This is a genomic window from Gracilibacillus sp. JCM 18860 (assembly GCF_055395245.1).
The window spans coordinates 4,243,065-4,328,502 of sequence record NZ_AP043868.1 but is presented as its reverse complement, the minus strand read 5'-3'; the positions used below and the strand labels follow the sequence as shown (position 1 = coordinate 4,328,502).

At 36.4% G+C, this 85,438-nt stretch carries 86 protein-coding genes, 1 tRNA gene, 1 other RNA gene and 4 riboswitches (1 of these 92 running past the window's edge); of the genes, 20 read left to right on the top strand and 68 right to left on the bottom strand.

Translation table 11 applies throughout. The annotated features are described in order from the left end of the window. The first annotated feature begins 30 nt into the window (after positions 1-30). The gene (locus ACZ5R4_RS20980; protein WP_181397546.1) at positions 31-1,398 is read left to right on the top strand and encodes a multi antimicrobial extrusion protein MatE; all 1,368 of its coding nucleotides are present in this window, start codon (positions 31-33) and stop codon (positions 1,396-1,398) included. A 91-nt stretch (positions 1,399-1,489) separates the two neighbouring features. Here ACZ5R4_RS20980 and ACZ5R4_RS20975 read toward each other — a convergent pair whose 3' ends face one another. The 12 genes from ACZ5R4_RS20975 to ACZ5R4_RS20920 all read right to left on the bottom strand — a co-directional run bounded on the left by ACZ5R4_RS20975 (position 1,490) and on the right by ACZ5R4_RS20920 (position 9,964). Next, entirely contained in the window at positions 1,490-1,843 is a 354-nt protein-coding gene (locus ACZ5R4_RS20975; RefSeq protein ID WP_054859673.1) for a hypothetical protein, read from the bottom strand. Between the two features lie 70 nt (positions 1,844-1,913). After that, the gene (locus ACZ5R4_RS20970; protein ID WP_464367940.1) at positions 1,914-2,186 is read right to left on the bottom strand and encodes a hypothetical protein; all 273 of its coding nucleotides are present in this window, start codon (positions 2,184-2,186) and stop codon (positions 1,914-1,916) included. Positions 2,187-2,396: 210 nt separating this feature from the next. Then, entirely contained in the window at positions 2,397-3,794 is a 1,398-nt protein-coding gene (sufB, locus tag ACZ5R4_RS20965; protein ID WP_109983479.1) for a Fe-S cluster assembly protein SufB, read from the bottom strand. Positions 3,795-3,824: 30 nt separating this feature from the next. After that, positions 3,825-4,268: a Fe-S cluster assembly sulfur transfer protein SufU gene (gene sufU / locus ACZ5R4_RS20960; protein ID WP_109983480.1), complete on the bottom strand. Its 444-nt coding sequence runs from the start codon at positions 4,266-4,268 to the stop codon at positions 3,825-3,827. Next, positions 4,258-5,478, bottom strand: coding sequence for a cysteine desulfurase (locus ACZ5R4_RS20955; RefSeq protein WP_464367939.1), 1,221 nt, complete (start codon positions 5,476-5,478; stop codon positions 4,258-4,260). The genes sufU and ACZ5R4_RS20955 overlap by 11 nt, the downstream gene beginning before the upstream one ends. Next, positions 5,478-6,785 (bottom strand): Fe-S cluster assembly protein SufD, encoded by a 1,308-nt coding sequence (gene sufD, locus ACZ5R4_RS20950; RefSeq protein WP_054859961.1) that lies wholly within the window; start codon positions 6,783-6,785, stop codon positions 5,478-5,480. Before sufD ends, ACZ5R4_RS20955 begins: the two co-directional genes overlap by 1 nt. A gap of 17 nt (positions 6,786-6,802) precedes the next feature. Further along, positions 6,803-7,588: a Fe-S cluster assembly ATPase SufC gene (sufC, locus tag ACZ5R4_RS20945; protein WP_054859960.1), complete on the bottom strand. Its 786-nt coding sequence runs from the start codon at positions 7,586-7,588 to the stop codon at positions 6,803-6,805. 309 nt (positions 7,589-7,897) lie between these two features. After that, entirely contained in the window at positions 7,898-8,038 is a 141-nt protein-coding gene (locus tag ACZ5R4_RS20940) for a hypothetical protein (RefSeq protein ID WP_181397452.1), read from the bottom strand. Positions 8,039-8,255: 217 nt separating this feature from the next. Beyond that, a complete protein-coding gene (locus tag ACZ5R4_RS20935; protein WP_054859959.1) occupies positions 8,256-8,570 on the bottom strand; it encodes a thioredoxin domain-containing protein in 315 nt (104 codons plus the stop codon). Between the two features lie 11 nt (positions 8,571-8,581). Continuing rightward, on the bottom strand, positions 8,582-8,935 hold the full coding sequence (locus tag ACZ5R4_RS20930; RefSeq protein ID WP_109983483.1) for a toprim domain-containing protein: 354 nt from the start codon (positions 8,933-8,935) through the stop codon (positions 8,582-8,584). A 194-nt stretch (positions 8,936-9,129) separates the two neighbouring features. After that, a complete protein-coding gene (gene gcvH, locus ACZ5R4_RS20925; RefSeq protein WP_054859958.1) occupies positions 9,130-9,513 on the bottom strand; it encodes a glycine cleavage system protein GcvH in 384 nt (127 codons plus the stop codon). A gap of 94 nt (positions 9,514-9,607) precedes the next feature. Beyond that, positions 9,608-9,964 (bottom strand): arsenate reductase family protein, encoded by a 357-nt coding sequence (locus ACZ5R4_RS20920; protein ID WP_109983484.1) that lies wholly within the window; start codon positions 9,962-9,964, stop codon positions 9,608-9,610. Between the two features lie 141 nt (positions 9,965-10,105). On the opposite strand from ACZ5R4_RS20920, the gene ACZ5R4_RS20915 reads away from it, so the two are divergent. From ACZ5R4_RS20915 to ACZ5R4_RS20900, 4 genes are all read left to right on the top strand, one after another. Continuing rightward, entirely contained in the window at positions 10,106-10,858 is a 753-nt protein-coding gene (locus ACZ5R4_RS20915) for a metal ABC transporter ATP-binding protein (protein ID WP_109983485.1), read from the top strand. A gap of 15 nt (positions 10,859-10,873) precedes the next feature. Next, positions 10,874-11,746, top strand: a complete 873-nt coding sequence (locus ACZ5R4_RS20910) for a metal ABC transporter permease (protein ID WP_464367938.1) — start codon at positions 10,874-10,876, stop codon at positions 11,744-11,746. Continuing rightward, positions 11,743-12,150, top strand: a complete 408-nt coding sequence (locus tag ACZ5R4_RS20905) for a Fur family transcriptional regulator (protein ID WP_054859956.1) — start codon at positions 11,743-11,745, stop codon at positions 12,148-12,150. Before ACZ5R4_RS20910 ends, ACZ5R4_RS20905 begins: the two co-directional genes overlap by 4 nt. Before the next feature lie 202 nt (positions 12,151-12,352). After that, positions 12,353-13,501: a glycosyltransferase gene (locus ACZ5R4_RS20900; RefSeq protein WP_054859955.1), complete on the top strand. Its 1,149-nt coding sequence runs from the start codon at positions 12,353-12,355 to the stop codon at positions 13,499-13,501. A gap of 55 nt (positions 13,502-13,556) precedes the next feature. Here the strand turns inward: ACZ5R4_RS20900 and ACZ5R4_RS20895 are convergent, their stop codons facing one another. Together ACZ5R4_RS20895 and ACZ5R4_RS20890 are read right to left on the bottom strand one after the other, a co-directional pair. Continuing rightward, positions 13,557-14,447, bottom strand: coding sequence for a M14 family metallopeptidase (locus ACZ5R4_RS20895; RefSeq protein WP_464367937.1), 891 nt, complete (start codon positions 14,445-14,447; stop codon positions 13,557-13,559). Between the two features lie 61 nt (positions 14,448-14,508). Continuing rightward, a complete protein-coding gene (locus tag ACZ5R4_RS20890) occupies positions 14,509-15,657 on the bottom strand; it encodes an acyl-CoA dehydrogenase family protein (protein WP_464367936.1) in 1,149 nt (382 codons plus the stop codon). A gap of 168 nt (positions 15,658-15,825) precedes the next feature. Between ACZ5R4_RS20890 and ACZ5R4_RS20885 the strand changes: the two genes are divergently transcribed. From ACZ5R4_RS20885 to ACZ5R4_RS20875, 3 genes are read left to right on the top strand one after another with little or no spacing between them, the layout of a single operon-like run. Continuing rightward, the gene (locus ACZ5R4_RS20885; RefSeq protein ID WP_109983490.1) at positions 15,826-17,316 is read left to right on the top strand and encodes a spore germination protein; all 1,491 of its coding nucleotides are present in this window, start codon (positions 15,826-15,828) and stop codon (positions 17,314-17,316) included. Positions 17,317-17,323: 7 nt separating this feature from the next. Beyond that, positions 17,324-18,430 (top strand): GerAB/ArcD/ProY family transporter, encoded by a 1,107-nt coding sequence (locus ACZ5R4_RS20880; RefSeq protein WP_464367935.1) that lies wholly within the window; start codon positions 17,324-17,326, stop codon positions 18,428-18,430. Then, positions 18,417-19,499: a Ger(x)C family spore germination protein gene (locus ACZ5R4_RS20875; protein ID WP_109983492.1), complete on the top strand. Its 1,083-nt coding sequence runs from the start codon at positions 18,417-18,419 to the stop codon at positions 19,497-19,499. Before ACZ5R4_RS20880 ends, ACZ5R4_RS20875 begins: the two co-directional genes overlap by 14 nt. A 67-nt stretch (positions 19,500-19,566) precedes the next feature. Here the strand turns inward: ACZ5R4_RS20875 and ACZ5R4_RS20870 are convergent, their stop codons facing one another. The 6 genes from ACZ5R4_RS20870 to ACZ5R4_RS20845 all read right to left on the bottom strand — a co-directional run bounded on the left by ACZ5R4_RS20870 (position 19,567) and on the right by ACZ5R4_RS20845 (position 24,635). Further along, entirely contained in the window at positions 19,567-20,034 is a 468-nt protein-coding gene (locus tag ACZ5R4_RS20870) for a chemotaxis protein CheW (protein ID WP_109983493.1), read from the bottom strand. A 16-nt stretch (positions 20,035-20,050) separates the two neighbouring features. Further along, positions 20,051-20,518: a chemotaxis protein CheX gene (locus tag ACZ5R4_RS20865; RefSeq protein WP_054787531.1), complete on the bottom strand. Its 468-nt coding sequence runs from the start codon at positions 20,516-20,518 to the stop codon at positions 20,051-20,053. 231 nt (positions 20,519-20,749) lie between these two features. Next, positions 20,750-21,790 (bottom strand): siderophore ABC transporter substrate-binding protein, encoded by a 1,041-nt coding sequence (locus tag ACZ5R4_RS20860; RefSeq protein ID WP_464367934.1) that lies wholly within the window; start codon positions 21,788-21,790, stop codon positions 20,750-20,752. Between the two features lie 178 nt (positions 21,791-21,968). Continuing rightward, positions 21,969-22,739 (bottom strand): iron ABC transporter ATP-binding protein, encoded by a 771-nt coding sequence (locus ACZ5R4_RS20855; RefSeq protein WP_464367933.1) that lies wholly within the window; start codon positions 22,737-22,739, stop codon positions 21,969-21,971. Then, the gene (locus ACZ5R4_RS20850; RefSeq protein WP_054787533.1) at positions 22,736-23,692 is read right to left on the bottom strand and encodes an iron chelate uptake ABC transporter family permease subunit; all 957 of its coding nucleotides are present in this window, start codon (positions 23,690-23,692) and stop codon (positions 22,736-22,738) included. Before ACZ5R4_RS20850 ends, ACZ5R4_RS20855 begins: the two co-directional genes overlap by 4 nt. Beyond that, positions 23,679-24,635 carry an ABC transporter permease gene (locus ACZ5R4_RS20845; RefSeq protein ID WP_054787534.1) on the bottom strand — a complete coding sequence of 319 codons (957 nt, stop codon included), beginning with the start codon at positions 24,633-24,635 and terminating at the stop codon, positions 23,679-23,681. The genes ACZ5R4_RS20850 and ACZ5R4_RS20845 overlap by 14 nt, the downstream gene beginning before the upstream one ends. A 266-nt stretch (positions 24,636-24,901) precedes the next feature. On the opposite strand from ACZ5R4_RS20845, the gene ACZ5R4_RS20840 reads away from it, so the two are divergent. The 3 genes from ACZ5R4_RS20840 to ACZ5R4_RS20830 all read left to right on the top strand — a co-directional run bounded on the left by ACZ5R4_RS20840 (position 24,902) and on the right by ACZ5R4_RS20830 (position 27,766). Further along, complete coding sequence (locus tag ACZ5R4_RS20840) at positions 24,902-25,492, top strand: anthranilate synthase component II (RefSeq protein WP_054859948.1); 591 nt, start codon at positions 24,902-24,904, stop codon at positions 25,490-25,492. Continuing rightward, the gene (gene pabB / locus ACZ5R4_RS20835; protein WP_464367932.1) at positions 25,489-27,216 is read left to right on the top strand and encodes an aminodeoxychorismate synthase component I; all 1,728 of its coding nucleotides are present in this window, start codon (positions 25,489-25,491) and stop codon (positions 27,214-27,216) included. Before ACZ5R4_RS20840 ends, pabB begins: the two co-directional genes overlap by 4 nt. A gap of 121 nt (positions 27,217-27,337) precedes the next feature. After that, on the top strand, positions 27,338-27,766 hold the full coding sequence (locus ACZ5R4_RS20830; protein ID WP_054787535.1) for a BrxA/BrxB family bacilliredoxin: 429 nt from the start codon (positions 27,338-27,340) through the stop codon (positions 27,764-27,766). A 164-nt stretch (positions 27,767-27,930) separates the two neighbouring features. On the opposite strand, the gene ACZ5R4_RS20825 is transcribed toward ACZ5R4_RS20830, so the two are convergent. From ACZ5R4_RS20825 to ACZ5R4_RS20780, 10 genes are all read right to left on the bottom strand, one after another. Further along, the gene (locus tag ACZ5R4_RS20825) at positions 27,931-28,671 is read right to left on the bottom strand and encodes a methyltransferase domain-containing protein (protein ID WP_054859946.1); all 741 of its coding nucleotides are present in this window, start codon (positions 28,669-28,671) and stop codon (positions 27,931-27,933) included. A gap of 188 nt (positions 28,672-28,859) precedes the next feature. Next, entirely contained in the window at positions 28,860-29,264 is a 405-nt protein-coding gene (locus ACZ5R4_RS20820; RefSeq protein ID WP_054859945.1) for a hypothetical protein, read from the bottom strand. A gap of 218 nt (positions 29,265-29,482) precedes the next feature. Next, positions 29,483-30,205, bottom strand: coding sequence for a YkgJ family cysteine cluster protein (locus tag ACZ5R4_RS20815; RefSeq protein WP_464367931.1), 723 nt, complete (start codon positions 30,203-30,205; stop codon positions 29,483-29,485). Positions 30,206-30,327: 122 nt separating this feature from the next. Next, positions 30,328-31,563 carry a C40 family peptidase gene (locus ACZ5R4_RS20810; protein WP_054859943.1) on the bottom strand — a complete coding sequence of 412 codons (1,236 nt, stop codon included), beginning with the start codon at positions 31,561-31,563 and terminating at the stop codon, positions 30,328-30,330. Positions 31,564-31,796: 233 nt separating this feature from the next. After that, positions 31,797-32,429 (bottom strand): YesL family protein, encoded by a 633-nt coding sequence (locus tag ACZ5R4_RS20805; protein WP_054859942.1) that lies wholly within the window; start codon positions 32,427-32,429, stop codon positions 31,797-31,799. Between the two features lie 68 nt (positions 32,430-32,497). Continuing rightward, the gene (locus ACZ5R4_RS20800) at positions 32,498-33,337 is read right to left on the bottom strand and encodes a carbohydrate ABC transporter permease (protein ID WP_054787538.1); all 840 of its coding nucleotides are present in this window, start codon (positions 33,335-33,337) and stop codon (positions 32,498-32,500) included. Between the two features lie 3 nt (positions 33,338-33,340). Beyond that, entirely contained in the window at positions 33,341-34,237 is an 897-nt protein-coding gene (locus ACZ5R4_RS20795) for a carbohydrate ABC transporter permease (RefSeq protein WP_109983499.1), read from the bottom strand. 70 nt (positions 34,238-34,307) lie between these two features. Further along, a complete protein-coding gene (locus ACZ5R4_RS20790; protein WP_109983500.1) occupies positions 34,308-35,612 on the bottom strand; it encodes an ABC transporter substrate-binding protein in 1,305 nt (434 codons plus the stop codon). A 155-nt stretch (positions 35,613-35,767) separates the two neighbouring features. After that, positions 35,768-37,309, bottom strand: a complete 1,542-nt coding sequence (locus ACZ5R4_RS20785; RefSeq protein WP_109983501.1) for a response regulator transcription factor — start codon at positions 37,307-37,309, stop codon at positions 35,768-35,770. Then, complete coding sequence (locus ACZ5R4_RS20780) at positions 37,284-39,065, bottom strand: cache domain-containing sensor histidine kinase (protein WP_109983502.1); 1,782 nt, start codon at positions 39,063-39,065, stop codon at positions 37,284-37,286. The genes ACZ5R4_RS20785 and ACZ5R4_RS20780 overlap by 26 nt, the downstream gene beginning before the upstream one ends. A 150-nt stretch (positions 39,066-39,215) precedes the next feature. Between ACZ5R4_RS20780 and ACZ5R4_RS20775 the strand changes: the two genes are divergently transcribed. Further along, the gene (locus ACZ5R4_RS20775) at positions 39,216-39,674 is read left to right on the top strand and encodes a hemerythrin domain-containing protein (RefSeq protein WP_054787545.1); all 459 of its coding nucleotides are present in this window, start codon (positions 39,216-39,218) and stop codon (positions 39,672-39,674) included. A gap of 58 nt (positions 39,675-39,732) precedes the next feature. On the opposite strand, the gene ACZ5R4_RS20770 is transcribed toward ACZ5R4_RS20775, so the two are convergent. The 5 genes from ACZ5R4_RS20770 to ACZ5R4_RS20750 all read right to left on the bottom strand — a co-directional run bounded on the left by ACZ5R4_RS20770 (position 39,733) and on the right by ACZ5R4_RS20750 (position 43,785). Then, positions 39,733-40,176: an SRPBCC domain-containing protein gene (locus tag ACZ5R4_RS20770; protein WP_109983503.1), complete on the bottom strand. Its 444-nt coding sequence runs from the start codon at positions 40,174-40,176 to the stop codon at positions 39,733-39,735. Then, positions 40,176-40,619, bottom strand: coding sequence for an SRPBCC family protein (locus ACZ5R4_RS20765; protein WP_054787547.1), 444 nt, complete (start codon positions 40,617-40,619; stop codon positions 40,176-40,178). Before ACZ5R4_RS20765 ends, ACZ5R4_RS20770 begins: the two co-directional genes overlap by 1 nt. Further along, positions 40,616-41,119 (bottom strand): MerR family transcriptional regulator, encoded by a 504-nt coding sequence (locus ACZ5R4_RS20760; RefSeq protein WP_109983504.1) that lies wholly within the window; start codon positions 41,117-41,119, stop codon positions 40,616-40,618. The genes ACZ5R4_RS20765 and ACZ5R4_RS20760 overlap by 4 nt, the downstream gene beginning before the upstream one ends. 127 nt (positions 41,120-41,246) lie before the next feature. After that, positions 41,247-43,160 carry an FIMAH domain-containing protein gene (locus ACZ5R4_RS20755; RefSeq protein WP_464367930.1) on the bottom strand — a complete coding sequence of 638 codons (1,914 nt, stop codon included), beginning with the start codon at positions 43,158-43,160 and terminating at the stop codon, positions 41,247-41,249. 208 nt (positions 43,161-43,368) lie between these two features. Then, positions 43,369-43,785, bottom strand: coding sequence for an AsnC family transcriptional regulator (locus ACZ5R4_RS20750; protein WP_054859933.1), 417 nt, complete (start codon positions 43,783-43,785; stop codon positions 43,369-43,371). 107 nt (positions 43,786-43,892) lie between these two features. Between ACZ5R4_RS20750 and ACZ5R4_RS20745 the strand changes: the two genes are divergently transcribed. Continuing rightward, on the top strand, positions 43,893-44,945 hold the full coding sequence (locus ACZ5R4_RS20745) for an oxidoreductase (RefSeq protein WP_464367929.1): 1,053 nt from the start codon (positions 43,893-43,895) through the stop codon (positions 44,943-44,945). Positions 44,946-45,125: 180 nt separating this feature from the next. Here ACZ5R4_RS20745 and ACZ5R4_RS20740 read toward each other — a convergent pair whose 3' ends face one another. Continuing rightward, positions 45,126-45,446, bottom strand: coding sequence for a hypothetical protein (locus ACZ5R4_RS20740; RefSeq protein ID WP_054787550.1), 321 nt, complete (start codon positions 45,444-45,446; stop codon positions 45,126-45,128). A gap of 192 nt (positions 45,447-45,638) precedes the next feature. Further along, positions 45,639-45,794: riboswitch (cyclic di-AMP (ydaO/yuaA leader) on the top strand. 70 nt (positions 45,795-45,864) lie between these two features. Here ACZ5R4_RS20740 and ACZ5R4_RS20735 point away from each other — a divergent pair. Further along, on the top strand, positions 45,865-46,524 hold the full coding sequence (locus ACZ5R4_RS20735; RefSeq protein ID WP_464367928.1) for a potassium channel family protein: 660 nt from the start codon (positions 45,865-45,867) through the stop codon (positions 46,522-46,524). Further along, positions 46,524-47,846: a TrkH family potassium uptake protein gene (locus tag ACZ5R4_RS20730; protein WP_464367927.1), complete on the top strand. Its 1,323-nt coding sequence runs from the start codon at positions 46,524-46,526 to the stop codon at positions 47,844-47,846. Before ACZ5R4_RS20735 ends, ACZ5R4_RS20730 begins: the two co-directional genes overlap by 1 nt. Before the next feature lie 196 nt (positions 47,847-48,042). Here ACZ5R4_RS20730 and ssrA read toward each other — a convergent pair. From ssrA to secG, 5 genes are all read right to left on the bottom strand, one after another. Further along, positions 48,043-48,405: a transfer-messenger RNA gene (ssrA, locus tag ACZ5R4_RS20725) on the bottom strand. 114 nt (positions 48,406-48,519) lie between these two features. Beyond that, entirely contained in the window at positions 48,520-48,981 is a 462-nt protein-coding gene (gene smpB, locus ACZ5R4_RS20720; protein ID WP_109983512.1) for an SsrA-binding protein SmpB, read from the bottom strand. Between the two features lie 94 nt (positions 48,982-49,075). Then, a complete protein-coding gene (gene rnr / locus ACZ5R4_RS20715) occupies positions 49,076-51,355 on the bottom strand; it encodes a ribonuclease R (RefSeq protein ID WP_109983513.1) in 2,280 nt (759 codons plus the stop codon). Between the two features lie 31 nt (positions 51,356-51,386). Further along, a complete protein-coding gene (locus tag ACZ5R4_RS20710; RefSeq protein WP_109983514.1) occupies positions 51,387-52,127 on the bottom strand; it encodes an alpha/beta hydrolase in 741 nt (246 codons plus the stop codon). A 242-nt stretch (positions 52,128-52,369) separates the two neighbouring features. After that, positions 52,370-52,600 (bottom strand): preprotein translocase subunit SecG, encoded by a 231-nt coding sequence (gene secG / locus ACZ5R4_RS20705; protein ID WP_054859929.1) that lies wholly within the window; start codon positions 52,598-52,600, stop codon positions 52,370-52,372. 142 nt (positions 52,601-52,742) lie between these two features. Between secG and ACZ5R4_RS20700 the strand changes: the two genes are divergently transcribed. The 3 genes from ACZ5R4_RS20700 to ptsP all read left to right on the top strand — a co-directional run bounded on the left by ACZ5R4_RS20700 (position 52,743) and on the right by ptsP (position 55,822). Beyond that, a complete protein-coding gene (locus ACZ5R4_RS20700) occupies positions 52,743-53,690 on the top strand; it encodes an alpha/beta hydrolase (protein ID WP_109983515.1) in 948 nt (315 codons plus the stop codon). Positions 53,691-53,829: 139 nt separating this feature from the next. Then, positions 53,830-54,099, top strand: a complete 270-nt coding sequence (locus tag ACZ5R4_RS20695; protein WP_054787040.1) for a phosphocarrier protein HPr — start codon at positions 53,830-53,832, stop codon at positions 54,097-54,099. Positions 54,100-54,106: 7 nt separating this feature from the next. Continuing rightward, positions 54,107-55,822, top strand: coding sequence for a phosphoenolpyruvate--protein phosphotransferase (gene ptsP / locus ACZ5R4_RS20690; protein ID WP_464367926.1), 1,716 nt, complete (start codon positions 54,107-54,109; stop codon positions 55,820-55,822). Between the two features lie 39 nt (positions 55,823-55,861). On the opposite strand, the gene ACZ5R4_RS20685 is transcribed toward ptsP, so the two are convergent. The 16 genes from ACZ5R4_RS20685 to ACZ5R4_RS20610 form a co-directional block, all read right to left on the bottom strand. Next, a complete protein-coding gene (locus tag ACZ5R4_RS20685; protein WP_464367925.1) occupies positions 55,862-57,901 on the bottom strand; it encodes an iron ABC transporter permease in 2,040 nt (679 codons plus the stop codon). 4 nt (positions 57,902-57,905) lie between these two features. Next, positions 57,906-58,898: an ABC transporter substrate-binding protein gene (locus ACZ5R4_RS20680; RefSeq protein WP_054859927.1), complete on the bottom strand. Its 993-nt coding sequence runs from the start codon at positions 58,896-58,898 to the stop codon at positions 57,906-57,908. Positions 58,899-59,108: 210 nt separating this feature from the next. Further along, entirely contained in the window at positions 59,109-59,417 is a 309-nt protein-coding gene (locus tag ACZ5R4_RS20675) for a rhodanese-like domain-containing protein (RefSeq protein ID WP_054787042.1), read from the bottom strand. A gap of 100 nt (positions 59,418-59,517) precedes the next feature. Then, entirely contained in the window at positions 59,518-60,804 is a 1,287-nt protein-coding gene (gene eno, locus ACZ5R4_RS20670; RefSeq protein ID WP_054859926.1) for a phosphopyruvate hydratase, read from the bottom strand. Between the two features lie 40 nt (positions 60,805-60,844). Then, a complete protein-coding gene (gene gpmI, locus ACZ5R4_RS20665; protein ID WP_277679441.1) occupies positions 60,845-62,389 on the bottom strand; it encodes a 2,3-bisphosphoglycerate-independent phosphoglycerate mutase in 1,545 nt (514 codons plus the stop codon). Beyond that, positions 62,386-63,144, bottom strand: a complete 759-nt coding sequence (gene tpiA, locus ACZ5R4_RS20660) for a triose-phosphate isomerase (protein WP_054787043.1) — start codon at positions 63,142-63,144, stop codon at positions 62,386-62,388. Before tpiA ends, gpmI begins: the two co-directional genes overlap by 4 nt. A 19-nt stretch (positions 63,145-63,163) precedes the next feature. Next, a complete protein-coding gene (locus tag ACZ5R4_RS20655) occupies positions 63,164-64,345 on the bottom strand; it encodes a phosphoglycerate kinase (RefSeq protein WP_464367924.1) in 1,182 nt (393 codons plus the stop codon). Positions 64,346-64,449: 104 nt separating this feature from the next. Then, the gene (gene gap, locus ACZ5R4_RS20650) at positions 64,450-65,457 is read right to left on the bottom strand and encodes a type I glyceraldehyde-3-phosphate dehydrogenase (protein ID WP_109983520.1); all 1,008 of its coding nucleotides are present in this window, start codon (positions 65,455-65,457) and stop codon (positions 64,450-64,452) included. A 51-nt stretch (positions 65,458-65,508) separates the two neighbouring features. Next, on the bottom strand, positions 65,509-66,528 hold the full coding sequence (locus ACZ5R4_RS20645; protein ID WP_054859923.1) for a sugar-binding transcriptional regulator: 1,020 nt from the start codon (positions 66,526-66,528) through the stop codon (positions 65,509-65,511). 179 nt (positions 66,529-66,707) lie between these two features. Further along, the gene (locus ACZ5R4_RS20640) at positions 66,708-66,953 is read right to left on the bottom strand and encodes a glutaredoxin family protein (protein ID WP_054787044.1); all 246 of its coding nucleotides are present in this window, start codon (positions 66,951-66,953) and stop codon (positions 66,708-66,710) included. Between the two features lie 549 nt (positions 66,954-67,502). Continuing rightward, positions 67,503-68,402, bottom strand: a complete 900-nt coding sequence (locus ACZ5R4_RS20635) for an alpha-hydroxy-acid oxidizing protein (RefSeq protein ID WP_054859921.1) — start codon at positions 68,400-68,402, stop codon at positions 67,503-67,505. Between the two features lie 181 nt (positions 68,403-68,583). Next, a riboswitch (SAM riboswitch) is annotated at positions 68,584-68,693 on the bottom strand. Between the two features lie 18 nt (positions 68,694-68,711). Then, complete coding sequence (gene acsA / locus ACZ5R4_RS20630; RefSeq protein ID WP_109983521.1) at positions 68,712-70,391, bottom strand: acetate--CoA ligase; 1,680 nt, start codon at positions 70,389-70,391, stop codon at positions 68,712-68,714. Between the two features lie 22 nt (positions 70,392-70,413). Further along, positions 70,414-71,151, bottom strand: coding sequence for an ABC transporter ATP-binding protein (locus tag ACZ5R4_RS20625; protein WP_425454563.1), 738 nt, complete (start codon positions 71,149-71,151; stop codon positions 70,414-70,416). Positions 71,152-71,163: 12 nt separating this feature from the next. Beyond that, positions 71,164-71,937, bottom strand: a complete 774-nt coding sequence (locus tag ACZ5R4_RS20620) for an ABC transporter permease (RefSeq protein ID WP_464368522.1) — start codon at positions 71,935-71,937, stop codon at positions 71,164-71,166. Between the two features lie 104 nt (positions 71,938-72,041). Further along, complete coding sequence (locus ACZ5R4_RS20615; protein WP_054859920.1) at positions 72,042-73,046, bottom strand: aliphatic sulfonate ABC transporter substrate-binding protein; 1,005 nt, start codon at positions 73,044-73,046, stop codon at positions 72,042-72,044. A 33-nt stretch (positions 73,047-73,079) separates the two neighbouring features. Continuing rightward, a complete protein-coding gene (locus ACZ5R4_RS20610) occupies positions 73,080-74,876 on the bottom strand; it encodes a PLP-dependent aspartate aminotransferase family protein (RefSeq protein ID WP_109983524.1) in 1,797 nt (598 codons plus the stop codon). Between the two features lie 102 nt (positions 74,877-74,978). Continuing rightward, positions 74,979-75,085, bottom strand: a riboswitch (SAM riboswitch). 73 nt (positions 75,086-75,158) lie between these two features. Continuing rightward, a riboswitch (SAM riboswitch) is annotated at positions 75,159-75,272 on the bottom strand. Positions 75,273-75,441: 169 nt separating this feature from the next. Here ACZ5R4_RS20610 and ACZ5R4_RS20605 point away from each other — a divergent pair. After that, positions 75,442-75,636: an SDR family NAD(P)-dependent oxidoreductase gene (locus tag ACZ5R4_RS20605; protein ID WP_464368521.1), complete on the top strand. Its 195-nt coding sequence runs from the start codon at positions 75,442-75,444 to the stop codon at positions 75,634-75,636. A gap of 13 nt (positions 75,637-75,649) precedes the next feature. On the opposite strand, the gene ACZ5R4_RS20600 is transcribed toward ACZ5R4_RS20605, so the two are convergent. The 4 genes from ACZ5R4_RS20600 to ACZ5R4_RS20585 form a co-directional block, all read right to left on the bottom strand. Next, positions 75,650-76,768, bottom strand: coding sequence for an N-acetylmuramoyl-L-alanine amidase (locus tag ACZ5R4_RS20600; RefSeq protein ID WP_464367923.1), 1,119 nt, complete (start codon positions 76,766-76,768; stop codon positions 75,650-75,652). Between the two features lie 256 nt (positions 76,769-77,024). Continuing rightward, a complete protein-coding gene (locus ACZ5R4_RS20595) occupies positions 77,025-77,609 on the bottom strand; it encodes a DUF7010 family protein (protein ID WP_464367922.1) in 585 nt (194 codons plus the stop codon). Between the two features lie 3 nt (positions 77,610-77,612). Next, the gene (locus tag ACZ5R4_RS20590; RefSeq protein ID WP_245902254.1) at positions 77,613-78,239 is read right to left on the bottom strand and encodes a hypothetical protein; all 627 of its coding nucleotides are present in this window, start codon (positions 78,237-78,239) and stop codon (positions 77,613-77,615) included. Between the two features lie 265 nt (positions 78,240-78,504). Next, positions 78,505-78,577: transfer RNA gene (locus ACZ5R4_RS20585), tRNA-Arg, on the bottom strand. 262 nt (positions 78,578-78,839) lie between these two features. Here ACZ5R4_RS20585 and clpP point away from each other — a divergent pair. Then, positions 78,840-79,436 (top strand): ATP-dependent Clp endopeptidase proteolytic subunit ClpP, encoded by a 597-nt coding sequence (gene clpP, locus ACZ5R4_RS20580; protein ID WP_054787051.1) that lies wholly within the window; start codon positions 78,840-78,842, stop codon positions 79,434-79,436. Between the two features lie 35 nt (positions 79,437-79,471). Here the strand turns inward: clpP and ACZ5R4_RS20575 are convergent, their stop codons facing one another. The 7 genes from ACZ5R4_RS20575 to ACZ5R4_RS20545 form a co-directional block, all read right to left on the bottom strand. Next, positions 79,472-79,732, bottom strand: coding sequence for an HPr family phosphocarrier protein (locus ACZ5R4_RS20575; RefSeq protein WP_054787052.1), 261 nt, complete (start codon positions 79,730-79,732; stop codon positions 79,472-79,474). A gap of 124 nt (positions 79,733-79,856) precedes the next feature. Then, the gene (gene whiA / locus ACZ5R4_RS20570) at positions 79,857-80,810 is read right to left on the bottom strand and encodes a DNA-binding protein WhiA (protein ID WP_109983527.1); all 954 of its coding nucleotides are present in this window, start codon (positions 80,808-80,810) and stop codon (positions 79,857-79,859) included. 59 nt (positions 80,811-80,869) lie between these two features. Next, entirely contained in the window at positions 80,870-81,826 is a 957-nt protein-coding gene (locus ACZ5R4_RS20565) for a gluconeogenesis factor YvcK family protein (RefSeq protein ID WP_109983528.1), read from the bottom strand. 4 nt (positions 81,827-81,830) lie between these two features. After that, positions 81,831-82,715 (bottom strand): RNase adapter RapZ, encoded by an 885-nt coding sequence (gene rapZ, locus ACZ5R4_RS20560; RefSeq protein ID WP_109983529.1) that lies wholly within the window; start codon positions 82,713-82,715, stop codon positions 81,831-81,833. Positions 82,716-83,001: 286 nt separating this feature from the next. Next, a complete protein-coding gene (gene trxB, locus ACZ5R4_RS20555) occupies positions 83,002-83,952 on the bottom strand; it encodes a thioredoxin-disulfide reductase (protein ID WP_054859913.1) in 951 nt (316 codons plus the stop codon). A gap of 70 nt (positions 83,953-84,022) precedes the next feature. Further along, complete coding sequence (locus ACZ5R4_RS20550) at positions 84,023-85,030, bottom strand: tetratricopeptide repeat protein (RefSeq protein WP_181397429.1); 1,008 nt, start codon at positions 85,028-85,030, stop codon at positions 84,023-84,025. A 200-nt stretch (positions 85,031-85,230) separates the two neighbouring features. After that, positions 85,231-85,438, bottom strand: the 3' portion of a protein-coding gene (locus ACZ5R4_RS20545) for an acyltransferase (RefSeq protein ID WP_054859912.1). Its footprint extends 314 nt past the window's final position; 208 of the gene's 522 nt are visible here — the last part of the coding sequence; the start codon falls outside the window, past its right edge; it ends in the stop codon at positions 85,231-85,233.

Below are 85,438 nucleotides of genomic sequence, written 5' to 3'. Positions count from 1 at the left end.
AATAACCAGTATATAGAAAGGGAACAGCAAATGAGTGATCAATCGAGTGAAACAAAACAATCAGTAAATTTTAAAACATTACTTTTTTTCTTTATTCCATTAGGCTTTTCAGCAAGTTTGGTCACTATTTCACATGTGATTATTAACAGCACACTTGCACGAGCACCAAATCCTGCAGTAGTTATTGCTAGCTATTCGATTGCGATGAGTTTATTTGGAATTATGGAACGTTGTGCTGTTATTTTACGCCAAACTTGCTCTACCTTAGTAAGAGATCAAATTTCTTATCGATTAATGCGAAATGTTACAGTATATGTGCTAACCGCTATTCTCTTCCTTAGCCTAGTCATAGCTTATTCGCCAATAGGAAGAAGCTTCTTTTCTATTCTTCTAGGTGTTAGTGACGAAATGCTACAGCCAACCATTGAGGCCTATCGTGTTTTGATGTTTGTGACGATTTTCTCAGGAATTCGTTGCTTATATCAGGGTGTAATCATTTCGAATTTAAAGACAAAGTGGTTAACAATTGGAATGATGGTTAGACTTGCATTTATGTCTTTCATTGCATGGATTGTCTTAGCGAATGATTGGGTTAATCACGGCTATGTTGGTGCATACATTTTTTTAGCTGGAATGGCAGTAGAAGCATTGGTTAGTAGCTTGGAAGGTCGTATCATTGTGAAGGAATTACCTCCCAAAAAAGAGAAGCATCCAATCTTCCAGCAATCACAAATATTCCGTTTTTATAATCCATTGTTAATTGCTTCACTCATTGCGGTTAGTATCCCTCCAACGATTAATGCTGTACTGGGCTGGAGTACAAAAGCAGAAATAGCCATAGCTTCCTTTGCTGTAGCAATTTCTGTCGTACACTTGTTAAATAGTATCACTTCCTACATACATCAAATTGTTATAAATTTTTATAAGAAGGATAAAAAACAAGTGCTTCATTTTACCATTATTGTAAGTCTATTACCTAGTATTTTATTAACCGTACTTTCTTACACACCTATTGGAACGTGGGGACTGGAAAATATTATAGGTGTATCAGATGAATTACTCGATCAAAGTATTTTAACACTAAGGTTTTTTGTTATATTTACACTATGTTTTCCGTGGGTAGACTTCTGCAATGGTATTCTAATGATTCGTAGTCAAACAAAAGTAATGTCCTTTTCACAAATTGGAAATGTAATCGCTACCGTGGCGGCATTACTTATTTTAATTTACACTGTCCCAAATGGTGGTGGCTTCATTGGTGCACTAGCTCAATCGATTGGATTCTTAATGGAATTAATCATTTTACTTTATTTTTTAAATATGAAGGGTAAAAATGCTGCTATTAGTTTATGGCTCAAAAATAATATTAGACGGGGATATAGAATGATAAAAGGATAATTATATACACGCATCTCCTTTTTGTGCAGCTTGTCTATCGATAGGAACAAAAAGCGCGTTTTCCCTTGTCAAATTTTTCTATACCCAACAATTATTGCAGCACCGAAACAAAATGGATTTCTTTTAATTTCTCCTGCAAACACTCCCGATTACCGAAAGTGGTTGAAAAAATGATCTTATTTAATGGAATCGAGATTTCAGAATATAAATCTGGAATATGAGGATCCTTACTCGGATATAATTCAAATTCTGGTGTACCTGCATGCTTGTAACCAGTGGAAGGGAAACATTCTGAGAAAATTTGTTTCCGCATATTTTGCATTATTCGCTTGATAAGTGCCATTTTGAGGGCAGGTTCTGGCTTTTTGGACTTTATCTGGTTGATAAGTGCCATTTTGGAACGCAGTGCTAGCTTTTTGGGCTTTATCCACTTGATAAGTACCATTTTGAGGGTAGACGCTGGCTTTTTGGGCTTTATCCACTTGATAAGTACCATTTTGAGGGTAGACGCTAGCTTATTGGGCTTTATCCACTCGATAAGTACCATTTTGAGGGTAGACGCTGGCTTTTTGGGCTTTATCCACTTGATAAGTACCATTTTGAGGGTAGACGCTGGCTTTTTGGGCTTTATCCACTTGATAAGTACCATTTTGAGGGTAGACGCTGGCTTTTTGGGCTTTATCCACTCGATAAGTACCATTTTGAGGGTAGACGCTAGCTTTTTGGGCTTTATCCACTCGATAAGTACCATTTTGAGGGTAGACGCTAGCTTCTTGGGCTTTATCCACTCGATAAGTACCATTTTGGGGGTAGACGCTGGCTTATTGGGCTTTACCTACTTGATAAGTACCATTTCGATTGATCTCTTCCCAAAGCTCTGGAATGCCTGCTACGTTTTCCTCCTCTACCACACTAGAAAAGAGGCACAAATCTGGCATGAATATACAAAGAAAATTAGACCCCTGCCACACACTTTGTGTAGCAGGGGTCTTTTCATATTAACCGATTGAGCCTTCCATTTCAAACTTGATCAAACGGTTCATTTCTACTGCGTATTCCATTGGTAGTTCTTTTGTAAATGGCTCGATAAAGCCCATTACAATCATTTCCGTTGCTTCTTCCTCTGAAAGACCACGACTCATGAGATAGAATAATTGTTCCTCAGAAACCTTAGAAACTTTTGCTTCATGCTCAAGCGAAATGTTTTCATTTAGAATCTCATTATAAGGAATCGTATCAGATGTTGACTTATTATCCATAATTAATGTGTCACACTCAATATTAGAGCGCGCACCTTCCGCTTTACGACCAAAGTGAACCATACCTAAATAGGTTACTTTACCACCTTGTTTAGAAATTGATTTAGATACGATTGTGGAAGAAGTATTTGGTGCTAAGTGATGCATCTTGGCACCAGCATGCTGGTGTTGCCCTTTACCTGCTAATGCAATGGAAAGGGTATTACCACGCGCACCTTCTCCTTTCAAAATAATCGCAGGGTATTTCATCGTTAATTTGGAACCAATGTTACCATCAATCCATTCCATTGTGGCATTCGCATCACATGTTGCACGTTTTGTTACAAGGTTATACACATTGTTTGCCCAGTTTTGAATGGTTGTATAACGGCAATATGCATCCTTTTTAACAAAGATCTCTACAACTGCACTGTGAAGAGAGTTTGTTGTATAAGTTGGTGCTGTACAACCTTCTACATAGTGTACGGAAGCTCCTTCGTCCACAATGATAAGCGTACGTTCGAATTGACCCATATTTTCTGAGTTAATTCGAAAATATGCTTGGAGTGGTGTATCAGCTTTTACTCCTTTAGGTACATAGATAAAGGAACCACCAGACCATACGGCAGAGTTAAGGGCAGCGAATTTATTATCTGACGCTGGAATAACTTTACCGAAGTATTCTTTAAATAAATCTTCATTTTCTTTTAGAGCAGTATCCGTATCTTTAAAGACAATACCTAGCTCTTCTAGGTCTTCCTTTAAATTGTGATAAACCACTTCAGATTCATATTGTGCAGAAACACCTGCAAGATATTTTTGCTCTGCTTCTGGAATACCTAATTTATCAAAAGTTTGTTTGATTTCATCAGGTACTTCATCCCAAGAACGTTCAGAACGCTCGGATGGTTTTACGTAATACGTAATTTCATCAAAGTCAAGCTCTGAAAGATCACCACCCCATTGTGGCATCGGTTTTTTATAAAATTGTTCTAATGCTTTTAAGCGGAATTCTAGCATCCACTCAGGTTCTTCCTTCATTCGAGAAATCTCTTCCACGACTTTACGAGTTAAACCTTTTTCTGTACGGAAAATGGAAACATCTCTATCATGGAAACCATATTTATATTCGCCAATTTCAGGTGCTTTTTTCGCCATGTTAATACCTCCTATATTGGGATTTCTTGCTTAGTGCTCTTGATCTGTTGCGACCGCTTTTTCCATCGCCTTCCACGACAAGGTTGCACATTTAATTCTTGCAGGAAATTTAGAAACACCTTGTAATGCTTCAATATCTCCTAAATCGAAATCCACTTCTTCTACATCTTCACCAAGCATCATATCAGAAAAGATCGAAGACATCTTTAAGGCATCTTCTACTTTTTTTCCTTTAATTGCTTGGGTCATCATTGATGCGGATGACATACTGATAGAACAACCCTCCCCCTCGAATTTAGCATCTTGAACAATGCCATCATCAATTTGAAGGTGTAACTCAATTCGATCCCCACAAGTAGGGTTATTCATATCAATTGTAACAGATCCATTGTCTAAACTTCCACGATTACGCGGATTTTTATAATGATCCATAATGACTTGTCGGTACAGTGTATCTAAGTTATTAAAAGACATCGCCGAAATACTCCTTCGCTCGTTGTATTCCTTCCACTAGGCGGTCAACATCATCCGTCGTATTATACAAGTAAAAGCTTGCCCTTGCAGTTGCGGTAACATCTAGCCATTTCATTAATGGCTGAGCACAGTGATGACCTGCACGTACCGCAATTCCTTCTGCATCTAGTACTGTAGCCGTATCATGCGGATGAACTCCCTCGATATTAAAGGTGATAAGTCCTCCCCGATTTACAGGTCCGTAAATCGTTATTCCTTCTACCTCTGATAATTTTGATTGTGCATATTGAACAATTTCTTGTTCTTGCTTTTCAATGTTATCTAAACCTACCTCTTGAAGAAAATCAATGGCGGCTCCTAAGCCAATTGCCCCAGCAATAATAGGGGTTCCACCTTCAAACTTCCAAGGAAGCTCTTTCCATGTAGAATCATATAGATCAACAAAATCAATCATTTCTCCACCAAATTCTACTGGCTCCATTTTCTCAAGCAATGCTTTTTTTCCATAGAGAACACCTACACCAGTTGGTCCGCACATTTTATGTCCAGAGAAAGCATAAAAATCACAATCTAACTCTTGTACGTCCACCTTCATATGAGGAACACCTTGCGCGCCATCTGCGACAATTATCGCTCCATTTTGGTGAGCAATCTCTGCTATTTCCTTCACAGGATTAATGGTTCCTAATACATTGGAAACATGGGCAATCGCCACTATTTTAGTTGCCTCGGTAATGGTCGAACGAACCGCATCTAAGGAAAGGGTCCCATCCTCTTCCATCGGTATATACTTTAGCTTTGCTCCAGTATACTTAGCCGCCTGCTGCCATGGAATAATATTACTGTGGTGCTCCATTTGTGTAAGCACAATTTCGTCACCTTCTTGTAGAAAATGACGAGCATAACCATAGCCGATCATATTGATAGAAGTAGTAGTTCCTCTTGTAAAAATCACCTCTTCAGTTGAGGAGGCATGAATAAACTGCTTTACTTTATCTCTTGCACCCTCATACTGATCGGTGGCTCTAGTTCCTAATGTATGCACCCCACGATGCACATTGGAATTGTTTTGTTTATAGTAATTATCTAAAGCTTCCATCACTGCAATTGGCTTTTGTGATGTAGCTGCTGAGTCTAAATAAACTAAAGGATGTCCATTAACTTCTTGGTTTAAAATAGGAAATTGCTCACGAATGGCACGTGCATCCATTAGTATACTTTCCTTTCAATAACCTCAGTTAATTGTTCACGGACTGCTTGGATTGGTATTTCCTTTACCACTGGTGCCAAGAACCCATGAATAATTAATCGTTCTGCTTCTTGTTGAGAAATACCACGGCTCATTAAATAGTACAGTTGAACAGGATCAACACGTCCTACAGATGCAGCGTGACCTGCTGTTACATCATCTTCATCAATGAGTAAAATTGGGTTGGCATCACCACGTGCATCCTTGCTTAGCATAAGGACACGTGACTCTTGTTCTGCATTTGATTTTGATGCACCATGTTCAATCTTACCAATACCATTAAATATAGAGGAAGCACTATCCTTCATTACACCATGTTGAAGGATTAAACCTTCTGATTGTTTACCATAGTTCACAATTTTCGCCGTATAGTTTTGTGATTGGTCACCACGGCCAACGGCAACGGTTTTAGCATAAGAATAAGAATTGTCACCAATCAAATGAGTAATATTTTCGGAAACCGTATTTCCGTCATTCATTTGACCTAAATTCCATTCGATTTTAGCATCTCGGTATGCGACACCACGACGGTTCACATACACCGTTGTACCACTAGAGAAATTGTCAACAGAGCCAAAATTAATGCTTGCATTATCATGTGCAATTACTTCAGCAACGATATTGGCTACCGCATTTTCTGATTTGTTTTGAGAAATATAATTTTCTACATATGTTAAAGAACTATTCGCTTCTGCTACCACGATGACATGATTAAAGGTCGCCGCTTCTGGATCTTCCTGCCAGAAAATTGCTTGAAGTGGTTCCTCTACCTGTACATTTTTTGGTACATAGACAAAGACACCACCGTTCATCAATGCTGTATGCAAAGCGGTTAGACGATGCTCATCTATTTGAACTGCATCCTTCATAAAGTATCTTTGAACTAATTCACTGTGTTCTTTCAATGCTGTTTGAATATCGGTTAAAATGACACCTTGTTCTGCTAATTTAGGCGCAATCGATTTATAGGCAATTGTTTGATTACGTTGAATAACCAGGTTTTCATTTTGATTTTCCATATCAAGGAAAACTTGAATATCTTCTGGCAATTCATTTAATGACGAAATGGTAGTACCATCTACATCATGTTGATAATCATCAAAGTTCCAACGAACAATACGTGTTTTATCTGGTTTTGGCATTTCTAATCCTGCTGCCAAATCTAATGCTTGTATTCGTAAGTCTTGCATCCATTTCGGTTCATTTCGTTTTTCGGAAAAGGACCGAACATATTCCTGATCATATGGTAATTTTGTTTCCACAGTCATACGATACCTCCTAATCCTTATGCGTTTTGTCCTACTGTTTCATCTTCGATTCCAAGTTCTTTTTTAATCCATTCATATCCTTCTGCTTCAAGTCTTTGTGCTAATTCTGGTCCACCTGATTTCACGACACGTCCTTGCATCATAATATGAACATGATCAGGTGTAATGTAATCTAGCAAACGTTGATAGTGTGTAATAATTAAGCAACCGAAATCGTCACTACGCATTTTGTTAATACCTTTTGCTACAACTTTCAGTGCATCGATATCAAGACCTGAATCAATTTCATCAAGGATTGCAATAGCTGGTTGGATCATCATTAATTGAAGAATTTCATTTCTTTTCTTCTCTCCACCAGAGAAACCTTCATTTAGGTAACGCTGCGCCATGTTCTTATCCATTTCTAGATAATCCATAGCAGAATCCATTTCTTTGATGAATTTCATTAAAGAAATTTCATCTCCTTCTTCACGGTGTGCATTAACAGAAGAACGTAAGAAATCAGATGTGGTCACACCACTAATTTCACTTGGATATTGCATTGCTAAGAATAAACCTGCTTGTGCACGCTCATCTACTTCCATTTCTAATACATCTTCACCATCTAATAGGATTTGTCCTTTTGTTACCTCATATTTAGGATGTCCCATTATTGCTGATGCTAAGGTAGATTTACCCGTTCCATTTGGACCCATTACCGCATGGAACTCCCCACCATTAATCGTTAAATTAACACCTTTTAATATTTCCTGACCTTCAATTTCAACATGAAGATCTTTAATTTCTAAAGTAGATCTAGCCATAAATAACAACCTCCAAAACATATTTATCTTGATATTAAGTGAAATTTACATCCATTCTCACTTTATTCTCATTATAATCTTATACTATTTCGAATCTATAATCAACCATTAAAACATCGCTTCGGTTCATATTATATCACAATTACTCATAGATGATCGAACATTCCAAGACAACAATCTTCTCAGAAAAGTCTAAATACTGATTATAGTGTTGTAACTGTAACCGTAGAGTACTAGTTTTCTTCGTAACAAGCAAAAAAACAACAGCCTAAAATCAGCTGTTGTTCTATTTATTTCTATTATAATGATTTATCTATGGACTTGACGTTCTACATCTTGGACTACTCTTTGGCTTTCCATGTAACTTTTCTCTCTAGCTCTTTCTACGTTCATTCGCTTAGAAAGTTGTCTACTGTATTGTGCATAGCCAACTCCATGGTTTTGTAGCATAGCTTTTTCCATCTCTGTCGTGTAGTTAAGATGTAACTGTTGGTCATTAATAATAAATCAATCCTTTCTTTTGATTACAGATAATATTTTACCATCAACCTCTTTATCATCCAACTTGACTGACGGCGATTCTGAAGTACTGTGTAACCATTAAAGAAGGATATCATTAGATGATTACGGTATTTATCCATTTTTTCTTAAATACTCGTATTTTTTACTAAATACTCCATTTTTGCTTCCAATCTTCTAGCACCCCAAACAATTTCGTAACAGACTCAAACGCATATAATCGTGATTCCACCACATCTTCTTTTACTAATAATAGGGATGGAACACTCTCTATTTTATTTTTTTGCATAAACTCTGGAAAAAAAGAGGCATTCATGCGATGTATCGTCAGATCGATGTCTGCCTCTTCTAATACATGTAACATTTTTTCTGCTAATTGACAGGTTGCACAAAAAGGAGTATGAACAAAAACAATTGCTGGTTTGTGAAATGGGCGCCAGTTGTCTTTTGTTATTTCTTTCATATTTATCCCCTTTATAGCAAATAGTTCGGATTTATCATGATGTGTGAAGAAATCAATGCTGCCGCGAGCTCAGGTTCCGGGGTTGCCGCAACCTCCCTAAAAGCTTTATCAACATAGATATGCACAGCATGCGGTAGTTCTCTCGATAATTGTTTCCTTAACTTTTTTCCAGCATTATCCTCGTCTACTAGAATATAAACATCGCGATGATCCATATGATAAGCTTCAATCAAATTTTCTAGCCGTTCTAATCCAATGGTTCCATTTGTACAAACAATTTCCACTTGATCATCAATAACTTTTTCAATTTTTTCTTTATCTGTTCGACCTTCCACGATAATTAGTTTTGTATCTAAATTTAGCATTGGCTCACCTACTTCATCAGACTACAAACACCGGAGACAAATTAGTATCTGTCTCTAAGACATCCCTAATTAGAAGTCTTACTTTATTGTATGGATAATTGGATAAAAGTTATGAGTATTAACATGAAAACGGAACAGATTCTTATACAAATTAAGCATTCGCCTATTATGCGAATGCCAACTTGTCGTAATGATTACTCTTCATTAATCATATTCTCATAGTCATCTGCAGACATTAAATCATCAAATTCTGCCTCATCACTAGGTTCCACTACGATCATCCATGCCTTTTCATATGGTGATTCGTTTACTAATTCTGGGCTATCCTCTAAATCTTCATTCACCTCAACGACCTTACCGCTAACCGGTGCATATAGCTCAGAGACCGTCTTCACAGATTCTGCACTGCCAAATGGCTCGTCTGCTTCTACTTCATCTCCAACCTCAGGTAATTCGATAAATACAATATCACCAAGTTCTGATTGGGCATGATCTGTAATACCAATTCTTACTTTTCCATCTTCTTTTTTTACCCACTCATGTTCTTCTGAATACAATAATGATTCTGGTAAATTCATCTAAAACCCTCCATAAACTAAGACTGGTGGGGTTTCGCACGACCCCACTATTAATTAGCTTTTTGTAAATGCTCTCCTCTATTTAATATAATCGTTATTTCCAAGTTTGGTCAAATATTTCCTCTTTAAATCCTACCGTTACTTCTTCGTCACCCACAACTAATGGTCGCTTAATTAACATACCATCTGAAGCTAAATATTGAATTAATTCTTCCTCACTAGCTTCGTTAATTTTATCCTTTAGACCTAGTTCACGATATTTTTTCCCACTAGTATTGAAGAATTTCTTTATCGGAAGATCACTTTTTTGAACAATTGCTCTTAATTCTTCTTCAGATGGTGGATTTTCGACAATATGTATTGGTTCATAATCCACACCATTTTCATCTAGCCATTTTTTTGCATTTCTACAAGTACCGCACTTTGGATACCAAAAAAATTTAATACTCATCGATTTTCCTCCATCCTTTGCTAGTCTAACTTGCTATGCTTATTTTAGCTGATATGAATTAATGGAAGCAAGTAATTCATATTTACAAAACGGAATGATTACGATAAAATGTTTCTATATATTTCTTTAAGGAGTTTTTCTATGAATGAAGACATTGTAAACATGCATAGTGTCGATTTTTATTATGGTAGCAGACAAGCATTATCGAATATAGATTTTTCCATTAAATCCGGTGAGTTTATTGGTTTAGTTGGTCCAAATGGTGGTGGTAAAACTACCTTAATAAAGCTATTACTTGGTCTTGAAAAACCAACTAATGGTTCTATTTCTTTATTCGGGCAATCCATCGAAAGATTTAAACAAAAAAACAAAATTGGTTATGTATCACAAAAATCCAATACCTTTAATCGTGGGTTCCCCGCAACCGTAGAGGAGGTAGTAGCCATGGGCTTAACCTCAAAAAAAGGATACTTTAGGAGATTTACTAAACAAGATAAGCAGAAGATTAAACAAGCCATTGCTCTTGTTGGAATGGAGGCGTATAGTCATGATAATATTGGAGATCTCTCAGGAGGACAGCAGCAACGAATTTTTATCGCTCGCGCCTTAGTAAGTGACCCTGAATTACTTATCCTTGATGAGCCAACAGTTGGAGTAGATGCGGAGAACGTTGAAAAATTCTTTAATTTACTTCATGAGCTAAACAAGAAAAACATTACATTATTACTTGTTACTCATGACATCGGCACAATGACTCATCATGCATCACAGGTTGTATGTCTAAATAAAACGTTGCATTTTCATGGTGATCCTAAAGTATTCCAAGAAATGACGGATCAAGAGGTTTCTCAATTCTATGGACATCAACTGAATCTCGTGTCACATCAGCACTAAATCGGAGGAACATTCATGTTAGCAAATTTATTAGAATTCGAATTTTTAAGAAATACATTTTTAACTGGTATCATCATTGGTATTATTGCACCATTACTAGGTGCTTTTATTGTGGTAAGAAGACTTTCCTTAATCGCTGATGCATTATCACATGTCACTCTAGCGGGTATTGCATTTGGATTATTAATGGAAAAAAAGACTGGAATTCTATGGATTACTCCTTTTTATTCTGGACTAGGCTTCTCCGTTATCGGTGCTATATTAATTGAACGTTTGAGACGTGTTTATACAGCCTTTCAGGAATTGGCAATCCCGATTATATTATCTGGGGGCGTTGGTTTAAGTGTTATTTTTATTTCCATTGCCAACGGATTTAACACGGATTTATATAACTACTTGTTTGGATCTGTCTCAGCGGTAAGTAGAAACGATTTATTTAGTATTATCGTAATAGCTGTCATTGTTTGTGCCGTCATTTTTTTGTTTTATAAGGAATTATTTCTTCTTTCTTTTGATGAAGAACACGCAGAAGTAACTGGGATTCATGCAAAAAGAATTCATTTTATTTTCATTCTACTGACAGCACTTGTCATTGCAGCTTCGATTCGAATTGTTGGAGTGTTACTCGTTTCTGCCCTAATGACCTTGCCTGTAGCCGCAAGCATAAGAATAGCAAAAGGGTTTAAACAAACGATTATTTATGCGATAATATTTGGAGAGGTAGCAGTAATTTTAGGACTTATCAGTGGATATTACCTCGAAATTCCACCAGGGGGAACGATTGTGGTTCTTCTAATTTTCTTATTAATAGCTACTATTATCGGTAAAAAAATAACTCAAAGCTTGCTTAATAGAAAGCATCAAAGCCATGGTGAGGTGTTGAAATGAATAAACAAGAAGCTTTAGGTTTGTTAAAGGAAAAAGGATATAAATATACAGAAAAAAGAGAGCATATGATTGATTTCTTCGTTGTGGAGAATCGTTATAGAACAGCACGAGATCTTCTTGAAAATATGGAACCTAACTACGAGGGGATTAGTTTTGATACCATCTATCGGAATTTACACTTATTTGATCAGCTTGGTATCTTAGAGTCGACAGAACTGAATGGAGAAAAACATTTTCGACTGAAGTGTGATCACCATCATCATCATCATTTTATTTGTAAAAACTGTGGAGTAACGAAAGAAATTCATCATTGCCCTATGGAACTAATTGATGAAGAATTAAAGCAATATATGATAGATGATCACAAATTCGAAATTTATGGCTTTTGCCCTTCCTGCCAGTAAGAGGTAAAATTGATTTTTAAACCGTGTAAATCCACCAAGAGATTTATACGGTTTTTTTCATCATAAAAAAATCCTTCATTCCCCTCCTCTACTTGCCCACACCTTTTATGTTTTACATTTATTTTACAATAATAAGTTGTTCTTTACATTTATTCGACATATGTTTGAATGGAAGGACTCAATATACGAGGGGTGTGACAAAATGAAAATCGCCATCTTCACAGACACGTTTCTCCCTGATGTAAATGGTGTAGCGAAAACACTAGGTAGATTAACCCGTTATTTGGATAAGACGAATCATTCTTATATTGTTATTTCACCAAAAAGGAGTCGAAAGGAGCAAGGAACGAAACAAATCTATTTGCAATCAAGCTTTCCTTTCCCACTTTATCCAGACTGTCGTATTTCAGTCCCTAACAAAAATGAAATCAAGGAGCTTTTACATTCCTTTAATCCTGATATTATCCACGTTGCAACGGCTTTTTCAATTGGTTTATGCGGAATTCGCTATGCCAAAAAATTCGATATTCCTTTAGTAGGCTCCTATCATACTGACTTTGATCACTATCTTCAATATTATCATCTTCCTCTATTATCCAAACCATTATGGCGTTATATGGAATGGTTCCACCAATCTATGGCCCGCATTTTTGTTCCATCAACCTATACGTTCGAACAATTAAATAAACGAAATTTCTCCAACATTCAAGTATGGGAGCGTGGTGTCGATTCTTCGATATTTCATCCAAACTATTCGAAGGATCAAATCAGACAAAAATATAATATATCGAAAAAATATATACTCAGCTATGTAGGGCGACTTGCACCAGAAAAAAATATGGAGACTTTATGCTATCTTATTAATCATATGTCAGCAGAATTCCGTGACCAAATCCATTGGATGATTGTGGGAGATGGTCCAGCCAAAGCAAGCCTTGAGAGTCAAATCGAAAATAATAATGTAACATTCACTGGTTTTCTACCACAAAAAAGAGTAGCGGAAATAGTTGCTTCTAGCGAATGTTTTGTATTTCCTTCTGAAAGTGAGACCTTCGGAAATGTAGTACTTGAAGCACTTGCATGTGGTACAGCAGTTGTAGGAGCTAATGCAGGTGGTGTGAAAACGATTATTAAGGAAAGCTTTACAGGGATTCTTTGTGACAAGGGTGATTATTCTATGTACCTTACTGCTATCGCAAGCATCTTAGGTAACGATAGCTGGCGAAAACAATTAGAGGAAAATGCCGTTCGCTATGCACACAAGCAAAAATGGGAGGATCGCTTTGAAGAGCTATTGGCAGCATATCAAGCCGTTATTTCTCACAAGCAAACGATCACATTAGAAGCATAAAAGGTAAGCATCATCAGCAAGTGGCTTAAGATTGCCGCATGGATAAGAAGCATGTTTAGGTACCTAAACATGCTTCAGCTAAAAAGATACCAACCTCTTTATTTTGTTCCCAAATTTGATCAAAATAGGTAATTGGAACTGGCCTAGGTCCAATATATGGGGCGATTTCAATCGTGAAGCTTGGTCTTTTCATTTGCATCAAAAACCAATCAGTAAACCCCCCACCACTTGGTTCATCGTCTGGTTCAACAAGCTGATAACCTGTCAGCTCTGCCAAATCGTTAGCTAATCCTTTTGCCTGATTTAGAAATTCGCCAGTAATTTTATATTTCCAAAAAATTTCTTCTCCGGAAGAATGATAACAAGCAGCATTACAAAAGTCTTTCTCAAGGACAAATTGATACAATGCTTTTACTTCTGGTTCACTTAAAGGTTGTGCCCCTTTATACATTGCAGGTGCTGGTTTCTTCATTTGATCATCAATTGATTCCCAATCAACTGGATATTGTCTGTTTAGATCAACTCCACGGATATTTGCCTTCCATGCACGAAAATCGTCTGATTCATTGTTTAATGTGCGGAGAAAAGGAAGATTACTTCCTGTTTGTACAAGAGTAACCCCATCTGGATTGACCATCGGGATAAACCAAATTGAAACATCCTGTAGCAATTTACGGAAATCTGCTTTTAATTGCACTAACTCACAATAATATTCGATCATATTCATCAAAAGTGCTGTCGTTAGCCATTCCCTTGCATGATGTGCACCATTTAATAGGACATTTTTCGAACCTGTACCAAGTTTTATGGCAAACAACTCTCTCTTTTCCACCGAATAACCGATTATTTCCTTTGCTAAGTAAGGATATTTGATACAAAGACAGTCGATGTCGACCTTCATCTGTTCAAAGGTATATATTTTCCTCGGATCAACAATTGCTCCCATTTAGCATCATCCTTAAGCTATTCTTCTATAGCTTATGTATCAAATATAGTCTGGTGTCTATTTACGAAGAAAAAGCGTTCTTTGCTAACATCTGTAATACCATATCATCCATTGGAGGGTTGTGTAGACCTGCACGAACATCACGATAATACTGTTCGAATGGCATTGTTTTCGATAGCCCTCTTCCACCAACGATGCGCATGGCAAGATCGACTACCTCATTTGCAGCATTGGTTGCAACTACTTTTACTGCTGCTAACTCACCCGCGAGGCTTTTTCTTGACTCTGGATGTTGATCCCATTTTTCTGCCACACTATACATAAAATATCGTGCTTGCATTAATTTTAACTCTATCTCTCCCATTTTCTGTTTCACATGCTCTACTTCAGATATCGGATGCTTTAAACTGTTAGGTTGAAAGTTTTTAGCAAATTCGATGACATCGTTCCTTGCAGCCATTGCAATACCTAAATAGCATGCAGGAATATGTAATAGCCATCCTTTTGGCTTTGGCTTTTTCGGTTTATCATTAATTTCTACTAAATACTTACTTGGCACTTGACAGTTTTCTAAAACCAAATCATCACTACCCGTACCTCTCATACCGAGAGTATCCCATGTTTTCTCGACATGAAGACCATTAGTCTCTTTCGGTATGAGAATCGAGCCAATCGCTTTCTTTTCTTCAATATATGCCGTAACGATAAAATAGTCCAACACCTCTGCCATGCTGGTAAAGGACTTTCTACCATTGATAACATACTGATCACCCTTCTTTACCGCCTTCGTCTCAGGAATTCCCCCTCTCGTTGGACTACCAGTTGCCGGTTCCGTTGCTGCACGATTTACAAGCATTTGTTTTTCGCCCACCTCTTTGGCAAGAAAGTCATACATTGCTCCTTCCCAGATATGCTCCTCACTTAATTCCTTGACAACTCCTAAGTGCCATCCTACAGAAAGCGCAGTAGACGCGTCTCCTTCCGCTAGCTTTTCTTGCAATAGTAAGAATTCATATAAGGATAATGCTTCTCCTCCATATTTTTTCGGAAGAGTTAATGATAGATAGTGTGCTTTTCTTAAATCCTCTATCGTTTCGATAGGCAATGAAGCCGCTTGATCAGCTATTTTCCGTCTTTCACGAATTTTGATAGATAATTCTGTTGCCATCCTATACAATCTTTTTTCATGTTCTGTTTGGACAAAATTCATCTTCGATTACCTCCTCATGTCTTTATTGTGATCATAACGAACCAAATGAAAAAAAGCCAATAAATTGTAAACAAATCCTTCATGTATAGGATTATGATTTTGATCTAGACTAAAAAACAATCGTCCATTTTAAAAATGGAGCTTACAGCATAGAGAGGGAATTATTTTATGTTACGTAGATTATGGAAAAAAACAAATCACTCTCCTTCTATTGAGAGCTTTCAAGACCTTATCACTTTCATGAGAGAAAGCGATGATTTCAAGCAATTACGTTTTGGCAATAATTCGGCTATTACTGTCTATTATTATCAATCCCTAATCAATACAGAAAAAATTAAAACGAATCTCTTACCATATTTCCAGGATCTATCTATCCATAATGTTCAAGAAATTAAAAACATACTACCTTTTGATGAAACAGAAGTGACCTCTGATTTAGGGGCAATCGAAGAAAAAATACTATCAGGATTTATTGCGATCACTTTAAAAGACGATGACCAACAAGTACTACTAATGCCTGCTAAGTTTGAAACTGACCGAAATGTGGATATGCCTGAAATAGAATTTAGTGTTATTGGACCTAAGATTGCATTTATAGAAGATCTGCATACGAATGTGAACTTAATTAGAAAACGAATCAAATTACCACATTTGCAAATGAAACTATTAAAGGTAGGTAAAGTCACAAAAACGTCTGTAGCGATCATGTATATTGATGGCATAGCCAATCAAGAAAATATCGATACCATTATTCAGAGAATTAAAGATATTGAATATGATCAGATCATCGACAGTTCTTTCATTGGACAAATGATTGCAGATAATTCTACCTCACCATTTCCACAATTAATGGATACCGAAAGACCAGATCGAGTTACTAGTGCAATTATTGAGGGGAAAATTGCGATTATTTGTGATGGTTCCCCCCATGTGTTAACAGGACCAACAACATTGGTCGAGTTCTTTGCATCCTATGAGGACTATTTTCTTACATGGCCACTTGCAACAGCGTTTCGTATCATTCGAATTTTTGCGGTGATGTTTTCTGTTTTAGTAACACCATTGTATATTGCTGTCTTAACTTATCATTATCACGTTGTACCGATTGATTTACTTGGTACAATCATTTCCTCTCGAAAGGATATTCCATTTCCACCAATTTTGGAAGTGCTTATTCTTGAATTAACGATTGAACTTTTACGTGAGGCTGGAGCGAGACTTCCTACGAAAATTGGCCAAACCATTGGTATCGTTGGGGGTATTGTTATTGGAACGGCAGCTGTTGAGGCTGGTATTACGAGTAATGTCTTATTGATCTTAGTTGCATTAGCAGCACTGGCTTCTTTTACAACACCTATCTATCGCATCGGTAACACAATTCGCCTACTTCGTTTTCCCTTCATTATTCTTGCACAGATGTGGGGAATTATCGGATTGGCGTTCGCGATTATGTTTCTTGTTACACATCTATTAAGGCTTACTTCCCTAGGAAGGCCATTTACAGAGCCATTCTATCCACCTAGATGGCCTGATCTAAAGGATGCCTTTGTACGATTACCCTTCAGTGTACAGGGGAAGCGACCTATTTTTACTTCTTCAATTGATAAAAATCGGATTCAATTAAAAAGAACTTTGGCAAAGGAAGGGAAAAGAAAGTAGGGAACTTATGAGCAGTCAAAAACAAAAGATAGATATTTCTCAAATGGTTTCCCCATTTCTAGTTCTTTACATTCTGCACGGAACTCAGATGGGAGAAGGGGTATTAACTTTTACGCGAAGAATTGCAAAGGTTGCAGGATATGATGCCTGGATAGGGATTCTACTAACATGGCTTCTTACAACCATCATTATTGTTATTGTATGGAAAATAGTGCCGGATGGCCAGGATTTAATCGATATTCATCACTCAATATTCGGCAAACGATTTGGTAATTTACTCTCCCTTCTTTTTGGTGTTCATTTACTCTCTCTCTCTTTTTATGTAATGAGATCCTATATAGAGGTGATCCAAGTCTGGTATTTTCAAGATCTTTCAATTGGTTGGTTTTCTTTATTTCTATATATACTCATTTTATATCTTGTATTAGGAGGATTTCGAACGGTTGTAGGCTTTATTTTTTTTAGCTTTTGGATTCCACTTGTCTTGTCCTTCTCGATTTTGATTGCTTTTCAACATGGACATATGGAAAATTTATTACCAATTATGAATACTAGCTATTGGAATATCGTAAAATCTGTGGAACCAATGGCTACTGGTTATTTAGGAATCGAGTTGATTCTAATGTTTGCACCATTTATTCATAAATTTCACAAAGGGTTAAAATGGGCAGTAAGTGCTAATGGGTTAACCACCCTTATCTACTTACTTGTAGCACTTTCTAATTTCGTTTATTTTAATCAAGAACAAATTCAATTATTAGCATGGCCATCTCTACACGTATGGAAGATTATTAGCTTTCCTCTCATTGAGCGATTTGAATATGTTGGAATTAGTCTTCATTTTATCGTAATCATCGCGACAAGCTGTATTTACTTCTGGGGAAGCGTACAATGCTATTATCGCATCAGTAAAGTTTCGTTTCGAGGCATCTCCATATTTCTCGCAATAATAGGATTCATCTCTATGTTCTTAGTTAAAGATTATTTAATGATTGAACAACTTTCAAACATAATATCTAAAATTGGTTTTTGTTTGTTGTTCATCTACATCCCTTTTCTCTATATTTTGAAGTTAATCAAATCAGGAGTGACAAAATCCCATGAGACTATTTAAAAAAAGTTCTATAATTTTTTGTTCACTTCTATTATTGACAGCTTGTGTAAAAACAAAGGTTATCGATGATGTGGAAATTATTATGCTATATGGGTTTGATTGGGAGGCATCGACCAAGGAATACATCGGCACAGGAGTATCTCCATTATATGGATATAGTGAACAAGCAGATACGAGAGAAAACGCTGCATACACAAGTCAATCTAGCTCTATACAAGGAATTACCTCACAAATTCAACATAAGGCACCTTTTCAAGTGGAAACAGGTAAGCTAACATCCGTTCTTTTTGGAGAGGAGGTAGCGCAAATAGGAATTTCAGACATTTTACAGGGGATTAACGAAATGCCTGACATTGGGAGAATGCTTCATCCTCTAATCGTTGAAGGAAGGGCAGAGAATCTCTTATCGGAACAATATCAATTAGAGCAAACACTTCCTCGTTATATCAAAAGCTTGATTGACAGCAATATTAAAAGGAATTTACCAAAAATGACTTTACATGATCTCAATTATCGTTATTACGGTGAGGGAATGGATCCATTTATGCCGATAATAGCAGATAGAGAAACCATTGTAGATATCGTCGGATTAGGATTTTTTAATCATGACAAATTAGTATACAAGACTGGAACCGATTCATTTTTTGCTTTTAAAGCTTTATATGAGGATAGTAATGATGCGACTTATCAATTCGAATGGAAGAAAAAAAATAAATCACTTTCCGTCATTTCGATTCAATCCAACCAAAAGAAGAAATGGGTTTCGAAAAATAAGCTTGAGATTACCGTAAAAATTGAAGGATATATTGCAGAAGCAGAATCGTTGGGACTGGACAAGCCTCAAAACAAAAGAAAACTAGAAAAACAAATAGGAGAGAAATTAGAGGAAGAGTGCTCTGAGTTAATTAAAAAATTTCAAGAGCTTGATATCGACCCATTGATGATCGGAGCCTCTGCCAAAAGTACTTTTAGAGATTGGAACAAAAAAGAATGGGAAGAAACCTACCCAACTATAGACATTCAGCCTAAGATATATTTTCATATCAAACAAACCAATCTTACCAAATAGTATCGATAAACATATTAAAACTCGCATTCATCATGATGGAATGCGAGTTTTTTCAAAACTTTTGACATTATTCGTCTATAACCTGTTGCACCTCATCTAATTCTTCATAGCTAAGCACATGGTCTAAATCTAAAAGTAGTAACATACCTCGATCCTCAAGCTTTGCTACACCCTTTAAATACCGGTGATCTACATCACTAACTAATTCAGGTGTCTCTTCTACTAAATCATTGGTTATATCGATCACATCTGTCGCCTCATCGACGATCAATCCTACCTGAATATTTCGTACATTTGCAATTAGAATTCTAGTTTGCTCTGTTGCTTCTAGCTCCTCTATGCCTAATCTTGTCCGAAGATCAATAATAGGTGTAACTTTTCCTCGAAGATTAATAATACCTTTAATAAAATCTGATGTTTGTGGTAGTGCAACTATTTCTTGTAATCGTTCGATGGATAGGATCTGTCCAATATTGGCCCCATATTCTTGATCATTTAATTTAAATATTATCGTTTTGGTCATTACTTCTTCCATTACTACCACCTACTTATTATTGATTGATTAACAGTGCCATCGTCATACTTCCAATATTCACAAATTGGATTTGGACTTCTAACACTCTCTTGAATCCAGTTAATTTGGCATCACCACTTATTACAGTGGGATGCGTAATATCCGTTTCGATACCTTGTTCAGCTAAATGTGTCGAAAGACCCCCTGCAATCATATTACCTAATTCACCTGAGAAGGAATCGAGCATCTCATCTGATAACGGCATTCCATAAAGAGCTTCACCGATCGCACTAAATACCTCTTTGTTGGCGCGTATTAATAAATCACCTTTAAAACTACCACTATAACCAATTAATACACCATAATTCACGAACAATGGATCTGTAGATAATTTAGGTGCTTCAAATTGAGGATCGACAGGTACTACTTTCTTTATCGACTGAACAGATCCATTATAAAGCTCTTTAATTATTTCATTAATATTCACTTCCGCAGACGTTACCATATACTCACTTCTCCTAACCTTAACACAAAATATAGTTATTTTTCATTATGTTCTATAATACATAATACCTAATATATTTGAATAACACAATAAAATTTTATTGATAGATAGTCTAAACTTACTAATAAACTACATTTCATTCATGCTAAGGTTAGGCAGAGTATACATTTCCCCATACAAAAGGGCTATTCCCCGTCAGCCTTGCCGAATTGGAATAGCCCTCTATCATCATTATTGACCTAATTCATTTATAATTTCCTCGATCTTAGCAAGCTCGGATTGAAGACCTCCACCGCTTAGGTACCATAGTGCACCATCTAAATAAATGATGTGCTCATTTTTATAGGCTTCTGTTTGTTGGATGATATCATTCTCCATATCTTTTTCGATATTAGATTCCCCATTTATAGCAGCAGTACGGTCGATTACGAATAAAACCTGTGGATCAAATTCTAATATTGCTTCAAACCCAAAATTAGATCCATGTGAAGAGGATTCAATGTCTTCTGTAACTGGCTTAAACCCATATTCATCATATATGTAACCAAAACGCGAATTGGATGCAAAGCCAGAAAGCTTTCCTTCATTATACATCGTAACTAAACTAGTCTCATAGTTTCCTGCTAATGTGTTTATTTCTTCTAGGGCAGAATCAAATTTTGCAAGATGCTCTTCCGCTTCTGCTTCTTTATCAAACATTTTCGCTGCAATGTCTACTGAGTCTAGAAATGTATTCCAATAATCATTCTGATCTGTACCTACAAATACAACATTTGGTGTGATTTCCTTCAATTGATCATAAAATGCAGATTGACGACCAGATATAAAAATGACATCAGGCTCTAATGCCGCTATATCTTCCAGTAAGGGTTCTTTTAATGTACCAATGTTCGTATATTCGTCTGATGCGTACTCTTCCAGATGAGAAGGTAATGTACTACCTTTTGCTACACCAACAATCCCATCAACACCAAGTGCATCTAATGTATCTAACATGCCATAATCAAATACAACGATTTTCTCTGGCATTTTCTCGAATTTCACTTCCTCAAAGCTATAAGCGGTACCATCTCTGCCTTCAGATTTAGTAACGGTTGGAGTTATTGTCATCGGATAAGCACCTGAACTACCCTCTTCAGCTGTTTCATTAGCATTTTCCTCCGATGCAGTAGCTTCATCTGCTCCCTCTGAGTTAGAGTCCTCGTTAGACCCACATGCTACTAGCATAAGGGTTAAAATTAATAATGCAATTGCTAATTTCCAATATTTCATGTTTTTCTCTCCTTTTAAAATAGATCGATGACAGCAATAATGATAATCATTATCACTGATAATAATTATCATTATATATATATTCCACATGACAGTCAATACCATATTTAATATTTAAACTATATTTATCCCCCAGTAAGATCATCACTGAGGGATAGGAGTGGACTTTAAGCATTGTCTAGGAGGTTTGCGAATTAAAATAAACACAAATTCGACAACCATTTTGCTCTTGTATAGGAATATCCATATCGTAAATATCACGGAGTGCATCTGAATTAATAATCTCATTGGTTGCCCCATTTTTAACTAATTTGCCATTTTTCAAGGCAACAATCCGATCCGAATATACAGATGCAAAATTAATATCATGTAATACGATCACGACTGTTCTACCAAGATCATCGACAAGTTTGCGTAATATTTTCATAATTTGAACAGAATGCTTCATATCAAGGTTATTTAAAGGCTCATCCAGTAAAATATAATCTGTATCCTGTGCAATAACCATCGCTATAAATGCTCGTTGCTTTTGACCACCAGACAATTCATCTAAATACATATCCTGCATATCTGTTAAGTTCATGTATTCCATCGCTTGATCGACAAATTTGTTATCTTCACTATTTAAGCGTCCTTTTGAATAGGGATAACGACCAAATGATACAAGCTCACGAACGGTTAAACGCACATTAATATAGTTTGCCTGCCTTAAGATCGAGACACGTTTTGCAAATTCTGTAGATTTCCATTTTTTTACGTTGTTTTGATCAAGCAGAACTTCTCCTGTATCTGCTTCTAAGAGACGACTAACCATTGAAAGAAGTGTAGATTTACCAGCACCATTCGGACCTATAAATGATGTAATTGTTCCCGGCTCAATCGTTACGGATACATCTTGTACGACAGGCTTTTTACCAAACTGCTTTGTTAATCCTTTAATTTCTATCATCCTGATGCCCTACTTTCTTTTATTAATAAATAAATGAAATATATTCCACCGACGAAGTTAATAATGACACTAATGGTTGTGCGTAATTCAAAGATATGCTCTACCAAGAATTGACCACCAACTAATGCAACAATACTGATTAAACTAGCACCTAAAATTAATACAGAATGTTTATAAGTGACTAAATACTGATAAGATAAATTCGCTACAATTAAACCTAAAAAGGTAATCGGACCAACTAATGCTGTTGATGTCGCTATTAGTATGGAAGACAAGATGAGAATATTCATTACCATTCGATCATAGTTAATCCCTAAATTGATAGCATTTTCACGACCTAATGACATAACATCTAATTTCTTCATAATCCGGTAACCATATATAAACGAAAGCAATAAAATACCAATAGCAATATATAGTAGCTCTGCTTTCACATTTGTAAAGCTTGCAAATAATAGTGTTTGTAAACCTAAATATTCTACAGGATCAATCATTACCTGTAAAAAGGTAACAAAGCTTCCTAATAGTGTTCCAAGAATCATACCAATTAATAGCAGTAAGTAAATCGGATGCTTATCAGCCCTAAATAAAAATCGATACAAAAATAGGGCAAATAAAACCATCGCCAATACTGCTGCTCCAAAATTTAAATATTTATTAATAATCCAAACTGACATCGATCCTGCAAAGAAATAAATGAATGTCTGGACCACCTCATACATAGAATCGAGCCCCATTACAGAAGGGGTTAAAATACGATTGTGAGTAATGGTTTGAAACACTACCGTAGAATACGATATAGCGATCCCTGTAATTATCATGGCTGCAACACGAATCATCCTTCTAGGAAATGCATAATCAAATCCACCCTTGATATCATAAAATCCATATAACAGTACACAGATAATGACTAATAGGATTAGAAAGATCAGTTTAGTACTATTTTTTTGCATAGGCTCTCCCCCTAAATAACATAATTAAGAAGATCGCACTACCTATTACCGCTACCGTTATATTGACTGGAATTTCATATGGGTGAATAATAATTCTACCAACAATATCACAGACTAATAGAAAAACAACTCCTAATAACATGGTATGTGGAATGGTTTTGCGTAAATTATCACCAAAATATAATGAAACAATATTAGGTACGATTAAACCTAGAAAAGGGATCATTCCAACCGTAAGTACGACCGTTGTAGAAATGATAGCAACAAGTATTAGTCCAATATTCAAGACTACTTTATAACTTAAGCCTAAGTTTTTCGCAAATTCTTCCCCCATCCCTGCAACGGTAAATTTATTAGCATAAAGATAGGCTAGGATAACTGCTGGTATACTTACATATAACAATTCATACCGACCAGCAATAATTAAGGTAAAGCTGCCCATAAGCCAAGCAGAAATATTTTGAATAATATCTGCCTCATAGGCGAAGAAGGTTGTAATAGATGACAAAATATTACCAAACATAATTCCGATTAACGGAACAAAGATCGCATCTGTAAATTTAATTCGATCTAAAATTTGCATAAAAAGCAATGTTCCCAATAATGCGAAGATAAAGCTAAAAATAATTTGTTCCGTATAGGTTACATTCGTAATAAACAACATAGATATTAAGATTCCTAGTTTTGCTGCATCTAATGTACCTGCTGTTGTTGGAGAAACAAATTTATTTCGACTTAATGCTTGCATGATTAATCCCGCAATACTCATTCCGGCACCTGCTAATATAATAGCGACCAATCGTGGGATACGACTAATTAAGAAAATTTGTGTCTCTTCTGACTTCCAATCTAGTAAGTCACTTAAGCGAATATCAATCGCACCGATAAATAATGATACAATTGACAGAATAATTGTAGCTATTAATAACATCCAAAGTCTCATATGTAATCCTCTTCTAATCGAAATAAATGAAAATGATTATCATTCCAATTGCGATTATATTATATTAAAGCAAATAAGGAAAGTCAACCTAAAAATGCTATGATACTAATAAATGAAATGAAATTTCTCCTTTTCATCCTAGCTCTGGGGATTTATATTAAAAAAACACCTTCCTTCCATTTTGAATCTTGCGTTTTTAAGCTTTAATATCTATCATTAACAATGAATGTTCATTCTATAAAGTAAGAAGCAAAGGAGAATATAGCTTGATTATTATTATCGATAATTATGATTCTTTTACATATAACTTGGCACAATACTACCTTCAACTAACAGGTAATGTCACGATATTTCGCAATGATCAAATAACGATTGAAGAATTAAAAGCATTAAATCCCACATTAATCGTTCTATCACCTGGTCCTGGTTCACCTACTAATAGCGGAATTTGTCGGTCTATATTGCAGCATTTTTTTCAAACCATCCCAATTTTTGGTGTTTGCTTAGGCATGCAAATTATAGTTGATTTTTTTGGCGGAAATATTATTCAGGCTCGTGAACCAATGCATGGGAAAACCTCTCTCATCACACATGATCAAACAGGTATTTTCTCTTCGTTGCCATCACCACTTAAGGTAACTAGGTATCACTCTTTGAAAGTAGAGAATACTAGTTTTCCCACACAGCAATTATCGATTACCGCAACAACCGTTGATGATACCATTATGGGTGTCCGACATAAGTCTTTACCTATTGAAGGAATACAATTTCACCCTGAGGCGATTTTAACGGAACATGGTTTTCAAATGGTACAACAAAGCTATGATCATGCATTAAGAACGGAGGTGCTTGATTGAGACAACATATTGTGCAATTTGACTTTGAGAATCAACCTACTATGGCCTTTACCAAACCAGTTGAGATTTTGACTACGTATAACTTGCATGAGATTGAAATAATATTTAAAAAAATAGAAAAAGCATTAAATAACGGTTATTATGTAGCTGGATATGTATCCTATGAAGCTGCCCCTGCTTTTGACTCAAGCTATCAAGTTCATGATCCATCCTCGATGCCACTAGTTTGGTTTGGTGTTTATCCCGATCCTGAGTCATCGTTGCATTTCGAAAATAATGAGATGTATCAAATAGCAGCCTGGAAAAATACTATCAGTGAAAAACAGTATCATCAAAATATAGCAAAGATCCAACATGCCATTTCTGAAGGTTTTACCTATCAAGTCAACTATACAACAAGATTAACCTCACATTTTTCAGGAGACAGCTATTCTTATTATCATCAATTACGCAAGAACCAGGGGACTTCCTATAGTGCTTTCTTGGATATAGGCGATCATCAAATTATCTCTGTTTCTCCTGAATTATTTTTTAAAGTGCATCAGAACACGATTACTACGAAGCCAATGAAAGGAACGGTACATAGGGGAAAGACTTTAGCAGAGGATATACAATTAAAAAAAGGGCTTTACGAATCAGAAAAAAATCGTGCAGAGAATGTGATGATTGTTGACCTATTGCGCAATGACTTAGGTCGTATTGCTATCCCTGGTTCTGTTAAGGTGAAGCAACTATTTAATATTGAGCCATATCCTACCGTGCATCAAATGACCTCTACAATTGAAGCAAAATTAGCTGCGAGCAGCAATGTCTGGCAATGGTTTGAAGCATTATTTCCTTGTGGCTCCATCACTGGGGCACCAAAAGTAGAGACAATGAAATATATTAAAAAATTAGAGAATTCACCTCGTGAAGTTTATTGTGGTGCCATTGGCTGGATTTCTCCAGATCGTGAGGCAACATTTAATGTTCCTATAAGAACCGTTTGGTTGGAAAAGGAAACAGGTGTAGCTTATTACGGCACAGGAAGTGGTGTTACATGGGATTCATCCAGTGCAGATGAGTACAAGGAGCTCATCCAAAAAGCTGCCGTACTTCATGAAAATCGATCTGCTTTTTCACTTTTGGAATCGATGTTACTTAAGGACGGGATTTTTCCATTACAATTTTATCATCTAGAAAGACTGCAGCAATCCGCTAAATATTTTCATTTTCCTTATAAAGAAAAAGAATGTAAAGCCTTATTAACTGAAGTAGCAACAAATTATCCGAATGGATGCTTTAAAGTGCGTTTAATGCTTAATTCTAGTGAGCTGAACTATACAATTGAACCTATACAGACCACCACTTCCCCGATCAAGGTACGTTTAGCTGAAGATTCAATAGATAAGAATAATATATTTTTCTACCATAAAACGACCAATCGATCTATCTATCAGTCATTCGATCAAAAGTTATCAGAGGAACATTTTACTACCCTACTCTGGAACAATTATGGTATGGTTACCGAATTCACTACTGGAAATGTCGTATTCGAGAAAAACGGAAATTATTATACTCCTCCAGTAAGTGATGGTTTATTGCCGGGAACGCTCCGTGCAAAGCTTTTAGAAGAAGAAAAAATAACGGAACGTCAAATTCGAGTAGATGACATTGATTTATTTGAACGAATTTGGTTTATTAATAGTGTGCGAGGATGGCTGGAGGTGTGTTTAGAAGTGTAAATTCCTAATAAGGAGTCACATACAATTAGTTTTGTGAAATATTTCTAAACAAATCATTCGTCTGCTTATTGGACATTTGGTACAATGCAATTAAATGGTATGTTTTTAAGGAGGATTATCAATGAATGCATATGAAGAATACATGAGGGAAATGGCTCGCCCTATGCGCGAAGAATTAACAAATGCTGGTTTTGATGAATTAACAACACCTGAATCAGTGGACCAATTTATGGCTGAAAACAAAGAATCAGCACTTGTTGTAATAAATTCTGTGTGTGGTTGTGCAGCTGGACTGGCTCGTCCTGCGGCAATTGCCTCACTTACAGGTGATAAAAAGCCTTCGAAGCTCGTAACCGTTTTTGCTGGACAGGACCGTGAAGCTACATCCCGAATGAGAGAATACTTTGAAGGAACCGAGCCCTCCTCTCCTTCGATGGCGCTTGTAAAAGACGGGAAACTGCAATACTTCATACCTCGGGAGCAAATAGAAGGCTTCGAAGTGGAAGAGATTATGACCCAATTAACAGATGCTTACTCAAAATATTGTTAAGGAGTTAATAAAGAGCAAGTTTTACCTTTATAAAAGGATAAAACTTGCTCTTCATTTGTATTCTCTTAGTTTAAATTAAAATCTGATTATAATGGGGCTATAAAAAAGATTGATCAGAACAACTTACAATAATAGAAATTTGGACAAAGTTACTGTGATATCTATCAGCTTTTTTCCTTTTCTACCGATACCATTAAAAACATAGGTCTTCGAGTCTCATCTTTCATTTCAGGAATACTCTTTAGCATTTCATTGGAAGGCACTGATTCCTTGACTGCTTTTATCATAAAACCAGTGTCAATTAAGTTATTTATATATGTCGAAATCGTCCGATGGTATTTTGTCACATTCTCATCTAAGAATATTGTTTCACGTATTCCTTCTATTTGATAATTGTCAACTGGCCAATGTAGGCGATTTCCTTTTTCATCATATATCCAATCTTGTACATTCCGAGAGGTGAAAATGGGATGTTCAACAGAGAAAACGAACCTTCCCCCAGGCTTTAGACAATCATATACCTTCTTGCAAGTTAATTTAAATGACTTAATATAGTGAAAAGCCAACGAGCTAATAACCACATCAAATTCTGAATTTGAAAAATTGATGTCTTCAATCGGTATCTTTAAATACGAAATTAAAGGATCATTTGTCATTTCACGGGCTTTTTGAAGCATGTTTTCAGAAATATCTACACCTATTACAGAACTTGCTTGCTGCTCACGTGCATAACGGCAATGCCAACCAAAACCACAGCCTAAGTCAAGTACAATTTTACCCTTTAGTTCTGGTATTAACTCTTTTAATATATGCCATTCACCAGCACCTTTAAGACCATTAACTGATCGTGGCATTTGTTCATATGCAGAAAAGAACTTTGGATCATCATACTTATTTTGTTTCATTATTCATTCATCTCCTATTATTTAGCTCCCCGCTTTAAGAGGCTACTCGTCTTCAGTTAACCATCTCTTACCTCATTATTTAACTAAATTTAAAAAAACACAGTTACCTATACTAAATCCTTCTAAGATCAAGGAAATATATTCAGTTACCCTACGCTATTCAGAATAAATCTGTATGTTTTAAGCTCCTACATTTTACTATATCCAATAACAGCAAGGATAATAATAGTGCTGATTACAAACATGGTCTTGATTAAAAATAAACGGTCTTCCTTAAGTTTAAGGAAGAAACTCCGTATGATTTTAATAATCAGAAGTATGATTATTAGGATCGTAATTGGACCTCCGACGTCTTCACCACCTGAACCACCTTTCCCTCTACCATATACTATCCGAGTAGGGAAAATCAAAATGACGGCAATACAAACAAATGCAGTCATTACAATAAAAAAAGCTATAAGTTTATCATCAACGAGGCCAATATTTACAATCCAATCTGCTACTGTATCAATTAACCACGTTGCACCTATAAAAACAGCATAATGAAATCCTTGAATCAACTCCAAGAAGTCTTGCCCGAAACTTTTTAACATTTGATTGTAATTACTATCCTCCATCCTTATAAATCTTTTATTTATTACTTTTAAAAAGAAGCCTTTGAAATAAGTGAAATAGAGCAAAATAATTTAATAAAAATTAACCTTATTCTATGAATTTACCCGTTTGTAAAAATGTCGCAAAACTAGCCGTGAATGTAATTGTATGAAACATAATTTTCAATTATTGAACTTTACTCACACTTTTTTCAACGTCATACCTTCATCCAGTTTATCAGATAATCATGTTTATAGAGATCGTCTGGATAATAAATAATACCTGTATCCCCATCCTCATACAGAAATTGAAGAAATTCATTTAACGCACCCATATACTCTGCATATAAAAATTCAAAACTAATCGTCTCCTTCGGCATAAGGTTCTTCTCACAGACAGCTGGATCGGTATAATTCATATATGTACGACAAGGAATCGGGCGAATTTCATATGCTAAGCACTGATTGGTCTCCGTATTTAACAATGGGCATGGAAGGAGACTTTGACGATATTTCATCTTAAAATCTTCGACCTCTTCAAAACTTATTTGACTAACTTCTTCTATTTTTTTGCTATATTTCTTATAATAAGCGGAGAGATGCCTCTGGATAACAATCTGTCTTTCATTAGAAAACTGATTGATTGCTGCCAACATTAGCTTAGCTTCCATTTCATTTATTATGATAGGAAAGTAACAGCAAAAGGCACAGCCCATACGACAGGTCGATGATAGCTCAACATGGTCTTCCATTCTCGTTATTTCATCACTCACTACCGCTAATAGCTCTGTAAAACTTGCCATAAGCTTTTCATCAATCGTAGCTTCTTTATCCGCCCATTTTTCCACGACATGATAGAATCTATCTCCATCTATTTCATATTCGTTTGTTAGTTGCTCACACTTTTTTTGGATAGTTTCAAAGGATAAATATTGTTCCATATAGTTAAACTCCCTATTTTTGATGTACCGTTCTATTGTTAACCATTTTTGAATAGAAGTAAATACTTATCCTAGTAAAACAAAAAAGCTAACCAGAACGTGGCTGATTAGCTCAAATTTCATTATTGAATTACTCGACGAACATGTCCTGTAAAGGTGCTCTTCCAGTAGCTATTACTCATGCTTTCAACCGCGACACCTGAAGAACTTTGAGACCCAATAAATTTATTGTTACCAAGATATATTCCTACATGGCCATTTGTTTTATAAGTATTGAAGAACACTAAATCTCCTGGCTTCATCTCACTTGTTGATACCCTCTTACCTACAGAAGAAAGAGCTGAAGTACTTGAAGGGATACTTACACCACCTTGTCTAAATGCCCAACTAACAAATCCAGAGCAATCAAATCTTCCATTCGCGATATCATATGCTGTTCTACCGCCACCGAAGACGTAAACAGAATTTCCGATGTATCGATTACCAGCATTTATAATTGTTTGTAGATTTCCACTAACTGTACTATTATCTGAACTACTAGCATATAATTCAATACCTGCACTTCCAGAAGCATCATTAGAAGAAGATTGAGCTTCTAATTCCTTTTGTCGTTGCTGTGCTTCCTTTAATGCTTGTTGTTTATTTGCTAAAACTTCGTCTTCGATTTTTAATTCTTCTAAGACATCTGCATTAGCATCTTGCTTTTGTTGTAATTCTGATTTTAATTGTTCATTTTGATCTTTTTGAGCAACAATTTGCTTTTGCATTGCTTCATATTCGACTTTCATCTCTTCTAACTCTGTAAGTTTATCATCTAAAGTAGATTTCTCTTGTTCTAATTCTAGTTTATCGTTCTCTTGTTCTTCTAAAAGCTTTTGATCAGCATCTGTAATCTTTGTAACAAGTGCGAATCGATCAATAAAGTCCAAGAAATTGTCTGCACCTAAGATTACTTCAAGATAACTAGTAGAACCACCGTTTTGCTGCATTGATGAAATTCTATCCTTTAAGATCTCATTTCTTTTCTCTATCTTTTCTTCTTTTTCCTCAATGGTTTCATTTAAACCTTCTACTTCCTTCTCCGTGGAAGCGATTTCACTTTTCGTTTCTGTGATTTTTTTCTCATTGTCTTCTATCGCTTCATCTAATCGATTGGTTTGTTCTGTTAAAGAGATTAACTCTTGTTTTATCTTTTGTAATTCTGTTTCTTTTTCATTTATGTCTGATTGTAATGAAGATCGTTGTGCTTGAATGTCTTCTACTGTTTCTGCTTGCACTGTAGTATGTACGAAAAACAAACTTGACATAACCGTAGCGGTTACGGCTGAACGTTTCATAATAACTTTCCAATCTCGCACTATTTTCCCCTGCCTTCGATCTTTTTTTCTCTCGCCCTTGTAGTCTAACATAAAAATATGTCAAAAATATTATTGAAATGTTACAATTATATTTCAATAAGACTAATTCTTTTATCCTACTTACAAAAAATTGGTTCTTTTCACCTTTCTAGTATTCTGTCGGTCTCTGTTTTTCTACAAAATTAAAAACAGAAGCAAACAAATTAGCTCCTGTTTTTTTAGTAGTAAAACGTTTATTCTTCAATTAAATGCTCATGCTTCATAAAATCTTGTTTTTCTTGTATTTTTTTAAAGGCCCGGTGTGCTGGCATCATAAGAGCTATTGCTAGAATACTTAAGCTGAAAAATATCGCTAACCCTTGGAATTGCCATAGAACGAATAGGATCCCGAACATTCCTAGTATCATCACAAAAGTGGATAATGGATTTAAAATCATAATAAAGAAAGCACTTTTCAAAACCTGTAAGATCTTCATATCATAGTAGACATAGACAGGGAAAACGTACATTACTGTTAAAGTAAATAATATACTAATAAACAGAAACGGAATCGTTAATAATAATGTATGGTCATTTTCTGATATTGTTATGAATAAAAAATCTAAATATAATATATACCCAAATACTAGTAATATATACCCTATGATATTAGCACCCTTTAAAGAATCACGAAAGGCTCTCCAAAACGTTTTAAAAATAGCTACATCCGGATACCCGGTAATCCACTTTCTTACTACTGTAAATGTCGCAGCTGTTGCAGGAAATACTCCGATTACTATGCATCCTAGTATAGAAAAGGCAATCCATAACATGTTTAAATAAGCGACCTTTGTTATCCATTCCAATGCCTTATTAATTGCTTGCATCCTTCTCACCTCTCAAAAAATTACAGTAGAGGTAACTACTAATGACTGTAATTACCTCATTGATATTCTTATCCTTTTAAACCACTCGTACTGATCCCTTCTACTACATATCTTTGGAAAATAAAGAAAATAATAAAAACTGGTATCAAGGAAACTACTGACATGGCAAACATTGCCCCCCAATTGGAGACTGTTTCATTACTCAGGAACATGTTTAAAGCCATCGACACGGTGTATTTTGATGGACTGTTTAAGTAAAGAACTGGTCCTAGTAGATTATCCCATGTCCAATAGAATGTAAAAATTGCCGTAGTTGCCAATGCTGGAACAATTAATGGCAGAATGATTCGATAATAGATACCAAAAGTATTACATCCATCTATTGTTGCTGCTTCATCCAATTCTCTTGGGATTGTTCGAATAAATTGAACAAGCAAGAAAATGAAGAACGGATGACCGAAAAAGGCTGGAACAACTAATGGTTTTAAAGAATTTAGCCATCCTAATTCTGCAAAGATAATGTACTGTGGAATCATTACTACTTCATATGGAAGCATTAATGTCACAATCATAATCGCGAACCAGAAGTTTCTTCCTACAAACTTTAGTCGCGCAAATCCAAAAGCGATTAACGAACAGGATACTAAGTGACCGACTAACACAAATGCGACAAATATCGCTGTATTTTTAATAAAGGTTCCAAACCCGTGGTCACCAAAACCTTCCCATCCTTGTGCATAGTTACCTAAAACGAATGGATCAGGAATGAAGGATTCTGCTGTCACAAATATTTGCTCACTCACTTTAAAGGAACTCATTACTAACCAAAATACTGGGTACAATAACAGAATGGCAAAACCACCAACAAGCACATGATAAATGATCTTTTTTAGATGTTTTGGCTTCATCGTTTATCTGCCCCCTTCTGATTCGTAGTGAACCCAAAATTTTGATGTAAGGAAAATGATCGATGTTAAGATCGCAATAATGATTAGCATTATCCATGCCATGGCGGAAGCATAACCCATACTAAAGAACTCAAAACCTTGTTTGAATAAGTATAAAGAGTATAGTAAGGTACCATCTAAAGGCCCACCAGTTCCTTTCGAAATAATAAACGCTGGAACGAATGTCATAAATGCAGCGATCGTTTGCATAATGGCATTAAATAAAATAACAGGACTTAACATTGGAATCGTAATGTGAAAAAACTTTTGAAAAAAACTTGCTCCATCGACACTTGCTGCCTCGTAATAACTTTGCGGTATCGACTTTAACCCTGCTAAGAAGATGAGCATGGAAGAACCGAATTGCCAAACAGAAAGGAATATTAGCATCCAAAGCGCAGCAGTTGGGTCACCAAACCACCGAACAGGATCAATCCCCATTGACAATAATGCTAAGTTAACAATACCTTCGTCACCGAAAATGTTTCGCCACATAATCGCAACTGCAACACTTCCTCCAATTAATGAAGGTAAGTAATACAATGTGCGATATAAACCAACAGCGCGAGAAGCTGTATTTAATAACATGGCTACGATTAATGCAAATGCAAGACGTAAAGGTACACCTGCAAATACATAGATAAAGGTGATTTTTAAGGAATGCAAGTACCTAGGATCATTTGTAAACATTTCTTTAAAGTTATCAAAACCGATCCATTGTGGAGCGGAAAAAAGATCGTAGGATGTAAAGGAAAAATAAAGGGAAGCGATGATTGGAATGATCGTAAAGGCTAAAAAGCCAATGATGAACGGTCCAATGAATAGATATCCCCATAGATTCTGCTTTATATTTGTTTGCATTTTGTGAGCTCCCTTCACTTATTTTTGAAGGATAGCTGATCCAGACAGGATCAGCTATCCTCACCACAAATTACTTTAGTATACTTTCTGCATTCGTTCTAAAGTGTTCGGCAGCATCCTCTGGTGTAATTTCTCCATAAGAAATTTGTTCCGATAAATTGGTTAGTAACTCAATGATTTCACCTGCTGCTGCTGGATCTGCTGGTCCCATAGGTGTACTGTTTTCTTCCACCCATGAAATATATTCGAATACTTCTGCTTGAGAGGAAGATACTTCTTCAGCTAGAGCTTCTTTAACAGCTGAGGAAACTGGTACTCCACGTTCACCAAGAATTAATTTATTTGCTTCGATGTTGTTAACAAAGAAATCGATAAATTTAGCTGCTTCTGCTTTCGCCTCTGAATTCTCTGCTACAGAGAAGAACATACTAGGCTTTAAGAAAAGACCATCTGAAACATTTGGACCAGGCATTGGTGCAATATTAAAGTCTAATCCCGATGTTTGCTCTAATCCTACAAATTGGTTAGACCATTGGAAGATCCCAACTCCTTCACCTTTTACAACTGGGTCATCCTCTGGACCAGCCAGTTGAGCCATAAAATCTGGTGTTGGTGTAGCGCCTTTTTCCACTTCCTTTTGAATCATGGAGAAGAAGTCAACAAATAATTGATCATCTTCATAGCCTAAACCACTACCATCCTCTGCATATAAGCGCTTACCATTTTGTCTTAAATAGTAATTGAAGAATACATCTGCTTGGAATCCGTTATCGAAATAAACACCTGCATCTGCTGCTTTTTGTGACATTTCCATAAAGTCATCCCAAGTCCAATCTTCAGGAATTTCTTCAATACCAATTTCTTTTAATTTTTCCGGGTTATATTGGAAGCCAACTGCATTTACCCCAAGATTAAAGCCATAAAGACCGTCATTCACTTTTCCTGTATTAATATTATCTTCTGAAATATTATCTACATTAATTTCACTACCTATAAAGTCAGATAAGTTAGCTAACTGTCCATTCTCTGCATATTGAGAAAGATAGGATAAATCCATCGCTATAATGTCTGGTAATTCATTTGCCGCTGCTTGCGGAGCCAGCTTTCTCCAATAGTCATCCCAGCTTGCATATTCTGGCTCAATCGTGACACCTGGATTTTGCTCTTCATATAGTTCGATAACTTCTAATGTATAGTCATTTCTACTTTGTTCACCCCACCATGCGATTCGAAGCTTTACATCACCAGATGCTTCATCAGAGCCTTCATCGGAGGAATCTCCACTTGTATTTTCTTCGGATCCTTCCTCGCCACCACATGCTGCTAGAAATAGAACCATGACTAATCCTAACAGTAATAATAAAGATTTTTTCATTTCTTTCCCCTCCCCTTTTTAAATAACGCTTATCTGAAAGCGATTACAGTTACATCATATCATTTCTTTTTCAAATGGTATGATAGAAAAATCAGAGTTAAATGTATAAAAAGTAGAGGCTTTCCTTCTTAGGAATTCGCTCTACTTTTTCCCGATTAATCATACGATTTTATTATTTCAGATGGTGTGTATCCTTTAATGCGTTTAAATAGTTGACTAAAATATTGTGGATTATTACCAAAGCCCATTCTTTCCGCTAATTCAAACACTTTAACATCTTCCTCTGTTTCAATAATTTCTACTGCCCGATTAATTCTCACATTCGTAACATACGACGAAAACCGTTGACCAACCTCTTTTTTAAATAATTTCCCTAAATAATCTGGATTCATGAACATGCAATGATTTCCGATCCATTGTAAGGATAATTCGGGGTTCTCCAATTCCATTTCAATACACTCCAACATTTGCTTTACGACTTTAGAATAACGTTTAGGATTTTGTTGTTGATCAATCAATGTTTCAAATAGTTGATGGAAAAACTGTTGGAATTGTTGAATATGAGAAAAATCCTCCATCCGAGTAATTGCCTCTATTCTATTCTCTTCCATATTCGAATGATATTTGCTCATCATTAATAAATAAATTTGAATAAAATAACCTTTGGCAGCTTTAGGTTCGATGTTATAATCCTTTAATCCTTCACAAAACGTTTGGATGAATTCGTTTGCTGTAGATATGTCTTTTTTCTTTAACAGAACAATTATTTTATCAATATCAACTATTTTTATTTGCTTTTGATTATATCCTTGATAGTTGATCCAATTCTGACTTGTAATGAAATCACAGGAGGAAGCATAAAAGGATTGTGCAATAGCATGCTCTAGCCGAAATTCAAAGAGAAGTAATTCATCAACTGTAAAACTTCTAGAGATAATGGTCGTAATATGCTGACCTGTTTCCCTTATTAATCGCTGGTGGTATTGTTTGAGTATACCCTCTGTTGTAGAAGTGAAAGGCTCCATGATCACAACACTTTCTCCCACAATTGTCCCAATAAGCTCCTTATCCTCATGATCTAACGAATATTTTTCTAATATCGTTTGTAGTGACAAGTATTCTTTTAGATCTTCTAGAAAGAATACAATAAAACAAATTGGTTGCTTAAATTTTTTCCACATTATCTCCTTTATTTGTAGCTCTAATTCCTCTGATAATTGCGGATAAATAAGATATTTTTTTAAAATATCCTCATATTCATAGTGATGGAGCTTTAGTGCTTCTTCTTGAATGGATTGCATATATTCATTTGCTTCATCCTCTTCCTTCTTTTCCCTCACAACTTCAGTGAGAGCTTCCGAGATTTTCTCTTCATTACATGGTTTTAATAAATAGTGACGGACACCATACCGCATAGCTTGCTGGGCATACTCAAATTCACTGTATCCTGATAGAAAAATCCACTTGATTGCAGGAAATCTTTCCCTTGTTTTTGAAACAAGTCCAATTCCATCTAATCCAGGCATCGTAATATCCGTAATGACAATATCAGGTGGATCCTTCTCGATAAATTCTAATGCTTCAATCCCATTCATCGCTTTTCCAGTTAATTGGACACCATAACTCTCCCAGTCAATGATCATCGAGATTCCATCCAAAATCATTCTTTCATCATCCACTAACAACACTTTGTACATAGGCTGTTTCCCCCTCTTTTGGTACCTTGATCATTACATGAGTACCTTGACCCTTTTCACTTTCAATGGTAAGACCATAATTCTCACCAAATAAAATTTTTAGTCTTTCCTCAATATTTTTCAGTCCGATTCCTGTCCCCTTCGGCTGATAGTCTCCTGTCATGATCCTATTTATATAATTTTCTTCCATCCCTGGCCCATTATCCTTAATCGAGATCAATATATCTTCCCCACGTTCTTCTATTTTTACTGTGATCGTACAAACCCCAATCATTTCTTGTAATCCATAACGAATAGAGTTCTCGACAATTGGTTGTATGATCGATTTTGGAACAAGTATATGACGATATTTTTCCGGAATATCTTGTTGAAAAACTAATCTTTCTTCAAAACGATAGCGTTGAATTGTAATATAGTGCTCAACAATCGTCATTTCTTCTATTAGAGGTATAAGTGTACCCTTCATATTTATAGATGCTCGTAATACATAGCCAAGTGATTCTGCCATTTGTGATATTTTCTTTTCTCCAACCATTTTGGCAGACCAATTAATGGATTCAAGTGTGTTATACAAAAAGTGAGGGTTGACCTGTGCTTGTAATGTTTGATATTCTGATTCCTTTATAAGCAGTTGCTTTTTATAATTTTCACTGATTAAATCATTAATTTGTTTCATCATTAGCTTGAAATTCTCATGCATTTGGCCCGCTTCATCTTTTGAAAAACTTGTCCCAAGTTCAGTATCCTTATAATCTAAATCTCCTGTTTGCACTTTTTTCATTTTTCGATTGAGGCTTTCAATGGGATTAACAATACTACCTGTAAATTTTGAACCTAAAAAGATCATGAGTAAGAATAAAACAAAATAAGTAATGAAGACTGCTGTTCTTGTTTTGGTAATGACAGTAAAAAGATTGCTGTACGGAGTTAATATCATATAAGTCCAATCTAGATGATTAGCTTCTGAATAAGTAAGAAAATATCTCTCTCCATTATATTTTACAAGTTGATACCCTTTTTCACTGAGATCATATTGAGATGGGTAAATATTTTCCACCTGACTCTGATTAGAAAATATTTGCTTTCCCGCTTTATCAAAAATAAGAAAGCTCGTCTCCTCCTGCTCCAAGTTATTCGTAAGTTCATGAACGATTTCTTCAATATCTACCCTAACTCCAACAAATCCAATTGTATCGAACGAAAACTCTAAGTATTCTCTTATCTCTCTTGTTGCAATCAAGGTTGGATCCTGTTCAGATGGTGATACCCAGCTTACCCCGCCCTCTTCTGAAGTTGCATTTTGCTTCATCGTCTTTAATCGGTCACTAGGAAGGTTCATGGAAAAATTCCCACTAACGAATTCTTTGTCCGCCACATCATAGACTTGGATAGATTGAACATATTTGTTCAGTGCACCAATATCGACAAGTCTTTTCCTTAACTCCATGCCAATTGTAAATTGATCATAATTAGAGTCTGAATTACTTAACTCTTTTAAATATGATTGGACGTACGTATCTGTTGCAATTTGATAGGAAAGCCGCTCCATTTTTTTTAATTCTGCCTCCACTGAATTGGATGAGACCTGAAGAGCTTGCGCTGATTGACGGTAAATTTCTTTATTATATTGCTGGAATGCATACTGTAAAATGGATAATCCCCCAATACTGAACGCAACTAACACTAATGATGTCAAAATAACCATTTTATATTTTAATCGTAAGTTAAGATAAGCATCCTTGATTTTACCGATCATTTTAACACCTCACCCCATCTGTTAACGCTTTCAGTCATTGCATTCTCATTATATTTCGAATTAAGGGGTTCGTCAATGTAACCAAAACTATTTTAGGAGAGGGTATAATAAGAGTATAAGAATAAATTTTATCTGAAGGGAGTAGTATGGATGAAACGACATGAGGCTTTAAATCCTTTATCTCACCACCATCATCACGCTCTATTGATGGCAGTTGAAATGAAAAAGGCAGGAACTAAAGATAATAAGAAAAAATACAAAGAATTAATACGAGAGTTAATCGATTTCTGGGAAGGTGATGAAGAGGATCACTTTCGCGATGAGGAAGAAACTTTATATCCATTATATTTAGTTCACGCAGAGAATGCGAATACAGAATTAGTAAAAGAGGTACTTTATCAGCATGCACAAATCAGGGGCCTTGTACACTCTTTAAGAGAAAATCAACAAACCTCTTATGATAAAATGCAGCAATTAGGTAATTTACTAGAAAAGCATGTACGCTTAGAGGAAAGAGAACTGTTTCCATTAATTGAACAAGCTGTCCCAGAAAAATACTTATATCAAGCAAATGGAAAGTTTCACCGAGATTCTTATAGTGGATACTAGAAAAAGATTAGCAAGTGGGATTACCAAGTATCGTCAAGCCTAGTAATCCCACTTTTTGTTACATGCTACTTATCAAATTCTCTAATCTGTCAAGGTTTTGCTCATTTGCTTCTTTTACAAATGGCTTTGCTTCGTTATAGTCTTCTATTGTTTCAAAGACCATGCTCCAGCCAATACGTGTGTAACCCTCATCCGCAATCTTCATGGTGATCTCTAATGTAAAGACATGGTCTGGTTCAAGGTGCCGAATGAGCAGACGTTCATTTGGGGTTATTTTTACAAACTTGCTCTGATTTTCAAAGTCCATGCCATTAGGGCCATGCATAGTATATTTCCAAAGCCCACCTTCTGTAAAATTAAATTCATGAAAAGTATTAGTAAACCCTTTCGGTCCCCACCATTTTTTTAATAAATTTTGATCACGGAAAGCCTTAAATACTTTTTCAGGTCTAGCCAATAACATTCTAGAATGATTGATCTCTAAATGAGAAGTCGAGCCCATTATCCTTCTCCTTTCATTAATTTCACTAGCTTGTCCAACATAATCCCCGTCCCATGCTCACGAATTTCAGGTTTATCATGGCCATCTACATAGGTGCCTTGTTCTGTATAGATTAAATGTGTCCCCGTTTCTGTTGCGTTAAATTCAACCGTAACTGTAGAAACAGAAATACGGTTTTCCCCCTGGTCCATAGTATAGGAATAAATAATTCGTTCATTTGGTACAATTTCTTGATAGGTTGCTTCAAAATGAAAGACTGGTCCTTCTGGGGGTCCACCATGATTCGTTTCTTTTCCACCCACTTGAAAATTAAATTGATCTGCCTTGGCAAACCATTGGGCTTTTAATTCAGGAGTCGACCAAGCTTTAAAAACCTGCTCATTCGGTACTTCCAATGTTCTATCGATAATAAAAGTATCATGTGTTACAAATCGTTCTGTCATTTTTCATCTTCCTCCTTTTTTTGTTGATTAGTCAACATTGCCTGTAGTCGATCAAGTGATTGATCTACTTGTGTTTTTTGCTTCAAGAAATACTCTTCGTGACTTTTTCTCATCATCTGTAAAAGCATGGTGAAATGTTCAATGGTTAACTCCTCATCCTTTTGCATGAGCCTTACTACATGCTGCAACTCCTTCAGTAAAATTTGCTGTGAATGAATGTTTTTCTTCATTCGATCCATTTGAATATACAGTATATCTAATGGATTATAATCGTCACTAGCCAAGATTGCCTTAATCTCTTCTAGGGAAATATCAAGTTCCTTTAGAGCTAAAATTTGTTGTAGACGCTTTATATCTGATTCATTGTATAACCTGTAACCCGAGCTCGTGTATTCAGAAGGAATAAACAATCCAATCTGATCATAATAACGCAATGTTCTTATGGTGAGTCCTGTTAATTTGGCTAACTCCCCCACTTTCCAATACTTTTTAGTGATCATGATCACCCTCTTTTAGTTGGGTTTTTACCGGTAATTCCATTATAAACCATTACGTCACGTTAGACTCAAGAGAATAGGAAAGAAAAAATGGGATTACCAAATAACTGATAATCCCAATACCTGAATCTTATCCTTGGTTATTCAACAAACGTTCTGTATAGTAGCGAAGTGTATCATACGCATATTTGCTTATGAAATGACGTTTGTACTGTTGATCCACTAACTTCTTAAAAATGCTCATCTGACTGGCAACCCTCTCATGCTTCCTTTTTTGTTCAAATTTCTTAGCTATATTTAATTGGGTTGACAAGAGATGTGCTACACGATCATTTATTATGTCATCATTTTCTTGATACTGAGTAACGAGATTAATGATATCCTGTACTACAGGGTCATAGTGAATGGTTAACCATTCCGTTGGGCTCATGGTAACTTTTCCTGCCCCGGCATATTTTGTAACCGTTGAGACAACTTTCTCTAATGGAACAATTTCATAAGTATAAGGGAGTTTCTCTTCATAACGATATTCAAAAGTAAAAGGCTCACTAGGTGGATCTGTTTTACTCATATTCTCACTGCCGACAATATGAGAAGACCATGCCCAATTCCCGATGGTAGATTTATCATGCCATGTAAAGCCTTTTGTGAATAGATTTTCCCCGTTATTATCCCAACTACTTCCGATATAACTTCCATACTTGTTTGTTACTTTGGAGTTGACGATTAAATTCCTGTTATAAGCATGCTGAAATAACTTTGCCCATTGTTCATCCATATTTTTTGTATCTAAGCCTTGTATTTCTGCACCTATAATTGGTTCACTAAACCCATTAAAAACAGTTGTATCTGCAGCAATAGACGCACCATTCCTAGCATTTAATGCACGTGATAATGTATCACGTGCGTAGGTTGCAATAGCATTAACATTATCTAATACCTTTACGTGGCTAGAATTGTCTAGATACGTATTATACAGATGACCGGAACCTTGACGAATCATGGGAACTCTTTGTCCTACATTTTGATAGTGGCTATAGGCGATAGTTAATCGAATTCTCTGATTACCATCTTTAATTTCATTGCCATTACTACTAACATAGTTGACATAATCTTTATCTCCTGATCCATTTAAATGTACCTTACTATGATAAGCTGCATATGCCATGATCTGCTCTTTCGTAGCACCTTCGTTTCGCATTTGATAGTAAGCACTATCAGATTTAAGGTTGTTGGCAATATATTGCTCTTCCATATATGTAATAGACGGATAAATGACACCATTAGGATCTGGATTTTCGGAAGCCGCTAGACCAATTTCATTCCAGGAAAGAGTTACGTTTGTCGATCCGTTCTCAATATCAATTAATCCATCTGAAGCAATAGAAAATGTATTATGGTCAATCCATACATTATTTGCTCCGTTTACTTTTATAAAGGTCCAGCCTACTTCCTTATGTCTTTGAGTATCATCCCACTGCCACATTCCATCGAAGTTTAAATTTCTTATCACAATATCATTACTAGAACGATTTAATTTAAATTCTACATGTTTAATCGTTGGTTCACCGTTTTCAGAAAATATGGTTAACCCATTTACATCACTGATACTAAGCTTGGAAACACCTGATTCTGCAATAACAGGGTTCGTATAGCCATTAGATGGATCTGAATACTTGGTAATAAAGCTATACTTTTTCCTTTCTTCGTCACTAAGATTTAATTCATGCCAACCGAGGTTAAGGTCACTCATTACTTCAATTACTTTCACACTACCAGTACGAGCATCTAATAGTGCTTGTAGAAATTCCCTTTCATTACTAATTTCCCGATGATACGAGGTTCCCTCATAGCTCGTTCGATCCTTAACACCTAATGAGGCAAATCCAGTTACAGATAAAAAACTTTGATCATAGTCTTTCACTTCTCTTGAGGTGTTTGGAATCGTATCTATATTCTCTGCATGGATAACTTTACTGCCATCTAAGTACAAGGTAGAAGTTACGAATACGAACAGCACTAAATAAAGAAATGTCTTCTTCATGTCATGGCTCCTTTCTTTTTTCATTTTACAAGTGATAATTTTTGATAACGCTTACAATACAGGGAGTAATAAAGGGAGTTACACATTAGAGTTAATCATGGTGAGGAATTTTATGATGATAGATAAGAGCTGAGTAACAACGTTGTAAAAGAATTATACATCGAATTTTTTTATTTGTAAAGGTGATCTTTTTCTACTAGTTCAAGTACTAATGGGCACAAACATTATATTTTCCTAAAACAGATAATATATTAGAGAACGCAAAATGAGTTGTATCTTTAGAGATTTGCTCTAACTCACTTATTTCTTCACAAACCACTTCAGCTAAATAGTTAGACTCTCCACTTATTCTCCATAAATTTATGATATTACTGTTCTTTTCACAATAATTGGTTAACCTTTCACATTTCGTTGTTTGAAATAAAACGAATCCATGAATCCCTTTATTAAGTTCTTTATTATTTACCTCTATTGTATAACGCTTGATCACATTATCCTCTAATCTTTCTATTCTTGATTTAACAGCAGGAGATGACATGTTTATTTGTTTACCAATATCAGTGTATGTAAGTCTCGAATTTTTTCGTAATAAATCTAAAATTTGGTGATCGATGTGATCCAACATTCTCTTCCCCCACTTTCTTTAAATTTTAAAGTTTTTCATAGTATATAACTTAAATATCCCATTGTAAACAACACTGCATAAAATTAAAATACTTATGAGGTGATAATATGACATGTTCGATCTTTTCCAATTACAACATTGGAAACTTAAATCTTGATAATAGAATTGTCATGGCTCCCATGACAAGGGGATTTGCTGATAATGAAACAGGTGAAGTCAATTATTTGATTGCGGACTATTATGGAAAGAGAGCAAGATATGGTGCAGGACTAATCATCACAGAAGGTATTGCCATTAATGAATTAGCCAAAGGGACATTTGGGATACCTGGAATTTATACTCACTCTCAAACTCTAAGTTGGCAAAAGGTTACTAGAGAAGTTCATCAATATAAAACCAAAATCTTTGCACAGCTTTGGCATGTAGGCAGATTAAGTCACCAGAAGGTTTTAGGAGGGCATGCTCCCGTTTCACCGTCTTCCTTAGCTGCAAATGGCTTCGTTCATAGATTAAGACACCCATATCAAACACCTAAATCATTAAGTAAGCAGGAAATATACAGCATTATAGATGATTATAAAATAGCAGCAAGAAATGCAATGGAAGCTGGTTTTGATGGCATTGAAATACATGCAGCTCATGGATATCTCATTGATCAATTTATAAATGAAAAAACAAATCTTCGCAAAGATGAGTTTGGAGGATCTTTAAAAAACAGACTAAGATTTTTAGATTTAATAATTAAACAAGTAAAGAAAGTTGTACCAAAAAATAGAATCAGTATAAGAATATCTGAAAAAAAAGATGACGATAAGGATTATACATGGGAATATCCAGAAGAAATAGTACTTGCTATCATTGAGATTCTCTCTAAACATAAGATAAAAATAGTGCACCCCTCAGTAGAAAACTATGGTGATGTGCTTAAAAATGATAAAAAATCCCTTCATGAATTATTTAGACAGTACTGGGATCATACTATTATAGCTGTAGGCAATATCGATCCTTATAAGGGAAGTTCTATCGTTGATACCAAACAGACAGACTTAGTAGCATTTGGTCAATTATTTCTAACCAATCCTGATTTAGTTATTCGACTTAGAGCGAAACAAGAGATTTTTCCGTATAAAACAAAAAATAAATTAACATGTTTATTTTAACAGTGAGAAATTCCTCAAGTTCCAAAAAGGTCCTCATCCGTCTGAGGATCTTTTCAGAGCTGGAACTGGACCCAAATTTCCCTCGTCCTTGCTACGAGGCATTCTTAACAAAATCCATAAATATATTGCCATAAGATATGTATTCCTCTTAGCAAATAGGGAAATACATATTATAATTCATTAAACTAATAACTCTTCTTTAGAAACAATACTCCATCCATTTGCTACAAGTTTTTCTAGATAATCACTAAAACTAATTTCCTCTAGTTCTATTGCAAGTGGGTGTAACGATACATAACATTCATTTGTATCATAGTTTATAGTCACTTTGACAACCTCATATCCATTATGAAATCTTGAGTCAAACCCCGGATCATCCATAATATCTCCCTTAACAGGACGTATGGGTGATTCAAATGTTTTCATTACTAATTTCGTACTATTGTATCCTTCCTTTTGTTCCTTAGAAGATGTTAGAAAAATGAACATTTTGATTTTCATAACATTATCTCCTTGAATCCGTAAGTTTCAAGTTACATTATAGCAGTGAACTACCCTCCACTTCAATCAACACGTAAGGTTGATAAGTGGAGGGCAAAAAAGAAATTTCAAAAAATAATTTCTTTAACTAAAATTATATTACCTATTGACTTATATGATTTAGAAGAGTATCTTATATTTTGAAAAACAAATACAACCTTTTTGCTTAATCATATGAGCGGGGGAACCATTTTTGATAGATATTTTCTATCTTGGGGTGAATCTTAATATAGAATTTCTATATTAAGAGGGGCTACTCTCTATCCCTAATCCGACAGCTAACCTCGTAAGCACTTTAAGAGAGAAGGGTTAATGATACATTGACCATTCTTTTTTTGGAATGGTCTTTTTGTGTTTACTTTCAGAAAGAAGGATGAAAATGAAAAAACATTATGCCGTATTTGGATTAGGTCAGTTTGGTGGAAGCTTAGTAAAGGAACTTTCAGATATGGATCTAGAAGTATTAGCTGTGGATAACGATCCTTTAAAAGTAAAGGAATACAGTAAAATCGCAACTCATGCCGTTCAAGCTAATGCAGTTGATGAAAACATCTTAAAAGAATTAGGGGTAAGAAATGTCGATCATGCCTTTGTTTCTTTTGGTGAAAATATTGAGGCAAGCATCTTGACCTCTCTTCTTCTTAAAGAAATTGGCGTACCAATAGTATGGGCAAAAGCACAAAATAGTTATCACCACAAGGTTCTAAGTCGAATAGGTGTTGAGCGTGTAATACATCCAGAAAGAGAAATGGCAAAGAAAATTGCGCACCATGTAACCAACGATAATATTGTAGATTTTATAGAGCTCTCAAAAGATCACAGTATTGTTGAAATATTAGCATCAAATAAGTTTGATAATAAATCCATTCTACAGCTAGATATTCGCAATAAATATGGTTGTAACATTATTGGGATTCAACGGAATGAAGAAACGATTATTTCACCAGCTGCCGATCAATTGATTCAAAAAAATGATATTTTAATTATTGTTGGTCAAAATAAAGACATTGAGAGATTTGAGAAAAAGGGTGGACAATAATGAAATTGAAATACATGAATTTGAATCCATCTCAGTTATTAATATCCGTATTTGTAACCTGTATTATGATCGGCACACTATTATTGAAGCTTCCTATTGCAACAACTGAAACCATTACCTGGATAGATTCGTTATTTACTGCAACTTCAGCTATGACGGTTACTGGTCTAATAGTTGTGGACACACCCTCTGCATTTACTTTATTTGGGGAAATAATTATCGTAATTTTAATCCAGCTTGGGGGACTAGGGATTATGACATTTGCGGTAATGATTTATATTATGCTTGGTAGAAGAATAGGCATAAAAGGAAGATTAGTGATTCAACAGGCATTGAATCAAACCTCTATAGGGGGAGTTGTGAAGCTAGTACGAAATCTATTTATTTTTTCCTTGACCATCGAGACAATAGCGATGATTTTTTTAGCTATTAGATGGGTGCCAGTTTTAGGGTGGGGAAAAGGGATCTATTTCAGCTTGTTTCATGCCATATCTGCATTTAATAATGCTGGGTTTGCTCTATGGTCTGATAGTTTAATGGGGTATGTAGGTGATCCGCTGATTAATATTATTATATCGCTTCTTTTTATAATCGGAGGAATTGGTTTTACCGTTCTCTCTGATTTATGGTATAAAAAGAAATTCAGGAAATTGTCTCTCCATTCAAGATTGATGCTAGTTGGTACTTTTGTCTTGAACATGGTAGCGATGTTTATTATTTTTATTTTGGAATATAATAATCCCAGTACTTTAGGAGGATTAGCCTCTTTTACGGATAAAGTATGGGCTTCTTACTTTCAGGCTACTTCCCCTAGAACGGCAGGGTTTAATACGTTAGACATCGGTAGTTTAGAAGAACCAACCGTTTTCTTCATGTTATTATTAATGTTTATTGGTGCGGGAAGTGCTTCAACTGGAGGTGGAATTAAGTTAACCACCTTCATTATTATCATTTTATCTGTTTTAACCTTTTTACGAGGAAAAAAAGAAATAACCATTTCAGAAAAGACGATTAATCAAACTTATATATTACGTTCCCTCGCCATTGCCACAATGGGGCTTTTCTTTGTTTTTATTGCTGTATTCATATTAACTATAGTGGAGGATGAGCCTGTCATCATGGTTTTGTTTGAAGTGATTTCAGCATTCGGTACCGTTGGGTTATCGATGGGGTTAACTGGGTCACTAACCGTTCTTGGTAAAATAGTGATCACTTGTATCATGTTTATCGGTAAATTAGGCCCACTTACACTAGCTTTTTCACTTGCTAGATCGAAAGAGGAAAGAATTAAATATCCTTATGAGGAAGTATTGACAGGATAAAAATTCTTACCTAATAAGGCACAATTCGGTGCCCCTGTAAAAGTAAAGAAATTTTTAAAGAACACATGCTGTATATTTAATTGTTAAATACGAAATCAAATTAGCCTCCATAGTCCCATAAAATTTACTTCCATAATATATGGGGCTCAGGTTCTTCTTAAATATATTTGTATCAAAAAAACCACCAACTATGTATTGGTGGAGACGGTGGGAGTCGAACCCACGTCCAAGGATATCGCCACTCAGGCTTCTACACGTGTAGTTGGTAAATTTAAATTCGCTAACTATTTTGCCTACCAACAGGCGTCCTAGTAGCTAGTCTGATTGGTCTCTTCTATCTATCCTCAGACGGTGGATGATAGCGTAGCCCACTGATAAGTGAGACCCTTCAATCTACCACATGGGCGATGATAGGAAGGATCCTTTAGACAGTGCTTACGCAGCTGCTAAAGAGTAATTGTTTTCTTTGCCAGTTATTATTGGCGTTAACGTTTAACGAGACGTAACCTCGACGCGCAACCTGAGCTCGATCTACCCCTGTCGAATCCGTAACGTCCCCTTATAAAAAGAAGATACGGATTAGAGTGATCAAACTCTAATATGAAATTGTTAAGTAAGTTCATTATAACACATGAGTAAGAAAATTCAAGCTACTAACTGTTGGTAATTCGTGTTAAACACGATCTTTTATAGCTCTGTCCATGTCTCGTTTCGCTTGTTTTTGTTTTAAATCTTCACGCTTATCGTATTTCTTTTTTCCTTTACCGAGTCCAACCAAAACTTTGGCAAAGCCATTTTTAATATAAACCTTTAGTGGTACAAGAGAATAACCAGCTTGTTTTGTTTCCCCGATCAGTTTATCAATTTGCTTTCGATGTAATAAAAGCTTACGGGCTCTTGTGGGTTCATGATTATAGCGATTACCTTGCTCGTATGGAGAAATATGCATGTTATTTAAATAAACTTCCCCATTTCTTATGGTAGCAAAACTATCCTTTAAATTTACCTGTCCAGCACGAATGGCTTTTATCTCTGTCCCTTGTAAGACGATACCTGCTTCATACGTATCCTCAATAAAGAAATCATGTCCCGCTTTTCGGTTTTGTGCAATAACTCTTCCTTCATTCTTTGCCATATCTTGTTCCTCCTAATGCTACGTCCCTTTATTGTAACAAAAAAGCGGAAAACATGCTACGTAAAGAAGATAGGAAAGCTCACAGGAAGCCTTCCTATCTCTTTTTCTTTTTGCGACCATTTTTCTTCTTTTTGCCTTTTCCTGTTTTTTGTGCTTTCTTCGCAGTCTTTTTCAAGTCGCCTTTATCTTTTCGAGCATGAATAACCTTTTGTTCTGATTTAGGTCGATTTTTTCTTGGGGCCATTCCAACAATCTCAAAATCAACAGATCTTTCTTCCAAATTCACTTGCGCTACTTTGACTGTTAAGGTATCTCCAACCTGAAAGACATTTCCTGTTCTTTCACCAATCATTGCATAGGCTCGTTCATCAAAATGATAATAATCATCTGTTAGATAACTGACATGGACAAGTCCCTCTACTGTATTCGCTAATTCAACAAAAAGTCCAAAATTAGTAACAGAGCTGATGACTCCTTCAAACTCTTCTCCAATTTTATCCTGCATAAATTCTGCTTTTTTCAGATCGTCAACCTCTCGTTCTGCATCTACTGCAGCCCTTTCTTTCATCGAAGCTTGTCTGGCGATCTCTGGCATCTTTTCCTTCCAATGAGCTCTTGTCTTTCCACCTAACTGATTTTGAATCAAATAAGTTCGAATCAAACGATGGACAATTAAGTCAGGATATCTTCGAATCGGAGAGGTAAAATGTGTGTAAAATTCTGTTGCTAAACCAAAGTGACCGATGCTTTGCGGATCATATTTCGCTTGCTTCATGGATCGAAGCATCAATTTTGAAATAATGATATCCTCTTCTGTTCCTTTTACTTCATCTAATACCTTCTGTAATGCTTGTGGATGAATTTCATTCGAGGTCCCTTTGACAACATAACCAAATCTCGCGATAAATTCGAAGAAGGTTTGCAATTTGCCTGGGTCTGGATCCTCATGAATACGATGAATAAACGGTACATCCATCCAGTGAAAATGCTCTGCAATCGTCTCATTGGCACAAAGCATAAATTCCTCGATTAATCGCTCTCCAACTGATCTTTCACGTATTACAACATCCTCTGCATTGCCTTTTTTATCAACTAATACTTTTGCTTCTTTAAAGTCAAAATCGATCGCACCTCTGCCAAAACGTTTGGAGCGTAATATTTCCGCTAGATTTTCCATATCCTTAAACATAGGAACAAGCGATTGATAGTGTTCGATCACCTCTTCATCGTTATCCACGAGAATTTGATTCACCGCTTTATAAGTCATTCGCTCCGTCGTTTTGATCACCGCTTGAAAAATATCATGATTGACAACTTCCCCTTTTGTGTTAATTTCCATATCACAGCCTAATACTAATCTGTCTACCTGTGGATTCAAGGAGCAAATACCATTCGATAAACGATGAGGAATCATTGGTATAACACGGTCAACTAAGTAAACACTTGTGCCTCGTTCAAATGCTTCCTTATCAATAGGAGAATCTTCCTTAACATAATGGGTAACATCAGCAATATAAACACCTAGCTTATAATTGCCATTTTCAAGCCTAGTAACCGTAACAGCATCATCTAAATCCTTTGCATCTGCTCCATCAATTGTCACAATTGTTTCATTTCTTAGATCTTTTCTATCCTGTAAATCTCTCTCCGAAATCGTCTCTGGAATACTTTCAGCTTGATCCAGTACCTCTTGAGGAAAGTCGATTGCGATCCCATTTTTATAGATAATCGACAAAATATCCATCCCGGGATCATTTTTATGCCCTAATATTTGTATAACCTCACCCTCAGCACTCATTCGTCCTTCAGGGTATTTCGTTATTTCAACAATTACTTTATGACCACTAATGGCACCTTTTGCTTGTCCTTTCGGTACGAAAATATCATTGGGAATTCGCTTATCATCCGCAATCACAAAGCCGAATGCTCCGTTATCCTCATATGTTCCGATAATTTGCTTCGTTTGCCTTTCAATAATACGAACAACAACGCCTTCAGGTCGCTTTCCTGCCTCATCGCTTCGTTCTACACGAACAAAAACAGTATCGCCATTCATGGCAGATTGTAAATCAGTTTGGTTGATATAGACATCATCCATTGATTCTTCTTCTGGGATCAAAAAGGCAAAGCCCTTTGCATGCATTTGAATCGTTCCACGAATTAAGTTCATTTTTTCCGGTAAACCATAACGATTTTTTCTAGTGCGTATGAGTTGTCCACTATTTTCTAATTCATTTAATGTCTTGACAAGATTAGTGAATTCATCTGCTTCACTTAATCCTAATAGTTCTTCTATTTCCTGAACAGATAAAGGCTTCGTTGCATTATTTTGAAAATAATCTAATAGCTCTTGAGATAAATTCTGTCCCTCCATCTAATCACCTCTTTCTTTTTATTATGGCGATTTACCACTTAAGTGATGCGAAAAATTGTGCAATATCTTCATGTAGCTGATCTTTTGCATCACTGAAAGTAATTGCATGCCCTGCATTTGCATACCATTTGATCTCTTTTTGATCTGCTTCAACATTCTCATAAATATAATTAGCACTATCTGGGTTTATCATTTCATCCTTTTCAGCTTGTATTACAAGGGTTGGAGTATACAACATATCTACATTTTCTTTTACCCTTTCAATTGACTCTGCAATTTGCTTAAATAATTCCTTAGAACGTTCTAACAGCTCTCCCATTTCCTCTTGGATCGTTGCTTCATCTTTTCCTTCTAATTGTTTGTAGTCCTTAGCGAATTGTTTAAAACCAATCGTTAATTGCTCTTCATTATCAAAAAACATTGGCGAGCACATGGTTACTACGGCTTCTAGTGGATGAGTACAAGCAAGTCTTAGTGCTAATACACCACCTAGTGATAGACCTGCAACGGCGATTTTTTCGTAGCCTTCACCTTTTAGATAAAGATAAGCATTTTTGACATCCTCCCACCACTGTTCAGCTGTAGCTTCAATTAAGTCTTCTGGGGATTTGCCATGACCACGATATATAGGAGCATAACATGTATAGCCTTTACTATTTAAGAAGCGACCAAGCATTCTTACATCTGCAGAATGTCCAGTAAACCCATGTAATAGTAATACCGCACGCTCGTCTCCTCTAAACATAAATGGTTCTGGTTGTTTTATTTTCATTCTTTTTCACCTCAGGTTTATTATGTTCATTTACTATTATAAGTATAATGATGAAAGTCCACGTTCTTATAGTGTTAGAAAAACTCGTATTCGCTCGTCCTTTGGCGAATACCTGCTTTGCTTATACTTGACACCTTAAAATTTCATCTACGTCAACTATCCTAACGTGCAAAAAAACATCCTTTGCTTTGCCGCAAAGGATGCTCTTCTTTTTGCTTACTATCTTCTCCAATAAAATTGGTTTATAACAGATAGGCAAGGGAAAATGTTAGGATAAAAAACAATGTTCCTGTAATGACTGTTCCACGATGAAGAACTAGATCCATCCCTCTCGCCTTTTGTTTTCCAAATAATTGTTCAGCACCACCTGAAATTGCTCCAGACAGTCCTTCACTCTTACCAGATTGTAATAAAACAAAAACAATTAATACGATTGCATCAATGATGAGCAATGTCATAACAGTTGCTATCATCTTGAAAGCACCCCCTAGACGTACAATTACATAAATACAATGTAGCATAAGTAATAATCATACACAAGTTATTTTACTGAAAATTCATCCAAATTACATGATATGATGGAATTAAGCAGTGTATCGATTGGAGATGATTTACATGAAAAGTAAAAAGTATTGGCTAACAATGAGCGATAATCATTCCGTTTATCTTAGAAAATGGGAGGATGTGGAGACACCGACAGCTATTGTTCAAATTGCTCATGGGATGGCTGAACATATTGAACGATACCACGGGCTCGCACAATTTTTAAATAACCATCAGATCATCGTATATGGCAATGATCACCGCGGACATGGGGAAACAGGTAACCGAGCAAATACACAAGGCTTTCTGGGGAAAAGGAACGGTTTTGATCGAACAGCTCAGGACCTTAAGGAAATAACCTCCTTTATTCGAAACGAACAGCCGGACTTGCCCATTTTTTTACTTGGACACAGTATGGGCTCCTTCCTTTCCCGACGATATTTATCCTTTGCCGATAGGGAGCTTTCGGGTGCCATTTTCATTGGAACATCCTATCAGCCTCCTCTACTATTACATATGGGGAAGTTTCTTGCACGTCTGAATATTGCAATACAAGGAAAAAAAACTCCTGCAACATTCTTAAATAAACTCACATTCGCTAATTATAATAAAAAAACGGAAGCAAATACGGCATTTGATTGGCTGTCGAGTGACAAAGAGATAGTTAAAAATTATATAGAAGATCCATATTGTGGATTTCTTCCATCTAATCAATTTTTTTATGATTTATATGAAGGAATCGGGAAAATCCAAGACAATCGTTATGCTGAAGCAATCGACAAAGAACTTCCACTCTTATTTTTAACCGGTGATCAAGACCCAGTAAGTCAATATAGTCAAGGAATGTTAAAAGCAGTCCATTTTTATCGGAAGGTAGGATTAGAGAATATCACCTATCATATTTTTAAAGATAAACGACATGAATTATTAAACGAAAAAAATAAACAGGAAATTTATCAATACATCTTTACTTGGATTAAGGAGCACATTACTTGTATGGAAACAACTAAGTCATTATAATTAATATAATTGTGCTACTTTAAAGAATTTTTACAAAAAGTTTAAACTTTTATCATAGTATTCTTGAAATATTACCTAGAAAAAGAGTAAAATTAAAAGGTAGCAATACATTAATTAATTCCTTAGGAGGTTTTTAACTATGGCAGTAGAAAAAACAGTAACAATCACAGATGAAACAGGAGTTCACGCTCGTCCAGCGACAGTACTTGTGAATAAAGCGGGAAGTTTCTCCTCTGATATGACGTTAGAATATAATGGAAAATCTATTAACTTAAAATCGATCATGGGTGTTATGTCCCTCGGTATTCCACAAGGCGCTGAGATTAAGATTATTGCAGATGGATCTGACGAGCAAGAAGCTGTCGATGCAGTAGTAGATGTGATTAAATCAGAAGGACTAGGAGAGTAATCTTTACATGAGTAACTTAAGTGGTATAGCAGCATCAAATGGAATTGCCATTGCGAAAGCATACAAACTGGCAGTTCCTGATCTGTCTTTTGAGAAGCAGACAGTCCAAGATACAGACAACGAAATCAATCGTTTAACAGAAGCACTTGAAATATCAAAAACAGAGTTGGAGAAAATTAAAGAGCATGCTCGCGCATCATTAGGAGAAGAGCATGCAGAAATCTTTTCTGCCCACTTGCTTGTGTTAAGTGACCCTGAATTGATTAATCCGATAAAGGATAAAATCAGCACAGATCAAGTTAATGCAGAGTTTGCTTTAGATGAAACAGCGCAAATGTTTATTCAAATGTTCGAAAGCATGGATAATGAATACATGAGAGAAAGAGCTGCTGACATTAAAGACGTTACAAAACGTGTAATGGCTCATTTATTAAATGTATCTTTTCCGAATCCTGCATTAATTAATGAAGAAGTCATTGTGATTGCAGAGGATCTCACACCATCTGATACGGCACAATTAAATAAACAATTTGTTAAAGGCTTTACAACTAATATCGGTGGAAGAACTTCTCACTCAGCAATTATGGCAAGATCTTTGGAAATACCAGCTGTTGTTGGTACAAAGGAAATAACCACACAAGCAGCTGCAGGCGATATTTTAATTATTGATGGGATTGATGGAGAAGTCATCATTAACCCTTCCAATGATGAGATGGAAAAGTATGAAAAGAAACAAGCAGATTTTGAAAAACAAAAAGAAGAATGGGCAAAGCTAAAGGATGAGCCTACGGTTTCTTCTGATGGAACACACGTTGAGCTTGTTGCTAACATTGGTACACCTGAAGATGTGGAGGGTGTGAAGAACAATGGTGGCGAAGGTGTAGGGCTCTATCGTACAGAGTTTTTATATATGGGGAAAACAGAGCTTCCTACAGAGGAAGAGCAGTTTGAGGCCTATAAATCCGTTCTTGAGCAAATGGGAGACAAGCCTGTTGTCGTTCGAACATTAGATATCGGTGGCGATAAAGAATTACCATACTTAGAACTACCGGAAGAAATGAATCCATTCCTAGGCTTTCGTGCGATTCGTCTATGCTTAGAGCGCGATGATATTTTCCGGACACAATTGCGTGCATTGTTACGTGCAAGTACGTACGGGAATTTAAAAATCATGTTCCCAATGATTGCAACATTAGATGAATTCCGTCAAGCAAAAGCCATTTTATTAGAAGAAAAAGATAACCTTATTACGGAAGGTGTAGAGGTATCTGATTCGATTGAAATTGGTATTATGGTAGAAATTCCTTCGACAGCGGTAATTGCTCGTCAATTCGCTAAAGAGGTAGATTTCTTTAGTATTGGAACTAATGACTTGATTCAATACACTTTAGCAGCTGATCGTATGAATGAACGAGTGAGCTATTTATATCAACCATATCACCCAGCAATCTTAAACCTTGTTAACAATGTGATTGAAGCAGCACATGCTGAAGGTAAATGGGCTGGAATGTGTGGAGAAATGGCCGGAGATTCGATTGCAATTCCAATTCTCTTAGGTTTAGGATTAGATGAATTTAGTATGAGTGCAACCTCTATTTTACCTGCTCGTACCCAAATTAAAAGCCTATCCAAAGAAGAATTAGCTACTTATAAAGAGCAGCTTCTTAGCATGAATACAGCAGATGAAGTAGAAGAATTTATCCGAAGCAAAACGAATCAGTAATTGAAAAAGCGACTTGTCCAATCGACGAGTCGCTTTTTTTTAGATTTTTATTTTATTGGATCGATGCATTAACCACAAAAAATACGGTGCACCGATAATCGCAATGATAATCCCTGTTGGTATCTCCTTTGGAACAAGTAAAGTACGACTAAGGACATCAGCAATCATGAGGAATATTCCTCCCAACAAGGCTGTGGTGATAAATAAGTTTTTATGGGCAGGTCCTAGTAAGATCCTTGCCATATGTGGGGCGATCAATCCAACGAATCCAATCGTACCAACTGTTGCTACACTACTAGCGGCAATGATTGTTGCCAGCAGTGCTAATAAAAACCTCGTTTTTACAACATTCAATCCTAATCCTTTTGCTGTGTCATCTCCTAAAGCCAATGTATGAATACGATCACTCACTAGGTAAACAATTGGAATGAAGACAATGAGTGGACCTAATAAATAATATCCTAACTCTGACCAGCCTTTCGCATAAGTCGTTCCTGCTAACCAGGTTAAAGAGGAAGCTACAGCCATTTCTGAGTTAACAACAATAATTTGAATAATCGCTGAACCAAATGCCGAAATACCAATACCTAAAAGAGCTAATAAGGTAGGTTGGAATTCGGACCGATAGGCAAGCATCATGACAATGAGAAAAGCAATAATAGCTCCTATAAAAGCCCCCACTGGCACCCATGTAGCTGTTATTGATCCAAAATAGATAAATAGTAATGCCCCAACCCCTGCACCTGAGGTTATCCCAATGACGGATGGATCTGCTAAAGGATTTCGAAGCACTCCTTGAAAAATATACCCACTGATGGCAAGTAATATCCCGCTTACAAAAGCAACCAGCAATCTGGGCAAACGAAAATCGATCGCCATATTACGAATAAACGGATCGTGATTAGAAAAGATCGCTTTTATCGTTTGTACAACTTGAAATCCTTCATTTCCTGTAGATATACCAACTAAAACAGTAATCATACAAAGGAATAAGAGGACTGGAATAACCATTTGCTGAAATCTTTTATTGTTGACTGCTCCAACAAGTACTCCTGTTTCCTTACCACTATAGCTACGATTCTTTCTCCGCATAATAAGCCAAATAAGCCAAGGTGCTCCAATGAATGCAGTAATCGCCCCAACTGGTAGCTCAGAAAAGCTTGGATCGATTATTCTTGCCAATACGTCTGCACCTAACAGCACATTTGCTCCCCATAAAAAGGAAGCAAGCAGAATGGAAAGATGTTTTCGAAAGCCTAATAGCTTGATTAAATGTGGGGCTATGATTCCAACAAAGCCAATAGGGCCAACTACGCTTACCGTGACAGCAGTTAAAAAAACTGCTAGCATCACTGTTATGATCCTTAGTCTGTTCGTCTTTTGACCAAGTCCTGTTGCTACTTCTTCCCCTAGTAGAAAAATATCTAATGACTTTGCTATCGATAATGTGGCAAGTAACCCACATAGAACAAATGGGAGTGCAAATTGGACGCCTTCCCAATTGTTTTGTACAAGTGTACCAGATCCCCATAAAAATAAACCAGCTGTTTCGTTTTCGAAAAAGATTTGAAGTAAGGAGGTAAAGGCAGAAAACATCATCGTAATAACCATTCCTGCTAATACCATTTTAACAGGATTTGAGCTATTAATACCTGCAAGTATATAAACTAAAATAGCAGTTAATACCCCACCTAGAAATGCGACAAATAGGCCATTTAATCCTGCAACAGTCGTAAAAAATACACTAGCAAAAACAACCGCAAAATACGATCCCGCATGGATTCCAAGTGTACCTGATGAAGCTAATGGATTTTTCGTAATGGTTTGTAATAGACTACCAGATACCGCTAACGCACCACCTGCTAAAATTCCTATAATAGCTCGTGGCAACCGCAAAAAACGTACCGTATGATGTGCCAGGTCATCCTTTGGTTGAAAAATGGCTTCTAATATGACGGAGGGAGCAATAGAAACACTGCCCTGATTAATATGTATAAATAACAATAGAAGCAAAAGGACGGTTCCTCCCCCAAAGGTCAGAACCGTTGTCCAAATATAATGTTTTTCCCATCTTGTCATATGATCACTTCGCTTGTACTAGAGCTTCTTTAATCTGATTAGCAAATACTTCTGCTGACAATGGTCCGCCAAATGTCCATGTACTACCAGGAAGCTGGTGGGTCCGATTTTCTTTCACAAATTCTAACTCCTCCCACGCTGGGTTACCTGCTAACTGATTGGTAAATATATTATCATCCTCTTGTACAATATAGAAAAAATGAGCATCCTGAGCAGTTTGTAATGCTTCTACACTTGTTTCATCATACCCGTAAAGCTGGAATCCGTCTGATTGATAAGCATTTTCTAAGCCTATCTTTGTCATAATTTCCGTTGCCATCGCATTATCCTTGAACAAACGGATTACGGGTGTATTATCAGAGCTATAGGCTTGTGATAAAACAAATTGCTTATTATCAATATTTGCTTCTTTTATCTCTGTGCTTGCTGTTTCATAAGCTTTGTCTAAATCGGACAATACTTGATCTGCTTCTTCTTCCTTTTGTAAGGCTTTAGCTATTTCTTGAAAGGTCGTTTCCATTTCTTTATATTGGGTTCCTTCTCCTTCTTCTGGATATGGATTAAATGCCAATGTTGGTGCAATATCCTTTAGACTATCTAATATTGCTTCATGACGGAAGCTAGCTGTGATAATCAAGTCTGGCTCCAATGCTCGAATCGCTTCTAAATTAGGTTCCTGTCTTGTTCCAACATCTTGAATATCTTCGGAAAGCTTTGGTTCAATATTCACCCAATCCTTATATCCCTCGATATCTGCCATTCCTACTGGCTGAACACCAAGTGCTAATAAATCCTCTGCATAAACCCACTCTAAAACAACAATTCGCTCAGGTACTCCATTAATTGGCTGTTCACCATAATAATCATTGACCGTGATCTCCGACATATCTTCATTCTCTTTCTTATCAGATGAGGAATTTTCCTCCCCACTATTTCCACAAGCAACGAATAGGATACTAATTGTACTCAACATGAATAAAAGCAATATTTTCTTCATAAAGACTGACCCCTTTTATGTATAATATATAATTGATAAAGATTATCATTTACCTGTTTAATACTACTGAACCAAACTAGAAAAGTCAAGTGCAAATCGTCTGTTTCAAATGTTAAAATAAGGTGTCATGTCACCCCAAAACATCATCGTTTACAAAACCTTTTAATAATAAAAAGAACCTTCATTGAAGTGGAAGGTCCTTCTACGTTATTATTTATTTGGGAAATCCATATCATCTTCCCATGCCAGCATACCACCAGCCATGTTTGTCACATTATAGCCTTTTGCTTCTAGGTATTCTGTTGCTTTACCACTGCGGCCTCCAGAGCGACAAACCATGTAGTAATGCTCTTTTTCATCTAATTCATTTAATCGATCTGGTACTTCACTTAATCGAATATGCTTTGCACCTGGAATTATACCAGTTGCTACTTCGTCGTCTTCTCTCACATCAATTATATTTAAATGTTCACCCTCATTTAATTTCTGCGCTAATTCAGATGCTTGAATTTCTTTCATGTTTAAATACCTCCACGATTTTTTCTAGCACTTATTATATAACACCAACTATAAAAAATGCCAGTATCTTAAATCAAAAGATACTGGCATAGATCATAAATTACTTGTTCAAGTTATAAAATGCTGTTTCTCCAGCATATTTTGCTGTACCAACTAACTCATCTTCAATACGAAGTAATTGGTTGTATTTCGCTACACGGTCTGTACGAGACGGTGCACCTGTTTTAATTTGTCCAGCATTTGTCGCAACGGCAATATCTGCAATAGTTGCATCTTCTGTTTCACCAGAGCGGTGAGAGATAACTGCTGTATAACCAGCACGTTTTGCCATTTCAATTGCTTCGAATGTTTCTGTAAGTGTACCGATTTGGTTCACTTTCACAAGGATAGAGTTACCTACACCTTGTTCGATACCCTGAGCTAGTCGTTTTGTGTTTGTTACAAATAAGTCGTCACCAACTAATTGTACACGATCACCGATACGATCTGTTAGAAGCTTGTGTCCTTCCCAGTCGTTTTCATCTAAACCATCTTCGATAGAAACAATTGGGTATTTGTTGATCATTTCTTCATACCAAGCAACCATTTCTTCAGACGTACGAACAACACCTTCTCCTTTAAGGTTGTATTTACCTTCTTCGTAGAATTCAGAAGATGCTACGTCCATTGCTAGCTTAACCTCTTCACCTGGCTTGTAACCAGCAGCTTCAATTGCTTCAATAATGGTAGAAAGAGCTTCTTCGTTAGATTTTAGGTTTGGAGCAAATCCACCCTCGTCTCCAACACCAGTATTATAACCTTTTCCACTTAGAACTTTTTTCAAGTTATGGAAGATTTCCGCACCCATACGTAATGCTTCACGGAATGTTGGAGCACCTACAGGCATAATCATAAATTCTTGAATATCTACGTTATTGTCAGCATGCTCTCCACCATTTAAGATGTTCATCATTGGTGTTGGAAGAGTTGTCGCATTAAATCCACCTAAGTAGGTATATAATGGAACACCTAAGTAATCAGCTGCTGCATGTGCTGCTGCCATCGAAACACCAAGAATAGCATTTGCACCTAATTTACCTTTGTTTTCAGTACCATCTAATTCTAGAAGAAGCTGGTCAATGACGACCTGACGTGTTACGTCAATTCCTACCAATTCAGGTGCAATAACTTCATTTACATTTTCTACTGCTTTTAAAACACCTTTTCCTAGATAGCGATCTTTATCGCCATCACGTAATTCCACTGCTTCGTGCTCACCAGTTGATGCACCACTTGGTACTAGTGCAGAACCGAAAGCTCCTGATTCTGTAAAAATTTCAACTTCAACTGTTGGGTTACCACGAGAATCTAATACTTCACGTGCATAAACATCTGTAATGTATGGCATAATGTAAAACTCTCCTTTTATCATTTTATTGTTTGTAGCTTTATTTTTCTTTCTTAATTAAACTTTCACCAGTCATTTCAGCTGGTTTCTTTACATCAAGAAGATCTAATAGTGTTGGCGACAAATCGGCTAGGATTCCTCCATCACGAAGGCTAGCCCCTTCCTTCGTAACAATGACAGGCACAGGGTTAGTAGTATGTGCTGTCATTGGATCTCCATCTAATGTCACTACTTCATCTGAGTTACCATGGTCTGCTGTGATAATCGCATAACCGCCTTTTTCGGTAATTTTGTCAACCACTTTACCGAGACATTCATCGACCGTTTCAATTGCTCTAACAGTAGGCTCTAGCATACCAGAGTGACCTACCATGTCAGGGTTGGCGAAATTTAAAATAATCGCATTTTGTTCCCCTTTATCTAGCTCTTCTAGCAACGCATCTGTTACTTCATATGCACTCATTTCTGGTTTCAGATCATAGGTTGCTACTTTTGGTGAATCGATTAAAATACGCTTTTCACCTGGAAATTCCTTTTCACGTCCACCACTCATAAAGAAGGTGACGTGAGGATATTTTTCCGTTTCCGCAATACGAAGTTGGTTTAAATTATTTTGTGAGAGTACCTCTCCCACTGTATTATCTAAATTAACTGGTTCATAAGCAACATAACCGTCAACTGTTTCACTGAAATTAGTGAGACAGACAAAATGAATATTCTTTGGTGCCTTGTCCCCTCGATCAAAGTCACGAAAATCTTCATTCGCAAATGTACGAGATATTTGAATTGCTCGATCTGGACGGAAATTGTAGAAAATCACTGAATCGTCATCTTGAATTGTTGCTTTAGGATTACCATTTTCATCTGTAATAACAGATGGAATGACAAACTCATCATAGATTTCGTTTTGATAAGAATCTTCGACAACTTCGATTGGATCAGTATAGCTTGGACCCTCACCATACACCATAGCATCATAAGATTTCTTGACACGATCCCAACGCTTATCACGATCCATGGAATAATAACGACCTGAGATTGTGGCAAATTCTCCAACCCCATATTCGTCCATTTTCTCTAATGTTTGTTTAATGTATTTTTTCGCAGATTTCTGGTCAACATCACGACCATCTAAGAAAGCATGTACATATACCTTCTTTAGACCGTAGTCTGCTGCAAGCTTTAACACTGCATATAAGTGACGGATATGGCTATGTACACCACCATCAGACAGTAATCCAAAGATGTGTAATGCTTTGTCATTATTTTTTGCATGTGAGATTGCATCGATTAAGATTTTATTTTCAAAAAATTCTCCATCCTTAATCGATAGATTTACACGAGTTAAGCTTTGATAAACAATACGGCCAGCACCGATATTTAAATGCCCAACCTCAGAGTTACCCATTTGTCCCTCAGGTAAACCTACCGCCTCTCCACTTGCTGTTAGTTGGTTATGTGGATAGTTATTCCAGTAACGATCAAAATTAGGGGTATTTGCTTGTTTTACTGCATTACCCTTTGTTTCATCACGAAGAGCAAAACCATCTAAAATGATGAGTGCTGCTAATTTATTTTGGCTCATTTTGCACCAGCCTCCACTAGCTGTAAGAAAGACTCAGCCTCTAAGCTTGCACCACCTACAAGTGCACCATCGATATCGGATTGAGAAAGCAATTCATCTACATTGGCAGGCTTCACACTACCACCATATTGGATGCGTACAGCATCTGCTGCGGTACTGGAAACTTCTGCTGCAATTACTTTACGAATGTGTGTACACACTTCATTAGCTTGTTCTGATGTAGCCGTCTTCCCAGTTCCGATAGCCCAAATTGGTTCATAGGCAACAATCGTTTGATTCACTTGTTCTTCTGTAAGTCCAGCAAGTGCTGCTTTTACTTGATTTTCAACAATGGACATCGTCTCATTTGCTTCTCGCTGCTCAAGTGTCTCTCCAACGCAGATGATTGGTATTAAACCATGCTTAAATGCTGCGTGTGTTTTTTTGTTTACTGTTTCATCTGTTTCTGCGAACATTTCACGACGTTCAGAGTGACCTAGAACCACATAGCTTACACCTAGGTCCTTTAACATAGCCGGACTGACTTCACCAGTAAATGCACCACTTTCCTCAAAATGCATGTTCTGAGCTGCAATAGCAAGGTCTGTTCCTTTTGCTTTTTCTACTAATGTTGGTAGGTACGGGAATGGTGCACAAACTACTGCCTCCACTTTTTCAGCTGAGGCAATTTTGTTTTTGGTTGATTCAACAAAATCTACCGCTTCGCCTAGTAGCTTGTTCATTTTCCAATTCCCTGCGATTACGTTTTTACGCATCAGTCACCTCTCCTTTCACTTATTTATCCGTTAGTACACTTACACCTGGTAGCTCTTTACCTTCCATAAATTCCAAGGAAGCTCCACCACCTGTTGAAATGTGATTCATTTGGCTAGCATATCCAAATTTTTCAACAGCAGCTGCGGAATCACCGCCACCAATTACAGTATAACCTTCTGTCTTACTTAATGCATCTGCTACCGCTTTTGTTCCATTAGCAAATGTTTCTAACTCGAACACACCCATTGGCCCATTCCAGATCACAAGCTTGGAGTCAGCTACTATTTTAGCATATTTCTCGCGAGTTTTCGGACCAATATCTAATGCTTCTAAATCTGCAGGAATGCTGTCAATATCGACTTCCTTCGTATTTGCATCATTGGAAAAGTCATCTGCAACAATTACGTCCTCAGGCATGACGAAATTTACACCTTTATCTTTGGCTTTTTGCATGTATTCTTTCGCTAAATCAATCTTATCTTCTTCCAATAGTGATTTTCCTACTTCAAAACCTCTAGCCTTTACAAAAGTATAAGCAAGTCCACCACCAATAATTAAATTATCGACTTTGTCTAAAAGATTATCAATCACACCAATCTTATCTTTAACCTTTGCTCCACCAATAATTGCAGTAAATGGTCGGTCAGGATTAGAAAGAGCCTTCCCTAAAACCTCTAGTTCTTTTTCTAATAAGAATCCTGCAGCTGAAGGAATATGCTCCGCCACTCCCGCAGTCGACGCGTGCGCACGGTGAGCTGCTCCGAATGCGTCATTTACAAAAAAGTCTGCAAGATTTGCAAATTCTTTGGCAAGTGCTGGATCATTTTTTGTTTCACCAGGTTCAAAACGAACATTTTCAATTAACAAAATGTCCCCATCATTTAGTTCACTAACCGCTTGGTTTACTTCGTCACCATACACTTGGTCCGTTTTAACAACGGTTTGGTTAGTAAGATCACTAAGACGTTTTGCAACGGCGTCCATGCGTAGTTCTTCTACTACTTCTCCACCTGGACGGCCTAAATGGCTTGCTAGGATTACTTTTGCGCCTTGTTTACTAAGATAGTCGATGGTCGGTAATGCTGCTTTAATACGTGTATCATCTGTAATTGCTCCATCTTTCATTGGAACATTGAAGTCTACACGACAAAATACTTTTTTTCCTTTTACATCAATATCTTTAATCGTTTGTTTGTTCATTAAGAATGAACCTCCTTAGGACTTTATTTTATTCGAGATCACTTTATACGGTCATACTGAAAAACGAGAGAGGATTGATCCCCCTCCCGTTATCTCTCACTATTTTATAGTCCTTGAGCTTTAAGGTATGCTGCTAAATCAACTACACGGCTAGAGTATCCCATTTCATTGTCATACCAAGATACTACTTTTACCATATTCCCTTCCATTACCATTGTAGAAAGTCCATCAATAGTAGAAGAGTTCGTGTTACCAATATAGTCTACAGATACTAATGGCTCATCAGAGTATCCAAGGATACCTTTTAGTTTACCTTCAGCAGCTTCTTTTAGTGCTGCATTTACTTCTTCAACTGTTACATCTTTGTCAAGCTCTGCAACAAGGTCTACTAATGAACCATCTGGAGTTGGTACACGCATTGCCATACCATTTAATTTACCTTCTAGTTCAGGTAATACTAAAGATACTGCTTTTGCAGCACCAGTAGTTGTAGGAATGATATTTTCAGCTGCTGCACGTGCACGACGGTAATCTTTGTGTGGTAAGTCTAGGATTTGTTGGTCGTTTGTATAAGAGTGAATAGTTGTCATCATACCACGCTTCACTCCAAAAGTATCATTTAATACTTTGGCATATGGAGCTAAACAGTTTGTTGTACAAGAAGCATTAGAAATTACATGGTGTTGAGCTGGATCATATTTGTCCTCGTTTACACCCATAACAATTGTAATATCTTCTTCTTTTGCAGGTGCAGAGATGATAACTTTTTTCGCACCAGCGTCTAAATGTTTAGCTGCTGCATCACGTTGTGTGAAAATACCAGTAGATTCTACTGCGATTTCTACCCCAAGGTCACCCCATGGTAAATTAGCTGGATCACGTTCAGAAAGTACTTTTACTTCTTTTCCACCTACAACAAGCGTATCACCTTTTACAGATACTTCTTCTTCTAGTTTTCCGTGAACTGAGTCATATTTAAGTAGATGTGCAAGCATGTTTGCATCTGTTAAATCGTTAACAGCAACTACTTCCACCTCATCATTTTTTAAAGCTTGACGGAATACGTTACGACCAATACGGCCAAAACCATTAATACCTACTTTTACTGCCATGCTAATTTCCTCCTTTTTAAAGTGAAACTTAAATTTTATATTTAAAGGGGATTAACCCTTTAATAACTCTTTTGCTGCTGCCTCGTCTGTAATCAGCACATTGCTTTTCCCTTGTTTGAAGTATGAATAGATAGCTTTTGCCTTTGATTTACCTCCAGCTACGGCTACTACATAGTCTGCTTTTTCAAGATCTTCTAGCTGTATTCCTACAGTTCTTGCCTTATAGACTACTTGACCATCCTCATCAAAGTAATAACCGAACGCCTCACTGACAGCATTTCCTTTTTCCAGCTTTGCCAATACGTGATCGGATGCTTTTCTTCGTTTACCCATCGTTACAGCATCACCAATACTATGAAGAACAACTCTTGCATCATGTATCAGATCAAGGATCTCTTTGATAGTCGGTTCCTCAATGATCGTATGGTAAGACTCTTCTCCTAAGGGATCTGGTACATATAGCAAGCGATATTGACCATTTGCTTTTTTCGCCATTTGCGCACAAATGGTATTAGCTTGAATCTCTACTTGTTCACCGAGACCACCGCGAGCCGGTACAAAGGTACAATTTCTAGCATGTTCGAGTGGCTTCATTTGATTCGCAAGTTCTGTCATTGTCGTGCCACCTGTCACAGCTATCGTTTGACTGGAAGTTAAGATCGTATTTAAGTACTGGACACATGCTTTCCCAAGTTCCTGTTTTACCGTTGTATGCACATCACTATTCCCAGAAACGATAATAACATGCTCCAATTGTAATTTATCCTTAATTTGGTTTTCTAAAACACGGAATTCGGAAATTTCATTCATGAATTGCGCCAATTTGACAATAATCTCGTTTCCTTCTTCCGTCACGCGCATTCCCTTTGAAGTGACGATGATAAATCCATGCTTATTTAGAAATTCAATCTCAGCCCTTACTAGACGTTCCTTGAAATTAATATTTTCAGATAAACTTCTTCTGCCAATCGGTTGCATTTGCTGAATAAATTGTAGAATTTTATATCGTTTTTGCATGACATCTAAAATATCTGGGAACAATTTTTCTTGAATATCTAATAATTCCTTCAAACAGAAACGCTCCTTTTCTCCGGGAAAAATATGTCCCTCCTAGCCAAATTACGTCCCACTCACTACAAAAAATTGGGCTTTTCGTCATGAAAGCCTTCATTTCCCTAATTTGGTTAGTAATTTTGGATGGCTAAATTAACTTCCAAAATAATTGTATCAAAATGTATGGAATGACTCAACTATTTTTGCTGAATTGTTTTCAGAAAATTTTCTATTTTAGGTAGATCAATTATTTCTGTGTCGACAATTTCCCCTTCTATCTCGACAACTGGGATGATTAAATGAAATTTATCTAATAATGTCTCATCTTGATAAATATCAATTACTTCTATCTCAAAACCATACTCTTCTTGTAATATTTCTAATAATATCTTTGCATCTAAACATAGGGAGCAGTCCTTCTTCCCATATAATTTAACAATCAATAATTACCCTCATTTCTCGTATTAGAATTATTATCTGTTAATTTACTATATCCTATTACTAAAATTTTTTAAACAAATGTTCACTAGTATCGCATTAAGATAAATTATGAACAGATGGTGGTCAGATTATTCAGAAAGTGATTTAATAGCAATAAAGAGTGAGATGCAAAAATGAGAGTGTGACTTGCAAGAATATGGAGCTTGTTGCAAAAATGTGAGCGTAACTTGCAAGAATATGGAGCTAGTTGCAAAAATGTGAGCGTAACTCGCAAGAATATGGAGCTTGTTGCAAAAATGTGAGCGTCACTTGCAAGAATATGGAGCTTGTTGCAAAAAAGAGAGTGTGACTTGCAAGATTATGGAGATAGTTGCAAAAATGAGAGTGTGACTTGCAAAATAAGCAACTAACTTTACTCAATTGCAGGACAAATGTTATATGAAACTGGGACAATAAGAAAGAAAAAAATATGTATTTTGACTACGTTCAATCATAGTACCGTTCAGATTCTCATCTTCTCTATTCAGTTTTGTCCCAGATTCAGTTGCTTCCTAATATGATATCAATTGATCGATGACCTTTTTAACTCCACTTATTCCATCTGTACTCAGCCCATAAATATAAGCCTTCTGAATAGAAACTGCATCGGCGCCAGATGCCAAATAGTACTGTATATCCTCCTTGGAATAAACATCAGTTTCCACAATCAGATGAAATGCTTCTCCTACTATATCTCTCATTGCCCTCAACTTCAGCCCATTCGGCAAAATCACTCCACTAATACGGTATTTTAGGGCTTGTCGAATGTCTTGTTCTTGTACATCACCTTGGAGATACACAGGTAATGTCGTGAACTGTTGAAGGTAATTAATCTTCTCCCAATTGACTGACGAAGTATTATATTCAGAAAGAATTAACTGTTGAAAAGCTTCTTTATCTTTTCCATAAGCTTTTCGATGAAAAATAGGATCTACGACAAAATTCCCATTACCTTTTTCGCACGAATCCATACCATTAACCGAATTATTTGATAATGGGATAACAATGGCTTGATATCCTGCTAATTCTGCCCGTTGGACGAAGTGCTTTGTTAAATCAATGTCTTGTAATAGATTAGCGGAAAACCATAATGTATGTTCATTGGATACATCACTAATTTCCTCCACACTGTAGGATGAATTGATGCCTACTATAAAAGGGATATTTTTTTCAGCTGCTGCTTTTGCTGTCGCTAGTTCACCATCTTCATGGAAATAAGTTTGTGCTCCCACTGCACCTAATAGTATTGTAGGCAATTTATTGATCGTTTTCTTCGGATTATTGAATTTTATTTCTTCATTACCGTAAGTAGATTCCGTACTTCTATTTAAATATTCCAACACAGTTGGTGTCAATTTTTGTTTTGCCTCTTCCTCTAATAATTTGATCCAGTTCATTTTGGTTACTGTCATGTTGTCTCCTCCTATTGTAAATGGTTTTCCTTATCCTTAACCCAAAAGGGTACGCGACCGTCCGTTAGTCAAAGGGACGCTTCTTTGACGCTTTCGAATCCTAGAGGCGATGTCCTAAAGACGGCTTTTCTTTAAGAAAAAAACTCCCTCCTGTTCATCAAAACAAGAGAGAGTTATTTCCCTCTTATCTTCCAAACTTTTGACGTTTGCTGGATTTAGCACCTTGTAAACATTGAGTTTATAGGTTGCTGGGCTTCATTGGGCCATTCCCTCCACCGCTCTTAATAAGAGTATGTTGTATTATTTTTTTCATGTTTGTTGTTTTTGAATTTCTTGTGCTTTCAATTGTCTTCGCAAAATCTTTCCACTAATTTTCGTTTTTGGTAGCTCTTCTACTACTTCTATTTCGCGAGGAGCAGCATGTGCTGAAAGATTTTTGCGAACAAATAAGCGAATCTCATCGAGTAATTCCTCTGACTCTGTAAAGCCCTGACGTAAAGTAATAAATGCCTTGACTAATTCACCACGTAATTCGTCTGGCTTTCCAATAACCCCAGCCTCTTCAACAGCTGGATGCTCGATTAATTTACTTTCTACTTCAAATGGACCAATTCTTTCCCCTGCAGAATTTATCATGTCATCATTTCTACCTTGAAAAAAGACATAGCCTTCTTCATCCTGTAAGGCCAAATCCCCAGAAAGATACCAGCCTTCATATTGAAAATACGATTGAAATTTATCTTTATTTCCCCATATCTCCTTCATCAAGCCTGGCCAAGGAGTTTTTACTGCTAATTGTCCTACTTCACCACTATCCAGGATATTTCCTTCATCATCAAGAATACCAACTTCCATTCCTGGTAGTGGTCGCCCCATTGAACCTGGCTTAATCTTTTCAGATGGTAGATTTACAATTAAGTGACCACCCGTTTCTGTCATCCACCACGTATCATGAATTCGTACACCGAGATTTTCCCAAGCCCAATTAATAACTTCGGGATTTAGTGGCTCTCCAACACTTAATACATGACGGAGAGAGGATAGATCATATTTTTCATGGAGTTTTCCTTGTGATAACAGCATTCGAAATGCGGTTGGGGCACTATACCAAATCGTAACACCTAATTCCTCAATTAACGAATACCAACTCTCTGCTTTAAATCTGCCCCCTTGAACCACCACCGTTGCTCTGTTTAATAATGGGGCGAACAATCCATACACACTACCAGTCACCCACCCCGGATGAGAGGTACACCAATAGACATCCTCATCTTTCATATCGAGCACCCATCTACCTGTTACGATATGATGCTGAACGGCTCGGTGGGCATGTAACACACCCTTAGGCTTTCCAGTTGATCCACTTGTATAATGAATTATTAAACCATCTTCCCAGTCAACCCATTCTACAAGCTCATCACCTTCAACAGGTACTAAAGGTTGTTTTTCCAAGTCTTCTACAAATAAAATAGTATGTAGACTAGGAATCTCTTTTTGTGGAACTCTTCCTACTAGTTGTTGATCAGTAATTAGTACCGTTCCTCCACAATCATTCATCCTATCCTTTACCGCCTCTTCCATAAAGGCTTCAAAAAGCGGCCCTGCGATTGCTCCTACTTTGATAACCGCTAAGATTGCAATATAGCATTCTGCTGTTTTTGGTAAAAATACAAAAACACGATCCCCTCTTTTGACTCCCTTTTCTTTTAAAATCCTAGCATAATGATCTGTTTTATCTTTTATTTCTTTAAATGTATAGGACTTTCGCTCTGTTCCATTTATATAATGTATCGCAATCTTATTACCAAAGCCTTCTTCTACATGGCGATCAATCGTTTCATAAGCAGCATTGATCTTTCCTTGCTTCACAGCATTCGATAGGTAATTTTTTGCTTCTTTCCAATCAAATGACGCTTGAATTTGTTCATAATTGGCTAAATTGTGGTCTGCTTCGAAACTTGGAATAGGTTTCACTAGTTGTTGTGTCACGTGTTATGCCCCCTTACAACGGTTAACTTCTATGGTTTAAGTCAAGTGATGCTAGTATATCTGATTTTATCTTGGCTAATTGTTCACTTGCTCGATCTCTTGGTCTTGTTTGATCAATAGTTATTTCTTTTTTGACCACCCCTGGCTGTCCTCGAAGAATAATCACTCGATCACATAAGTATAGTGCTTCGTCAATATCATGGGTCACTAATACGATAGTAGATTGATATAATTTCCACACATCAAGCAATAAATCCTGTAGCTGCATTTTCGTAAAAGCATCTAATGCACTAAACGGTTCATCAAGTAATAAAATTTCTGGTGATGTTACTAAAGCTCTGGCAATAGCTACCCTTTGTGCCATTCCACCTGATAACTCTCTTGGATACAATGCTTCTTTCCCTTTTAGACCAACACTAGCTAAATATTCAATCGCTCGATTTTCTTTATCTTTTCTTTTACCGTTCAAGCCAAATGTTACATTCTCTAATACATTTAACCATGGTAAAAGTCTGGGCTCTTGAAAGATAAAACCAGTAGTATCATGTATTTCCTTTGAAACTTTTCCATTGATTTCTATCTCACCATCGTATTCTGCATCTAAACCGGAAATGGCACGAAGTAGGGTGCTTTTTCCACAACCACTTGTGCCTAATAGGCCGATAATCTCGCCAGGCTTGACCTCAAGATTGACATCTTTCACTGCTGTTGTTCCATTAAATGTACGACTTACCTTTCGTAAAGCTAAACTCAAGTCCATCATTCCTTCCTGTTATTGTCCCATGCGATCCTGCCAGTGAAGTGATTTTGTTTCGATTTTTTTCAGTATCCAATCTGTAAATTTACCGATAATGGCGAACAAAATAATACTAGCTAAAATCGTTTCAGGCTGTGCCATGTTTTGACCGAAGGTAAGCAGGAATCCAAGACCTTGACTGGCTCCCATCAATTCTGCTGCCACAACAAACATCCAGCCAAGGCCTAAGCCGCTGCGCATGCCAACTAAAAAGGATGGCATGGATGCAGGAAGTATGATTCTTTTTATTAGCTGAAATGTATTGAGTCCATACATTTTTCCCACTTCAATCAGCTTGCGATCAACTCCAATAATTCCACTTACAATGTTTAAGTAGACAGGAAAAAATACCCCAACTGCTATCATCACTATTTTAGATGTTTCACCAATACCCATCCATAAAATAAAGAGTGGTACCCATGCTAAGGAAGGGATAGAACGAAAAGCTTGAATTAATGGATCAAATAATTGCTCTGCTTTTTTATAAAAACCTACAAATGAACCTAATATAATTGCTATGACTGTTCCTAAAATAAATCCAACAAACACTCTATATGTCGTAATACCAATGTGCCCCCATAGTGTACCATCTTGGGCCATGTTATAAATTTTTTCTACAATAGTTGATGGTGCTGGGAGCTGATAAGAAGGAACAATACCTGCACGGCAAACTAGCTCCCAAGCAATAATTAATAGAATTGGGATGATACTGCCAAGTAAAATTGTCTTAACGGTTGAATGTTTGTTCATATTCTTGGCCTTATCATCTTTTTGATTAACCTTATCTATATAGGCTCCACTTGTTAATTCTTGGTTATCTGCCATGATTGTTCCCCCTCTAATTCCCTACCATCTCATTCTATTATTTCTTTTGCATATTCAGGATTGATTAATTCTTGTGTTAATTTTTCTACATCCGCATCTGGATTTAGTACATCCGCATCCTGTAATACCTTTCCTGCTTCCACAATCGCATCCTCATGAACTTGACCAGGTATTGCATTAGAAAAATCATTTCGTTCCATTTGTATCTTGGCTACTTCTAAATCTATATCTGCTTCTTCTGCTAATAGTTGAGCTGCTTCTTCAGGATTCTCTAAAACCCAATTACGAGCGCGCTCATACAATTCAATTACTTTATTTACATATTCCGGATATTTGTCTGCAAACTCTTGACGAACATTTAAAAAGCCATACGTGTTTAAGTCTGCATTACGGAAGAATAATTGCGCATTTTCTTCTAATTCTAATTTTGCCATATGTGGATCAAGCCCTGCCCATGCATCTACATCGCCTGATACAAGGGCTGAACCACCATCTGCATGCTGCAGGTTAGTCAATGTAATATCATTAATCGTTAAGCCTTCTGAATCCAATGCTCTTACTAGAAAGATGAAGGGGTCTGTTCCCATAGTTGCTGCAACATTCTTTCCTTTTAAATCTTTAATGGATTCAATTCCTGAGCCTTCATTCGTTACTAATGCCGTCCATTCTGGCTTCGAATAGATGTATACATTCTCTATTGGTGCACCACTCTCCTTAGAGATTAAGGCTGCAGCACCTGCCGATGAACCAAAGTCAATACTATCACTTCTTAAAAACTCTAATGCTTTATTACTTCCTTGACTTAATGTCCACTCCACCTCTATATCTTCTTCCGCAAAAACTTCTTCTGCCCATTCGAATTTCTTTAATACTAAGCTTGTTGGCGAATAATAAGCATAATCTAAACGGATTTTTTCAGGCTTTCCCTCTGTTTCTCCTTCTGCTGCTGCACAGCCTGATGCAATAACAAGAATGAAACCAAAAAGCGCGATAGCTAAAAAACTACGTAAATCTATTAATGGTATTCTTTTCATGATAGATTGTCCCCTTTTTTATTTTCTTTTCTATTAAATTTCACAAGCATAAGTGGAAATTGTTCCTCTTAACCGCTGGGCTTCTTTGTACGTACATCTATTGTGTACAACCTGTAACCCTGCTTCTCTTGCCACTTCTTCTGCTTTTGGTGAAACAACACCTTCCTGTAGCCAGAATACTTTTGGTTTAACTTCCACCGCTTCTTTTGCTACTTCTACCGCAGCATCAGGGCTACGGAAAACTTGTACAATGTCAATAGGAACAGGAACACTTTTTAAATCTGGGTATGCTTTTTCTCCTAAAATCTCTGTTTCCCTTGGATTAACTGGAATAATTTTATATCCAAGACGTTGCATTTTTCTTGCTAGACGGTAGCTCGGTCTTGCTTCCTTCCCACTCAGACCAACAATAGCCAATGTTTTTTGGCGAGTCACCTCTTCCCCATTCTCGATTACCCGCTCATATGGAGAATTTAATGCCCATTTAATTACCCCTTCATCATTTACGACGATTTGTTTTGCTTCATCTGCACCGATTCCTGTTGCTTTGGCAAGTGCTTGATCAAGATCATTTTGAATATCACGAATTGATTCGATTCCTACAGATAAACGAACAAGCTCTTCTGTTACTCCTGTTTCCTCTAATTGCTCTTTACTTAACTGTTGATGAGTAGTAGAAGCTGGATGAATAATTAATGACCTAGCATCTCCAACATTGGCTACATGGGACCATAGAGAAACATTATTGATTAGATCTCTACCTGCATCTCGTCCACCTTTAATCCCAAAGACAATGATTGAGCCAAAGCCATTGTTCAAAATACGCTTCGCTAGTGCGTGTGATGGATGGCTTTCCAATCCTGGATATCGAATCCATTCCACCGCTTCGTGTTCTTCTAGATATTCTGCTAATTCCTGAGCATTTCGATTATGTCTTTCCACTCTTAAATGAAGTGTTTCTAATCCTTGTAGTAACTGGAAGGCATTAAATGGGCTAAGTGCCGCACCGAAGTCTCTCAATAACTGGACACGCACTTTTGTGATAAATGCTAATGTTCCAAAGTCTATTGCATAACGAATTCCATTGTAGCTCGGATCTGGTTCAGTAAATTGAGGATATTTTTCTGAATTCCAGTTAAAACGACCTCCATCAACTATAATTCCGCCAATCGATGTACCGTGACCACCTATCCATTTTGTCGCAGAATGAACCACAATATCAGCACCTAATGTGATTGGTTTACAACCATAAGGTGTGGCAAATGTATTATCAACGATCAATGGTACACCTGCCTCATGAGCAATCTCTGAAACTTTTTCTACATCCAATACTTGAAGGCCTGGATTTCCGATAATCTCGCCATAAACTGCTTTCGTATTTTCATTGATGGCTTGACGGAAATTCTCAGGATCGGTTGGGTCTACAAATTTTACGTTGATTCCGTATCTTGGTAATGTTACAGCAAACAGATTATAGGTTCCGCCATACAAGTTCACACCTGCAACAATTTCGTCTCCCGCACTTGCTAGATTTAAGATCGATAGGGTGATGGCTGACATCCCCGAAGCTGTTGCAACTGCTGCAACGCCATCTTCTAAAAGGGCTAATCTTTTCTCAAAAACATCGACAGTTGGATTACCAATTCTTGAATAGATGTTTCCTGGTTCATCAAGTGCAAATAGTCTCTCTGCATGTTCTGTGTCATGGAAAACGAACGAAGTAGATTGATAGATAGGCACTGCTCTTGAACCTGTTGTTGGATCAGGCGCCTGACCACCGTGTAAATTTAAGGTCTCCGCATCATACGTTGAATTTTTAAAAGCTGTCATGTTAGTTTCCTCCTTGAATATTCCATTCATTTAATTAATATAAGTATAAAGAAAAGCCTTCTTCGACAAGAAGAAGGCTTTGGTTATCTACCAGCTGTCTCCCTCTTATCTATCAGGAATGTTTCCTGCAGGATTTAGCACCTTTTAAGCTGAAGCTTAATGGTTGCTGGGCGTCATCGGGCCAGTCCCTCTGCCTCTCTTGATAAGAGCTATTTAATTTTTATCGGATCAAAAAATCCTCTCTACATGGAGATAGAGAGGATTCAGTCTGAATAATTCGCTCTCTTATCTCTCCAAGCATGATCACTTAGTGGAATTGGCACCTTTATTAAGCCTTTGTGCTTAATGGTTGCCGAGGTTTCATAGGGCCAGTCCCTCCACCTCTCTTGATAAGATTTAATGTCAAATATTGTAATTCCGAGTGGATTACTTATATTTAATTTAGTTATTACATACTTTAGCATGGTAGACCACCACTGTCAACAAGTATTTATAAATTATTGAATATTTTTCTTTTAAGAGTATTCATGATTTATATCGACATGAAATAGCTTTTTTTTAATCCATTCATTTATGTTTTCAAAAAAATAGTCATCCTAGAAGGAGGTTTTATTATGACCAACTACAAAAAAAAGTTGCCATCGTAACAGGAGGTGAAAGTGGTATCGGACGAGAAACATGCTTGCAATTAGCCAAGAAAGGTGCACGCATTGCCGTTATTAATATTTCCGATGATAGAGAAACGCCTGCATCCATTTGATGCAGCCACTTCTCTATTTAAAATAAGCTAAAAGACCTTTGGTGATCCCTTCTGCTAAGTTATCTTGATAGTCCCTTGTTCGGATTGTGAGTAAGTCATGAGGATTCGTAATAAATCCCATTTCTAATAGGAGTGCTTTATTTTGATTGTTTCTTAGTACATAGAAATTACTACTTCGAACCCCTCGATCTCTCATTGTGACATGTTGAGATAAAGAGGACTGCATTTCATAGGCAAGCTCTTTACTATCTGGGCCAAAATAGTGTGTGCTAATTCCATTAGCAGAAACTATTGGACTTGCATTAAAATGTAGACTTATAAAAGCATGAGTCTGATAAGCATGACTTATTCTCAAGCGGGTGGCATGATCTACATAGCTATCATTACTTCTCGTTAATAATACCGTTGCACCTGCTTGACGGAGCTCACTTGCTATCTCAGAAAGCACCTCCATAATGACATCCTTTTCAAAGATACCCCCAAGTCCTATGGCTCCAGGATCCATGCCACCATGCCCTGGATCGAGCACAATATTAAAGCCATTTAAGTTCTGCTCATTGCTTACCGTAGTTGTAGTAGCTGTTTGTTCCACAGATTGCTCTGTATCTGACGTAGCCTGGGCTGATGGTTCTTCAGGTATGTATGTGGTACTTTGATGATTCGTCAACCAGCCCGCAATCCATCCAATTTTACCATTCTTTAAATCTACTTTTATCCATTGATCTTCAGTATCAACGACCGAAAAAGACTCTCCAATTGTTGTAAAACCGATAATAGGATAATTTGTACCTGGTCCTGAACGAATCCGAACACCAGTGGCAGTAATAGAAACATCGTTTAAACTATCATTAGTAGCTGCTCGCTCTTGCTCTTCCACCATTAAAAATTGTGAAGCTATCCAAGCCTCTTTCCCATTATAAAAGGTTTTATACCAGCCATATGCCTCATCAAACACTTGTACTTGATCTCCAGCTTGTAATTTACCAAGAATTTGTCCATTTAAAGATGGCTCTGAGCGCACATGTAAATCTGTTGCTCCCACATGATATGTTTTCCCCTCTGCCTCTATAATCAAAGGGAAAACAAAGAAAAACGATAAAAATAAGATGATGGCTGTACTCTTTTTTATCAAAACAATATCACTTCCTTTTTCAGGATTTACTCGATAGTTTCTGATACCCAGAAGTGACCAATACTAAACCTATTTTTTATCGATTTTTGTAGAAATATGATGATTAGTCATAATTACTGAATAGTCTCCATGAATAAAGATCATTTATTTATACATAAAAAAGCCCCACTACATCGATTAAACGATTTTAGTGAAGCTCTTTTATAAGATAATGCACCCGGAGGGGGCTTAAATTGTTGTACTAATGGAATAAACGTTATGAATTCAATTTTTTCCTGTAATCAATATAAAGAAGTATAGTTAAAATAAGCAAAAATATGATCATAGAAAACGGTATTAACCACAACTCATTCTGATTTAAATTCCATCCAATTAAGATAATAGCAAATGATACAATTGGAGCCATTATAAAATAAGGCTTTGAAAGGTAAAACCATCCATAAGGGAAAAAATGTGCTGCTGTAATGATGGAAAAAAAGATAATAGCTTCTTCTGGGCTTTTACCTATCGCCCAAAAAAGAATTGGAAAATATACGAGCTGAGCAATGTTCAAGAATACTCCTAACTTACCTAAGGGATTACCTTCAAATTTCCAATCTGCTTTCAAGAGATTGGAAAGACCCATCGATAAAGGAAACATTAATCCCGTTGAGAATAACATATAAATATTTTTTAGTTCTAGTGTGATTGGTTGTAAAAATATTATGGTAATAATTAACCAAATGATTACAGCTGACAACAAAAAGGAAACACCATTTTTCCCACTAATCGATAATCTTTTACGGAGATCATTAATTTGCAAACTAATTTCCCCTTCTTTTTTAAAATTTTCATCATTCATAAGCTACTCCATTGTTTGCATATCTTCTGGGTAATGAATGGTGTCAAATACCTCATCTGATTTAGAATCTTTAACATTGATCGTGACATCATAGTCATCTGGAGATGCTCCATCATAAAGTTGATACATCATTCCTGTTATTCCAATTCCCAGCACAGCAAAACCGTCCATACTATTTTCATACCCTTCTCTATCAACACTTAAATGAAACTCTGAAAAATCTTCATTGGATGTAATGTCTTGAATTGACGGGAAGTCACCACTTGTCTTAATCTCCTCCATGGATTGATCTAATTGTTTTTTTATTTCATTCATCATTTCCTTGTGTTTGGATTTTGACATTTTATAAGTCAAGCTTCCGTCTTCATTCTCTGTTACTTTTAACCCTTCCTCTTCAGCTTTCGCTATCGATTCATCGGTAGATTCTATCATAGAGGAAGGTATGGTAACTTCCACACTTAATAAGTTTTTATCTACTTCAACCGCTTCTTTATCGTCATTCTGATTTGGTTCTGAATCTTTAGTATCTGTATCTATAGCTTCTTTTCCTTCTTCTTCATTTTTCTCGACTTCGAATCCACAAGCAGTTAAAAATATAATACAGAATAAAAAAACTAATAATTTCTTCATGCTCATTTCCTTCCTATGTATATTTAATAGGATTTTATCACTATTTGTAGGATATTACTATGGAAAAAGCGTCTGTAACTAAAAACTTTGATAATGTCATCATTATTTTGTTCGTTGTTTATTCGATTTCATTCAATTATTTTTCGACTTTCTTTGGAACAAAAAACCCCTCCTCCGGCTAACTACTTAGGTAGACGGAAGAGAGGTGCTTTTATTACCTATATGCAATTCAATGAGCTTATTGACATCATATACAAGGATATTACGCGCCCGGAGGGATTCGAACCCCCGACACATGGTACCGGAAACCATTGCTCTATCCCCTGAGCTACGGGCGCATGAAAAAATACGACAAGATTAATTATAGCGAAAGATATAATTAATTTCAACGAAATCTATATTTTTCTTTTGCAACAATTGAATTGATTGTTTAAATTATGTTATTTTCGGGTAGGATGAACATAGATTATAATAGACGAAAAGATCATCCATCCAAGAAGGTCAAAAGTCAATCAAATCTTTTGACCTTTTTTGACCATTAAGTTATGATGTTAATAGTTAAATAATAAAATGATGAAGCAATAAAGGAGGAGTTTTCTTATGAATTTAATCCCTACAGTTATTGAACAAACTAATCGTGGTGAGCGTGCTTATGATATTTACTCTCGCCTATTAAAAGACCGAATTATTATGCTAGGTAGCGCCATTGATGACAATGTTTCTAATAGTATCGTGGCTCAACTATTATTCCTTGCTGCAGAAGATCCAGATAAGGATATCTCCCTATACATTAACTCTCCTGGTGGTTCCATTACAGCAGGTATGGCGATCTATGATACGATGCAATTCATTAAACCAAATGTATCTACCATCTGTATTGGAATGGCAGCATCTATGGGAGCATTCTTACTCGCTGCAGGTGAACCTGGAAAACGATTTGCTCTACCGAACAGTGAAGTCATGATTCACCAGCCACTTGGCGGAACACAAGGTCAAGCTTCTGATATTCAAATTCATGCAAATCGTATTATCGAAATGCGTAAAAAATTAAACCAAATTCTAGCTGATCGTACTGGCCAACCGATTGAAGTTGTTGAAAAAGACACAGATCGCGATAATTTCATGACAGCAGAGCGTGCAAAAGAATATGGTCTAATCGACCGAGTGATGGAAAAGAAACCAACTGATTTAAATTAATACATTGGAAAACCCTGCATCATCGCAGGGTTTTTCTATTCTGAATTTCCTTCTATAAAGCTTACTAGATCTGCTAATGCTTGTTCTTCATCCGTACCATCGACGATTATTTTAATTTCACTCCCTTTGGAGAGTGCTAAACTCATCAATCCCATAATACTTTTCGCATTGATTCTTTTTTGATCTTTTTCAATAAAAATTTCGGCAGTATAATGATTTGCCTTTTGTACAAATTGTGCTGCAGGACGAGCCTGTAAGCCAGGATCTACCCCTATAATAACTGTCTGTTCAACCATTCCCATCCTCCTCATTTTTGAAAGCGTTATCATTTTATTATACTATATCACTTCTTCCAATATTACACAAAAGTTTTTACTTAGCATTTTAAAAGGTAAAGAGCACATGTTTAACACATATGCTCTAGGATTTATTTACAGTAAGTTTTTCACTTCTTATTTGTTCCGCAAATTGATCTATTTTCTTCAATCGGTGGTTAATTCCTGACTTACTAATCTTCCCTCCAGAGACCATTTCCCCTAATTCCTTAAGAGATACATCATTATGTTCTAATCTAAGTTCCGCAATTTCCTTTAACTTATCTGGTAGTGCATCTAGTCCAACCGTTTCTTGAATATATCGGATATTCTCCACTTGTCTAAATGCCGCACCAATCGTTTTATTTAGATTTGCTGTTTCACAATTCACAAGGCGATTTACGGAATTACGCATATCACGAACAATTCGAACATCTTCAAATTTAAATAATGCCTGATGTGCTCCAATATAGCTTAAGAATTCGGTGATTTTTTCGGCCTCTTTTATATACGTAATAAAACCTTTCTTCCGTTCTAAAATTCTTGCATGTAATTCATAATTATTTAATAAATCACATAATGCTTGATTATGCTCTTCATAAAAGTTATAAATTTCAAGATGATAAGAGGAGGTTTCTGGATTATTCACAGAACCACCTGCTAAAAAAGCCCCTCTTAGATAGGCTCTTCGACAGCAGTCTTTCTTAATATACTTATCTGAAATAGTTCGAATAAATTGATACGGCTCTTGAAGTATGTCCATATCCAAGAGCATTTCCTTAACTCCTTCATTCATTCTTACAATATATACATTATTTTTTTTCAGTTTCATTTTTTTCCTTACGAGTAATTCAACAGGATAGGCATAAATTGTTTTAATCAATGTGTATATTCTACGTGCTATTGCTGCATTTTCTGTTTGAACATCGAGTGAATAATGTAAGCGTGAAAAGGAAACTGCTCCATTCATTCTAATCAGGGCAGCCAGCTCTGCACGATTACAGCAATTATCGTTCTCGATTTTCGTTAATTCTTTCTTAATTTCCGATGCAAATGACAACTTTCTCCCCCCTCCTTATACAGGTCGATTCTTGAAGTGTCCCTTACAGACATTTAACACTATTCTAAAAAAGACATAAGAACATCCGCAATTTTATCCTTATCATGTCTTAGAGAATGGTTTTTTTGTTTTACTATATCTGCTTCAATTATTTCTATGTCTAAGCTTTTTAATTTTTCGACATCAATTTTAACAGGAGCAGCATTTTCCTCTGCATAAATTAATTGTACGGATGGATCAATCGATTTATTATGAACAATAATAGATTGAATACATCCTGGTCCAATATGATCCATAATTGCTTGAACATGATCAGAAGCTGTGTAACCATTAGTTTCCCCAACCTGTGTCATCACATTACATACATATACCACTTTGGCATCTGTTTCCTTTAATGCTTGACCAATTTGAGGAACAATTAAATTAGGTAGAATACTTGTATAAAGACTACCAGGTGAAATGACAACTATATCCGCCTCTTTAATCGCTGTCACTGCTTCAGGTAGTGGTAAAACCGGGTTCGGCTTTAGGAATACTCGTTTAATTCGTTTTCGTGCTTTTGGAATATTGGATTCACCTAATACAATCTCTCCATCCTCATATTCTGCATGAAGGAACATATTTTGATTAGCAATTGGATAAATATTGCCTTCCACATTAAGAACACGAGAAATTTCCTTTATTCCTGTATAAAAATCGCCTGTAACAGATGTCATCGCTGCTAACAGTAGGTTTCCCATGGAATGACCTAATAATCCATTTCCTTTCGTAAACCGATGCTGAAACAGATCCATTAGCATTGGTTCTACATCGGATAATGCAGCAATCACATTCCTTATATCGCCCGGTGCTGGTATTTCCATCTCTGTGCGAAGGCGACCAGAACTCCCACCATCGTCTGCCACTGTTACAATAGCGGATAGGTCAATGGGATATTCCTTAAGACCACGCAAAAGTACCGGCATACCTGTTCCACCGCCGATCACAACTATTTTTTTTCTATCTGTTTGTGTCATATTTTTATTTTCCCTTTCGCTTATCGATATCACGATGGCTTACATGTGTGACATAGTTCTTTTGAAAATATTTTGCTAAATATTCCGCAATCGCAACAGAACGATGCTGCCCGCCGGTACAACCTATTGCGACAACGAGTTGACTTTTTCCTTCCCGTTTATATTGTGGAAGCATAAACTCTAATAAATCAACCGTTTTATCAACAAAGGCTTTTGTATCCGACCATTTGAATACATAAGAGGATACATCTGTATTTAAACCTGTTAGTGGTCGTAAATTTTCGACATAGTGGGGATTGGGTAAGAAACGCACATCAAATACTAAATCTGCATCAATAGGCAATCCGTACTTAAAGCCAAATGATAACGTATGAATCGAAAAGATTTCTTGCTCTTTTTCACTATATCGTTGCACTATTTTTTCTCGTAATTGCTTTGGTTTTAATTCAGAGGTATCGATAAAATGTTGTGCACGTCCTCTTAATTCATCTAGAATCTTTCTTTCTGCATGGATCCCCTCTAACGGTAATCCATCCTGTGCAAGTGGATGTGATCGACGCGTTTCTTTATAGCGCGAAACAAGTACTTGATCACTCGCATCTAAAAAAAGAATATGCTCCTCTAACCAATTTTCCTGACCCAATTGGTCCAAAGCCTCAAATAAGGAATCAAAAAATTCTCTACCTCTTAAATCCATCACAAGTGCTACTTTTTGAATATTATTCGTTGCATCTCGCATTAATTCTAGGAATTTAGGCAATAACGCTGGAGGCAAATTATCAACACAATAATACCCTAAATCTTCAAAACTTTGCACAGCGACCGTTTTACCCGCACCAGACATCCCTGTTATAATAACTAGTTTTGTTTCTTCCTTTTTTGTCCCCATTGCATTACTCCTCCCATTTCATCCACTTACCGCAAAAGGTTATCTTTTTTTGCTCTCACTCTATTATATACTGAGTGGAGAAGGAGTTACAAATATCGAAAATAAAATTTACTAAGGGATTTAATGGATAAAAAAAATTGGCATAGGTGAAAACCTATGCCGTCAAGTAATATATTTATTAAAAAGGGGGTCAATTAGTTAACTACATTATATCCTTTTTATATTTCGTCCGTGTTACAGGGAAGTTAATTTCTTTTTACGTTCATATGTCGAAAAGATGACAGGACTAGCTAGGAATATTGACTGACTCCTTTAAATTCTCAATATATGCCTGTGCTGCTTGTGCCGCGATACTTCCATCTCCTGTAGCTGTTACGATTTGACGCAATTCTTTTTCACGAATATCACCTGCAGCAAAGACTCCTGGTACACTCGTTTCCATATTCTCATTTGTTGGAATATAACCTTCCTCATTCGTGATTCCTAGAGATTTAAAAGGCTCACTTAATGGCACCATACCAATATAAATAAAGGCACCATTAGTTTCATGTTCAAATTCTTCTCCCGTTTTTTTATTGAGTAATGTGACGCTTCCTACTTTGCCATCCTTCTCATTGATCGATTTCACAATGGTATCCCAAATAAAATCAATTTTGTCATTTTTAAAAGCGCGGTCCTGTAGGATTTTCTGTGCACGTAGTTCATCACGACGGTGAATAATTGTTACTTTGCTGGCAAATCGAGTCAAATAAACACCCTCTTCTACCGCTGAGTCTCCACCACCGACAACTACTAATTCTTTTTCTTTAAAGAAGGCACCGTCACAAACAGCACAATAGGATACTCCACGTCCACCTAATTCTTCTTCACCTGGTACTCCAAGCTTTTTATACTGTGCACCAGTGGTAATAATTAATGCACGTGTCTTATACTCTTTTGATCCAGCAATCACGGTTTTATATTCGTTTCCATCAATTACTTCTTTTATGTCACCATAAGCATACTCTGCACCAAATTTTTTGGCATGATCAAACATTTTATTCGACAAATCCGGACCTAAGATATGGTCATATCCTGGATAATTTTCGACATCTTCTGTATTCGCCATTTGTCCACCAGGTATACCTCTTTCCAACATTAATGTATCTAAATTAGCGCGTGATGTGTATACAGCTGCAGTCATGCCTGCAGGTCCTGCACCAGCGATAATAACATCATAAATTCTTTCCTCTGACATCGTAGCTCATCCTTTCTTCTAATCCTACACTTATTATCTTATTCAAGATGAAAAAGGTCTAATGTTTTGCTCATGGCTTTTCAGGTGTTTGCCATGGTGGTGATTGTTCTAATAAAATATTATGTTCCTTACATCCTTCTCGCCAAAGATCCTCTGCCTTTTTTTCATCACCTAAAAAATAATAACAAGTACTATACCATCTATAATAAGAAGGATGTCCTCTTAATTTACCTTTATTCAACTGTTTAAATCGATCTAATGCTTTTCCATATAAACCGATTTGTGCAAAAGTTGTCGCCATTCGGAGCTTTTGTTGCTCATGTATCGGAAATGTATGATCGAGAAGAGAAATGATGTGCTTCAACATTTTGACTTCATTTTCATGATAATAGAAAACAGCAAGATTCATATAACTAAAAAGGCTATCTGGATGTTCCTTTAGATATTTTTCTTCTAGCGCAATTGCTTCTTCACGTTCACCTGCGAAAAATAGGGCATAATGATATTCATGGCGAGCTTGAGTGAATTCAGGAAATAAGGTAATCATTTCTTCCAATAGGGCAATCGCTTCCTGCCATTCTTGCCGCTCTAAATGATAAAAAGCAGTTTCTTGGTAGATAAGGACATCATCCTCTTCTTCTAATGCCCATTCATCTTCCTCTTCTTCCTCATCAAAATCCAATACGTTTAATAGTCCAATCGCTTCCTCAGCGAATTCACCATCAGGTGCTTTTTCTACATATAGCTCTGCATATTTTGTAGCATCCTGCAATAAACCAAGATGTGCATAATTATTAGCAATTAAATAATAGCAATCCATATAGTCTTCCCCATGCTTTGCTAGTACGTCTGTTAGTAATTGATTCGCCAGATGGTAAGAGCCTATCTCTGTATAAACAATGGACAATTGACATTGATATAAAGGATGATTAGGTTTTTCAGATAGAGCCTTCTGAAACCACTTGATAGACAGCTCAAATTTTCGCTTCTGGTAAGCCTCCACACCTTTTGAAAAATAAAAATCCCCTTCAGGGATGAAAGGTATGACATTTTCCTTTGTTTTGTTAGGTTTGGGCACGCTGATGATTCCATCCTCTCTATTTTTCGTTCTATATCTATAATAATTAGTTGTATTTAATATCGATGACTAATGCATTATAACATATATTTTAAGGATGAAAATACTTTTTTTTAAAATGAGAGAAGGAAAGAAGGAGATCTTTTATTATAACCGTCAGCAGGGCCATACTGATAAAGTCTCCTTATTTACACTTTCTCCTATAAGAACTCATCTTGTGTGATTCGTTTTTCCATTTCTTCTTTTGTATAAATAACCTTCATCGGATTTCCTCCAACAAATGATCCTGGTTGTACATCCTTATGGACAATAGTGCCGGCAGCGACAATGGCATTGCTACCAATCGTAACTCCTGGCAAAATCGTACTATTGGCACCAATCATAACCTCATCGCCAATGTACACTTCT

What these genes read in the sequence shown, in the direction of transcription:
- ACZ5R4_RS20980 (WP_181397546.1), top strand. Translation starts at nt 31, where the DNA reads ATGAGTGATCAATCGAGTGAAACAAAACAATCAGTAAATTTTAAAACA.
- ACZ5R4_RS20975 (WP_054859673.1), bottom strand. Translation starts at nt 1,843, where the DNA reads ATGGTACTTATCAAGTGGATAAAGCCCAAAAAGCTAGCACTGCGTTCC.
- sufB (WP_109983479.1), bottom strand. Translation starts at nt 3,794, where the DNA reads ATGGCGAAAAAAGCACCTGAAATTGGCGAATATAAATATGGTTTCCAT.
- sufU (WP_109983480.1), bottom strand. Translation starts at nt 4,268, where the DNA reads ATGTCTTTTAATAACTTAGATACACTGTACCGACAAGTCATTATGGAT.
- ACZ5R4_RS20955 (WP_464367939.1), bottom strand. Translation starts at nt 5,478, where the DNA reads ATGGATGCACGTGCCATTCGTGAGCAATTTCCTATTTTAAACCAAGAA.
- sufD (WP_054859961.1), bottom strand. Translation starts at nt 6,785, where the DNA reads ATGACTGTGGAAACAAAATTACCATATGATCAGGAATATGTTCGGTCC.
- sufC (WP_054859960.1), bottom strand. Translation starts at nt 7,588, where the DNA reads ATGGCTAGATCTACTTTAGAAATTAAAGATCTTCATGTTGAAATTGAA.
- ACZ5R4_RS20940 (WP_181397452.1), bottom strand. Translation starts at nt 8,038, where the DNA reads ATGCTACAAAACCATGGAGTTGGCTATGCACAATACAGTAGACAACTT.
- ACZ5R4_RS20935 (WP_054859959.1), bottom strand. Translation starts at nt 8,570, where the DNA reads ATGAAAGAAATAACAAAAGACAACTGGCGCCCATTTCACAAACCAGCA.
- ACZ5R4_RS20930 (WP_109983483.1), bottom strand. Translation starts at nt 8,935, where the DNA reads ATGCTAAATTTAGATACAAAACTAATTATCGTGGAAGGTCGAACAGAT.
- gcvH (WP_054859958.1), bottom strand. Translation starts at nt 9,513, where the DNA reads ATGAATTTACCAGAATCATTATTGTATTCAGAAGAACATGAGTGGGTA.
- ACZ5R4_RS20920 (WP_109983484.1), bottom strand. Translation starts at nt 9,964, where the DNA reads ATGAGTATTAAATTTTTTTGGTATCCAAAGTGCGGTACTTGTAGAAAT.
- ACZ5R4_RS20915 (WP_109983485.1), top strand. Translation starts at nt 10,106, where the DNA reads ATGAATGAAGACATTGTAAACATGCATAGTGTCGATTTTTATTATGGT.
- ACZ5R4_RS20910 (WP_464367938.1), top strand. Translation starts at nt 10,874, where the DNA reads ATGTTAGCAAATTTATTAGAATTCGAATTTTTAAGAAATACATTTTTA.
- ACZ5R4_RS20905 (WP_054859956.1), top strand. Translation starts at nt 11,743, where the DNA reads ATGAATAAACAAGAAGCTTTAGGTTTGTTAAAGGAAAAAGGATATAAA.
- ACZ5R4_RS20900 (WP_054859955.1), top strand. Translation starts at nt 12,353, where the DNA reads ATGAAAATCGCCATCTTCACAGACACGTTTCTCCCTGATGTAAATGGT.
- ACZ5R4_RS20895 (WP_464367937.1), bottom strand. Translation starts at nt 14,447, where the DNA reads ATGGGAGCAATTGTTGATCCGAGGAAAATATATACCTTTGAACAGATG.
- ACZ5R4_RS20890 (WP_464367936.1), bottom strand. Translation starts at nt 15,657, where the DNA reads ATGAATTTTGTCCAAACAGAACATGAAAAAAGATTGTATAGGATGGCA.
- ACZ5R4_RS20885 (WP_109983490.1), top strand. Translation starts at nt 15,826, where the DNA reads ATGTTACGTAGATTATGGAAAAAAACAAATCACTCTCCTTCTATTGAG.
- ACZ5R4_RS20880 (WP_464367935.1), top strand. Translation starts at nt 17,324, where the DNA reads ATGAGCAGTCAAAAACAAAAGATAGATATTTCTCAAATGGTTTCCCCA.
- ACZ5R4_RS20875 (WP_109983492.1), top strand. Translation starts at nt 18,417, where the DNA reads ATGAGACTATTTAAAAAAAGTTCTATAATTTTTTGTTCACTTCTATTA.
- ACZ5R4_RS20870 (WP_109983493.1), bottom strand. Translation starts at nt 20,034, where the DNA reads ATGGAAGAAGTAATGACCAAAACGATAATATTTAAATTAAATGATCAA.
- ACZ5R4_RS20865 (WP_054787531.1), bottom strand. Translation starts at nt 20,518, where the DNA reads ATGGTAACGTCTGCGGAAGTGAATATTAATGAAATAATTAAAGAGCTT.
- ACZ5R4_RS20860 (WP_464367934.1), bottom strand. Translation starts at nt 21,790, where the DNA reads ATGAAATATTGGAAATTAGCAATTGCATTATTAATTTTAACCCTTATG.
- ACZ5R4_RS20855 (WP_464367933.1), bottom strand. Translation starts at nt 22,739, where the DNA reads ATGATAGAAATTAAAGGATTAACAAAGCAGTTTGGTAAAAAGCCTGTC.
- ACZ5R4_RS20850 (WP_054787533.1), bottom strand. Translation starts at nt 23,692, where the DNA reads ATGCAAAAAAATAGTACTAAACTGATCTTTCTAATCCTATTAGTCATT.
- ACZ5R4_RS20845 (WP_054787534.1), bottom strand. Translation starts at nt 24,635, where the DNA reads ATGAGACTTTGGATGTTATTAATAGCTACAATTATTCTGTCAATTGTA.
- ACZ5R4_RS20830 (WP_054787535.1), top strand. Translation starts at nt 27,338, where the DNA reads ATGAATGCATATGAAGAATACATGAGGGAAATGGCTCGCCCTATGCGC.
- ACZ5R4_RS20825 (WP_054859946.1), bottom strand. Translation starts at nt 28,671, where the DNA reads ATGAAACAAAATAAGTATGATGATCCAAAGTTCTTTTCTGCATATGAA.
- ACZ5R4_RS20820 (WP_054859945.1), bottom strand. Translation starts at nt 29,264, where the DNA reads ATGTTAAAAAGTTTCGGGCAAGACTTCTTGGAGTTGATTCAAGGATTT.
- ACZ5R4_RS20815 (WP_464367931.1), bottom strand. Translation starts at nt 30,205, where the DNA reads ATGGAACAATATTTATCCTTTGAAACTATCCAAAAAAAGTGTGAGCAA.
- ACZ5R4_RS20805 (WP_054859942.1), bottom strand. Translation starts at nt 32,429, where the DNA reads ATGCAAGCAATTAATAAGGCATTGGAATGGATAACAAAGGTCGCTTAT.
- ACZ5R4_RS20800 (WP_054787538.1), bottom strand. Translation starts at nt 33,337, where the DNA reads ATGAAGCCAAAACATCTAAAAAAGATCATTTATCATGTGCTTGTTGGT.
- ACZ5R4_RS20795 (WP_109983499.1), bottom strand. Translation starts at nt 34,237, where the DNA reads ATGCAAACAAATATAAAGCAGAATCTATGGGGATATCTATTCATTGGA.
- ACZ5R4_RS20790 (WP_109983500.1), bottom strand. Translation starts at nt 35,612, where the DNA reads ATGAAAAAATCTTTATTATTACTGTTAGGATTAGTCATGGTTCTATTT.
- ACZ5R4_RS20785 (WP_109983501.1), bottom strand. Translation starts at nt 37,309, where the DNA reads ATGTACAAAGTGTTGTTAGTGGATGATGAAAGAATGATTTTGGATGGA.
- ACZ5R4_RS20780 (WP_109983502.1), bottom strand. Translation starts at nt 39,065, where the DNA reads ATGATCGGTAAAATCAAGGATGCTTATCTTAACTTACGATTAAAATAT.
- ACZ5R4_RS20775 (WP_054787545.1), top strand. Translation starts at nt 39,216, where the DNA reads ATGAAACGACATGAGGCTTTAAATCCTTTATCTCACCACCATCATCAC.
- ACZ5R4_RS20770 (WP_109983503.1), bottom strand. Translation starts at nt 40,176, where the DNA reads ATGGGCTCGACTTCTCATTTAGAGATCAATCATTCTAGAATGTTATTG.
- ACZ5R4_RS20765 (WP_054787547.1), bottom strand. Translation starts at nt 40,619, where the DNA reads ATGACAGAACGATTTGTAACACATGATACTTTTATTATCGATAGAACA.
- ACZ5R4_RS20760 (WP_109983504.1), bottom strand. Translation starts at nt 41,119, where the DNA reads ATGATCACTAAAAAGTATTGGAAAGTGGGGGAGTTAGCCAAATTAACA.
- ACZ5R4_RS20755 (WP_464367930.1), bottom strand. Translation starts at nt 43,160, where the DNA reads ATGAAGAAGACATTTCTTTATTTAGTGCTGTTCGTATTCGTAACTTCT.
- ACZ5R4_RS20750 (WP_054859933.1), bottom strand. Translation starts at nt 43,785, where the DNA reads ATGTTGGATCACATCGATCACCAAATTTTAGATTTATTACGAAAAAAT.
- ACZ5R4_RS20745 (WP_464367929.1), top strand. Translation starts at nt 43,893, where the DNA reads ATGACATGTTCGATCTTTTCCAATTACAACATTGGAAACTTAAATCTT.
- ACZ5R4_RS20740 (WP_054787550.1), bottom strand. Translation starts at nt 45,446, where the DNA reads ATGAAAATCAAAATGTTCATTTTTCTAACATCTTCTAAGGAACAAAAG.
- ACZ5R4_RS20735 (WP_464367928.1), top strand. Translation starts at nt 45,865, where the DNA reads ATGAAAAAACATTATGCCGTATTTGGATTAGGTCAGTTTGGTGGAAGC.
- ACZ5R4_RS20730 (WP_464367927.1), top strand. Translation starts at nt 46,524, where the DNA reads ATGAAATTGAAATACATGAATTTGAATCCATCTCAGTTATTAATATCC.
- smpB (WP_109983512.1), bottom strand. Translation starts at nt 48,981, where the DNA reads ATGGCAAAGAATGAAGGAAGAGTTATTGCACAAAACCGAAAAGCGGGA.
- rnr (WP_109983513.1), bottom strand. Translation starts at nt 51,355, where the DNA reads ATGGAGGGACAGAATTTATCTCAAGAGCTATTAGATTATTTTCAAAAT.
- ACZ5R4_RS20710 (WP_109983514.1), bottom strand. Translation starts at nt 52,127, where the DNA reads ATGAAAATAAAACAACCAGAACCATTTATGTTTAGAGGAGACGAGCGT.
- secG (WP_054859929.1), bottom strand. Translation starts at nt 52,600, where the DNA reads ATGATAGCAACTGTTATGACATTGCTCATCATTGATGCAATCGTATTA.
- ACZ5R4_RS20700 (WP_109983515.1), top strand. Translation starts at nt 52,743, where the DNA reads ATGAAAAGTAAAAAGTATTGGCTAACAATGAGCGATAATCATTCCGTT.
- ACZ5R4_RS20695 (WP_054787040.1), top strand. Translation starts at nt 53,830, where the DNA reads ATGGCAGTAGAAAAAACAGTAACAATCACAGATGAAACAGGAGTTCAC.
- ptsP (WP_464367926.1), top strand. Translation starts at nt 54,107, where the DNA reads ATGAGTAACTTAAGTGGTATAGCAGCATCAAATGGAATTGCCATTGCG.
- ACZ5R4_RS20685 (WP_464367925.1), bottom strand. Translation starts at nt 57,901, where the DNA reads ATGACAAGATGGGAAAAACATTATATTTGGACAACGGTTCTGACCTTT.
- ACZ5R4_RS20680 (WP_054859927.1), bottom strand. Translation starts at nt 58,898, where the DNA reads ATGAAGAAAATATTGCTTTTATTCATGTTGAGTACAATTAGTATCCTA.
- ACZ5R4_RS20675 (WP_054787042.1), bottom strand. Translation starts at nt 59,417, where the DNA reads ATGAAAGAAATTCAAGCATCTGAATTAGCGCAGAAATTAAATGAGGGT.
- eno (WP_054859926.1), bottom strand. Translation starts at nt 60,804, where the DNA reads ATGCCATACATTACAGATGTTTATGCACGTGAAGTATTAGATTCTCGT.
- gpmI (WP_277679441.1), bottom strand. Translation starts at nt 62,389, where the DNA reads ATGAGCCAAAATAAATTAGCAGCACTCATCATTTTAGATGGTTTTGCT.
- tpiA (WP_054787043.1), bottom strand. Translation starts at nt 63,144, where the DNA reads ATGCGTAAAAACGTAATCGCAGGGAATTGGAAAATGAACAAGCTACTA.
- ACZ5R4_RS20655 (WP_464367924.1), bottom strand. Translation starts at nt 64,345, where the DNA reads ATGAACAAACAAACGATTAAAGATATTGATGTAAAAGGAAAAAAAGTA.
- gap (WP_109983520.1), bottom strand. Translation starts at nt 65,457, where the DNA reads ATGGCAGTAAAAGTAGGTATTAATGGTTTTGGCCGTATTGGTCGTAAC.
- ACZ5R4_RS20635 (WP_054859921.1), bottom strand. Translation starts at nt 68,402, where the DNA reads ATGACAGTAACCAAAATGAACTGGATCAAATTATTAGAGGAAGAGGCA.
- ACZ5R4_RS20625 (WP_425454563.1), bottom strand. Translation starts at nt 71,151, where the DNA reads ATGGACTTGAGTTTAGCTTTACGAAAGGTAAGTCGTACATTTAATGGA.
- ACZ5R4_RS20620 (WP_464368522.1), bottom strand. Translation starts at nt 71,937, where the DNA reads ATGAACAAACATTCAACCGTTAAGACAATTTTACTTGGCAGTATCATC.
- ACZ5R4_RS20615 (WP_054859920.1), bottom strand. Translation starts at nt 73,046, where the DNA reads ATGAAAAGAATACCATTAATAGATTTACGTAGTTTTTTAGCTATCGCG.
- ACZ5R4_RS20610 (WP_109983524.1), bottom strand. Translation starts at nt 74,876, where the DNA reads ATGACAGCTTTTAAAAATTCAACGTATGATGCGGAGACCTTAAATTTA.
- ACZ5R4_RS20595 (WP_464367922.1), bottom strand. Translation starts at nt 77,609, where the DNA reads ATGAATGATGAAAATTTTAAAAAAGAAGGGGAAATTAGTTTGCAAATT.
- ACZ5R4_RS20590 (WP_245902254.1), bottom strand. Translation starts at nt 78,239, where the DNA reads ATGAAGAAATTATTAGTTTTTTTATTCTGTATTATATTTTTAACTGCT.
- clpP (WP_054787051.1), top strand. Translation starts at nt 78,840, where the DNA reads ATGAATTTAATCCCTACAGTTATTGAACAAACTAATCGTGGTGAGCGT.
- ACZ5R4_RS20575 (WP_054787052.1), bottom strand. Translation starts at nt 79,732, where the DNA reads ATGGTTGAACAGACAGTTATTATAGGGGTAGATCCTGGCTTACAGGCT.
- ACZ5R4_RS20565 (WP_109983528.1), bottom strand. Translation starts at nt 81,826, where the DNA reads ATGACACAAACAGATAGAAAAAAAATAGTTGTGATCGGCGGTGGAACA.
- rapZ (WP_109983529.1), bottom strand. Translation starts at nt 82,715, where the DNA reads ATGGGGACAAAAAAGGAAGAAACAAAACTAGTTATTATAACAGGGATG.
- trxB (WP_054859913.1), bottom strand. Translation starts at nt 83,952, where the DNA reads ATGTCAGAGGAAAGAATTTATGATGTTATTATCGCTGGTGCAGGACCT.